The sequence below is a fragment of the Roseovarius sp. MMSF_3298 genome (genome assembly GCF_030733705.1).
Classification (GTDB): domain Bacteria; phylum Pseudomonadota; class Alphaproteobacteria; order Rhodobacterales; family Rhodobacteraceae; genus Roseovarius; species Roseovarius confluentis.
The window spans coordinates 1-113,512 of the sequence record NZ_JASHIN010000008.1 but is presented as its reverse complement, the minus strand read 5'-3'; the positions used below and the strand labels follow the sequence as shown (position 1 = coordinate 113,512).

Genomic DNA, 113,512 nt, shown 5'->3' with positions numbered 1-113,512 from the left:
GGTCAGCACGCCGCGGCGTGGGGCGGCACGCTCGATCCATTCCAGCGACTGCTCCAGATGGGAATGCGTCGGGTGCGGCGTGCGGCGCAGCGCGTCGAGGATCCAGCAATCCAGGTGTTCCAGAACCTTCCAGCTATCCTCGGGAATCTCTGCCACATCCGGCAGATACGCCAGATCGCCCACCCGGAACCCAAGCGCCTCGATCGAGCCATGATTAACCTCGAACGGCCGCAGGGTGATGGCCCCGCCCTGCCCCTCGATCACCACGTCACCCCTGATCGTGTGCATGTCGAGAATCGGCGGATAGGGACTGTCCTCGGGCTGGGTAAAGGCGTAGCCGAACCGCGCATAAAGCGCATTCTGCGTGTCGCCATCGGCCCAGACCGGCAGGCGCTGGCGCATGTTGAAGACGATCATGCGCAGATCGTCGAGCCCGTGCACGTGGTCGGCGTGGCTGTGAGTGTAGACGACCGCATCGAGCGTGCCGACACCTGCGTCCAGAAGCTGCGCGCGCAGGTCGGGCGAAGTGTCGATCAGCACGCGTGTCGTGCCGGCCTCGCCTTGCCGTTCGATCAGCATCGAACAGCGGCGGCGATAATTCCTTGGGTTCTCAGGGTCGCAATCGCCCCAATGACCGCCCAACCGCGGCACGCCGCCCGACGATCCGCAGCCAAGGATGGTGAACCGTGTTTCCCCCATCAGGCAGCGGCTTTCCACTGGGCGGCTTTCCAGAACAGCCGGTCGAAATTGGCCTGCGTCTGCGCCGCAAAGTCTGGCCAGTCCATGCCAAACACCTCCGCCCCCACCTTGGCCGTGTGAACCGTGTAAGCCGGCTCATTGCGCTTGCCCCGATAGGGTGGCGGCGCGAGGTACGGCGCGTCGGTTTCCACCAGGATCCGGTCCACAGGGGCCGTGGCAAAGATGTCCCGCAATTCCTGGCTTTTGGGAAAGGCCGAAATCCCCGACATCGACAGGTAGAACCCCAAATCAAGCGCCGTCTTGCCCAGCGCTGCACCTGACGAAAAGCAATGCATCACGCAGCTGTATCCGCCGGCCTTGTGCTCTTCTGCCAGGATCCGCGCCATGTCCTCGTCGGCATCCCGCGCATGGATGATCAGCGGCAGGCCGGTCTGGCGCGCCGCCTCGATATGCAGGCGCAGGCTTTCCTGTTGCGCATCGGCGCTCTCGGCGGTGTAATGGTAGTCCAACCCGGTCTCGCCAATGCCGACGAACTTGGGATGCTTGGCCAAATTCACCAGTTCGTCCACACCCGCCATAGGCTCGTCCGCCACGCTCATCGGGTGCGTCCCGGCGGCATAGAACACCTCGTCATGCGCCTCGGCAATCGCCCGCACCCGAGGCTCCAGCCTCAACTTGGTGCAGATGCTGACCATCCGCGTCACGCCGGCCTCGACCGCGCGAGCGACCACGTCGCCGCGTTCTTCGTCGAAGGTCTCGAAATCAAGATGGCAATGGCTGTCGGTAATCTGGACTTGGTCGGTCATGGGGCCTTGGAATTGACGGTGTTCAGAGGGATGTAGCGGTCTGCTGCAACTTGAACACCGTATCAAGCACCAGCGCGGCAGGGTCAAGGTTGACCGCCCGCCCGTGACGCGCCCGTGCGCCGACCTCTTGCGCGCAGTCAGCCCAGGCCCGCGCCTGCACCGGACTGCCCGCCAGCTTGCCGATGACCTCTGCCTCGCCCGCGACGGCCTCGGGTGGCAGTATCCCGGTGGCCCCTGCCCGTGCGACGCGGGCCAGGAACATGTCCACCAGCGTCAATAGCAGATCCAGCTTTTGCTCCGCTCCGCGCTGTGCCGCCGCTTCGGCCAGCTTTATCGCACGGGGACGGTCCAGCATCGGCAAGCTGGCGGCAAGTCCGACGATCTCGGCATAGATCTTCAGGCCGTCAAGATTGTAGAGCCGCACCGCCTCTCCCGCTGAACCGCCCGACAATTCCGCCAGCCCCGGCGCCTGGCCACCGGGGTCCACCCCCGCCTGGTCCAGCGCGGCGATCACATTGTCGGGGCTCAGCCGCTCCAGCCGCAATTCGCGGCAACGCGAGCGGATCGTCGGCAATAGCCGCGCGGGCTGATGCGCCACAAGCAGCAATGTGGTGCGCACCGGCGGTTCTTCCAGCATCTTCAAAAGCGCGTTCGCTGCCGAAGTGTTCATCTCATCGGCGGCGTCGATGATCACCACACGGCGCCCGCCATCCACGGCGCTCAGGTTGACGAAGTCCGCCAGCTCGCGCACCTCGTCCACCCGGATCTCGCGCGAGAACTTGCCGTCTTCGAAATTCTTCTGCCGGTCGCTGTCGGTGGTCCCCTGGCCGCCACGCCGCACAAGGTGCAGCCCCGGCTCGGACCCTGCCAGTACACGCCGCGTGACCGGGTGATCCTCGGCAATCTCGAGGCTGTCGGGCGCGGGCAGTGCATCGCCGAACAACCCGCCGCCATCGGCGTCAGGGTCGGGCGTCGCCAGCAGGAACCGCGCGATCCGCCACGCCAGCGTCGCCTTGCCCACGCCGCGGGGGCCGTGAATCAGCCAGCCGTGATGCAGCCGACCCGCGTTGAACGCCTGCAAAAACGCCCCCTGCGCAGCGTCCTGCCCGAAAAGGCGGGCAGTCTCGCGCGGGTGCGGCGCGCCTTCGACGCGGTCGGGAAGCGGAATGTCACGGTCCATCATGTCAGGCGCGGTTCTACCGCAGCCCGCACATCCGCCGCAATCGCTTCGATCCCGCGATTGCCGTCGATCACCACGAACCGGTCAATGAATTCCTCGGCGAGGTCCAGGAATCCCTGCCGCATCTGCGCTTGCAGGCTGGCGCCGAAGCTCTCGAACCGCTCCTCGCTGCCGCCGCGCGACAAGGCACGTTCCAGCCCGGTGCCCGGGTCCATGTCTATCAGGATCGTCAGGTCCGGCTCGCGCCCGATCATCAGGTCGTGCAACGCGTCGACCTTGTGGCGCAAATCCCCGCGGCTCAGCCCTTGGTACATGCGCGTGCTGTCGGCAAAACGGTCGCAGATCACCACGTTCCCGGCCGCCAGCGCAGGCTCGATCAGCCGTTCCAGATGATCCCGCCGAGCGGCGGTGAACAGCAGCAATTCGGTCTCCGCCGACCAGCGGTCGGCATCGCCTTCCAGCACCAGCTTGCGGATTTCCTCGGCGCCTTCGCTGCCGCCCGGCTCGCGTGTCAGAATGACCTCGCGCCCCGTGCCTTGCAAATGCTCGGCCAGCAGACGGGCCTGCGTGGACTTGCCCGACCCGTCGATGCCTTCAAAAGTGACGAAACGGCCCTGACCGCTCAAAGCGCGCCCTCGGGCCCCTGTTGCAGACGTTTCAAAAGCACACCCGCGACCGTCTTCAGCCGGACGGCAAAGCCACCCACGGCAACGCTTTCAGAGGCGACCAGCGGCACGCGCATCTCCGGCAGCCCGTCGGGCGTAAAGACCAACTGGGCCAGTTCGTCACCCTGCGAGATGGGCGCGCTCAGCGGGCCTTCATAGACCACTTCGGCGGTCATGTTGTCCGAACCCAAGACCGGCACCAGTGTCGTAAGGTCCTCTGCGGGCGTAAGTCCTACGGTTGACGCGCTTCCCATCCAGACTTCTGCGCGCGAGACTTCGTTGCCGGCTTTGACGATCTCTTTTTCGGCAAATTGGCGAAAGGACCAGTTCACAAGGGCTTCCGCCTCTTGTGCTCTTTGGGCAGCAGTGTCCAGTCCTGACAGTACGAACACCACCCGGCGCCCACCCTGCTCGGCAGATCCGGTCAGGCCATAGCCCGCCGCCTCGGTATGCCCGGTCTTGAGGCCGTCCGCCCCGATCCCCAGCTTCAGCAAAGGGTTGCGGTTCTGCGTGTTCTGCGGCGCGCGCCCGTCGAACTCGTACTCGGTCTCGGCAAACATCGGATAGAAGTTCGGAAAGTCCTTGATCAGGCGCTCGGCCAGGATCCCAAGGTCGCGCATGCTCATCCGATGGCCCGCGGCTGGCCAGCCGTTAGAATTGGCGAAGGTCGAGTTGGTCATCCCCATGTCCTGCGCCCGCTGGGTCATGAAGCGGGCGAACCCGGCCTCGGTGCCGTCCGGGCTCAACGCCTCGGCAATCACCGCGCAGGCGTCGTTGCCGGACAGAACGATGATCCCGCGCAGCAGGTCCTCGACGCTCACCCGGTCTGTGGTGTCCAGGAACATGGTCGAGCCGCCATAGCTCATGGCGTGCTGCGATACCGGAAGCTTTTCCTGCAGGGAAAGCCGCCCGTCGCGGATCGCCTCGAACGCCACGTAAAGCGTCATCAGCTTCGACATCGACGCCGGCGGCAGCGGCTCGTCGGCATTCCGGCTGAGCAGAACAGTACCGGTGCCCAAGTCCTTGACATACGCGGCCTTGGCGCTTGTGTCGAACGCCTGCGCCGGCAAGGATAGCGCAATCACCGCGACACAGGCGGCCAGGAAACGTGCAAGTAAGGTCATGGGCAGGGTCCGGTTCAGTTGGTTACAGCGTACGCGTCATCAAAACCAACCTCTTTGACCTTTTTCAACAGGACACTTCGCTCGGACTTGGACTGGGCAGGTCCGACGACCACGCGCCAGAAGGTCTTGCCCTGCGAGCTCTGTTTTTTAACGGTCGGAACCATTCCTTCCTGCCGCATGGCGGTGGCGGTATTCCGCGCATTCTGCTCGACCGAGAAGATGCCGATCTGCAAGTACGGCTTCGACAGGGACGAACTCGAGCGCACCGGCGCCGCCGCCGCTTGGGTCGGTTCCGGCGTCGGCTCGGTGGCAACAGCGGCCGTGGCGCCGGCTGTCTGGGTTGCCGGCCTGACGGGCTCGGCGGCCTCGGCGGTCTCAATCGCAGCAGCGGCTCCGGCCAGCGGGTCCAGCGTGGTCTGTTCGACCGCGGCGGGGGCCAGCGCGCCCTCTTCGCCCTCGGTCTCGGCGGCGGCCAGCGCATCGGGGTCCGGCGCGGACTCTCGGCGCAGGGCCGTCACGTTCAACTGCGACGGCGCACCGGCCAGCATGCCCAGAGCGTCGGCGGCATCGGACGAGACCTGAAGGATCGGCCCCGGATTGCTGCGTTCGCGGCGGAACAGCGCGCCAATGACGAACTTGCCGTTCTTGGTGTTGCGGATGATCACGCGCTCGGGCTCCTGCACATCCGGGTGCGCAACCCATACGCCGCCCAGCGACGGGCGCCCATCCCACAGTCCCTTGTCGGTCACCTGGAACACGTCGGGCGCTTCCACGTCCCGCTCGATCAGCTTGACCGAATTGTCCGCAGAGGTCACCTCCTCATTTTCGTTGGCCTGCGATTTGAAAAGGCCGAATTCTCCGCCTTCGGTGCATCCGCTCAGCACCAGCGCAATCACGCTGGAGGCCGTGATCAGGCGCACGCGCGCACCTTTGCCCATCCATTGAAATGTCATGTTTCGTCCCTTGCCTGTCATGCACCATTTTGGGTGCGGGTGCCGGTTATCCGGCGTTTGCTCGAGCACGCAGAAACCTGCGATTGACAACAGAATAACCGCTCGGGACCGTTCTGAAAAGTCTACAAAGCCGATTCGGTGAATTTCCCCTGAACTTCACGGCTTTCAGAATCGCGAAAGCCACAGTAACAACACCGAACGCGGAGGTTTGGCAGAGTGGTCGAATGCACCGGTCTTGAAAACCGGCGGGCGTGAAAGCGTCCCCAGGGTTCGAATCCCTGAGCCTCCGCCACCGAGACACTTTGGCGCCAAGCTTTTAAGAGAAAAAACCTGAAACGCTAAATCGAGATAGAGTGACGGGTGCATTTTGAGCCTGTAATTATTCCAGGCGCCCAATCTCCAACCAAGTCATAAAAGTTTTCTTCGTGGTTTTTCATTGCCGGCGACTACACTTGGTCTGCCCCTTTCGAGGGGTCCGGGTTTATTGTTGTTGATTGGTTCAACAATTTTGGTTTCCAGTAGAGGCAGTTGGTCAAGGCACTACGATAATTAGGAGCCTGCGCCTCTTGGATAGGGAAAACTTTTCTTAACTCGCTTTCCGAGTTTCTCTAGCCGCTGCAGTTGTTTCACCCCCGTCGCAACAATCGTTTTCCGACATGTTTTCGGTACTTGCCGCGTCACGGTCCGTGACCTCAAGCCGTTCGAAATCGACATAAAAAGTAGAGCCGGTACCAAGCGCGCTGACATATCCGATATTCGCGTTGTGGCTTTCGACGATTTGTTTGGAAATGTTAAGTCCCAGGCCGGTGCCCCCGACCCTGCGCACGTCGGATGAATCGAGCTGGCTGAACTTGCCGAAAACGCGTTCCTCCGCGAAGTCGGGAATACCCGTGCCCTTGTCCTCGACCGAGATACGAACGCGGCTTTCAACGTTTTCGACAAACACCTTCACGGCGCCATTGTCCTTGGAGAACTTAACGGCATTCGACAGAAGATTGTTCATCACCTGTATCAGCCGTTTCTGGTCCCCCATGATCCGGCATTCGTCCTTGCAGGCATGTAACTCGAGCTTGATCCCGAGCATACTGGCATAGCCTGACATGGAGTCGACGGCCTCTCTGGCCAGGTCGTTGCCGCAGATCGGCTCCATTTGGAAGTCGATCTCGCCCGCTTCGATCTTCTGCAGGTCGAGCAAATCGTCTATCAGGTTAGCCAACCGGCGGCTGTTCTTGGTGGCAATGTCGAAAACAGGCGCGAAATTCTGAGGCAGCTCTCCGAGCACGCCGTTCTTGACCAACTCGAGCGACCCGATGATCGAGGTGAGCGGCGTGCGTAATTCATGGCTAACAGTGGAAAGAAACTGCGATTTGACCTCCAAGGCCGCCTTGGTCCGCTCGTGGTCTTCCTCGATCATTTGCATTTGCCGCAAACGGTCCTGGTAGCCGCGGTAGAACTTCGCGGAGATGTCCACGATGAAATAAAGCACGAACATGATCGTGAAGAACTGTAGCCAGATCGGCGATGTGAGCGGCGGGGCGTAACGCACGAGGTCCAGGAGCGCGATGAAGAGAAACGTGACGCTGTAGATCGAAAGGCGCAGTATGAGGATGCCGATCATCTGGCTGTTGTACATCGCCGCGAAGAGCGATGCCGAGAACAGGAAAAACAGCGAGGTGAACTGGCCGCCCTCTGTTTGCTGAAAGGCTATGTTGGCGATGAAGACGCTGATCGCCATGGCGCTGATGGCGGTGTTGATGGCGATGCGTCTCAGAAGTTTCCGACCGAACACCGGATCTTCGCCGTCCCACGCCTTGGCGTGCACACCGAGGATCTGGTCTAGCATTTCCGTCAGCACGACGACGCCGTAGCACGCGAAGATCGAGATCGGGTCGAAATACAAGGCCGCCAAAAGCGCTGCCGCGAAGAAGCTCGCCTGCCGTTGCCAGATCAACTGGTTGGACAGGGCCATATAGTCCTTGATCCGTTGTTCGCGGCCTTGCGAAGCGAACCAGTCTCTTGGTGCCGACCAAGTCCTCAGTAGCGTTCTCATGTTTGCCTCTGCTTCTACAGGAGTTGCCAGAACATAATGAACCTATTTGTTTAAATTCTGCCGTTAATTGGGCAGAAAACGGCATTTCGCCGGACAAGCCAAGGCAGAAATGCCCATGCACGAACTCTCGTTAAGCGGTTCCTCGCCAAACGAGCGCACAAACCCGTCCCTGATGCGTCGCTCAGATTGCGGTCCGACACTGCGACCGAAGGTTACGCCGCTTCGGAGTTGCCCGATTTGAAAGAGGCATATACGCCCGAAAGTGAGGGGAACTCGATGCTCGCCTGAGGAATATCCTTCAGCGGACCGAAAACCGGCGTGCGCGCCAGGACCGCTTCGCGCTGTTCCCGGAAATTGGCTGTCAGAAGCTGTATAGGTTTCGCCAGCCCGGGATAACTGCGGGGTTCCAGTACCGGTTTGTATCCGAGGTAGCGACAGTAGAACGCCGTGTGCTCGGCGCGAACCGGGGCCAGGGCCAAGTCGATGTTGTAGAAGATCGACGCGAGGAACGGAATGCGCAACGTCAGGAAGTTCAGCGGAACCCGCTTCTGTCTGGCAGTTGGAGAGATCACGAAACGCGTCGGGTCGAGAATGGTTCGCCTCTTCTTGAGATCATCCAGAAGTTCCGGAAAGACCTCGAGCGTCGGTGATGTCTGGCAAAGTTTCGACACGAGATGCAATCGGACAGCCGACCATATTTTGCCATCCACCCTGACTGCGACATGCACACAATTCTCGGATTCGTCGAACGGGTCGGTCATCCTGTGGTCCGCTCTTGCGGTCACGGCTCCTTCGGCGCGATAGCAAGAGTACCGCAGGCGAAAGACGTCTTCCATGGCGTCGTCGTCGTTCGTCAGAACCTCGTAGCGGGACTGCTCGAGAGCCGCGATGACCTGCTCATTCATGGTTGATCCTTCAAAGCTGCGGTTTCAGGGCGTCGCACGGCACACCAGAAGGTCGCTGTAGCCGCGATAGACAGAGCGCTGGTTGATGATCTCAAAGCCTGCCGCGGTGACGGCCGACGCAATCTCGGCCGCGGTGTGCGTCCAATACGTACCGTCTCGCTGTGCCTTGAAGATGGCCTTGTTCTGCTTGGCGATCTGCCGTCCCTGCCAAAAGATTCTGAGCGCACCGAACAGGCCGTGTTCTTGCCGGATCCTGGAAAACAGAAAATTGCGCCAGTCCCGGACATCCATCGGACGGCCGAGATCGACGAGGTAGAGAATTCCGCCCGGACGCAGCATCCGGCGGATGTCGGCAAGCCGGTGCTCCGGGTCCGGCATAGCGTATAGGGAATGCACACTTATGACGAGATCGGCGCCATCCGGTACTTCGACGCCTTCCAGTCCGACATTCTGGTACGTGACGTTCTTGTGCCCGGACAGTTTCGCCTTTGCGGCCTGCATCATTCCGGGGTCGGGCTCGACGAGGCAGATACTGCTGTCAGCGCACAGGCGCGCCGCGATCTCGGTGTAGTTTCCTGTGCCGCCGCCGACGTCGTAGATGATCTTCGGCGTGTCGGTCCCTGCCAGGAAGTCTTCGAACTCCTGCATTAACGCCTTGTACTCTGGATTGTGCCTCGACAACAGGTCGTAGGCTGTCGCATAGGCGCTCCAATCAGCGTTCGACGCGTGATCAGGACTATTTGTTCCACCAGCACTCAAGACGACCACGTCCTTCCCAAAGCACATGAGACGGCAATTGTGCAGCCTCTAAACTGGGTGCGAAATCAATCGCAGGCCAATATTATCATTAGCAAATTCTTAATATTTCAGATCGACATTGCAACACACCGCGGCGACAAAAGGTTGATTCAACACCTATTGTTTCCACTCGAGGTTAGTTTTGATGCAAATCGGCCACATCACCTGTTCGGTTTAGGGCTCAACTTCGACACACGTGGTGTGCAGGTCGAGGAATACAGGGCGATCAACCCATCAGTGCATTATTGGCCGGCAATCCGTTGGACATCCGCATCTCGGGGCGGTCCCTGAGCCGAACTATGGCCAGGTTAAGGCAAGGGCGTCGAAACGGGAGCAAAAATTTCCCGATTTTGACAAAGAACAACCGAAATCGTCGGCGACAAGCCCCACGAAGCGCTGGAGCGCGATGAACGTGGAGTCTTGATGTTCGTACTGCCCTATACTGACGGCCCGGTCGTTCTGGACCTGGTTGCACATTTCCTTGGTGTCGCGTCACACGACAATGTAAATGCCGCCCCGTCGGGATATACGGCAGGCCGTGGCCTGGTGTCGGACCCGATGGCGGTAAATGCGTGCGGGCCGTTGTTGGTCGAGATACCGCACTTGCGGCCTGCCGCGTGCGCCTCGCAGCGCCCGGCATTTGCGGACGCGTCGCGGGATGCCACGACAATCCCGTGGCCGCTTAAAACTCCTTAAAGTTGTCTTAATTTGGCCGATTTCTCAAGGTCATAACTGTAAGCAGGCGACCAAGGCCGCAACAGTCAGCAACAGGTCCGGGAAATGCGTGACCTGCAAGGAGCAATGGAAATGCATCTACTTGCCGTAGACGATGAACCGACAATCCTCGAGCTGCTTCAGTTGCTCATCCAGACGCTCGGCGACCACACCGTGACCACGGCCACGTCTGTCGCAGAGGCACTGGAACTACTGGACAAGCCAGAGACCCCGGCGATCGATTGTTTCCTCATCGATATCCAGATGCCGGACACCGACGGTATCTCGCTTTGCGGGACGCTCCGCGCGCGCCCCGAGTATCAGCTGACGCCCATCCTGATGCTCACGGCAATGACCGACAAATCCTACATTGACCGGGCCTTCGCGGCGGGGGCCAGCGACTATATCACCAAGCCGTTCGATGTCGACAACCTGCGCGGCCGTATCCAGCTGATCAACGATCTGTCCAAAAGCAGCCGGCAGACCGCCATCAGCGCCAGGTCCAAGGCAGAGCCAGAGCCGCTCGGGGACGGGTCCACGACGCTTGCGCTGCATGAACCGATTTTCGTACAGGACGTGGACGGGTGCATCACGTATCTCGCGCTTGAGAACTACGTGTCGTTGATGTCGAGAAAAAAGCTGTTCGGGTCGTCCATCATCGGGTTCACAATCCGGGACATCGAAGAACTGCACCGGAAATCATCCCGTTACGAATACGAGTGCATCGTGACCGACGTGGCCGAGGCGATATCTGTCGCACTCGAAGAGTTCGGAGCGTTGATTTCCTATGCAGGGAACGGCACCTACCTCTGCGTCCTGGAATACGGATCGCAATTGAGTCCAGATAAGCTGGCGGATCAGGTGAACCTGATCCTGCGCAGCATGGAGCTTTATTCGAACGATGGCACGCCGATCAATGCGTTCGTCTCGGCCGGCGAGCAGGTTCGCCTGGTCTGGAAATCAGGCCAGAGCGCGGTGGACGCGCTGGCCACGGCGCACGAAAGCGCGGAGCGCGAAAGCGGGCGCCACGCTCGCAACCTGGAAGATTTCTGGTACGACAAGGACAGCATGGGGTTCTAGAGACTCCAAGCTATACTGCTCCGAATGTCGCCATGAATCGCTTCGGGTTTTCCTGAAGCTGCCACACGAGCAACCTGTCAGAGCGACGGCAAAAAGCATGCCGAACGGCAAGCGCCCCGAAATCCGTACTGAAAACGCCCTTCTCCGATCAAAACAGACAATCGCTAACGCCGGATCGCGCTATCAGCACCCCTCATCTGCGTCCATTGTGCCATAGGTTCTTTCGGCGATCCCGATGGTTGACAGCTCGCTCTCGATCACTTCCAGGAATTTCGCCTCGGCCTCCGAACGGCGGCGGGCGGGATTGCTCAGCAGGTAGATGCTCACCATCGGCAGATTGTCATAGGGCGGCAACTGCCGGATGTGCCCCGCCGCCACGTCCTGTGCCGCCACGTGCAGCGGCAGCGCACCAATCCCCACATTGGCCATGATCATGCGCCGGATCTCGTTCAGACTCGACGACACGCCGCGCCAGTCGCGCGACAGATTCAGCCGCGCCCGCAGCTTCGAGATCGCCTCCAGAGGGCCACCTTCGGCTTCCGTCTGGAACGCCACGAAAGGCTCCCCCTCCAGATCCTCGGGCCTGATCTCCTCGGCCCCGAACAGCGGATGCCGCGCCCCGCAATACAGCCCGAAATACTCGCGGTAGAGCACCATCGTCATCAGGCTCTTGGGCACGCTCGACAACAGGCATATCCCGAAACTGGCCCGGTTCAGCTTGATCATCGTCTCCACTTCGTCGCTCTCGTAGACGGTGAAGGAATAGGTCACGCTGGGATGCGCCTGGGCAAATCGGTTCAGGATGCTGTCGAAATGCTCCGAGATGACCGAACTGGTGATCGCGATAGAAAGATGCCCGCGCAACTCGGCATTGTCCTCGTCCAGGATCGCGGGGATCTGCGACACCGTACCGAAGATCGTGGCGCATTCGGTATAAAGCACCTGCCCGGCCCGCGTGATGGTGAACTCGTTGGGCTTGCGGATCACCAGCGTCTTGCCGATCGCCTGCTCCAGCCGCTTCAGCGCCGCCGACACCGTGGGCTGTTTCAGGCCCAGATGGGTCGCGGCCTTCGAGATGCCCCGCTGCTCGACCACCACCATGAAGGTGCGCAACAGGTTCCAGTCCAGGTTCCAGGGAAAGCGGGGGCGCTGCGGCAAGCTCATAGATTTCACCTATAATCAGGATGCTTATTATTTATTTGCGCGATAGCCGCCCTCATGCAAGGCTTTTGCAGGAGCGGTGCAATCCGCCGGTGCTGCACGGGCGAAAGACCCGCCACTTAAAACCAACATGGAGAGACATATGACATTCCGCCGAACCGTTCTGAAATCCGCTGTCGTGGCCATGGGCCTTGCCGTGGCCGGCCTCGCGCCCGCTGCCGCGGAAGAACTTGAAACCCTTAAGGAAAAGGGTGTCATCCGCATCGCGATGTCCGGCGCCTACCCGCCGTTCAACTTCGTCAACGACCAGAACGAGGTGGTGGGCTTCGACCCCGCCATCGGCACCGAGATCGCCAAGCGCATGGGACTCGAGGCCGAGATCGTCACCACCGCGTGGGATGGAATCATCGGCGGGCTGCTTTCCAACAAGTACGACGCCATCGTCGGCTCCATGACCATCACCGACGAACGGGACGAGGTCGTGGATTTCGTCGGCCCCTACTATTCCGACAAGCGCGCCATCTTCACCCAGCCCGGCTCGGGCATCTCCAGCCTCGAGGACCTCGAAGGCAAGAAGGTCGGCCTGACCTTGGGTGAAACGCACGAGGACTGGGCGCGCGAGCGCGGCTACAACGTCAGCACCTACAAGGGCCTGCCCGAACTGCTGCTGGAGCTCGAGAATGGCCGCGTCGACGCCATCGTGAACGACTCCATCGCCGCCATCCTCGCCATGGGCGAGAAAGGCCAGGAATACGAGATGTTCGCCGATCCCACGACCGACCCCTTCGGCGCGGGCATCGCCATCCGCGAAGGCAGCCCCGAACTCGCCGCCGCCATGCAGGAGGCGCTCGATTCCATGATGGAAGACGGCACCTATCTCGAACTCGCTGAAAAGTGGGTCGGCGCAGATATCCGCTAAACCTTTTCGCCCCGCCGCCATCGCAGGGTGGCGGGGCCTTCCGGGAACCTGATCCCCGATCGGACCGGCTGACGGCCCGCGCGCACTGCGCCTTGCCGCCGTCCCGTCCAAGCACGTACTCGATCTCGCCGGACAAGAGCCCCGTGCATGCCCCGGCCCCGCGATCTGCCAGAAGGACACGCCATGGACATAGAGTTGATGCAAAGGGTCTACCCGTTCTTCCTGCAAGCCGCGTGGGTGACGATCCAGCTGTCTGTCCTGACGGCCTTGCTCGGCCTCACTTGCGGCGCGCTTGGCGCGGCGATGCGGCTCTCGCGCCTCGCGGTCTTCCGCTTCATCGGCGCGGCGTATGTCAGCGTCTTTCGCGGCACGCCCGCGCTCATCCAGCTTTTCATCCTCTATTTCGGCGGGCCCCAGGTCGGCATCCAGCTCGACGCGTTCGAGGCCGGAGTCATCGGCCTTGGCGTCAATGTCGGCGCCTACATGACCGAAACCATCCGCGGCGCGATCATCTCGATCCCCAAGGGCCAGCGCGAGGCCGCCCGCACCCTCGGCCTCAGCCGGTGGCAGACATTCTACAACGCCATCCTGCCCCAAGCCGCCCGCCTGATGGTCCGCCCGCTGGGCGTGAACCTCAACATGCTGATCAAGTCCACCGCGCTCGTGGCCGCCATCTCGGTGGTCGAACTCACCTACACCGCGCAGCGCTACATCGGCTCCACCTACAAACCGTTCGAGATGTTCCTCCTCGCGGGCATTCTCTACATGATCATCATCTACGCCACCGGCCGGGCCGTCGCCTGGCTGGACCGCCGCGTCCAGATCAACTGATCGGAAAGGAAAACCAGAATGGGCCTCGACTTTACGGTTGTTCCGGAACATCTCGACGTGATCCTGCTGGGGTGTCTGTGGACGATCTTCATCGCCGTCGCCGCCGCGCTCGTCAGCTTCTTCGGCGGGATCATTTTCGCGGTTATCGCGCTATACGCGCCGTGGATCATCCGCCAGCCCTTCCGCCTGATCGAATGGGTCTTCATGGGCACGCCGCTTCTGCTGCAGCTCTTCCTGATCTATTTTGGCCTCGTGCAGATCGGCATTGACCTGCCCGCCTTCGTCGCCGGCATCATCGGGCTTGGCCTGCACTTCGCAGTCTACAATTCCGAACTTATCCAGACCGCCATCCTGTCCGTCGACAAGGGCCAGATGGAGGCCGCCCGCACCGTCGGCCTCAGCCGTGGCCAGGCGCTGCGCAAGGTGGTCATCCCGCAGGCCGTGCGCGACGTGATCCCCCCCATCGGCAACAACATGATCGCGCTTCTGAAGGACAGCGCGCTGGTGTCGGTGATCGGGGTCAGCGAACTGACCCTCTCGGCGCAACGCGTGATCGGTGCCACCTACAGACCGTTCGAGTTCTACCTCGTCGCCGCCGCCTTCTACTACGTCATCAACCTCTGCATGGAATGGGTGCAGCGCCGCATCGAGCGCCGCATCGCAATCTCGCGCTGATCGTCAGGAGACAGACCATGACCGACACCGAACATTTCGTCGAAATCAAGCACGCCCAGAAATCCTTCGGCAAGCTTGAGGTTCTCAAGGACATCAGCCTCAACGTCGCCCGCGGCCAGATCGTGGCGATCATCGGCCCGTCGGGCTCGGGCAAGTCCACGCTGCTGCGAGCCATCAACGACCTCGACGCGCTGACGGGGGGCGAGATATGGCTCGACGGCGTCCAGGTAAACAAGGACCTGCCCTACCGCCAATACGAAAAGCACATCAACCAGATGCGCCAGGACATCGGCATGGTCTTCCAGCACTTCAACCTTTTCCCGCACATGACCGCCCGCGACAACGTCACCATGGCGCCCAAGCTGCTCAAGGGTCTCAGCAAGGCCGACGCCGACAAACTGGCCGAGGAACAGCTCGACAAGGTCGGGATGCTGGAACGGATCGACTATTACCCCTCGCAGCTTTCTGGCGGCCAGAAACAGCGCGTCGCGATCGCCCGTGCCCTCGCCATGAAGCCCAAGCTGATGCTTTTCGACGAGGCCACCTCCGCCCTCGACCCCGAACTGGTGGACGAGGTGAACCAGGTCATGAAAAAGCTGGCCGAGGAACACATGACCATGATCATCGTCACACACGAGATGGATTTCGCCGCCTCCGTCTGTGACCGCGTGCTCTTCATGGACAAGGGCGTGGTGGTCGAGGAAGGCCCGCCCAGCGTCGTCTTCAAGAACCCTACCAAGGAACGCACCCGCGAATTTCTTCGCAAACACCTCGCAGGCGCCAAGTGACCGACAACACGTCCTATCTCTTCTACCAGTCGCGCAACCCGCGACCGTTCCTCGACCACGGCGAGGGCATCTACCTGATCGACGAGGCCGGCAAGCGGTACATCGACGGCTCGTCGGGCGCAATGGTGTCCAATATCGGCCACTCCAACCCGCGCGTGCTGGCCAAAATGAAGGCGCAGATGGACAAGGCCACCTTCGGCTACCGCCTGCATTTCCGCACCCACCCGTCCGAGGATCTGGCCGCGAAAACCTTCGCCATGACGCCCGAGGGGCTGGACCGCGTGTTCTTCGTCTCCGGCGGGTCCGAGGCGGTGGAAAGTGCGCTGAAACTGGCCCGTCAATACGCCCTGACCCAAGGCCATAACGACCGCTACAAGGTCATCTCGCGCTTTCCCTCCTACCATGGCTGCACTTTCGGCGCGCTCGACCTCACCGGCTACGCGCCCCTGCGCGACCCCTTCGCTCCGATGATGAGCGAGATGCCCAAGGTCGCCGCCCCCACCACCTATCTAGACCGCGACAACCTGACGGAAGAGGCGCGCGGCCTGAAATACGCAGACCTCCTGCGCGACAAGATCATCGCCGAGGGTCCCGACACCGTGCTGGCCTTCATCATGGAACCCGTCGGCGGTGCCTCCACTGGCGCGCTCGTCGCGCCCGACAGCTATTATGGCCGCGTCCGCGAGATCTGCGACGAGTTCGGCGTGCTCCTGATCTATGACGAGGTCATGACCGGCGCGGGCCGCACGGGCAAATTCCTCGCTGCCGAACACTGGGGCATCACCCCCGATATCGTCGCCATGTCCAAGGGCTTCGGCGCGGGCTACGCACCCCTCGGCGCGATGGTCGCGGGTCGCCTCCTTGTCGATCCGGTGCTGGATGCGGGCGGCTTCGCCCACGGCTTCACCTATGCCGGCAACCCTTTGGCCTGCGCCGCCGGTCTGGCGGTGCTGGAAGAGATGGAGGAACACGACCTCATCGACAACGCCGCCCGCATGGGCGACGTCCTGATGACCGAATTGCGCGCCCTGATGGACCGCTATCCCTTCATCGGCGACGTGCGTGGCAAGGGGCTGCTCACAGCCTTCGAATTCGTCTCCGACCGCACCACGATGGAACCGCTCGACCCTGCGCTCAACGCCCATGACCGCCTCGTCGAACTGGCCTACGAACGCGGCCTCATTATCTATTCCCGCCGCACCCGCGGCGGCACCAAGGGCGACCATTTCCTCGTCGCCCCGCCCCTCATCATCACCGAGGCGCAAATCGCCGAAATGATGGCAATCCTCCGCGACGCCCTCGACGCCTTCGCGCGTGAGATCGGCCTGCCGGTGGAGAGCGCGGCATGAGGCTCCCCGACAAGCGAACCTCCATCGAGGCCGTCATCGCCCACATCAAGGACGGCGACAGTATAATGGTCGGCGGCTTCGGCGTCCCCGGCACGCCCATGACCCTGATCCGCGCGCTGGTGGCCCACGGCGCGCGCGACCTGACGCTCATCAAGAACGACGCCAACGAGCCCGGCATGGGCATCGATCACCTGCTGCAAAGCGGGCAGGTCAAACGCCTCATCACCACGCATCTGGGTCTCAACAGCCACGCCATCGGCCTGATGAATTCCGGCGCGCTCGAGGTCGAGTTCAACGCGCAAGGCATCCTGGCTGAGCGTATCCGCGCAGGCGGCGCGGGCATCGGTGCGATCCTCAGCGATATCGGAATCGACACCGAACTGGCCCGCGGCAAGCAGGTGGTCGAGATGAACGGCACCCCCTACCTGGTCGAGCCGGCCTTGCGCGCCGACGTGGCCCTGATCCACGCCGACACCGCCGACCCCTTCGGCAACCTCGCCTATGTCGCCACGGCGCAGAATTTCAACCCGCTCATGGCCATGGCCGCGCCACTTGTGATCGCGGAGGCCGAGCGCGTCGTGCCGCTGGGAGAACTTGATCCCAACACCGTCCACACCCCCGGCGTCTTCGTCGATCACGTCACGGAACTGCCCGAGATTACAGAGGATTACGCCGTTGTCCGACGCTAGGGATCGCATGGTCGCCCGCGCCGCGCGCGAGATTGCACCGGGCATGGTCGTCAACCTCGGGATCGGCCTGCCGACGAAGGTCGTGAACCACCTGCCCGCCGATTTCCCAGTCTGCCTGCACACGGAAAACGGCATGACCGGGATCGGGCCGGCGCTCTCGCCCGACCGCGCCGACCGCAACCTGATCGACGCGGGCGGGGCCTACGTCACGCCCGTGCCCGGCTCGGCCTTCTTCGACAGCGCCACCAGCTTTGCCGTGGTCCGCTCGGGTCGGCTCGACCTCACCATGCTGGGCGCCTTCGAGGTCAGCGAGACCGGCGACCTCGCCAACTGGAAAATCCCCGGCAAGTTCAGCCCCGGCGCGGGCGGCGGCATCGAACTCGCGCAGAAAGCCCGCCGCGTCGCCGTCCTGACCACCCACACCGACCGCGCCGGAAACCCCAAGCTAAAGCAGACCTGCGCCCTGCCTCTCTCGGCCAGCGCCTGCGTCACCCGCATCTTCACCGATCTTGCCGTGATCGACGTCACTCCCGACGGGTTCGCCCTGACCGAACTTGCCGAAGGCACCAGCCCCGAGGACGTGCAACGCGCCACCGATGCGCCTCTTTCAATTCCCGACGCCCCCATTCCGACTTTCTGAGCCGCCTTAATGACCGAAGACCTCAAAACCCGCCTCTGTGCCGCCGTCGATGCCGGTTTCGACCGGCAAGTCGCGTTCCTGAGCGAGCTCACGTCCCACCCCTCCACACGCGGCAATGAACAATCCGCGCAAGACTTCATGGCGACCGAACTGACCACGCGCGGGTATCCGGTTGACCGCTGGCAGATCGACATCGCCGACATCCAGAACCTCCCCGGCTTCTCTCCCGTCCTCACCCCCTACGAGAACGCCGTGAACGTCGTCGCCACGCATCGCTCCAAAACCTCCAAGGGCCGCTCCCTCATCCTCAACGGCCATATCGACGTGGTCCCCGCCGGCCCGCTCGACATGTGGGACAGCTCCCCGTTCGAGCCGCATGTGGCTGACGGCTGGCTCTACGGCCGTGGCGGCGGTGACATGAAGGCGGGCCTCGCCTCCAACCTCTTCGCGCTCGATGCGCTCACCGCCTGCGGCCTCGCCCCGGCGGCGGACGTCCACTTCCAATCCGTCGTCGAGGAGGAATGCACCGGCAACGGTGCACTGGCCTGCCTCGCCCGGGGATACACCGCCGACGCCGCCCTCATCCCCGAACCTTTCGCCGAACAACTTGTCAGCGCTCAGCTTGGCGTCCTGTGGCTCCAGGTCCACCTCAAGGGCCTGCCCACCCATGTTGCCTATGCCGGCACCGGCGCCAACGCGATCGAGGCGGCCTTCCCGCTGATCCAGACCCTGCACGACATGGAACACCGCTGGAACGCGGCTGAGAACCGCCCGCCCGAATATGCCCACATGGACCACGCGCTCAACCTCAACATCGGCAAGTTCCAGGGCGGCGACTGGACCAGCTCCGTCCCCGCCTGGGCCGTCTTCGATGTGCGCATGGGGCTTTTCCCCGGTCAATCCCTCGACGCCGCCAAACAGGAGATCGAGCAGGTCATCCGTGACGCCGCGCAGCAAAACGCCTTCCTGCGCAACTCCCTGCCCGAGATCGTCTATCACGGCTTTCACGCCGAAGGTTACGCGCTCTCTCGCGACAGCTCGCAGACCGCCACCAATGCCGTCGCATCACTCGAAACCGCCCACCGAACCGTCACCGGCGAGGCGCTCACCCGCGAGCCGATCACCGCCACCACCGACGCGCGCTTCTTTGGCCTTTATGCCGATACGCCCGCGCTGGTCTACGGCCCCCGGGCCGAGGCGATCCACGGCTTCAATGAACGGGTCGAATTGGACAGCCTCCGCCGCGTCACGAAAGCCACCGCGCTTTTCATCGCCGACTGGTGCGGCACGGAGGAGTCCTGAGCCATGCGCACCGCCGTCATCGTCTCCACCGCCCGCACCCCCATCGGCAAGGCCTATCGCGGCGCCTTCAACAACCTCACGGCCCCCAGCCTCGCCGCGCCCGCCGTCCGCGCCGCACTCGAACGCGCCGGGCTTGAAGGCGACGAGGTCGAGGACGCCATCTTCGGCTCCGCCCTCACTCAGGGCACCTCCGGCGTAAACGTCGCCCGTCACATCGCGCAGGCGGCACATCTGCCCGACAGCGTCGCAGGCGCCACGATCGACCGCCAATGCGCCTCGGGCCTCAACGCGCTGGCCATCGCCACCCACATCGTCCAAGCCGAGGGCGTAGACGTCGCCCTCGCCGGTGGCCTCGACAGCATCTCACTCGTCCAGAACGACCACTGGAACGCCCACCGCTACCGCGACCCCGCCGTGCCCGACAGTTACTACATGGCCATGCTGGATACGGCAGAGGTCGTCGCCGCCCGCTACGGCGTCACCCGCGAGGCGCAGGACGCCTACGCCCTGCAAAGCCAGCAGCGCACCGCGCAGGCACAAGACACCGGCCTTTTCGCAGACGAGATCATCCCCGTCGAGGCGACCAAGCTGGTCACCGACAAGACCACGAAAGAAACACACGAAGAGCCCGTCCGGATCGAGCAAGACGAATGCAACCGCCCCGGCACCACCGCCGAAGGGCTGGCCAACCTTCAGCCCGTGCGCGGCCCGGACAAAATCGTCACCGCCGGCAATGCCAGCCAGCTCTCCGACGGCGCCGCCGCCCTCGTCGTCATGTCCGAAGCCGAAGCGTCGCGCCGCAACCTCAGCCCACTTGGCGCGCTACGCGGCTTCACCGTCGCCGGTGTCGCGCCGCAGGAGATGGGCATCGGCCCCGTCCACGCAATCCCCCGGCTGCTCGACCGCGCGGGCCTCACCCAAAGCGACATCGACCTCTGGGAAATCAACGAGGCCTTCGCCGCCCAGCTTCTATATTGCCGCGACACGCTGGGCATCGCGGACGACAAACTCAACGTCAACGGCGGTGCCATCTCCATCGGCCATCCCTACGGCATGTCCGGCGCCCGCATGGCAGGGCATATCCTGCTCGAAGGCCGCCGCCGCGGCGCCAAGTGGGGCGTTGTCTCGATGTGCGTCGGCGGCGGCCAGGGCGCCGCCGGACTTCTGGAAATCTTCTGAGGCTCCCATGATCACGCTTCCCTCCAACCAGATCGCCTATCTCACGGCCCTGCGCCATGACCTGCACTGCCGCCCCGAAGTGTCGGGCGACGAGGTCGAGACTGCCAGGCGCATCACGCGCGAACTCACCGCCCTCGGGGCCGACCGCATCTGGCAAGGCCTCGGCGGCCACGGCGTCGCCGCCGAATTCACTGGCCGCGCCCCTGGCCCCACCGTCCTTCTGCGCTGCGAACTCGACGGTCTGCCCATCCGAGAAATCAACACCATCGCCCATGCCTCTCAGATCGACGGCAAGGGCCACCTCTGCGGCCATGACGGCCACATGGCCACCCTGCTGGGCGTCGCTATGCGCCTTGCCACCCGGCCTGCCAAGGGCCGCATCGTCCTGCTCTTCCAACCGGCCGAGGAAACCGGCGCGGGCGCTCAAGCTGTGATCGAAGACCCGCAATGGCCCGAGATCCGCCCGGATTATGCCTTCGCCTACCACAATGTCCCCGGCCGCCCGCTGGGAGAGATCGGCCTTCGCTCCGGCCCCGCCAACTGCGCCTCGCGCGGGATGCAGATCCTGCTGACCGGCAAAAGCTCTCACGCCGCGGCCCCCGAGGACGGCCTGTCCCCCGGCCCGGCCATGGCAACCCTTATGACCGCCCTGCCCGCCCTCAGCCGCGGCACGATCGCCGACGCCGATTTCACCCTCGCCACCCTCACCCATGCCAACCTTGGCGAGCCCGCCTTCGGCATCGCCCCCGCCGATGGCGAGCTGCGCGTCACCCTGCGCACCATGACCAACGAGGGGATGGACGCGCTGATAAACACCGCCTTGCACAAGGTTGCCCAGGCGCAGGGCGAGCTTGTCACCGACATCCACTGGCACGACGTCTTTCGCGGGGTGGTCAACGACGCGGACACCACCGACATCGCCCGCCGCGTGGCCCACGACCTCGGGCATGAGGTCGTCGAGATGGCCACGCCCATGCGCTGGTCCGAGGATTTCGGGCGTATCGGCGATGACGGCGCGAAGGCCGCAATGCTCTATGTCGGCGCGGGCACGGACATGCCCCAGCTACACAATCCCGATTATGACTTCCCCGACGCACTCCTGCCCGTCGTGATCGACCAGTTCACCGGCATCGTCGATCACATCCTGGGCTTGCCCGACACATGACCGACCCCGCGATCCCCGACGCCTGGTGCGAGGTGCATCGCGACCGGATCGACGCCAACATCCGCATTGCGCTTGGCCTCGTCCCCAAGAGCCGACGCTTCTGCGCCGTGCTGAAGGCCGACGCCTATGGCCACGGCATCGCCAACGTCGTCCCGCTGGTCCGCGCCCATGGCATCGACTGCATCGCCATCACCTCGAACGCCGAGGCCCGCGCGGTTCGCGACGCAGGCTACACCGGCCAGCTCATCCGCCTACGCGCTGCCACGCCGGTTGAGGCCCGCGCGGCCCTGCCCGACAAGGTCGAGGAACAGGTCGGCACGGTCGAGGCCGCCGAAAACCTGGCTGCACTTAGGAACTCCGGTGCCCCCGTCCGCGCCCACCTGTCTCTCAACGCCTTGGGCATGTCCCGCGACGGTCTGGAAATCGAAACCGAGAACGGCCGCGCTGCCTGCCGCGCCATCCTCGACCACCTGGGCGACAGCGTCACCGCCATAACCAGCCATTTTCCCAGCAACGCGCCGGACGATCTGCGTGCCAGCGCCGCGCTCTTTCAAAAGCACGCCGACTGGGTCCTGCACCAAGGCAGCCTCTCGCGCGACAGCACTCTCATCCATGCCGGCAGCTCGCTCACTCTCGTCTCCGATGAACCCGTCAAGACCGACATGTACCGCTGCGGAGCCGTTCTCTATGGCATCCTAAAGCCCGAATGGGGCTTTCAGACCACGATGGACCTGAAAACCCGCGTCGTCAGCCTTGGCGATTACCCGGCAGGCGCGACCGTGGGCTACGACCGCACCTTCGTTCTGGATACCCCCCGCCGCCTGGCCTGCCTCTCCATCGGCTACGCCAACGGTGTCCGCCGCGCTGGTCAGAACAGCGGCACGGCCCTGATCGGCGGGCACGAGGCGCCGATTCTGGGCCGCATCTCCATGAACACCACCGTGGCCGACGTCACGGGCCTCGGTGACATTTCCATCGGCGAGCCGGCGGTGATCTTCGGCGGATCGCGCGATACGCGCAGCTCGCTGGAAAACGCAGAAGCGCAGTTCGGCACCATCATCGCCGATCTCTACACCGACTGGGGCCTGAGCAATCACCGGATCGTCCGGTAAACGCCGTCAACTGCCCTTGATGTTGATCGAGAAACTGGTCCGTGCGCCTGCAGGCGGCGGCGGGAACGGCGCAGCCCGCTGGATCATCCGCACCGCCGCCTGGTCCAGCGCTGACGAACCGGAACTGCGTGCAATCGAAACCCCCGCCAGACCGCCGTTGCCGCCGATGCGGAACGACACAACCGCCGTCCCTCGACTGCCCACGCGCGGGCGCGGCACACGCGAGATCTTCCGCATGACCTTTCCGGGATAGTTGCTGGCCGCGGCATTGCCGGCGGCCTGCGATTGGCCCGAACCTTGCGCCGCCGATCTGGTCTGCGTCTGGGACCCCGTGGCACTGCCCGCGCGCGCGTTCTGCTGCGCGTTGCCCTTGGGCTGCGGCTTGGGCTTCGACTGGGTCGTGCGCTTGGGTGCGGGTTCTCTCTTCTTCGGCTGCGCCTTGGGCGGTTCGGGTTTGTGCGCTTCCTCGAACTCCGCGCTGCGCGGCTTGGGCCGCAACGAGCGTGTCACCGCCGTCGGCGCCTCGTCCACCGGCTCCAGCATCTCCGCCTGCTGCGGTTCTGTCGGCTGCACGCTTTCCTCCGGCACGGTCTCGGACGGGGTCACCGGGACCAATGGCACGTTCGGCGTGATCTCCGCCTGCTCGACCGGGTCAGGCACACTTTCGGCGGGCGTTTCGGCCGGTACGACAGGCGCAGTCTCGGCCTGTTCCACCGGCTCGGCGGCTTCCTGCGGCTCGACCTCTGGCAAGGTCTCAGGCCGGTCCTGCGCAGTTTCTTCTGGCGTGTCCTGCGCCGTTTCCTGAGATGTCGCGTCTTCCGTCACCTCGTCCGGAAGTTCCTGCGACGTCACCTCCTCCGGTGGCGTCTCCTCGACGGCTTCCTCGGTGGCATCCGGCGTCATCACCCCCGCCGCCATGTCGGCAAAGCTGTTGCCGATGCTGGCCTCCACGCCGCCCGCATCGCCCTCGATCTCGATCGCCTCGCCCTGGAAAACCGCGGCCACGACGGTACCATGCACTACAAGCGCCGCCGTGACGGCAAAGGTTTTCACAAGACGGGATGACGCGATCATTCCAACCCCCTCTGGGTGACGATCAGCACCCGCTCCGCTCCTGCGCCGCGCAGATCCCGCGCCAGGTTTACCAGTGTCTGCGCCGACAGCTCCTGATCGGGGACCACCCGCACCACCTCTCGCTCTTCATCGCTGCGCCGCGCCAGGAAATCCTCGGCCGACGCGATATCCTCGCCACGGAAACTCATCCGCCCATCGGGATGCACGACCAGCGTGTCGGGCGGCGACCGCCCTTCCAGGTCCGCCGTCCGCACAAGACTCAGTTCCTTGTCCAAAGGTTGCGACAGGGTGCCCGCCACCATGAAGAACACCAGCATCAGGAACACGATGTTGATCAATGCAATCGTCGGCTCCCGGCGCGAGGATGTCTTGGCCTTGCGCATCTCAGGACCCCAGCACGCTGATGCTGACGCGATCGATGCCGCGCAGCACGACCAGAAGATCGGTCAGCCGTTGTGCCGTCACGCCGTCACGCAGGCTGACGACCACGGGCCGCGCCTCGTCGCTCGGCGGCATCTCGGCAAAGGCGGCACTCAGCCCTTCGATCTCCATATCCTTTCCATTCAGGCTCAAGCCCTCGTCGCTCAGGCGCAGAAAGCTGATCTTGGCCTCGCTGCTGCCACTGCCGCCCGCCCCGGCGGCGGCCAACTCGACCTCCGCAAAGCGCGAAAAGGTCGATGACAGCATGAAGAACAACAACAGCAGGAAGATCACGTCGATCAGCGACGTCATCGACAAGCGCCTGCGCCGCGAGGTCTTACGCACGGCTCGGCTCCGCCTCGAACTCGGAGGCATGTCCGGCCCGTCCCTGCGGATACAGGACCGTCGAAATCGCCCGCTCTGCCGTGACGCGTTCGCCGTCCATACGGCCCTCGAACCAGCTCAGCACCATCGCGGTCGGCATGGCAACGGCCAGCCCCACGGCGGTGGTCAGCAGCGCCACCCAGATGCCCCCCGCCAGAAGCGACGGATCGACCTGCGACCCGGCCTCCTGCAAGGACTGGAACGCCTCGATCATGCCAAGCACCGTGCCGAACAAACCCAGGAGTGGCGCCAATTGCGCCACGCTATCGAGCAGGCGAAACCCGCCTTCCAGACGGGCGAAGCGCGACTCCGCCTCGGCCTCCAGCCGCTTGGCATCTTCCGGACGGGCCGAGAATGCCATTTCGATCACCGGCGCAAGGTAGCTCTTCGATTGCTTCAGCGCCGCCAGCGCCGCCGCAAGATCGCCCTCGTCCCAAGCCGCGACCGCATCCTTCAGCGCCTTGTGCCGCCCGACACCGGCCGCCGAGAACTGCCACAGCTTGTAAAGGACCGTCGCCAGCGTGATCACCGACACCGCCAGCAGGATAAGAACGACCGGACCGCCCAGATCGGCGACCTGGCGCAGGCTTTCCAACATCCCGTTCATCCCGTCACCTCGATATCGGTCCGCGTGTCCAGTTTAAGGTCGGTCGCACAGGCGCTTTCCGGCAGGTCCGCCGCCTCGCAGGTATGCGCGCCGTTGATCAGCACCTGGCCCAGCCCGTCACAGGCCATGCCCGGCACGGTGAACTGGCGCACCCGCGGGCGCCCTGGCGGCAAGGTTCCGAAATCGAACAGCGTCAGGCGGTCCACCTGCCCCTGGCTATCGAACAGCACGGTTTCATAAACCGCCTTGTCGATCTGGCTCTGATGCCCATTGATCACCAGGAAGGTCAGCGTGCAACTGCCCTCGTTCGCCTTGGTCGCGTTCAGCTCGATCAGCACGGCCTCGCCCAGCTCTTCTTCCTGCGCCAACACGCCTTGTGCCGCCCACAAGCTCGTCACCATCGCAACGACGCCGGTCATGATCCTCTTCATCTCGCGTCTCCTTCTCACGTGATCCACGCCGCGCCCCGCAGGATGCAGGCCGGGCCACGTTTCAAACCAATTCGCGGCGCGGTCAAGCGCCCTCCGACCGTGACTATCGCGGAAAACGAGGGGATTCGGAACGCGGCTTGCCCGCAGATCGCAATTTCGTGCGCATCCCCCGATCTTCTGCCACCGGTGCGTGTGTCGTGCGTCGGCCTGGCAGAAGATGAGACTCGGCTTGGAGACGCGTTGGCGCATATGTGTCACATCCCGATGAGACACTCAATACCTAAACAAATTAATCAGGTATACCCGCCGCGCTCGTCTCCTCGCGCAAGCCAGAACGAAAACGGGGCGCGCCCATCAGACGCGCCCCGCGAAAATCTACTTGTAAGTGCTGTTAGATCTTTGAGGTCGACGCGCTACGCGGACCTGCGATCAGCCAGATGATAAAGCCGATAATCGGCAGGACAATCACCAGCAAACTCCACAGAACCTTCTTGCCGGTCGAGGCGCTCGAGCCGATGATATTCACCAATGCCCAGATATCCAGCACCAGCACGATAAGGCCACCAAGGCCACCAACTTCCAACATTTTTGTCTCCTTTTCTAAGTGTCTAACGCTTCAGTCTCACGTTTGTTTCAGGCTTTGCGCACTTCGCTGGCGCTTTTCAGCACCTCGTCGCCGTCGTCCTGTTCGATCAGGTACGCAGGGCAATCGTCGTCGGCATCCCGCGTAATCTCGGATCCCTTGATCTTGACGGTGGTCTTTTGGGTATAGACCTTCCGGACCTCACCCTGACCGGTGCCGTTGCCCCAGTCCCACTCGACCGTGTCGCCTTGGGAAATTGCCATGTCAGTCGCGCCTCAGCGCATCGATCAATTCTTCTTTCGTCATGTCCGATCGACCTTCGATCCCGACATTCTGCGCCTGGTCGTAAAGCTCGGCTTTCGACCATTGCTCATAGGGCGGGGCTTTGCCGCCTTTCTTCGACGGGGCCATGTTGTCGTTGGCCTGCGCATTGGCGATCCGGGCCGCCTTCGATTTGCTGTAGCCCTTGTCGCGCAACGCCTCGTATGTGTCTTCGTCCTTGATGGACGATCCGTTGGACTCTGCCATGACGGTTTCTCCGAATAATGCTGGGGATAAAACGTCGCGCCGCCCTATTTGTTCCCGCGAACGTGGTGTAACCGCGATATGTGCAGGCAACGTGCCGATGACCGGAGTGGGTAATGTCGAAGACCGATAACGATCTGATCAAGCAGGAAAAAGAAAAGGAAGCCGTCGAAGAGGCAGCGGCGCTGTCACCGCGCCTGATTTTCGAGTCGATCCGCCGCAATGGCGAAGAGGAACTTGAACGCCCGATGACCGCCCTGTGGTTCTCGGGCATCGCCGCCGGTCTGCTGATCTCGTTCTCGGTCCTGAGCGAGGCATTGCTGCGCGCCCATCTGCCCGAGGCCGACTGGGCCTATATCATCGAAAATTTCGGCTATTCGCTTGGGTTCGTGCTTGTGATCATGGCCCGGCTGCAACTTTTCACCGAAAACACCATCACCACCGTTGTCCCCGTGATGATCGACCCGTGCGCCCACACCATAGGCCGCACCGCCAGGTTGTGGAGCGCGGTACTGGTGGCCAATATCATCGGCGCCTTCATCGTCGCCGCCTTCTTCGCCCATGGTGGTGTCCTGACAGAGCCGGTCGCCGCCGCCTTTACCGAACTCAGCGAACACGCCACCAGCTTTCCGCCGTTCGAGGGCTTCATGCGTGGCATCCCCGCCGGTATCCTGATCGCGGCGATCGTCTGGATGCTGCCGTCCTCCAAGCGCAACGAGATCGGGCTGATCGTGCTTTTCACATGGCTGATCGCCTTGGGCGATTTCACCCACGTGATCGCCGGCTCGGTCGAGATGGCCTACCTGATGGTGCAGGGACAGCTCGATGCCACCCCCGCGTTCGTCGGGTTCTTTCTTCCCGTGCTGCTCGGCAACGTGGTGGGCGGCACCCTGATCTTTACCGTCCTGACCTATGCCCAGGTCATGCCCGAGGTCGACGAGCCCCGCTGACCCGCTCGAAAACGAAAATGCGCGTGACCCTGGCAGGGCACGCGCATCCGTGGCCGTTGAAATCTGTGAGTCGACGTTAGTTATACGACGCGAGCCCGATTTGCGCTTCGCCTTCGTCCAGAGCGCCGCCGTGAATGTCCACGTCGCGCAGCGCATTGTTGCGGTCAAGCACCGTATGCACGCTCAGCACCTTGTTCCCGTGGCTTTTGCCTGGGTCTGCAATGATCGTTTGAAGCTCGGCGCGGGCGTCGCTGTCAAGCGCTGCCATGTCAACAGCAGCCACGTAGTTTTTCAATTCGTCAGCCAGCGGCGCGGCTGTTGCGGCCAACGGCATCGTTCCGATCAAAAGTGATAGTACAAAGCGTTTCATCGTTACTCCCCTCTCATAAGGTTCGACAAATAAACGCCTGTAATCTAATAAGGTTCCCGAAAAATTTAAGCACCGCAGCCTGGGACGGGCTGCGGTGCTGGGCGCGTTCTACGCGCCGCACTGACAGGGGACGGGGGGATGCTGTCAGCGCGTCTCGGCGGCGTCCCGCCCGGTCTCCGAACGTTCACGCCTATGTTCTTGCCGCTTCACGAAAATCGCGAAGCAAAGGATCGCCACGTTTGCGATGATGAACAGCCCGGGGACAAGAATGTCTGCCACGGTACCTGTCTGCATCGCCTAGTTGCTGGTGTCGGAACCGGCTGAGGTCTCCGTGCTTGTTGCAGGTGCTTGCACACCATCGCCGGCTTCTTCACCATCGGTGGCCAGAATGTAGAACACGCCGAACAGGATCGCCGCGAAAGCTACAACCAGAAGCATCCCGCCGAGGGGACCGATATGGCGCTTTTTCTGACGTTCCAAATTTGTTTCGGGTGCGGACATGCTGTCTCCTTGTCGTTTGTCTCACTGCATCAACGCCCCGCGTCGGTGCAGGTTCCAAAAAATGTGCCCGCTCACGAAATAAATTTTATCAGCGCCTCTTCACCCCGCCGGAACCCGTCCGCAGGTGTGCCAATCTTCGGAATGCGCGCGCCATGCGTCCCCGTTTTCAGCCGCGCAAGCTCCAGAACGTCCGGATGTACATAGCTCTTTTGCGCGATAGCCGGCGTATTGTGCAGACGTGCTGCCGCGGCCTCGGCCAGCGCCTTGATGCTGATAGCGTCCGAATGTGCCGCGACCGCGAAAGCGGCCAGCGTTCCATGCCAGGTGCGCAGCGTCTTGGCCGTGGCATCGGCCTGGCACAGCTCGTTCAGCTTTGCGTTCAATTGGTCCGACGACACGCCACGCGCATTGCCCGCCTCGTCCAGCCACGACACCAGCGACGGTCCCGGCAGGTCCTGGCAGGCCTCCATCACCTTGGCCAGCTTCCTGCCGCGCAAGGTCTTTTCCACCTGCTTGCCGCCCTTGCCCTTGAAGGCCAGCGCAATCGCGTCGCCGTCGATGCTCAGGTGCCGCCGCTTCAGCGTGGTCGCCCCATAGGTCCGGTTTTCCTCGGCATAGGCCCGTGACCCGGGCCGAAGCGCCGCGCGGTCGACCAGCGCCAGAACCGCTGCCACCGCGGTGTCCTCGCTGCCCACCTCGCCCGAAAGATGATGGTCGATCCAGCGCCGCAGCCGCGGAAGGCTCTGGCCGAACGCGCCAAGCCCCTCGAACTTGGTCTGCGCCCGTTGCGCGGCCCAGTCGGGATGATACCTGTATTGCTTGCGCGTCCGCACGTCGCGGCCGGTGGCCAACAGATGCGCATTGCCCATCGGCGCCATCCACACATCGGTATAGGCCGGCGGCACCGCCAGCGCCTGCAAAGCGCGCCGCTTCTTCGGACAGTCGATCCGCGTGCCGTCGACATTGATGTACGAAAATCCCCGACCGCGCTTTTCGCGGCGAATGCCGGGGTTGCTGTCCGGGTAATAGACCAGCCGCTCTGCCACGGGCGTTATCCTCCATCGTTCAGATTAGAGGACGCGTTGCGAGGGCTCCCGGTTCCACGTTGCCCAGCCGGGCAAGCTCAACTTCTTTGTGAACGACCAGCGCATCGTCCTGCCAGGTGGCCACCCCGGCCTCGCGCAGGCGCGTCAGCGTCTTGTTGGTATGCACCAGCGACAGGCCCACCGCATCTGCCAGGTCCTGCTGGCGATAGGGCAACGGCACACGGCCATTCTCGATCATTTCCAGCGCCCGAAGCCGCTGGAAAAAACGATAAAGCGCCCAGGCCACGCGGGCGACACCGTTCATCTGCCCGACCGTGACCAGCGCTTCGCCCAGCAGCTGCTCTTCTCGCGCGGCCAGGTGTGTCAGGTCAAACGCCCGCTTCGGCTGCGCCTGGAACAGCCGCCAGAAATCCGATCTGTTGAAGACGCACAGTTTCATCGTCGTGGTCGCCTCGACCGAATGCTGCATCTCGCCCATCACGCCGCTTTGCAATCCGACGAAATCGCCCGGCAGCACGAAACCGACCACCTGCCGCCGCCCCTCCGCCATTGTCTTGTATCGGATGCCCATGCCGCTCAACGCGGTGTAAAGCTGGGTCGAAGACGCACCTTCAGCGAGGATCTCGGTCCCCTGTTCGGCGCGCAGTTCCCCGGTCTTGAAGCTCGTCATGAACTCAAGTTCTTCGGCCGTCATCGCGCCGAATAGTTCCAGTTCCCTCAACGGGCAGGTCCCGCAATCGATCGCCATTCTTGGTATATGTCGCAGTTTAATGTGAGCGTCACGATTCTATGCCATGATTGCCTCATACCGAGGGGGTAGTAAATGCAAAAGATTGCGCCGCGCGAAGACCTTGTTCTGGTTTCTTCGCGCAAAATTCTGGAAGCCGCAGACCTTGCGGATTTCGCGAAATCGCGTTCGCTCGGAGAGGTGATCGTCGAAAGCGATACCGAGCGCGCGCATGTCCTTCTGTCGGAAAACCACTTTTCCTTCGCGTTCATCGGCTTGCCCGAGACCGAACGGCGCGACACGCTACTGTCGGCGCTTGCCGCCGGCCATACTCATATCGTGCTGCTCGACGACGACGGATCCGCGCCGGGGTCATCAGGTGGCATGCGCGTGCTCTCCCGCCCCTTCACTGACGCCGACCTCGAAGGTGCGATCCGGCACGAAGTGGCGCCCGTGGAACATATTTGCACCACAGACCAAACGCCGCCTGCCGCCTGAAGAATATCTGGAACCAGCCCGCCGCCTGATCGTTTGTGTCGCGTAACGAGATCAACAAAGGATCAAGCAGATGCTTAATTGGGCCCTTATATTCCTGGGTGTTGCATTGATCGCCGGCATCTTCGGATTTGGCGGCATCGCATCGGCCTCCGCCGGAATTGCGCAAGTGCTGTTTGTCATCTTCCTGGTGCTATTCGTCGTGGCCATGGTGGCCCGTGCGCTCGGCGGCCGCACACCGTGACCCGACGACCACAACCGACTGACAACATCCTTAAGGGGGCTGACCGAAACCGGCAGCCCCCATTTTCATTCGATCGCTTTGCAGTGCCCCGTGCCAAGTCCTCCAAACGCACGAAAAAGCCCCCCGCACAAATGAACGAGGGGCTTGTGAGCTTGGAAAACTGCGCGACGGCTCAGGCCTTCAGTGTCTCCGTCGACGAAAAGAACATCGCCTGGCTCACTGCCGAACGGACCTGGTCGGATTGGTACGGTTTCGGGATCAGGAACGCAGGCTCCGGTCCCTCGCCCGTCAGCAGGCGCTCGGGGAAGGCGGTGATGAAAATCACCGGGATGTCCGGCGCATTTTCCATGATGCGGTTCACGGCATCGATCCCGCTCGATCCGTCGGCCAACTGGATATCCGACAGGATCAGGCTTGGGGTCTCTTCACTGAAAAGCTTCAGCGCATCTGTTTCCGTCCGCGCGATGCCGGTGATACGGTGACCCATGTCGCCCACGATGCCTTCCAGGTCCATCGCGATGATCGCTTCGTCCTCGATGATCATCACCCGGCCCGACAGCACGCTCGACATTTCCTCATAGGCAATTTCGACCAGCGACCGCGCTTCGTCCTCGGACACGTCCATGATGATAGCGACTTCGGAGAAAGTGAATTCCTCGATCGTATGCAGCAACAGCGCCTCGCGCGTGTTCGTGGTCAACTTCGACAAATGCGCCTGCGCCTTGGCCTGCAATCCTGTATCGTCGTCTGAAAACACGGCGCCCGACGTTGCCCAGATCGGCTGAAACACCTTGAACAGCGCCAATTTCGGGGAAATAGACGCGTCGAAAACACCACGGTCGCTCAGCACCGCCTCAAGTGTCGCCATCGCATATTGATCGCCCCGCTCCTGCGACCCTGTTAGCGCGCGCGCATACCGACGAAGGTAAGGCAAATTTGCACCGATCTTCTCGCTGAGATCCTCGGCAGTCTTTTCAGTCATTTGATTGCTTCCAGTTTTTTTCTACTATCTTGGAACCTAACGTGTTTGATGGCGTTAGGTTCCAGACACAGTGCACAGATGTCAAACTTAGAGACAATAATGACCCGAGCAAAACGGACTTCAAGTGTGGATACGACCATTGACGAGAATCTGAAACGTGCGTTCGACGATGTGGCCAGTGAGCCTCTGCCGTCACGTTTTACCGATCTGTTGGAGCAACTCAAGACCGAGGGCGCGCCCAAGGGCTCTGATCAGGAATCGGATAACAATTCATGAGCGACCCCCGTGACGAACTGGTGGAACACCTTGGCCCGATGCGGGCTTTCGCCATGAGTCTTACGCGCAACTCTGCGCTTGCAGACGACATGGTGCAGGATGCGCTCGTCAAGGCGTGGACGAACATCGACAAATTCGAGCCGGGCACCAACATGCGCGCCTGGTTGTTCACCATCCTTCGCAACACCTATTATTCGCACCACCGCAAGGCGCGGCGCGAGGTCTCGGACACGGACGGCGAACTTGCCGCGTCCCTGGCCAAAAAGCCCGATCATGATGGACGCCTGCAAATGCGCGACTTCCATACCGCCTTTGAAAAGCTGCCCGACGAACAGCGCGAGGCACTTGTATTGGTCGGTGCGGGCGGCTTTTCCTACGAGGAAGCGGCCGAAACCTGCGGCGTCGCTGTCGGTACGATCAAAAGCCGCGTCAATCGTGCCCGGGCGCGACTGGTCGAGTTGATGCATCTGGACGAGGATCAGGTCCTGGAAACGACGGACGCGGTCACCGCAGGTATCGTATCGGCGAACAAAAGCGTTGCCTAAGAAGTCCAAAGCCCTGCTCGACGCATACGGAACGATGGTCAACAGGCTGTCGTTCCGTCTTTTTGCGTTGTTGGCGCTTGCGCTTTTCCCCTTGGGAATCATAGCGGTCTACCAAACCGACCAGGTGCTGGACGAAACCGAGAACCTGCGCCGGAACGCGCTCTTCTTCGAGACAACCTCCGCCGCTCGGGACGAACGCGAGCTGATCCAGCAGACGCTGGGTTCCGCCGAAGGGCTTGCCGCACTGTCCATTCTCGACGACGCCCCCGCCTGCCGCGAGGTCATGCGCGAATTCGCGGAAAGCAACACGCACATCGCCTTTGCCGGGTACACCAAGATGTCGGGCATCATGGAGTGCAGTTCCGAGGGCGACGAGGTGCGGGATTTCCGCACGCTCGAGCGCCTTCAGCGCGCGCTCAACGCGGACGGCCCCAGCGTCTATGTCGCGGCCACCGGCTCGGTCACGCAGCAACCCGCGCTGGTCGTCAATCACCCGGTCTATATCGACCGCAGCCTTGCCGGCATCGTCTCGCTCTCGGTGCCGCTGCGCCTGACCTACCAGCCGCTCTCCTCCCGCCGCTTCGATCACGAACTGCGCTTTGTCACCTTCACCAGCGACGGCCAGGTGGTATCGGCCAGCGGTGGACGCGAAAACGCCGAGGATATCCTGCCACGGCTGATCGAACCCAAAGATCTCAACCGTCAGGTCGGCACCACGTTCAACGGCGTCAGCGGCGCGGGCGAAGAACGCATCTATGCCGTGGCCAGCATCTTTCAGGATCAGGTCAGCGTCATCGCAAGCTGGCCAGCCCGCGCCTCTGCGTGGGGCGGCGGGGCCTTGTCCTACTACGTGCTCAACCTGCTCTTTCCCTTCGCGATCTGGGCCGCCGGCCTTGCCTTCGCCTGGTACGAACTGCGCCGCGTCGTGATCCGCCATGTCCGCGACCTGCGCTCGGCCATGCGCCGCTTCGCTCTCGGTCAGCGCGATGGCTTCCCCCTGCGCCTGAAAAACCCGCCAGAGGAATTTGCCGAGGCCGAACGCGCCTTCAACCGCATGGCCATCATCATCGCCGAATCCGAGGCGCGCCAGGACAAGGATCTCAAGGACAAGGAGGTGTTGCTGAAAGAGGTGCACCACCGCGTGAAGAACAACCTGCAAATGATCGCCTCGATCATGAACATGCAGCTGCGCAGCGCCAAGACACCCGAGGCCAAGTTCATGCTCGCCAGCCTGCAACGGCGCGTGAACGGCCTCGCGATGCTGCACCGCACCCTCTACACCACCCCCGACCTTCTGACGATCGAGGCCAACGAACTGCTCGAGGCGGTGGTCACCGACATCTCCACCATGATGACCGTCCCCGGCATCACGATCGAGCGCGACATCGATACCCTGCCGCTTTACCCCGACCAGGCCGTGCCGCTGTCGATGCTTCTGGCCGAGGCACTGACAAACGCACTGAAATACGCCGGTGCGGAAAAGGATGAAACCCCGTCGGTCATGGTGACGTTGAAGGAGCAGGACGACGGCCGTTACAGGCTTGGCGTCACCAACACCAAAGGCCCTCTCAGGCCACAACCGATCCCCGATGTCGAAACCGTCAGCGGTCTGGGCACCAAGCTCATGCAGGCCTTCGTCAGCCAGCTCGAAGGCGAGCAGGAGGTGACCGAGGACGACACGCATTACGGTCTGTACGTTGTGTTCGAAAGAAAGGATTTCGAGGCCCCATAGTGACACATGCTCAGGACGATCCAGACTTCCAGGTGATGATAACCGCGCAGGAAGCATGGCCGGTATTCGAACGGGCCGTGCTTGCCGCCAAGTCTCACGTCGTGGCCTCGTTCCGCATTTTCGACCTGTCGACCCAGTTGCGCAGCGAAGAGGCGCGCAAGATCGGAGAAACGTGGTTCGACCTTCTGGAACACCTTTTGTGCCGCGGCGTACGCATCGACCTCACGGTCAGTGATTTCGACCCGGTCTTCGCCACCGAACTGCACCGCCTGACATGGCGCACGGTGCGGCAGGCGGCGGCGTTGGCGGAAATCTCCGACTGCCCCATTCACAACCTGCGCATCCGCGCCGATCTGCACCCGGCCAAGGCCGGCCGTCTGCCCTGGCTGGCCTTCCTGCCCGCCGTGCTTCAGCGTCGCTCCAAGCGGCTGATGGCGCTCAACGACGACCAGAAACTGCGCGAGGCCGTGCGCCTCGACGACGGCTCTCTGCCAGAGCTGCACACCACCTCGCACCACCAGAAGATCGCGGTGATCGACGACGAGGTGCTTTATGTGGGAGGGCTCGACCTCAACGAGCGGCGCTATGATACGCCCCAGCATGACCGCATCGCCGCGCATACCTGGTCCGACGTGCAGCTTCTCATTCGCGGCGGCCCCGAGCCGAAGGAGGCGGCGCATCACGTCAAGACCTTCCTCACCAGCATCGAGGCCTGCCGCAAGCCCGCGCCGATGAAATACATCCGCCGCACGCTCTCTGCTCAGCGCCCGACCCAGTTGCCCTATGTCTCGCCCAAGACGCTCCTGCACGAGATCGAAGAGGATCACATCCGCGCCTTCAAGCGGGCCAAGGACATGGTCTATATCGAGACGCAATATTTCCGTGCCCGCGGTCTCGCCAAGCGTCTGGCCAAGGAAGGCCGCCGGCGGCCCGACCTGCACGCAATTCTCATCCTGCCCGGCCTGCCCGACGAGGTCGCCTATTCCAGCGAAATCGGCATCGACGCCCGCTATGGCATGTCGCTCCAGCACAACGCGATCGAGATGGTGCGCGACAGCTTCGGCGACCGCATCATCGTCGCCACACCGGTCCAGCCCCGCTTTGCAGCCCGCGACACGATCCAGACCCTGTCGGGCTCACCGCTGATTCACGTCCACAACAAGATCCTCGTGCAGGACGACAGTTTCGCCATGGTCGGATCTGCCAACCTCAACGGCCGGTCGCTCTACTGGGATACCGAGGCCGCCGTGCGCATCACCGACCCGGGCCGCATCCAGACCCTGCGCGACCGGCTGATGTCGCACTGGTGGTTCGAGGACTTGCCCGCAGAGGCGCGCGCGCATGACACCATGTTCCCCTGGTGGTCCAGGAAGATCGCCGAGAACAGCGTCATGAACCCCGAGAATCGCCACGGCTTTCTCGTTCAGCATGACAGCGCCCAGTTGCGCGATACTTGGCTCAACCTGCCCGGCGTGACGGAAAACATCGTCTGATCCGCCACGCGCGCCGGAACTCCCGGCGGTCCGTCCGCGTTTATCCAGTAGAGATGAAACGACCGGTCGCCCCACTATCGGGACGTCCTAAACTACTGATATGATAGGAGAAAGAGAGATGGACCAAGATCGCATCGAAGGCAACTGGACCCAGATCAAAGGCAAGCTGCGCGAGATCTATGGCGACCTCAGCGACGACGAGATCGAGGAAACGCGCGGCGAGCGCGAACAGATGATCGGCAAGCTGCAAGCCAAGGTCGGCAAGGACAAGGACGAAGTCCGCCGCGACGTCGACAATATTCTCGCCGGCTTTTGATCCGGTCTGATCCGACGCGAAAGGGCGCCCCAGAGGCGCCCTTTTTCATGCGTTCTCCAGCACCGCCTCCACTTGAGCCCGCGCGTCGCGATAGGCCCCCGCCGCCGCGACCAGCGCCCTGAACAAAAGCCGCTGGCGCCGCACATAGAACAGGTGCTCGGGATGCCACTGCACCCCGACGGCAAACGGATCGGCTTGACGCTCGATGGCTTGGATCATCCCGTGCGTGTCCCGCGCCGCCACCCGAAGCCCGGCGCCCACCGCCCTCACCGCCTGAGTGTGTAGCGCGTTCACCCGCATCAGCTCGGGTCCGCAGATCCGCGCAAGATGTGTTTTCGGCAATACCTCCACGTCGCGCTTGGGCAGGATGGTCTTGATCTTCTCGGCCTTGCCGAACGTCTGCCACGCGTTCTGATCCAGCGTCCCGCCAAAGGCCACGTTCATCATCTGCGCCCCCCGGCAGATCCCCAGAACCGGCACGCCCAGCTCCAGCGCCTCGGTGGCCAATGCCCGTTCCAGGTCGTCCCGTGCGCGATCCAGCGTGGCCGACACGCCCAGCACGCCACCATACAGTTCCGGCCCCACGTCATCGCCGCCCCCGATGATCAGCCCGTCCACCGCGCCCAGGTCAGCGGGTCGTCCAACGCCCCAGCGCACGGCACGCGCGCCGGCCAGCCACAGGTTGAACCACACCAGGGGAAAAATCCGCCACCCCGACCGCTGCGAGGTGGTCACGGCGATCAGCGGCCGGCTCATTTCGTGTCACGACCCAGGATATCGCTTGCGATCCGCACCCACGCGCTTTCCCGGCGCAGCACACCGCCCGAGTGCGCATGGTCCTGCCACGCGTCTTCCAGCGCCTCCAGCTGCTCGGTCGCGGCCACCTCTTCGACCAGCCGCCACATCTCCCACGGTTCCTGCAACGACCAGCCCTCCTCGTTGATCCGGCTGTCGGGCAGGCGAAAGTGAAACGCGGGCCGCGCCTTGGTGGAGTGTTCGTCGGGATAGCTGGCCTCGAACAGCCGCGGCAACGCGTGCTTCATCAGCGGCAGAAGGTCCAGCGCATGATTACGCGTCCGCACGTGCGGGTCCATCAGGTCAAGCAGCAACTCCAGGCTATCCGGCTTTTCCTCGGCCAGTTCGTCGACCAGCGCCCGCGGCCAGGCATTGACGAAAGGCAGCACGCGGCGCGTCACGTCGATGCCGTTCTCGGCGCGCAGGACCGGGTCCAGCAGGCCAAAGGCCCGCACCGTGCGCAACGTATGCGGATCGGCGGGCGCGACCACCTCGACATTCAGATGCACGCCGAACCCCAGGAACACCCCGTTGCGCGACCCGCTCGCCCCGGCCTCGCGCAGAACCGGGATCATCGCATCGAATCGCGCGATCTCGTCTGGCGTCAGCGGTGGCGTCACGATCTCGACCGGCACCAGCCCGCGCAGCAGGTCCTTGACCTGCGACCCGGCCAGCCCGTCGCTCTTTTTCTTGCCAAGGGCCGTGTCCAGTTCGATCTCCAGATCGCCAAGCGCACTGCCCCGCACGAACAAAAGGTGAGGGTCGGCGTCGTCCATCTCGCCGCCCAGGTTCTCCTGCAAGATCGACGCCACCCTGCGCTCGCACAAGCCCGAGAATTCCACCTCGATGCCAATGCGGCGTTTGTCGCCTCTCGCATTGGTCTCTATCGGTAAAGGCGCAAAATGATATGCGTCAGCACCCTGCCATGTCATGCAACCTGTTCCATCTAGTGTTCGGACGCCGTCCCGCGCTTCGATTGAGCCGAGACAAGGGCATAGACCCACACGACCACCGGCAGGGCGACGATACCCCCAAGTGGTCCCCAAAGCCACAGCCCGAATACGATGGAGAGAAAAACGACCAACGGATTGACCTTCAGCTGTTTGCCGACCAGCGCGGGCGTCACGAACTGCGCCTCGAGCGCGTTCAGCATCAGGAAGGATGCCGGCGCGACCAGCGCATAGGCCGAGTTGAACGTCAAAAGCCCTGCCAGCAACAACGAGAACACGATCGCCAGCGGGCCGAGGTAGAGAACGAAGTTGGCCAGAAATGCCGCCGCGCCCCACAGCATCGGGTTCGGCAGGCCGATGAGGATCAGCACACCGAAAAGCGACGCGCCAAGACCGAGGTTGATCAGCGTGATGGTCACAAAATAATGCGACACCGCGCGATCGGCCTGTTTAAGCGCCACGCGGTACTGTGGGATTGCGCTGTAGATGTCGTCGCGGGTCATAAGGAAAAAGAACAATGTCCCCGCGAAAATCAGCAATTGCCCGAACAGGTTTGGCGCCAGCCACAGCGCTTCCGCGACGGACGGAATCGCCTCTTCGACCGCATTCTCGCCACCCTCTGAAATGGTGCGCTCAACGTCGAAATTGATGCCGCCGATACTGCGCAACATGAATGTCAGTTCGTTCATCCAGCCGCGAAACTGCTGCTGGATGCGCGGCACCTGATCGATCAGCGCCGACAGCAACGGTCCCAGCGCAACAATCAGCAGAAAGATGACGACAGCACCGACTATCAGCGCGGAAGCCGCGCTGACGGTTCGCGGCACACCGAGGCTTTCCAACCGGCTTGCGACGGGCGACATCACCACGCCCAGAACAAGCGCGAACGTCGCCGGGGCAAAGAGGTTTTGCGCCTCTTTTGCCGCGGCCACGACTGCGATGAATGTGAGGGTGATAAGGCAGGCCCTTACCAGCTTCGACGGGGCGTGATCCGATACCACCTTGCGTATTTACCTTCAGCCAGCTTTGGAATTGAACTGTTCGGTGCCGGCGCGGACCGCTTCGTTGACCGCGGACTTGCCCTTGGTTTCCAGTTCCGAGATTTCCGCCGAAAGGCGCTCTTCGGCTGCACGTAGAAAGGCATCCCGGCGGGCCCCCATCAACTCGGCTTCGCGGCGCGTGCTGGGCAGCAATGCGCCCAGCAATCCGCCGATTCCTGCCGCGACCAGCCCGGTCACCAGGGGTTGCGAGTTGTGCGTATCAACGGCCGACTTTGCCGCGCCGCGGGCATACCGCTCCGCAGCTTCCTGAGCATCGACGGCCTTCAACCGCAGCGAGATCACGCGATCCCGCGCTTCCGGCCCAAGCCGCTCCAGGCCGCTATGGAGCTTCCTGCGCATCCGAGACGCCGAGGCGGACACGCGGCCAGCGGCGATCTGCGTGCGCTTGGCGTTGCGTTCGGCTGCACGGGCAATACGCTCGTCTTGGCTCAACCCGTTCGAGCTCCGCCCGACGTTGGAAAACGCACCCTTCTGATGCGCAGTACCACCGGCCACGAGCATTGCCACGCCGATCCCCACAAGCGCCAGGCCAACGGGATGGTCCTTGGCCGATTGCGTGATGCTGTGGGTGGCGGTCCGGCCAAATTCGGCGGCATCGTCGATGGCCTGCCGTCCAAGGCGTCCGGGGTTCACGCTCTCGGCAAAATCCCCGATCGCATCGGCCAGTCCGGCACGATGCTGTTCTGCGTCTTTCTCAAGCTTTTCCATAGACTTCGCGGTCATCATGACTCTCCTCGAATAGTGCAATATCTGATTTCAGGCTTTCGATCGTGCGTCGGGGCATCATTGCCCGCGCCGACAGGCACCGCATTCCGATCACGCCCAGTATGACCGTCAGCGTGACGAACACCCCGAACACGATCGCCGCAGACGTGCCAAATCCAAGCCCCATATCCGCCAGTGCCAGCACGGCCACCACCGCAAGGGCGTGAACGCTGACCAGCGCAAAAAGTAAAGCGGCGGCAATCAGGATCAGTCCGGCCTTGGCCGACCTCAGGTTCTGGCTCAGCTCCCGCCGCGCCAGGTCGGCATGGGCGGCCAGCAGTCCCCGCGCTTCGCGCAGGATGCGGGCCACGACCACGCCGAATGGTGGTTTGGGCGCGTCCTTCATCAGTCGTGTGTCCCCGTGTGCGGGCTTTCGGGCAGATAACCCGACCAGACGTCATCGTCCGCCGTGATCAACTCGGGACCGTCATCCGCATCCGAGGGCGCGCTGGCGCTCAGGAAACGCGCCGCGGCAAACCCGGCCAGCGCCGCGCCGCCCAAAAACAACAGAGGGTTGCGCCGTGCAAACGCCGACACATCCTCGACCATGTCCGGCAACGACCGCTCGCGCAGGCGGTTGGTCGCGTCCTCGACGGCCTCACCCGCCTGGGTCAGGAACGAGTTCACGGCATCATAATCCTCGAACTCACCAGCAGCTTTCTTGGTCGCGCTTGAAATCGTATCGCCGTGATCGGCCACGTCGTCGCGCATCTCTGCCGCGCGGGCCTCGGCCTCTTTCGTGACGGCTTCCTTACCGTCTTCGACCATTTCCTTGGCTTTCGTCTTGGCGTTCATTTTCGGTCTCCTCACGCATTTGTGACGTGTTGCGATCTGTATCGCTCTGTCAACGTCTGCGGGCTTCGGAGGTTCCGCTGCGTCTGCAATATCTTTGACGCCCCGGTGCCCGCGTCCAAGCCGCCGCCGAACAACTCCGTGGACACGAAAAACCGGGGCGCCGAAACACCCCGGTTCATACTCGTCACTTTACAACTGGCGTTAGCCGCGGTTGATCGCGTCGGCGATGCGGTCACGCAGATAGTCGACCGAGAACGCATACTCGAGCGCCTTGCCTTCGTTGGTCGTCTGCAGCGACTTCACCTGAATGCCAACAGTCGGCACTTGGTAGCCACCTTCGGCGTCAAGGTCGACGAAGACCAGGCCACCCATTTCGCCGCGGTCCTCGGTGTAGGACACGGTCCCGACAGGCTCGCCCGTCACGGTGTAGATCATCGTGCCCGGCTCCGCGATCAGCAGGATGTTCTCGCCCTCGGTATTCTCCGAACCGGTTTCGTCCTGTGCGACTTCGTCGTCCACGCCTTCATCTGCAGAACCCGAGGTCTGCGTACCGATCACGACAATGTCGTCGCCATCTTCGGAATAGGTCTTCGCTTCAACTTCGGTGTTGCCATCTTCAACTTCAGCGGCGTTTTCCAGGACCTGACCCTTGTTCGTCACGTCTTCGCCGACGGTGGATTCAGCGTAGGCGGCAAGGGCGCCTGCGGTCGAGAATGCGGCTGCGAGTGCAATCGTACGGTTAAACATTGTAATCTCCTTCGCTTGTGCAGCACCGTGCTGCGATCTGGGATAAGAACTGCTTGCCCCCTTCCGGGTTCCGAAAAAATTCTTGCATCGGTTTTTTTTACCGCGCGGCCCATGGCGGAGACGTCGCGGGGACTTGACACAAATTCACCGTAAAAACTTGATATAAATCATAATTTCATGCGCAGTGATCCAGAGATCCAAGCGCCGTTCACACAGTCGAAAACAATATCGTGAACCTCTTCGCTCTTTGCGCAGCCGCCCGCACGACGCGCAACTGTGCATTTTTTTGCCCAGCCTTCCGGTGTCATTCCCCGACGCTCCGCGCTACCGTGCATCGCGTACAACAGCTAAAGCGGCCCCGATCATGCACGCCTTTCTCGCCCCGGCCCAGTCCGCCCACGCCCCCCAGACCTTCTTGCATCAGGGCGTCCTGAAACCTTCGCCGGAAGCACCGGAACGCATCGCCATTCTCAAGGACGCCGCCCAGGCCGCGGGCTGCACCTTCGCCGCCCCACCCGATGCAGGGCTCGCCCCCATCGCCGCGGCGCACAGTTCCGAGTACATCGGCTTTCTCCGCACCATCCACGCCCGCTGGTCCGCCCTCGACGGCGCCGCGCCCGAGGTCATTCCGAATATCCACCCCCGCACGCGCGCCGACAGCTACCCCACCTCCCCTGTCGGTCAGGCGGGCTATCACCAGGCCGACACCGCCTGCCCCATCGGCCCGCGCACCTGGGAGGCGGCCTATGCCTCGGCCCAATCCGCCATCGCCGCCGCTGACGCGGTGGCTTCCGGCGCACCCCACGCCTACGCGCTCTGCCGCCCGCCCGGGCACCACGCCTATGCCGATCAGGCCGGCGGCTTCTGTTTCCTCAACAACTCCGCCGTTGCCGCCCAGCGCCTGTTGGCTGCGGGCCACCGCCCCGCCATCCTCGACATCGACGTGCATCACGGCAACGGCACCCAGGGCATCTTCTACGACCGCGCCGACGTGCTCACCGTCTCGATCCACGCCGACCCGTCCGATTTCTACCCGTTCTTCTGGGGCCACGCGCAGGAACGCGGCGCCGGCCCCGGCCTCGGCGCCAACCTCAACCTCCCCCTGCCCCGCCTGACCGACGACGACGGCTATGCCCCAGTGCTCGACACCGCCCTCGCGCGCATCACGGATTTCGGCACAACCGCGCTGGTCGTGGCCCTCGGCCTCGACGCGCACCAAGCCGACCCCTTCAAGGGCCTCGCCCTCACCACCCCCGGCTTCACCCGCATCGCCCGCACGCTTGCCGCCACCGGCCTGCCGCTCGTTCTGGTGCAGGAGGGCGGCTATGTCTCCGACCATCTGGGCACGGCCCTCTCGGCCTTCCTCTCGGGGCTCTGAGATCTGTCACAAAACCATCAAGCTCTACCGCTAGACACGGCTGAACCACCAGCAGGAAAGACCCCAATGACCCGCTTCACCGCCGCCGTGTTCGACTGGGCCGGCACCACCGTCGATTTCGGTTCCTTCGCCCCCATGGGCGTCTTCGTCGAGGCCTTCGCCCAATTCGGCATCACCGCCACGATCGCACAGGCCCGCGGCCCGATGGGCGCGCCCAAGTGGGACCACATCCGCACCATGCTCGACATGCCCGACCTCGCCCGGCAATGGCAGGACAGGTATGGCCGGGCGCCAAGCGACGCGGATGTCGATGAGGTCTACAAGGTTTTCGTTCCCATGAACGAGAAAGTGGCCGCCGATCACGCCACCCTCGTCCCCGGCTGCGCCGAAGCCATCGCCCAGCTGCGCGAAATGGGCCTCAAGATCGGCTCCACCACCGGCTACACCCGCTCGATCATGAACCACGTCCTGCCCGTCGCGGCGGCGCAGGGCTACACCCCCGACACCCTGGTATGCTCGGACGACCTGCCCGAAGGCCGCCCCGGCCCGCTTGGCATGTATCAATGCATGATCGACCTCGTCGCCTACCCGCCCGAAACGATCCTCAAGGTCGACGACACCGCCCCCGGCATCAAGGAGGGCGTCGCGGCGGGCTGCGTGACCGTGGGCGTCGCGCTTTCCGGCAACGCAGTCGGCAAGACGCCCGAGGAACTGGCCGCCCTCACCGAGGCGCAGATCGAGCCGCTCCGCGCCCACGCCACTGCGATCCTGAAAGACGCCGGCGCCGATCATGTCATCGACACCGTCGCCGACCTACCCGCCCTCGTCCGCCGCCTGGGCCACGTCTAGCCACCCGTGATAGCGCAGCACCGGCGCGCTCCCCCAGGGCAGCCCGATGGAAATCTCGAACCGGTAGCGCCCCGCGTCGGGCCGCTCCGAGGCGCTGACCTTCGGCGCCGCCCATCCCGGCACCGGCAGGCCGAGGCACCGGAACCGCCAGTCCACCAGGTGCAGGCCGCCTTGCGCCGGCACCAGCCGGCACATCGCCACCATCGCGCCCATCCGCTCGGCCAGCTTGCCATCGGGCGTGGCCCACTGCGCCGTCTGCATGACCTGCCCGGCCATGCTGCGCGTCCAGACATCCCGAGCACCGCGCCCGCGTTTCTCGAACCTCAATTCGGCGTCCTCCACCGCCGGCGGAAACCCCGCCCACCGTAGCGCCGCCCGCAGCACCGGATTGCGCGTCACCTCCACCGTGATCCGCCCGTGAAACACCCCGTCGCCTGCATGTAGCGCCCGGCACTCCGGCGCCAGCGCCGCCATCCCGGCCTCGCCCAGCAGCCGCGCATAGACCGTCACCGCAAAAGCCGCCGTTGCACCTGCGGGTCCGGCAAGGCACACAAGTCCCCACGCCCGAAAACCGCATACCTGTTCTGCGCGATCCGCGCATAGATCCAATCGCGCAGCCCGACCGGCAAGACCCACACCAGCCGCGCGGGCGCATAGACCCAATGCAGGCGCGGGAACAGCATCGCCATCCCCTCCAACGATCCCCAGGCCCGCCCATCCTCGATCATCAGCCAGGACGCCGGATCATCCGCATCAAGCCCGTAATGCTCGAGCAGCGCCCGCCCCAACGCGCCCTGCATCGGCGCGATCCGTACCCGGTCGTGCTTGTCCAGCTTTGCGATCCGCCGCGCCGCGCGGGAACACAACGCGCATTCGGCATCCATCACCACGACGATCCGCCCGTCATCGAACGCCGGCACCGCCGGATCATCCCGAAACGAATACGGCCGCCGCGCGTCGGGCTGCATCACCGCACCCCGGGCTTTTTCTTGCCAGAAATACTCAACTCCAAACCGCCCACGTCCCGCATCGCCGCCGGATCATGGCACCGGCAGGTTTTCACTGTTCCAAAAATACTCAAAGACGCCCTCAGTCCACGCCCAGCGTATCCAGCAGCGCCTTCAGTGCCGCGTGATCGTCCGGGTCATGCGCCACCCGGCGCGACCGGAACAGTGTCGCCTGGCTGCGCAGGATCATCCCGTCCTCCAGCGTCTTCAGGTGGTTGGCCCGCAGCGTGTCCCCGGACGAGGTGATATCGGCAATCGCCTCCGCCGTCTCGTTCTTCACCGTGCCCTCGGTCGCGCCCTGGCTGTCGACCAGCTGGTAGTCCGCCACGCCATTGTCGCGCAGGAACTCGCGCACCAGCCGGTGATACTTCGTGGCGATCCGCAACCGGAACCCATGCCGCTCCCGAAACGCCGCCGCCGCCGCATCCAGATCATCCAGCGTGCCCACGTCCACCCAGACCTGTGGCACCGCCAGCACCAGGTCCGCGGCCCCAAAGCCCAGCACCTCGACCTCTTCGACCACCTGCTCCCAGCCGCCAAGCTTCTCGCGTATCAGGTCCTGTCCTGTCACTCCGAGGTGGATCCGCCCGGCAGCCAGCTCGCGCGGGATCTCTCCCGCCGACAGCAACACCAGCTCGGCATTCTCGACGCCGCGCACGAAGCCCGCGTATTCGCGTTCCGCGCCGCTCCGGCCCAGCTCCACGCCCCGGTCCGCGAACCAGCCGAACGTCTTGTCCATCAACCGGCCCTTCGAGGGCACACCGATCTTCACGCTCATGCCCCGCCCTCCAGCGCCAGCACCTGGTCGGGCCGGATCACGCCGCCCACTGCCGGGATCTCGTGGCCGCCGCCCAGCCGCCGGGTCAGCGCGTCATAGCGCCCGCCCGTGGCAACAGGGGGCAGGTCCGGGCGCTTCGGCACCGAAAAGCCGAACACGAATCCATCGTAATATTCCATCTGCGTCCGGCCATAGCTGGCCTCGAACTCAAGCGTCTGGGGCGCCACGCCCGCGCGCTCCAGCGCCTCCAGCCGGCGGGCCAGTAACTCCACCGCGCCCGAGATCGCCGGCATGTCCACCGCGATGTCGCGCAGATGCTCCAGCGCGTTGTCGGCGGTCTCGCGCACCGCCAGCACCGCATCCAGCAATTCCACGTCCCGCGCCGTAAGCGGCGGAGAGTCCGCATCCTCGCGCAGCGCCCTGATCCGCGCCGCAATCTCGTCCGGCCCGCGCAGCCCGATCATCGGCGCGTCACAGGCCATAGGGTCCGTCGCCGCCAACAGCGCCGCCCGGCTCTCCGGCACCGGCGCCCGGCCCGAGAACCGCTCGATCAACGCGCGAAACCGCCGCGGCCGCCAGATATGCCGGCGCAGCGCCACCTTGCGCCGTTCGGTCGTGTCCAGCCCTTCGACGGCAGCCATCAGGATGCCGATATCGCCGATGATGGCCTGCAACGGCAGGTGCTTCACCGCCTCGTGGATCACCGCGAAGACCCGCGCATCCGCTTCCGCGGGCGCGCGCCGGTCGAACATCTCGAACCCCACTTGCAGGTATTCATTGGGCCGACCCGAGTCGTCTTCCTGCCGCCTGAAGACCTCACCCGCATAGGTGTAACAGGCCGGCTCCGCCCCGTGCGCCATGTGCATCTGCACCACTGGCACGGTAAAGTCGGGCCGCAGCATCTGCTCTCCCCGCAAGGCGTCCGAGGTCACGTAGGCCCGCGCCCGGATATCCTCGCCATACAAATCCAGCAACGTGTCCGCCGGTTGCAGCACCGAGGTTTCCACCGGCACCGCGCCCGCCGCCTCGAACATGTCGCGCAGCCGGGCGGCCTCGGCCTTGACCGCCGCGCGGTTGTCCGGGGTCGGTCCCATCAGCCCTGTCCGCTTTCCTGGCCGTCCAGCATCTCGCGCACCTTCGCCACCAGCTGGTCGCGCGGCACCTCGAACTGGCTCGGGCGTTCCTTCCATTCCTCCAGCGTGGCGTTCTCGGCAATCTGCGCGCCAAGAACCAGGTCCTTGATCTGCACCTTGCCCGCGTCGAACTCGTCGCTGCCCGCAATGACCGCGACGGGACTGCCCCGCCGGTCCGCGTATTTCATCTGGTTGCCAAAGTTCTTGGGATTCCCGAGGTACACCTCGGCACGGATGCCCGCGCTCCGCAGTTCCGACACCATCGCCTGGTACTCCGCCATCCGGTCCCGGTCCATGACGGTCACGACCACCGGCCCCTCGACCGCACCCCCGATCCGCCCCTTCTCACGCAACGCCGCCAGCAGGCGATCGACCCCGATGGAGACCCCCGTCGCCGGCACCGCCTGCCCGGTGAACCGCTTCACGAGGTCGTCATACCGCCCCCCGCCCGCAACCGAGCCGAACTGCCGCTTGCGGCCCTTGTCGTCAAAGATCTCGAAGGTCAGTTCCGCCTCGTAGACGGGGCCGGTATAATACCCCAGACCCCGCACCACGCTCGGGTCGATCACGATCCGGTCCGGGCCATAGCCCTGCGCCGCCAGTAGATTGGCAATCGCCTCAAGTTCCTGCACGCCCTCCGCGCCCATCGCGCTTTCGCCCACCGCATCACGCAGGTTTGCCAGCGTCTCAGCCGCGTCCTCGGCTTTCGAGGTCAGGAAGGCCAGCACCGGCTTGGCCTGCGCATGGGTCAGCCCCACACCGTCGATATAAGCGCCCGACGCATCCAGCCGCCCTTCGGTCAGCAGTGCGCGCACGCCTTCCTCGCCCACCTTGTCGAACTTGTCGATGGTGCGCAGAACCGCATCACGCTGCTCGCCTTCGTCAAGGCCCATGACCTCCAGCACACCGTTCAGAACCTTCCGGTTGTTCACCCGGATCAGGTAGTCGCCGCGCGGAATCCCCACCTCTTCCAGCGTGTCTGCCAGCATCGCGCAGATCTCGGCATCGGCGGCCATGCTGGCCGTGCCCACCGTATCCGCGTCGCACTGATAGAACTGCCGGTAGCGCCCCGGCCCCGGCTTTTCGTTCCGCCACACCGGCCCCATCGCATAGCGCCGATAGGGCGTCGGCAGATCGTTGCGATACTGCGCATAGACCCGCGCCAGCGGCGCTGTCAGGTCATAGCGCAGCGCCATCCAGTCGCCCTTGTCGTCCTCGTCGAACTCCTGCCAGGCAAAGACGCCCTCGTTGGGCCGGTCGACGTCGGGCAGGAACTTGCCCAGCGCCTCGACTGTCTCCACCGCGCTCGTCTCCAGCGCGTCGAACCCATAGCGATGATAGACCCCTGCAATCTTGCGCAACATGTCGGCGCGCTCGGTGACTTCCACACCGAAATAATCGCGGAACCCCTTGGGCGTTTCCGCCTTGGGGCGCGGGGCCTTCTTGGTCTTCGCCATGTCCCTAATTCCTTGGCTAAGGGCTTTGCGGCGCGGTCTAGCCGAAGGCGGGGTGCGGGGCAAGCACGGCAAGGCGCAGGCTGAGGTGCCATCACGTGTTTTCCCCTTGAACGGGGCGGGATTAGGTTCAATCCTGTATCGGAACGCAGTCGATAGGCCAGAAATGCAAGAGCTTGAAGAAAAAATCGCCCACCTGACCCGTGCCGTGGACGACCTGTCCGACACCGTCGCCCGGCAGGAGACGGTGATCGCCCTCCTCAATCGCCGCGTTCAACTACTGTTGGAGCGCGAGGCAGAGCGCGAGACGGCGCAGGGCGGCCAGGAGGTCGTCGGCGACAGCCGCCCGCCTCACTGGTAGGAACCACGGAAACTCAGCCGCCCTTGCGGTCCTGCGCCAGCACGTCGCCGCCATGCACCAACAGCGTGTGCCACTGCGCGTTGCTGCCGAACCGCTCGTAGATGCTGACGAACACCGTGTCACGGTCCAGCCGGTTGATCCGGTTGCCGCAGGGCTTGCCGCGACCCACTTTGCAGACCCGCGATTTGAGCTGCTCATACGCCTTGTCGGTCGTGCTGTAAGGATGCACCTCTGCAGGCAGGCCGTACCGCAATTGCTCGTGCGATTCCGCCCCCGCCAGAACCGCCACCGCCGCCGAGAACTGCCGCGCGCAGCCGTCGTCGAATCCGGTAAGGTAGAATGTCCGCAGGCCGGTGCTTTGCGGGGCACTGTCATAAAGCGCGTAGGCCCCGCGCCGCTCAGGGTATACCTCAACCCGGCTCCCCATCTGCCGGTTGCTCAGCCCGCAGATCCGGGCGACCTTGCCATAGGGCAGCACCGTACCCGGCGCGACTTCACTCGTGGCGCCATCGGCGGGCGCGTTCCCGCCGCCACCGAACAGGCCGAACAGCCCCCGCTTTTGCGGCTTGGGCTCCACTTCGCGCGACGCCCCAAAGGTTTCGGGCGGTGTCTGGCGCGCCGTCTCCTCGGTGGCACTGGGCTCCGCGCTTTGTTCTGGCTCGGACGTGTCTCCCTTCGGCTTGCCCCCGCCCAGCAGCCGCGCCAGGAATCCGCCGCTCTCGGCCTCGTCCCGCGCCTCTGGCCCGGGCATCGCGCCCATGGTTTCGGCCCCCTCCGACAGATCCTGCTCGGACAACCGGCCGATCTCGGCCTCCGGCGCGCCACAGCCCGCCAGGGCCAGCGCGCAAATCAATACAATTTTCCGCATGGTCCTCCCAGGGTCCCATCGCTTCCGGTCAACGACTTAGCCCAGAACCGCGATACGGTCCACTGGCCCGACGCCGCACCGGTGGAGTGTTGCCGATCCGAATCACTCGCGAGGTTTCAAAGGTCCTCGACCATGACCACGCCCTCAAGACTCTTGATCGCGCCCTTGATCTGGGGCGTCACCGGAAACTCGCGGCCCGCGTCGATCTCCACCTCGCCGGGCAATGCCTCGTTCATCAGGCAGAACCGGATCGGGCCGCGCCCGCCCCGTGCCGCGGTCGTCGGCGCATTGGTCAACACCTGCGCCACCGACCCGATGGCGGTTTCACTGTCGACGAAGATTTTCAGCCCGCTGGCGCCCGCATCCGCGACCACCGCATCGGCGGGCTGCACCGACCGCGCCAGCAGCTTCAGCTGATCGCTCTCCATCGTCGCCTCGACCACGATCACCACCTGGTTGCCGGTTTCCAGATGCTCGCGCGCCACCTCCAGCGTGTCCGAGAACATCGTCACCTCGTAGCCGCCCGTGACATCGCTCAACTGCACGAAGGCAAAGCGGTTGCCGCGCGCCGATTTCCGCTCCTGCCGTCCGGCGACGACGCCGGCCATCTTCGCCACCACGGCGCCCGACCGTGCCGCCAGCTCGTTGACCTCGTCCAGCGTCTTGACGTCCTTGCGCTTCAGCGCGGCCATGTAGTCGTCCAGCGGATGCCCCGACAGGTAGAAGCCCACCGCGGCATATTCCTCGGTCAGCCGCTCCGCAGGCAGCCAGTCCTCGACCGGGCTCAGCCGCGGCTCCGGCAGGTCCTCGCCCGCCTCGCCAAACAGAGACACCTGGGCCGAGCCCTTCTGTTCATGGATCGCCGCCGAATAGCGCATCAGCGACTCCAGGCTGTCGAACACGCGCCGCCGGTTGCGGTCCAACGCGTCGAACGCCCCCGACCGCGCCAGCATCTCCAAGGGCCGTTTGCCCACCGCCTTCAGGTCCACCCGCCGCGCGAAATCATAGAGCGTCACGAACGGCTTTTCGCCGCCCCCGCCCCGGACCTGATCCGGGGCCTCCTCGCCCCCCTCGTGCCGCGCCGCCACGATCAGCCGCATCGCCTCGACGCCCACGTTCTTCAACGCGCCCAAGCCATAATGCAGCACGCCGTCCTTCACCTGGAAGGTCGCGTCCGAGCGGTTCACGCAAGGCGGCGCCCAGGGCAATTCCAGCCCCTTCTTCACTTCCTCGAAATAGATCGCCAGCTTGTCCGTCAGGTGGATATCGCAGTTCATGACGCCGGCCATGAACTCCACCGGGTGATTGGTCTTCAGCCATGCGGTCTGGTAACTGACCACCGCATAGGCCGCCGCGTGCGACTTGTTGAAGCCATAGTTGGCGAACTTGTCCAGAAGGTTCCACACCTCCAGCGCCTTGGCATCATCGACGCCGTTATCCTTGGCGCCCGCGATGAACTTGGGCCGCTCGGCATCCATCGCCTCCTGGATCTTCTTGCCCATGGCCCGGCGCAACAGGTCCGCACCGCCAAGCGAATACCCGGCCATCTCCTGCGCGATCTGCATCACCTGTTCCTGGTAAACAATAATGCCCTGCGTCTCGTCCAGGATATGATCCACTGACTTGTGCAGGTAATCCCGCTCGCTCAGCCCGTTCTTCACCTCGCAATATTTCGGGATGTTCTCCATCGGCCCGGGCCGATAGAGCGCCACAAGCGCCACGATATCCTCGATGCAGGTGGGCTTCATCCGCTTCAGCGCATCCATCATGCCCGAGCTTTCCACCTGGAACACCGCAACCGTCTTCGCCTTGGCATAAAGCGCATAGGTCTTCTCGTCATCGAGCGGGATCTGCCCGATATCGTTCTCGGCCCCTTCGTTCGGCTCGTAGATACGGCTGCCATCCGCCGCCGTATGCAAATCCCGCCCCCCGGCATGGATCTGCTCGATCGCGTTCTGAATGACGGTCAGAGTCTTCAGCCCCAGAAAGTCGAACTTCACCAGCCCCGCCTGCTCGACCCATTTCATGTTGAACTGCGTCGCCGGCATGTCCGACCGCGGGTCTTGGTAAAGCGGCACCAGCTCATCCAAGGAGCGATCCCCGATCACCACGCCCGCCGCGTGGGTCGAGGCGTTACGCAACAGTCCCTCCACCTGCATCCCGTATTTCAGCAGGCGGTCCACGACCTCCTCGTTGCGGGCCTCCTCGCGCAGGCGATCCTCCTGCGCCAATGCCTTTTCGATGGAAACGGGCTTTACCCCCTCCACCGGGATCATCTTCGACAGGCGGTCCACCTGCCCATAGGGCATCTGCAACACCCGCCCGATATCGCGCACCGCGGCCTTGGATAAAAGCGCACCGAAGGTGATGATCTGCCCCACCTTGTCGCGCCCATACTTGCCCTGCACGTACTGGATCACCTCTTCCCGGCGATCCATGCAAAAGTCGATGTCGAAGTCGGGCATCGACACACGTTCCGGGTTCAAAAACCGCTCGAACAGCAGGCTGTACCGCAGCGGATCAAGGTCCGTGATCGTCAGCGCATAAGCTACCAGGCTGCCCGCGCCCGACCCGCGCCCCGGCCCCACCGGGATGTCATGGTCCTTGGCCCACTTGATGAAGTCGGCCACGATCAGGAAGTAACCCGGGAAGCCCATTCCCTCGATGATCCCCAGCTCGAACTCCAGCCGCTTTTCGTACTCCTCGACCGACGCCGCGTGGGGAATGACCGCCAATCGCTCATTAAGGCCTTCCTTGGCCTGCCGCCGCAACTCGTCCACCTCGTCATCGGCAAAGCGCGGCAGGATCGGGTCGCGCCGATACGCACCAAAGGCACAGCGCTGCGCGATCTCCACCGTGTTCTCCAGCGCCTCGGGCAGGTCTGCGAACAGCGTCGCCATCTCCGCCGGCGACTTGAAATAATGCTCTGCCGTCAGCCGCCGCCGCGGCTCGGACTGGTCCACATAGGCGCCTTCCGCGACGCAGATCATCGCGTCATGCGCCTCGTACATCTTGGCCTCGGGAAAATAGACGTCATTCGTCGCCACCAGCGGCAGATCCATGGCATAGGCCATCTCGACAAAGCCGCGCTCGGTCTTGGCCTCGGCCTCCGGCACGCCCGCCTCGCCGCGATGCCGCTGCAACTCGACATACAGGCGGTCGCCGAAGATCCCCGCCAGCTTCTGCATCAACGCCTCCGCCGCCGGGCGCTGTCCCAGCTGCAAGAGTTTGCCCACGGCCCCCTCCGGCCCCCCGGTAAGGCAGATCACCGACGCGCCATGCGCCTCGAGGTCCTCGACCGTCAGATGCGCCAGCTGCCCGTCCCCGCGCAGGTACAGCGCGGAATTGAGCTTCATCAGGTTCTCGTAGCCTTCCTCGTTCTGCGCCAGCAGAACCACCGGCGCGGGCGGCACGGGCCGCTTCCCCGGCTCGGGCGTCATGTATTGCAGGTCCATCTGGCAGCCCATGATCGGCTGCACCCCCGCCCCCTGCGCCGTGACGGAAAATTCCAGCGCGGCGAACATGTTGTTGGTGTCGGTCACGGCCACCGCCGGCATCTGGTGCCTGGTGCAAAGGTCGGCCAGCTTTTTCAGCCGCACGGCCCCTTCCAGCAGGGAATACTCGGTATGGACGCGAAGATGGATGAATCGGGGGGAACTGCTCATGCCACCACACTATCCAGCACCGCTCCCTTCGCCAAGCCCGACATCTGCCCAAATCCGCATCACCCGGACCGGCCCGACGCCGCGTATCCCACGCCCCCCATTGCCGTTCCCGCCCGCCTTGCGCTAACAGGGACGGGGACCGCGAAACCGGGGGGACAACGGCGCGTGACGGAACCGCTGCTCAGCATCGACGGGCTGACCAAGGCCTATCCCGGCGTGGTCGCCAACGAGGATGTCAGCTTTGACATCCACGCCGGCGAGGTGCACGCCCTCCTGGGTGAAAACGGCGCGGGCAAGTCGACGCTGGTCAAGATGATCTACGGGCTGGTCAAGCCCGACAGCGGCACTATGCACCTGCATGGATCGCCCTTCGCTCCGTCCGAACCCAGCGACGCACGCCGCCACGGCGTTGCGATGGTGTTCCAGCACTTCTCGCTTTTTGACGCGCTCACCGTGGCCGAAAACGTGGCCCTCGGCATGGAAACCCCGCCCCCCATGCGCACCCTCGCCGCCCGTATCCGGGAGGTCTCGGAAACCTACGGCCTGCCGCTCGACCCCGGGCGCACCGTGGGGGACCTCTCGGCAGGCGAACGCCAGCGGGTCGAGATCATCCGCTGCCTGCTGCAGGACCCGCGCCTGCTGATCATGGACGAACCCACCTCGGTGCTGACCCCGCAAGAGGTCGCGATCCTCTTCAAGACCTTGCAGAAGCTCACCTCCGAGGGTGTGGCGATCCTCTACATCTCCCACAAGCTGGAAGAAATCCGCACGCTCTGCAACCGCGCCACGGTCCTGCGCCGGGGGCGCAACGTCGGCACCTGCGACCCGGCGCAGACCACGGCGCACGCCATGGCCGAGATGATGGTCGGCAGCGCCTTCGAGACGCCCGCCCGGCGCGACACCAAAACCGGCGCCCCGCGCCTCACGCTCGACGCGCTGTCGGTTCGCGCGCCCTCGGCCTTCGGCACCGCGCTTCGGGACGTGTCGCTCACCCTGCACGCGGGTGAAATCCTCGGCATCGGCGGCGTCGCGGGCAACGGGCAGGACGAACTTCTCGCCGCGCTTTCGGGCGAGTTGCCTGTGCCGCCCAGCGCCCTGCGTCTCGACGACAAACCCATCGGCCGCCTGCCCCCGCAGGCCCGGCGCGACCTCGGTCTTTTCGCGGCCCCCGAGGAACGGCTGGGCCACGCTGCCGCCCCCGAGATGAGCCTGACAGAAAACAGCCTGCTCACCGGCGCCACCAAGCAGAATCTCTCCAACCGCGGCTTCCTGAACTGGCCCCGCGCACAGAGCTTCGCCGAGAAGGTGATCGCTGCGTTCGACGTTCGCACCCCCGGGCCCAACACCGCCGCGCGCGCCCTGTCCGGTGGCAACCTGCAGAAATTCGTCATCGGCCGCGAAATGGCGCACGACCCCGAGGTTCTGATCGTCAACCAGCCCACCTGGGGCGTCGACGCCGCTGCCGCCGCCTTCATCCGGCAGGCGCTAATGGACCTCGCCGCCAAGGGGGCCGCCATCCTTGTCATAAGCCAGGACCTCGACGAGCTGATGCAGATCTCCGACCGCTTCGCCGCGCTCAACGCGGGCCGGCTTTCGGACATCCACCCCACCGCCGACCTGACGACCGAGCAGGTGGGCCTGATGATGGGCGGCGCGCACGACATGGAGGTGGCGCATGTCTGAGCCCGCGCACCAAGAGTATCTTGCCTCCTGCGGGGATATTTTCGGCCAGAGGAAGAAACGGCATTCCGCCCCCGGCACGGAACGCACCCCGTGCTGAAACTCGAGCGCCGCCCTCAGCCCTCCCGCACCTGGTCGGCGCTGGCCCCGGTGCTGGCGGTGCTGATCACCATGTTCGCCGGTGGCGCGATGTTCGCCGCGCTCGGGCAAGATCCGGTCGAGGCGATCCGCACGATTTTCTGGGAGCCGCTTTTCGGCGAATTTGCCCGCTTCGACCGCCCGCAACTTCTGGTAAAGGCCGCGCCCCTGACCCTCATCGCCATCGGCCTCGCGCTTGGCTTCCGGGCGAACATCTGGAACATCGGCGCCGAGGGGCAATACATCATCGGCGCACTCACCGGCGCGGGCGTGGGGCTGGCTTTCTATCCCACCGAGTCCGCGCTGATCTTCCCACTGATGGTCGTCGCGGGCGCTGTTGGCGGCTGGGCCTGGGCCATGATCCCCGGCCTTCTGAAGGTCCGCTTCGGCACCAACGAGATCCTCGTGTCGCTGATGCTGGTCTACGTGGCCGAACAGCTTCTGGCCAAGATGGCGCTGGGCCTGCTGCGCAATCCCGAAGGCCGCGGCTTTCCCGGCTCGCGCAGCCTGCGCGACTATCCGTCGGCCCATAACGCCGAGCTCTTCGCGGGGACCGGCATCCACTGGGGCGTCGTCGCCGCCCTGATCGCCGTGATCTTCGCCTACATCCTGCTCGCGCGGCACATGCTGGGCTTTCATATCAAGCTGTCGGGCCAAGCGCCCCGCGCCGCGCGGTTCGCGGGCGTGAACCCGGCGCGCCTGACGCTGATCTGCCTCGGAATTTCCGGCGCGCTGGCGGGGCTTGCCGGAATGTTCGAGGTCGCGGGCCCGGCAGGCCAGATCAATATCGACTTCAACGTGGGCTACGGCTTCACCGCCATCATCGTCGCATTCCTTGGCCGTCTGCACCCTGTCGGAATCCTGCTGGCAGCACTGCTGATGGCACTCACCTACATCGGCGGCGAGCTTGCCGAAACCAATCTCGGCCTGCCTGCCGCCGCGATCCAGATGTTCCAGGGCATGCTGCTCTTCTTCCTTCTGGCCGTGGACCTTCTGACCCATTTCCGCCTGCGCTGGCGCAGGGCCGAGGTCGCGTGATGGACCTTTCCGCGATCGACCCGACGCTGCTCCTGGCCTCGCTCATCGTGGCCTCCACGCCCATCCTGCTGGCCGCCCTCGGCGAACTTGTCGTGGAACGCGCAGGCGTGCTGAACCTCGGGGTCGAGGGAATGATGATCACCGGCGCGATCTGCGGCTTCGCCATCGCGGTCAACACCGGCTCGCCCGTCATCGGCTTCGTGGCCGCGGCCTTCGGCGGCGCCATCCTGTCGTTGCTCTTCGCGCTGCTGACGCAATTCGCGCTGGCCAACCAGGTTGCCTCCGGCCTTGCGCTCACGCTCTTCGGGCTGGGACTAAGCGCCCTTCTGGGCCAGGGCTACCAGGGCATCAAGCCCCCGCCGACGCGCAGTCTCGACATTCCCGTATTGTCGGACATCCCAGTCCTGGGCCCCATCCTCTTTTCCCATGACCTGATGGTCTATCTCGCGCTCGCGCTCGTCGCCGCCGTCTGGGCCATGCTGAAATATACCCGCGCCGGCCTGATCCTGCGCGCGGTGGGCGAAAACCACGATGCCGCGCACGCCCTGGGCTACAAGGTCGTGCGCGTGCGCCTCCTGGCGATCCTTTTCGGCGGCGCCTGCGCGGGGTTGGGCGGCGCCTACCTTTCCCTCGTGCGCGTTCCGCAATGGACCGAAGGCATGACCGCCGGCTCCGGCTGGATCGCGCTGGCGCTCGTGGTCTTCGCCAGTTGGAAAGCCGGCCGCGTTCTTCTGGGCGCCTGGCTTTTCGGCGGCATCTCGGTGCTGCAACTGAACCTCCAGCCCACCGGCATCCCGATCCCGGTCGAATACCTTTCCATGTCGCCCTACTTGATCACCATCCTCGTGCTGGTCATCATGTCCGGCGACAAATCCCGCGCACCCGGATCCCTGGGCCGCACGTTCCATGCCTCGCAATGAGGCCAACCACACCAACAGGGAGTTCTTCATGACCCTCACCCGCATCCTGAGCGCCGCCGCCCTGACGCTCGGCCTCGCCCTGCCCGCGCTGGCGCAAGACAAGACCAAGGTCGGCTTCATCTACGTCGGCCCCATCGGCGATGGCGGCTGGACCTATGAACACGACCAGGGCCGCCTCGCCGTCGAGGAACATTTCGGCGACCAGGTCGAAACCGTCTTCCAGGAAAGCGTGCCCGAGGGCAACGATGCCGAACGCGCGATCATGCAGATGGCGCGGCGCGGCGCGGACCTGATCTTCACCACGTCCTTCGGCTACATGGACAGCACGATCAACGTCGCCAGGGAATTTCCGGACGTGAAGTTCGAACATGCAACCGGCTACAAGACGGCCGAGAACGTCTCGGTCTACTCCGCCCGCTTCTACGAGGGCCGCGCGATCCAGGGCCATATCGCCGGCAAGATGACGGAATCGAACATCATCGGCTACATCGCCTCCTACCCCATCCCCGAGGTGATCCGCGGCATCAACGCCGCCTATATCCACGCCAAGAAGGTCAATCCTGATGTCGAGTTCAAGGTGATCTGGGCCTACACGTGGTTCGATCCCCCGAAAGAGGCCGACGCCGCCACCGCCCTCATCGACCAGGGCGCCGACGTGATCCTGCAACACACCGACAGCACCGCGCCCCAGGCCGCGGCGGAAAAGGCCGGGGGCGTCATCACCTTCGGCCAGGCCTCGGACATGGCCGAGTACAAGCCCACCCCGCGTGTGAGTTCCATCATCGACAACTGGGCGCCCTACTACATTGCCCGCACCCAGGCGGTGATCGACGGCACGTGGGAAAGCACCGAGACATGGGACGGCATCGCCCCCGGCATGGTCGAGATCGGCGAGATCACCGATGCCGTGCCCGCCGACGTCAAGGAAGAGGCTCTCGCGATGAAAGAGGCCATCGCGTCGGGCGACTACCACCCCTTCACCGGACCGCTGAACCGCCAGGACGGATCGGCCTGGCTGGCCGAAGGCGAAGTGGCCGATGACGGCACGCTTCTCGGGATGGACTTCTTCGTCGAAGGCCTCACCGCCGAAATCCCTCAGTAAGTCGTGAGGGGCCGCCACTCCTGCCCATGCAGTGCAGAACACAGAGCTGTTCAGGGCGGCCCGATGACAAGCACCCCACGTCCGGGGCAAAGTTGGGGCGTGGGGTGCGATCGATAACGGCTTTACAGACAAGGCTTTTTTTCGTGTCGCAAGCCGCGCGATTGCCAGACCACGGGCTGGCGACCGACAAATCTTCGGTGCACTTTATCCCCGCAAACTCCGAGAAACTTCAGTGCGACACACCATCGGCACCCAATCGCCAGCCCGGGGGGCGGTCTGGCGATCGCGCGGCGGCCTGCGGCCTTGATTCCGCGCGGCACAAAACCAGCGAGAGCAAAAGGAGCTCCAAGCGGTCATTGCTCTCCGCGCCCACTGCGAACTCTCGCTTTCATCATCCATTGCGAAGCCCCGCCAACCCGGCGGGGCTTTCTTCTGTGGGGCGTCGGTATGATGCCCCTTGGAACCACCGTCGCTTCAGGCGACCCGGGACATGTACGCACTGGCCTTCGCCACCGGATGCGGCAGGCCGGGATAGGCACAGCGCCGGCGGTTCAGTTCCGGAAACAGGTCCTTCAGACGCTGCTGCGCGCCGATATCCAGAAGGTTCAGCGCCTTGGGCGACGGACGGAATGTCTCGATCGGCAGGCCTTCGGCGGTGATGACCTCGTGGCGATCAAAGACCAGGTTGTAATAGGTCACTTCCTCCGACGACCAGTCGGAATAGGCCGCGTCGCTGGCGGACGCGACACCATCGACCCGCATCAGGCAGCCGGGCTGGTCCTCCGCGCCCGCAATACGGTAGCCGGGGATCAGGACGCGGTGACCGCTCGCGATCCGCAAATCGCGGTTCGGCATCATCGGTCCGACCGCCCGCGGCTTCAGCCGGATCGGCGCCAGTTCGGGATGCTTGCGCATCTCCGCCGCCGTCACCGTCCAGGTCCAGATCATCCGCACCGGCTGCATTCCGTTATGCCGCACCAGCACCATGTCCCCGGGCTTCAGCATCTCCACACGCCGCCCGCCCAAAGGCGTGCGCACGTTCGCCTCACCGCAAATACCGGTCATGTATCGCCGGTCGGTTCTGTCATTCACCGTGATCGAATCCACGTAGCCCATTTCGCACTCCAGTGAGTTTCCCATACGGAAACAAGGTCCGGGCGTAATGCGCCGCATTTGGGATCGAATTGAGGTAATATCGTGCCGGATACTTAATTTTCTTGGTGTTGCCTGGGGCCGGCGGCGCCACGGCCCAGATGACGCGCAGACACCGCCCCTTGATTCCGATACCGATCCCGTCCCAACTGTCGCCATGACAGACACGCCCCCCCGCATCTCCGTCGCCCACCAGGGGACAGGCGCCCGCCTGCACGCCCCTGCCGCCGAGCGCAACGCCGACGCCATCCTCGACCTGCTCAGGACCCACGCGCCAACCTCCGGCACGGCGCTCGAAATCGCCAGCGGCACGGGCCAGCACGTCACCCATTTCGCGACCCACCTTCCGGGCCTCACCTGGCAGCCCACGGATGTCACCCAGGACCGCCTCGCCTCCATCGCCGCGTGGTCCGCCGACGCGCCCGACGGGGCCATACGGCCACCGCTGCGCCTCGACGCCACCCAACCCGGCTGGTCTGCCACCCACAACGGGTTCGCCCTCATACTGCTGGTCAACCTACTGCACCTGATCTCGACCGAGGCCGCCCGCACCCTCATCGCCGAGGCCGCCCGCGCCCTCGCCCCGGAGGGCCGCTTCATCGTCTACGGCCCCTTCCTGCGCGACGGCCGGGCCACCTCGGACGGCGATGCGCGATTCGACGCCGCCATTCGCGCCGATCATCCGGACGCGGGCTACAAGAACGACGCCGACATGCTACGCTGGACGGGCGAGTCAGGCTTGGATCTCATCGCCCGCACCGAGATGCCCGCCAACAACCTCGCCCTTGTATTGGTACGATCAAAGGACTGTTCATGATCCGGTTTCTCGTCGCCGCGCTGGCCCTCGTCACCCTTACCCTGACTTCCGCCTGCGCCGGGCCGCGCTATGGCGACAACGACCCCGTCGACTGGGACGGCCCGCCGCCCTGGAACTACGACATCCACGGCATCGACGTCGCCCGCTTCCAGAACGATATCGACTGGGCCCGCGTCGCGCAGTCCGGCATCGAATTCGCCTTCATCAAGGCAACCGAGGGCGGCGACCGCGTCGACCCCAAGTTCGCCCGCAACTGGGCCGGCGCGGGACAGGCCGGCATCCCGCGCGGGGCCTACCACTTCTACTATTTCTGTACCCCGCCCGAGGTACAGGCCCGCTGGTTCATCCGCAACGTGCCCCGCGAAGGCGGCGCCCTGCCCCCGGTGATCGACCTGGAATGGAACCCATATTCACCGACCTGCACCACCCGCCCGCCGGGGGCCGAGGTCCGCCGCCAGGCGCGCGTCTTCATGGACATACTCGAGCGCCACTACGGCCAGCGCCCGATCATCTACACCACGCTGGAATTCTACCGCCAGACCGGCATCGGCCAGTTGAACGAGGAATTCTGGCTGCGCTCTACCGCGCGGACGCTCGCCACCACTTATCCCGGCCAAAGCTGGAGCTTCTGGCAATACACCGGCACCGGCGTCGTGCCGGGCGTGGCGGGCGGCGTCGACATCAACGTCTTTGCGGGAAACAGCAGCACCTGGCGCCGCTGGCTTCAGGCGCGCACCCGCTGATGCGGCGCGCCCCGAAGACTTCCCCTTAAGTCACACGGCTGCTTTGCCAACCTTGCTGACAGAACAAGGATCCGTTCGACGAGGGGCAGGACATAGGCGACCATGCAACTCCTGCAAAAGGCTTAGGGCAGCCAGGGCATCAGCAAAGTCACCTGATGCGTAGACGATCGTCACCGAACGAGGGATGCGATCATCCGCTAGGTGTTCGTCCACGTCGAGCCATTTTGGAACGCTGCTCGCGACGGTTCTCACCTTTAATTGCCAGAGCGCGCATAGCCATTCCTGGCGCGGCGCATGGAATAACTTTTGCAACCATTGGCAAGCCGCGCTAGCGTTAAATTTTTAGTAAGGATTTATTAATGTCTGAGCCAGAAATGCCGCGCCAACTGCGGGTTCGTTATGTCGGTCAGTCATGGTGAGCAGTGACCTAAACCCAAAGCGCGACAGCCACCTTTACGGTCTCGATATCCTGAGGTTTATCGCGGCCCTTCTCGTGGTCTATTTCCATTTTGGATTGTTCAGTGATGCCGAACCAGCTTTTCCTGCGGCACAACAAGACCGAGCCTGGCCATGGATGGAGCAATTCACCAGCCACGGGTGGGTCGGCGTTCAAGTATTCTTTGTCATCTCCGGATTTGTCATCGTCGCCAGTGCCGACCGGTCCGCACCAATCGAATTCCTCAAACACAGGGCGATCCGAATTCTTCCAGCGCTCTGGGTCTACACGTTCATTGCCTTCACGGTTAGGTATGTGGCAGGCGAACCCCTATCGCTCCTGCTCGACTCTTTTTTTAGGTCGATCATTCTTTTTCCAGTCGGTCCCTATATTGACGGTGTTATCTGGACTCTTGTCGTCGAAGCCATTTTCTATTCACTGATTGCCTTGCTTCTTGCTGTCCGGTTGCGAATGCCCAACTTCGACATTTTCCAAGCTTGCGCGATTACCCTTGGCCTTGCCAGCACCTGCTATTTGGCTATCTTGGGCATTCTTTCTCTGACGGAGCCCATCGGCAATGCAGGAAGGCTCCAGAGCCTTCTGGATCGGTACTTTTTCAGTGTTCTCCTGCTTCGCCATGGCGTCTTCTTCGCAATTGGTATGCTTGTGTGGAGAAGCGAAAAGGACGGGTACAACGCCCTGCGAAGTTCCCTGCTGTTGTTGTACGTTGGCGCAGCAATACTCCAAATCGTGCTTCAGGCGAACGGTCACAATCCGGTCGCGCCGGTGATTATCTGGGGCGGAATGCTCGTTTTCTTCGTCATTAGCCTGCGGCACAATTCCACTGTGAAAAGAGTCGGATCTTCATCACTTCTCCGGAACCTCGGCAACTTGTCCTACCCGATCTATCTCGGTCACTTCGTGATCGGGATGCACCTGATTCCGGCCATAGGGGAGTACGTTCGTCAGGACCTTTTGCTCCTGTTGATCGCATCCGCCATCGTGTTCGGGTTGGCTTGGGCAGTCATGGTCGGGCCGGAGCGCCTTTTGCAAACCTCGGCCAAGGCTCGCCTGCTTGGCGTCCCCGCCGCACGTTAGGAGTTCATCCGCACCGTTTGCAGCCGCTCCACGAACCCATTCTTATCCCGACGCTTGAGCTGCAACTTACCTCGTCATGCACAAAGCAAGCTGAAAAGGATCACACCTTAACTTGAGATCACCAAGTGGACGCCCGTTTCATCCCGCACCGCCGACATCCGGATTTCCGACGCCCCTACCCCATCTGCGCCGACGGCGTGGAGCGTGAAATCTCGGCCTCTTCCTCGGTCATCTCCTCCGGCACGCCCTCGAACAGCGGGGTCGACAGGTAACGCTCTCCGGTATCGGGCAGCATCACCAGGATCACCGCCCCCTCCGGCGCGGTCTCGGCCACCTGCATCCCCACGGCGAAACTCGCGCCGCCGGAAATGCCGGTAAAGATGCCTTCCTCCGCCGCCAGCCGACGCGCCCATTTCACGCCATCGGCCCCGGCAACCGGGATCAACTCGTCATAATAGTTGTTGTCGATCGCCTCCTGGATCACGTAGGGAATGAAATCCGGCGTCCAGCCCTGGATCGGATGCGGCTCGAAATTCGGGTGACTTTCCGTGGGCTGATGCTGGTCGTTGCGGGTGTTCACATAACCCGAACTGATGATCGCCGCATTGGCCGGCTCGCTGAGGATGATCTTCGTATCGGGCCGCTCTTTGCGCAGCACCCGCGCCACGCCCGTCACCGTGCCGCCGGTACCATAGCCCGTCACCCAGTAATCCAGCCGTTCCCCCTCGAAATCCCCCATGATCTCGCGCGCCGTGGTGGCCTCGTGGATATCGGCGTTGGCCGCCGTCTCGAACTGGCTCGCCAGGAACCAGCCGTTTTCCTCGGCCAGTTCCTTGGCCTTGGTGTACATGCCGAACCCCTTCAGCGCCTTCGGCGTCAGCACCACCTTCGCCCCCAGCATCCGCATCAGCTTGCGCCGCTCGACCGAGAAACTCTCGGCCATCGTGACCACCAGCGGATAGCCCTTGGCCGCGCAGACCATCGCCAGCCCGATTCCAGTGTTGCCCGACGTCGCCTCGACCACCGTCTGTCCGGGCGCCAGGCTCCCATCCGCCTCGGCGGCCTCGATGATGTTCAGCGCCAGCCGGTCCTTGACCGACGCCGCCGGGTTGAACGCCTCGGCCTTGACGTAGACGGTCACGCCCTTGGGCGCGATGCGGTTCACACGGATAACCGGCGTGTCGCCCACCGTGTCCAGAACGCTGTCATAGCGGCACCCGCGCCCGCTGGTTTTTCGGCTTGTCATGGTATCCTCCCGAGATCTGGTTTTCCCCAGAGTCGTAACACATTTTAACCGCGTTTGGGACGCTCCATTAAGAAACGCGCCGGTGCGCAAGCCACCGACGCGTTACCACTGAAATACCGACGTGATACCGACCCGGGTTTCAGCCGTTAACACCCCGAGTCGCGCATCCCTCACCCATCCTTGCGGATGGTCTCGTTCTTGGGATCATACGGGCTGTCACAGGTCACGGTCGCGTCCCACAGCTTGTCGAACATCTTGACCTTCAGTTTCGTACCCTCGACCGCCAGGTCAGGGGTCACGTAGCCCATACCGATCGACTTGCCGAAATGCACTGAATACCCACCCGAGGTCAGCCGCCCGACCCGCGTGCCATCCTCGGTGTAAAGCACCTCGCGGCCCCACGGATCGGCATCTTCCGGCCCGTCGATCAGCAGCGTGCAGCACTTCGAGCGAACACCGGTTTCCTGCAATTTATCCTTGCCGTGAAAGTCTTTATCCAGATCGACAAAGCGCGGCAGATCGGCCTCCAGCGGGGTCGCGTCGCGGCCCAGCTCGTTGCCGAAGGCGCGATAGGATTTCTCCTGCCGCAGCCAGTTCTGCGCCCTGGCGCCGACCAGCTTCATGCCGTGCTTTTCGCCTGCTTTCTCCAGCAGATCGAACAGGTAGTTCTGCATCTCCATCGGGTGATGCAACTCCCAGCCCAGCTCGCCGGTATAGGCCACGCGGATCGCCTTTACCGGGCACATGCCCAGCTCGATCTCGCGGCAAGACAGCCACGGAAAACGCTTGTTGCTCAGTGCAGTAGCCGGATCGGCATCCTTGATCACCTCGTTCAGAACGTCGCGCGACTTCGGCCCCGCGATGGCGAACACACCCCATTGCGTGGTCACGTCCTGGATCTCGATATACCCGAACTCCTCGGCCTTCTCCTCGGCCGCCTTGCGCAGGTAATCGGCGTCGTATTCCGTCCAGGCCCCTGCCGAGACACAATAATACGCGTTCTCACCGGTCCGGACGATCGTGTATTCCGTGCGCGTCGTGCCATGATCCGTCAGCGCGTAGGTCAGGTTGATGCGACCCACCTTGGGCAGCTTGTTGCAGGTGAACCAGTCCAGGAACGCCGTCGCCCCGGGACCCTTCACCACGTGCTTGGTGAATGCGGTCGCATCAATCAGGCCCACGCCGTTGCGCACCGCTTCCGCCTCGGCCTTGGTATACTCCCACCAGCCGCCACGGCGGAAGGACCGCGCGTCGTGGTCGAAATTGTCATCGGCGTCCAAGGGCCCGAAATAGTTGGGTCTTTCCCAGCCGTTGACGAACCCGAACTGCGCGCCGCGCGCCTTCTGCCTATCATAGGCGGGCGCCGTGCGCAGCGGGCGGCAAGCGGGCCGTTCCTCGTCGGGATGGTGCAGGATATAGACGTGCTCGTAGGCTTCCTCGTTCTTGCGCGCGGCGAACTCTGTCGTCATCCAATTGCTGGAATACCGCTTGGGATCCAGGCTCGCCATGTCGATCTCGGCTTCGCCCTCGACCATCAGCTGCGCAAGGTAATAGCCCGTGCCGCCAGCCGCCGTGATGCCAAAGCTGAAACCCTCGGCCAGCCACATGTTGCGCAGCCCCGGCGCGGGGCCAACCAGCGGGTTGCCATCCGGCGTATAGCAGATCGGACCGTTGTAATCGTCTTTCAAACCAACGGTTTCCGTCGACGGGATCCGGTGGATCATCGACATGTATTCTTCCTCGATCCGCTCCAGGTCGAGCGGGAAGAGGTCGGCGCGGAACGTGTCCGGCACCGAGTATTCGAACCGTGCGGGCGCGTTCAGCTCGTAGGGGCCAAGGATCCAGCCGCCACGCTCTTCGCGGACATACCACTTGGCGTCGGCGTCGCGCAGAACCGGGTGCTCTTCGCCGCCGTCCTGGCGGTACTTGACCAGCTCGGCATCGGGCTCGGTCACGATGAACTGGTGCTCCACCGGGATCGCCGGCATCTTGATGCCCAGCATCCGCGCGGTGCGCTGCGCGTGGTTGCCGCTGGCGGTCACAACGTGTTCTGCAGACACGACAATCTGCTCTTCCGAAGGCACCAGGTTGCCACCCTTCTCGACCATCTTGGTCAGCGTCACGTCCCAGTGATCGCCCTTCCACTCAAAGCCGTCGGCCTGCCATTTCCGCTCGATCGTAACGCCGCGCTGACGGGCGCCCTTGGCCATCGCCATGGTGACATCGGCGGGGTTGATGTAGCCATCGGTCGGGTGATAGATCGCGCCTTCCAGATCGTCGGTATTGACCAGCGGCCACCGCTCCTTGATCTGCGCGGGCGTCATCCACTCATAGGGCACGCCACAGGTCTCGGCGGTCGAGGCGTAAAGCATATATTCATCCATACGCGCTTTGCTCTGGGCCATGCGCAGGTTGCCCACGACCGAGAAGCCGGCGTTCAGGCCGGTCTCTTCTTCGAGGGTCTTGTAGAACTTGATCGAGTAGTCATGAATATGCGTCGTCGCATAGGACATGTTGAAATAGGGCAGCAGGCCCGCGGCGTGCCAGGTCGAGCCGGAGGTCAGCTCGTCACGCTCGATCAGCATCACGTCTTCCCAGCCTGCGCGGGCCAGATGATAGGCGATCGAGGTCCCGACGGCACCGCCGCCCACGATCAAGGCTTTGACTTGTGTTTTCATGACATCCGACTCCCTTGGCAGGCATGCTGGCGAGCGTTGTATCACGCCTGTAAACATGCGGCGGGTCCATCCGACATGTCACAGAACAAAAACGACGCACCGCACCCATACTGGGACACGGTGCGTTCAGGTTTCGTTAAAACAGGTCTGGTTTAGTCGCAGAAGCTTCCGACGCAGCGTTGACCCGAGCCGGAGCTGCCGTTGGAAAGTTCAAGCCGCTTGGGCTTGGCCGCCGGTTCTGTTCGTTGAGGTGTCAGCGTTGTCAATTCCTCTCCGCCGGTGACCTGGTTGATCAGCTTGGACAGAAGACCGTTGGGTTGCACACCCTTGGATGTGTCGCATTCCAACCGCAGCGCGCCCATGTCGAAGCTGCAACTGCCCTGCGGCAGGTCGTGCTTGCGCTCAAAGCCCGAGGCGGCGATGGCCATGCCCATCTCCATTTCCTCATCCGTCGCATTGCGGGCCGCGCGGAAGGACTCGAACTCGACAAGGTCGATGGCCTTGGAATAGATCATGCCGGCGTCGCGGTCGCTTTTGCCTTCGTCGACCTGCATCAGGATCTTGCCGCTGGCCGAGTCGTCCATGTCCCGCGCCCGGTTGGCGGCGGCAATCGCCGCTGTGTCACGCGCATTCGACGTTTGCCCGGTCGAGACCGGCATGTTCGTGTCTCCGCTCAGCGCGGCAAGCTCGGCCTGCAACTCGGGCGACGTTTCCGGCTCGGGCGCATTGGCGGCGCGGGCGGCGGCGGCGGCGGTCTCGGCATCGGCCACCATCATCACCGTGTCGACCATCTGCTTGACCTCTGCCTGCACCACCTCGGCGGACTTGCCCGCCATCACGGCCTCGCGTCCGCGGTAATACCCCAGTTCTATAAGCCCGCTCAGGTCGGTGACCTTGCCGCCGGTAATGTCCACGTCACCGCCCTGCCCGCCAAGGCGCATCGAGTAGGCGCTCAGAACCATGGCCCCGGTATCGATGTTCTCGATCTTGTACTGGGCTTCCAGAGCTCGCAGGCTCAGGAACTCCGATTTCAGACGGCGCAATTCCATGCTCAGCGCGGCCGGGTCGATGCCGTCGGGCAAGATGACATCATTGCCGACACTGGGCACCGGACGCGGCAGCAGGTCGTTCAGGCCGTCATAGTCGATCCGGCTCAGGATTTCTTGCGTGGCTTCGCGCGATGCGTTGGCGTGGACCCGCAGGTGCACCTCGTTGCCAAAACCGATCGACCCTTCAAGATAGCGGAAATGATAGGGGCGATCCCCATCATGCCCCAGCTTCTCGGTCAGGCCGAAACCGCCGGTCACGCCGTATCCCACATTGCGTTCGAATGCGTCCATCATGGTACCATCCATGGCGCTGGCCACGATACCGAACAGCGAGTTCGAACTGGGCCGTTCGACCAGCCGAACCTCGACAAATACTGTTTCCGTGCCGCGTTGATAGATCCACGACCGCGTCGCGCGTTCCTTCAGCTGCTTGACGTGGTCGCGCGCCTCCATCTGTTGCATCAAGCCCTTGCCGGCGGAGTTGCTCATGGAGCCGTCCAGCCCAGCCTCGGGTGGCAGAATCGCACTGTCGTCGCCTTCCAGTAGGGCACGCCGCTCCCATCCTTCGGGCGCCTCGGGCAGGAAAACTAGGCCACCTTGGCGCCACCGGCTCTTGCGCTCGCGTTCGGCGTGTTCGGCCAGTTTCTCTTCCTTGGCGGAACTGAACCGGTTCGGAATGGTCTCGATATACGCGCCGGGCGTCATCTCGCCCAACGAAAAGCCGGCCCTGTTCGACTGATCGTAGTAATCGACCCCGGCCAGGATGGTCCCGGCGGTCAGAACGAACCCGATGGAATAAGCGTTGATCATGCACTGCTCCACAAAATGCTTGCGGAAGGTGATGCCAGCCAATTCGGGCAGGAATTGGATGGCTGCGGGGCGATTTCCCGGCGCAGACCCTACTCGCCCAGAGCGATCCCCTCGCGTCGCGGGTCGGCGCCACCCTGCAACGTCTCACCGATGGAAATCGCGTGCAGGCCCGAAACAAGGACCTGCGGCGCCACATCGAACCCCAGCGCCGTCAGGCCCGGCAGCAGGTCCAGCGCCTCGGTCCCGGCCTCCACATCGTAGGTGCCGAACCTGTTGACCAGGTGCGGCAGCGCAACCGCGCTCTGCACATCCATGCCCCAGTCCAGGTAAGCGACGATCGTCTTGGCGACATACCCGATGATACGACTGCCCCCAGGGCTTCCGACGGCCAGTACAGGCGCTCCGTCCTGCATTACGATCGTCGGCGCCATCGACGACCGGGGCCGCTTGCCCGGCGCCACGCCGTTTGCCACGGGCCGCCCGTTCTCATGGCTGACGAACGAGAAATCGGTCAGTTCGTTGTTCAGCATGAACCCCCGCACCATCAGCCGGGACCCGAAAGCGTTCTCGATCGTCGTGGTCATCGAAGCGACATTCCCGAAGCGGTCCACAATCGAGATATGCGACGTCGAGGGAAGCTCGATCGACACATCGTCCGCAAGATCGAGCGCATGGTCGAATTCAGGTTCTCCGGCGGCAACTTCCTGCAACGCCGCGTCTCCTTCCAAAAGCCGGGAACGTTTGTGCAGATAGTCTTGATCCAGCAGCCCCTTGACGGGCACCGGCACATAATCGCTGTCCGCCATGTATCGGCCCCGGTCCGCAAAGGCCAACCGGCTTGCATCTCCGATCAACCGCCACGCCTCTATGCTATCGGGTCGCATTGCGCCCATGTCGAACGGCGCGAGCAGTCCAAGGATCTGCCCCACGGTCAGGCCGCCGGAAGAAGGCGGGCCCATCCCGCAGACATCAACCCCCCTGTAGGGCGCGCAGACCGCCTCGCGCTGCTCCACACTGTAGATCGCAAGGTCGACCTCATCCATCACCCCCGGATTGCCATCAGCCCCCTTGACCGCCGCGACGATGTCGGCCGCGATGTCGCCCGTATAAAAGGGCGTGGGACCTTCTGCGGAAAAAAGGCGCAGCGTCTCGGCATAGTCCGGGTTCTTCAGGATCGCACCGGCCAGCAAACGCTCGCCGCCAGGGAAGAAGTAGTCTCTCGTGGCCCGGGTGCCGAAAAGCCGGATCGCGTCCTGTGCCACCATCGCGGCCAGGCGCGGCGACACCTCGAAGCCATCCTCCGCCAACGCGATGGCCTCTGCAAACAGGCTGCCCCACGCGGCGCGTCCCCACTTGGCATGCGCCTCCGCCAACAGCGCGGGCGTGCCGGGCACACCCACCGACCGGCCCCCCACGACCGCGTCGTAAAACGCCAAGGGCTGGCCCGCTGCGTCCTGGAACAGGGTGGGGGTGGCGGCCATAGGCGCGGTCTCTCGCCCATCCAATGTTGTCAATTCCCCGCTTTGCGCATCATACCATACGAGGAACGCCCCACCGCCCAGGCCCGAGCTTTGCGGCTCCACCAGCCCCAGCACCAGTTGGACCGCCACCAGCGCATCCGCCGCCGTGCCGCCCTCGCGCAGGACTCGCGCGCCGGCTTCGACCGCCAGCGGATTGGCCGCCGCCACCATCCAATCCCGCGCCTCGACCGGACGCCCCGCAGCTTTCGCCTCCAGCGCCGCAGCCACCGCCTCGGATGTGTTAACCGCGCCGGCGCCCGCGCCTTCGGGCTGGACCGCGTCGGCGGCCTGCTGGGCCTCCGCCATCCCGGCCAGGAACGGGACAAGGCACAAAGCCAAGCTGGCAAGTAAGAGACGCATTCCAATTCTCCGGCGTTTTCCGCCCAAGCTGGCGGTTACAGCATCGAGGGCACGACCTGGTCCGGCGGACGGTGTCCATCATCGAAGGTCTTGATATTCAGGAGCACCTTTTCGCCCATTTCAAGCCGCCCTTCGACCGTGGCGGATCCCATATGAGGCAGCAGAACAACATTCTTGAGATCGCGCAGACGCGGGTTAATAGCGCTCGCATTCTCGTACACGTCCAAACCGGCACCGGCGATTTCTCCGGCTCGCAGCATCCGCGTCAAGGCGTTCTCGTCCACGACTTCGCCCCGACTGGTGTTCACCAGCACAGCGTCGGGTTTCATCAATTTCAGCCGCCGCGCGTTCATAAGGTGAAAGGTCGACGGCGTGTGCGGGCAGTTGACGCTCAGCACGTCCATCCGCGCCACCATCTGATCAAGGCTTTCCCAATAGGTCGCGCCAAGCTCGTCCTCGATCTCGGCTCGCAACCTGTGCCGGTTGTGATAATGCACCTGCATTCCAAACGCTGCGGCCCGTCGCGCCACCGCCTGCCCGATACGGCCCATACCCAGGATACCTAGGCGCCGCCCGGCGATGCGTCCGCCCAGCATCGCCGTGGGCGACCAGCCGGGCCAGTCCTCTCTCTGCATCATCGAGAGCCCCTCGGGGATTCGCCGGGTCACGCTCAGGATCAGCGCCATGGTCATATCGGCCGTGTCGTCGGTCAGCACACCGGGCGTGTTCGACACCAGAATGCCGCGCTGGCGGGCAGTATGCACGTCGATATGGTCGACACCGGCACCGTAGTTCGCGATCAGTTTCAGCCGTTCACCCGCCTGCCCGATCAGGCCGCCATCAATATGGTCGCTCAGCGTCGGCACCAGGACATCGGCGGTCTTGAGCGCTTCGACCAAGGCCTCGCGGCTCATCGGCGTGTCGTCCTCGCGCAACGTGACGTCGAACAATTCCTGCATGCGTCGTTCGACGATCTCCGGCAGGCGTCGCGTTACGACAACACTCAGTCGTCCAGATGCCATGAAGCGTCTCCCCCGTCTTCCATACTGCGCTTTCTTCTGTACAGTGACGCAGGACGCCTCGGGGCACAAGAACCCCGGGTCAGATGAGTGAGCAGTAAATACAATGAAACGGATTTCCGCCTGCATAGGCGCCGCCTTGATCGCGGCGCTCGGCCTGCCCGCCCTTGCCCAGGAAGAGGAACGCGGGCCTGTCACAAACCTGCCCCTTCCGCGTTTTGTCTCGATGAAGGCCGCCGAAGGCAACGTGCGCCGTGGTCCCAGCCTGACGCACCGTATCGACTGGGTTTTCAAGCGCCGCGACCTACCGCTGGAAATTACCGCAGAGCATGGCCACTGGCGCCGGGTGCGCGACCGCGACGGCCAAGGCGGCTGGGTGCACTACTCGCTTCTGTCGGGGACCCGCACCGTGATCGTCGAGGACGATATGGTGAACCTCTTTTCCAAGCCCTATCCGAATTCCATGGTCGTGGCGCAACTTGAGATGGGCGTCGTCGCACGGATCGACGAATGCGCGCTCGAGTGGTGCCGGCTTATGGCAGGAGGCTATCGTGGCTGGGCGCAGAAGTCGGCATTGTGGGGCGTGGAACCAGACGAGATTCTCGAATGATTCCGCGCCGTCGGGCATTCACAGCCGATCGGTCAAATAATTTCATCTCGGGCCTTGAACCGCGTCAAAGAGCAGAGTAATTAGCGCGGCACTGTTGGGGTGTAGCCAAGCGGTAAGGCATCGGTTTTTGGTACCGTGTATCGTAGGTTCGAATCCTACCACCCCAGCCATGAACCAGAAAAAACCCAACGAAATCAACGCTCCTTGCACGCCCTGTCCGTGCACTCTCGCTCCCCCGCCCGAGCCATCGATTTTTCGCATCTCGAAGAATCCGCCGAGGTCCGCAGCATGCGTGAACCCGGCCCTGCATTCCGTAGCGTCACCGACCATCGAAACGGACAACCGTAGCACCGAATTTTTTTCAGTTTTTCTTTCTTCGGTTTTTCCGTCCCGGAATGTGCATAGCCATGTCCTGCCCGATCCGGCGTCGGAGCCCCTGCCCGCCGCCGCCACGGACCGGGAGACAGGCATGAAGAACATCATCGACGCAACGCAGTTGAGCGACCGCGAACAGGCGCAAGTCCTACGCGAGATCGTGCGCCTCGATATCTCGCGCATGGTTCGGGATACGGCTGATCCCGACATCGACATCGAAGCCCGCATTGATGCGCTTGAGGCCGGATGCGCGAGCCTGCGCCAGGCCATGCGGACCCATGATTTTTCGGAAGCACGTTGCGCCGTCAAAGACGCTGCCAATCAGCTGAACCTGATCCTTCGCTTTCCCCTGGCACCCGCCTTCGCCCGAACCGTCTGCGCGACACGACGCAGCCTTATGAAGCTCGAGATCGAGGTCTTCGAGGATGGCAAGGATCCCCTCGAAGGCGCCGCTGACCTGCTCAGCCGCCACGACATCACGGTCAAAAACGGAAAGATCCCCAGCGCGGTGCGGATATCCGATGCACTGGCCGGCGCGCTCAGGTCGCGGCCGGAGGAAATGGGTCGTAAGCTCACAGTTACGGCCGAGTTGCTGATCGCTTACGCTGGCGATATCCGGCTCGAACGGCTGCCAGCACTCATCGACTCATTTCTGGTGTGGCTCAGCCGCCTGCCGGCGATGCACGGTCGGGCGCACGGCAAGAACCGCTATACGAAAAGCACTTCCGAAAAAACCCTTCTGTCGAAACAGGAGGAGATCGACGCGGCCGACCAGGCCGATGCCCGCCTCTACGAGTCCTACGCGGCACGCGACGATATCTCGCCGGCACAGAAACGCGCCGAGTTGAGCGACCAGCTGGAGCCGCGCGTGACGCACACCAATCTCGAGCGCCACCTCGACCGTATCCACCAGCTTCTCGACAGCGCGCGCGAGCAGTGTGGCTACGTGGGCGAAGTTCGTGTCACCACGTACCCAAAACTTACCAAGCTCATGAAAAAGGACAGCGAAAGACGCAAGGACCTGAACCCGCTCTACATTCGCAAAACGCGTCCGAAGATTCGGCTCCGCTGGTCCGGGCAGCGGATCAAGACATTGCTGACATCGCCACTCTATCGGGGATGCATGAGCCGGACGTCACGTAGTCGGTCTGGCCGCTACATCTATCGCGACGGGCTCTACTGGATCCCGCTCATCTTGTTGACCATGGGCACACGCCCCTCGGAAGTCCTGCAGCTCAAGAAGTGCGACCTGGTCCAGCGCGAGGTCTGGTGCCTCCGGCTGTGCTGGTCCGACGAACAGTACGGGAAGACCGTCGAAAGCCAGCGCATCGTGCCGGTGCCACAGGTCCTCATCGACCTCGGGTTCATCGACTGGATCGTGGCTCTTGAAAAACCAACGGACCTGCTTTTCCCGGAAATGTGCGAGAGCAAGACGAAACCGCAGGAGATCCTGTCAAAGCGCATGTTGACGATCCGCAAACGTCTTGGGATCGCGAGTTACAACGAAGATCTCTACGCACTTCGCAAAACCCTTTCCTCGGCGCTCTGGGCTGGCGGTGTTCCCCTCGCCGATCGACAGATGATCATCGGTCACGTCTCATCGACGATGATCGGGAAGCACTACACTGAAGCCAACATGTCGGAACTCAAGGAACTCCTTGATCGGGCGGATCACAAGATCGTTGTCGGTTACTCCGCCCCTCACCGTCACCCGGTGATCGAGGACTGCCAGCTCGTTGCCGGTCAGCTCGCCAGAACCGAGGTCGTATTCGATGACGTTGGTGTGCTGGGCGCCCTACGGATCCTGCGCGACAGCGATGGGGCGCAGATCGAGGCAATCGCGATCGCGGGCGCAGAAATGCCTGCGCGACCGAACTGGCGGAATCTGAAGACGCTTGATTGGGCAAACGCGCCCAATGCCGTTGCGGACGTGCTTTCGGAGTACAACATCATCCCGAACGAGAACGAAGAGGCGCGTTTGGCGTTCGAGCACGTCCTGGCGTTGTCCACGGCGACGAGCGAGTCGAAGCTTTCCGATCAGCCAGGCAAGGCGAAGAAACGACCAAGCCGGAAGTCGATCGACAAATCTGAACCATCCTCTCGCATCGAAAACCTCAAACAGGCAAGGACGGTGGAACACGCGATCGCGTGATCAACAACTGGCCCACAAGCCGAAGCCGGAGCGTTGCGGCAAGCCGTATCAGTCCAGTTACTGCTCATCTGCACCGACGAAATACCCTGCCGCACGACAGCCTCTTGAAAATTGTTTCGTCAGCAGCGGACCGGACCAATGTCCTTCGCATCGAAACAGAACCAGGCGGTAGCGGAAGTAATACCGCTACCAAATCTTACCAGGAGAACCAGGAACATGCCGAAGAAAACAGACGAGCGCCAAATCACCGAGGCGTATCTCAAGTCCGTTGATCAAACCGTTAGTATCATTGAAAAGGACGGTCGCAATCCGACTGTAGAGGCTGTGCGCGGCGAGATCGGCGGTTCCTATTCGAAGGTCTGCCCGGCTCTGCGCATCGTGCGAGAGCGCCGCGAAGAAAAGCGGCGCCTGGCCGAGACCGCACCGGACGTTCCGGACACGGTGCGTGACCTGTTCGAGGCGGTTTGGTCGCAGGTCTATCGGGTCGCGGACGAAGCGGCGGCCGCCGCGCGCAAAAGCTACTCCGACGAACTCAAACGCAAGGATGCTGAAATCGAGGAACGTGAAACTGCCCTCGTGAAAGTGGACACCGAAAAGGATGAAACTATCCAGCGTCTCGAACAGGCGAAGCAAGTAGCGCATGATGCGAAACTCCGCACGACCGAACTCGAGGGGATCATCGGCGCGCAAGAACGCGAGCTTGCGGTGTTGAAAGGTAAGCTCGACGAGCGAGACCTAATCTTGAAAGGTTTGTTCCACGGGAATGTTTCGGGGGATCGGCAATGACCTGTACTGGGGGATAGGCCAGCCTTTGCCCTGTAGCCTCTGCATGACCCGACGTTGGACTCTCCTGCTGTAGTACATTTTGCGAACGGCCCAAATTGGACATTCAAGATGAGTTCAGTCGCTGCAATGCGGCTTCTTTGAAGCGGACATCCGCATGCAATGCCAAATCAAACCCAGCCTGTGATTGATGACAACAACAGCCAATTACTTTTTTTAACCATCGCTCGTGAAGGCCAGCGGCCTCGTTGCGATAGTAGTCAAGGACATGCTGCATGTTCTTTTGTTCTTTCTCGCTTGTGTGCGCAACCTGACGGGCATAGTGACGACGGCCGTCTTCCAGCCTTTTCATTATATATCTGGGTACATCTTCTTTCGTGGACCGTAGTTTTTGTATGTATACACCCGTCATAACATAAGGTCTGCGCGGATCTAACTTTCCATAGGTCTCAACCTGAGAAAGCCACAGAGCCTCTGGCAAGGGCTTGCCCCAATGCTTGTCCAAAATGAGGTTTGCAACGTTTTCCGCCTCAAAGGGTAAGACTGGGAAGAGAGTTCCTATGTACGCGCGTGCATTAGCGAATGTGAAGCGCGCCGCAAGCTCATGCCAAGAGACACATGCATTATTTATGATGATCGGGGTACTGCTACCAGCTATCGCAACGGGCATCGGAATGAAGTTATTGTCAAACATTGCCATGGCCGCCGATGACCGTACCCGGTCAAGCGTCTCTTTATGAATTGGCTCAAAGTCTTCTCTGCCCGACCATTCCGAATAGTCCTTGATTGCACTGCCGACGTAGAGATCGGCCTTTGCTACCGGATCGCTCCAATCGACCCCATCAAGGGAATGGAAGTAAGAAAATTGCACTACTTTGAGTAGATTGTCATCATCGGTACGACCGATACCGATGGCTATATCGACTTTCAACTGACGTTCGATCCCCTCGCTGTCCGTGAACTCGTAAGTCCATCGCCAGCCATCAGCATCGCCGCAATGCGTTGCGAATACGAGCAGATCATAGGGATAATGATCGACCATGTCTGTGATTCTTGTGACCTCTGCCGCTTTCCCACGATACGCCCGCACAAAAACGCGCTTTTTGGGCAAAGCCTTGGTGGCCGCATCGATCTCGGGAGCTGGTGTCTTCTCAGGGTCCACCAAGACTGCCACGTTCACCCCCCTACTGCGGGCCTGTTCAGCCGCAAAACCATTCACCAAGGACACACCACAATCCGGATATGTGAAGATATGCGTTGAAGGATGCGCCGGAAAACCTACCCCGAAAGGAAGCTGCTTAGTGAAAAATGAGAGCGAGGCACCCGACCCCAATTCAATATCGCCACATAGGTCGCGCAATTCACGCTGCAATTCGAGACGTTGCTGCCCATTTTCAGACGCATAAAACTGTTCAAGGATTTGCTCACTGACTTTAGGGTCGACCTTGGGGATAATTGTGAGCGAGGCACCAAGAGCATAAGCATAGTTGGCCGCATTCACTTCCGCAAGATCGTTTCCCGCTTCGCACACGACATGATGTCTGCTCTTTCCAACGACAGAGGCTGTCGTTGGCCCACCATTTTCAAACTCAATGAGACGCCCTTCATGGAGGGCTTGGAGAAGGCCAACACCAATATTCTCAAGCCCCCAGATAAGCCGTTTGTTGCCAACCATTGATTTCAAAGCGAAGCTTTCGACGTCTGAAGCGCCGCAAAGTCGAACAACTTTACTTGGGAGCAGATCGGTCATGGCCGTTAATTGAGCGTCCGACAGGCCAGTCAGAACAACACGATCTGCTTCTATCCGAGCTAGCGCATTGTTTCGCCGCAGGGCCTCTGCATTTGCGTCTGGCCGAGCCATTCTTGGCCCATCCATTACAGTCAGATAGTAAAACTTTCGAGCCATGGCGGAGCTAAAACGGGCGGCCAGATGAGGATCGTCTGAAATAACAGCGGTCTTCAGAAGCTTTGGCACGCGTAGCGTCACGGACAGGATACTCCCCCGTACTTCATTAAAAATTTTGGTTCTGCAAAAGGAAAAAACCCTTAAACACAACAACACACACTGTCTTCACGCAGCAAGACTGATGCACATTTTGTGTCGTTCCATTAGACAATTCAACTGAAAGTCCGCTTCTTGAATGCGGACGGGCTGCAGTCGCACCCGCAGAGAATGTCCGCTCCCCGCCCTTCCTGCTGGTGACCATCGCAGGTGCGACAAGAATTGAGCAAGCCGGCGAAGGTCCGAGAGGTCCCACGAGGCTGTCGCCCTCAAGCTTGGCCCGCCTCCTGTTTTCTTCGTGGATATCAGAGAAATCCTTTCGGACACCTGCTCCAACGGCGAAGATCGGCAGTCGGCATCATGGGGCCGATTGACGACCCTGGAAGCGAGATTTCCGGCAGCGCCGAAAAAACTGAAGTTTTTGCTTCGTGCCGCCGGCGAATGGCCAATCTCCATATCAAGACACCGAAACAACGACCATTCAGCCGAGGCAGCAAAAAGGAGGATCATCTCGGAGAAACAACATGCGGACAGGCTTGATGCTGCCACGAACGGCAGACGCGCAACCAAAGAGGACCACGATGCTGCGTAACTTACCCACGAATACCCTGTCCGCAGACCTGCAACTTGCTGCCGCACGGGCGCATTTCGACAAGCACGGATCGGCTCTGTGCAACGCCGCGGGGCTGATCGACGGCGAGGCCGGAATGGCCCGCGTCCAGCGTCTGATGACCGGCTTGCGCGAAGCGTCGCGACTTGACCGGGGGGCGCGGCGCAGGCTCGTCGATCTACACCGGCTCCTGTCCCTCGACCCCGTCATCGACGAGCTCGAACCGGACCTGTCACATTGGAGCCTCCTCGATCCCGCGAGCATCGAGGTGGAAGAGCTCTGCCTGCTCACCGACCGGCTCTATGACCTCCTCGTCGAGATCGGAGAACTGGACGAAGAGCGCGATGCGCTGGCGCTTGCCCTCCCGGCGCGGGACGCCGCTTGACCTTCGGCGCCGGCCATGCGGGGTTTGCACGGTCGGCGTCATGCCCTCGGACGAATGCAAGGTCCGATAACCCAGCCTTCTACCGTCGCGGAACGTCTTCGCCGATGCGGCGCGACAGCAAAAGATCAGCGCCCGGCAGATTTCTTCTTCGTAATCCGGATGATCGACTAATGTTCTCATCACCAGCACCGAAGACCAGCCATTGAGAACAAACGAAAGGAACCTGCCAACGCCCACCTTCTCCCTGCGACGGAACATGACGCCGATGAACCAGGCACACCTCCGTTTCCGACACTGCATGAAGGGAGAACATCATGCTCAATTCCACCACCCTCAACACCACCACCATCGACACCGCCGAGGCCCGTCTCGGCGCGGCTTACACTGTGGAGCAGCACCTTCGCCGTGAAGGCGCGAGTCTCTGCGACCTGCTGGATGCGCTCGATGATCCGAGCGGGTTCGCGGCGCTCTGTGATCTGCACGGCGCCTTCGGGCAGCCGATCCCGGATACAAATGCCGTCGAGGCCGCGCTGCGCGACATCCACCGCGTCCTGGCTGACCAGTCACCCTCATCGCTCGACCGGATCGGTCATGAGCGAGGCCTGCCAGCCTCCGACATAACACGGTGGCACGGAGCGCGGGTCAGCGAGCTTCTCGCGCAGTTCCGTCATGCCGACTGAGGCCAGGGCACGCTGTTCCCTTCAGGTGGCGCGCCAGCGCCGCCTGAGCGTCCTATCCTAATGAGTTCGGGGGAGCAGGATATCTGCGACGTGACCCCGTGGCTCACCGACCCGCTCTCCAAAGCCATTCGTACTTTCGAATTCGCTCTGAACGAATGAATGAGGTCTTTCCCGGTCTCGTCAGTTGCCACTGGAAAATTTTTTGACCATCGCAAACAGTCCCATCTTTCTCGTATGACACATTCAGACACTTCCCTAAGCCTTGCAAATCTGCGAATGCGGATCGAAAGCGGCACGCTGCCTTCTCCCGGCACCGCGTCAATATTGGCGTCGCTCGATCTCGCTCAGACGGCTATCGGGTCGGAAGCGTTTCAGGACCCCGACCTACTTAAAACCGAGCGATCTTTCTCGACCGTGCTGCCCCACGAGCCGGACGACGAACTTGTCGAGGCATTCGGGGACGCGGCGCTTTACCGTCGATGCCGGGACAGCATCTTGCGTCACGTAAAACTCGCCGGGGCTTTGCATGATGGGGACCCGTACACACTGCTGAATCAGCTTGCCCGGGAAAACCGCATCGCCGGCGTGAACAGGAGATTGATGGAAGCGATGTTCCCCGGAGTGGCCTTGCGGGATATTACGCGACAGATGGCGTTGACGGCTGACCGGGACTTGCGTCGCACGGAGCGAAATTCTTTCCGAAATTCATTATCGACAATCGACAAACTCAGAGACGATCCGCGCGTCGTGACGGCGGGCATACTTGGTCCGAACAAGTTTGGCTCCATGCCGACATATCGTGACGGAGACAGGCAACCTCTTGGCCTCCCTCCGGAGTTTAATGGGGTGCTGGACGAGATGCCAGTCAGTCAAGCCCGCCGCGCCCGTCGTGCCTTCGAACTTGCCGTGGATTTTGGAGTGTTCGGTGTCGATGGCCCCCGACCCGGATGGTCAATGTCTTTGGAGTGCGCGACTCGATACCGTGCCGCAGTGAAGCAGAAGGTTTCTGAGTATTCCGCCGATAACTATCTCCTGGCGCTACTTTCGTTGCTTCGAAAAACCATCCCCGGCGCAGTGCCCGATAACGTAACCGCGGACCGAGTCCGCCGTCCCGAACGCCAGGAGGCGCCCGCCAAGCCTCGGAAAAGAAGGACAGAAAGACGCCCGGTTGTCTTACCAGGAGCAATAGAGGCAGAAGTGTCTGCATTTGCCAATGAACGCTCGACTGACCGCCGTCGCGTGCGGAACTTGCGCCGCTTTTTGCGAGACGTTCTGGAAGCCGGCTTCGACATCGAGTCCCCGACCTTTCTCGCCGACGCCGTAGCGTTCCTCGAAACCGCATCCCAGAAACGCACGCCTCTCACTCTGCTCGGCTACCGGACGGTTCTCCGCGCGTTCCTCGCTCACACGGACCGGTTGTCTCTCTGGGACGGCTTGATCTCTCGCGCCAACGGAACCATTGCGAGCGGCAACAACATGCAGGGCCTGCTGCTGATAAGGAAATTCGCAGAACGCGCCAAGCCGCCAATACCTCCGGCGAAAATCGACGTGAATGTCGCGCGTGAATTTCTCAAGATAGCCGCAGGGACCCGGGATCTCCCGAAATGCCTCGCCGGTCTCGCGGCTCTTGATGTCTTGCGCACGGAGTTTCCCGAGCGACTGCCGAGCACAATTATCGGAGACCAGAGGGCTTGGCTCAGGGCTCAAAGTGGCGCCCCCCCAACAGCCCTGGAAAATGCGCTGCAATCTGTCGCCGTAGCGGCGGGTTACGGCGATTTCGGGGTGAAAGAATTGATCGTTGCGGCGCGGCGATTGTATGAGTTGACACCCGACAAGACGGTGTTCGACGCTCCGGTCGACATCATAAGATGGCATGACCTGATCGCGGCTGCTCACGCGAGCCATCCGCGAGAAATGTTACATTACCGCCTGGCATTGCTGCGCCTGGCCGATCATGTTGGACGCAATTGGACACCCGGCTGGCAAGAGCTCCAGAGACATATCGTCGACGCCGGTATCCCGCGCGCAGATAACCCAGTCGATGCGCTGATGGGTGTGGCGGTCGTCGCCGGGCTCGAGCCCTGGCAGCTCGACAAAGAATGGGCATGGATGCATGAGAGATCGTTGCGCCCGGATCTGCGAATAACATGGTCGCGGAACATCGACCGGCTCGACGCCTTGCACGCCGTACCGGAGGTCGCCGCAACCGGCCTTTTGCCGACGGACCGCCTCGGACCGATGCCGGCGAGGGGGAGCCGGCTGAAGCAGGCGGTCTATCCGCTTCCAGCCAGGTTTCAGGCGGTGCTCGAGGGTGAAACGAAACAGGTGCTGGAAGCCGCGCATTTTCTGTGGCGCTGCCTGCGGGCGTTCGGTGTCTATGCGCGCGGCGACGACCCCGCGCCATTCGCCATAGTGACTGACGAGCATCTTGAGCGGATCATGAGCGAACAGCCGTTCATGACGCCCGCCTCGGCCCGCTTCCACGTCGCGCGGATCCGCGATTGGCGCGAAAGCCGCCCAGGTCTGGTTTAGATCAGCGTCAACCGCGTCGACTCAGAAATTCTTTCCGTCTCGCTGTGACGGGAACCATCTCCTGCAAAACAGGAGATGCCCATGCTTCCCTTCACAAGATTTCACGCCGCAACGCTCCTCGACCTGCACACTTGGTCGACGCTGTCGCGCAACGAAGTGCGCCCTTTCCTCGCCCGGTTCGGGATTCACCCGCTTGGTCGTAAATTCCCGATGGTGAGAGTCTACGAGCACCTGCTCGGCCTATCGCCATCGGACACCTTCGAAGACGATATGCTTGGCGGAGGCTTGGTGCGCGCCACGAACGTCGCCGAGTGGTTCGGTGTTTCCGGAGACGTTCTCCTGGACCAGCTGCGCGCGTCCAACAATGGTTACCCGCCGCTCTACGCGTTCGGACCGAAGCGAAACCTCATGCTGAGGGCGCAAGTCGAGCAGCTGCTGTCGAGCCCGCGGAACGAGTGGAAAACCCTCGCACCGATCCATGAACATGCCCTGCCCGCCTCGTGCCTGGCGCGGCATCTCAAAGTCCCGCAGTTCCGGATCGACGCGATGCTCGCGGACAAGGACGCTCTCCCGGCCCGAATCATCAGCCAGGGACGCGTTCGCTTCATCGTCTCGGACGTGGCACACAGGCTCACAAACTCGGGCTCGGTTGAGACCTCCTCCGCGTCAGAAGAAGCGCGAGCCGACACCCGGGACGGCGACGCGCCCGACGCTGCGACGACCTCCACCGACGGCACCCCCCGCGGCTTGTTCGCGGATACCACGGCACGCGCGGCCACCCAGACCGAAACACAGCGCTCCTGCACAGGATCCGGCGCAAATGCACGCCGAGGCGAGTGCCTGCACGGGGTGTGGGCCGAGGCGAAACTGTCGGGAACATAAGGAACGGCTTAGTTCCCGGATATTTCGACTCGAACGCACATTTTCGCTTCGTCTGCACGCCAGGCGACCAATCTCCTCCACGAACCCGATGAAAGGAAATCCCATGGTTCTCAGAACGACAAATCTCAACCGCATCGTCGCAAGCCCGGCCGTTCGGGCACCGGCCACGCTACGGGAGGTGCACGATCATGACCCCGACCCAGGCCTCCGGTCCGCCCTGCGCCGGCTCCAGCGACTTCTCGGCATGCCGCTCGAGAGCATGCCCGCAGACGTCGACTGGTTTGATGCGCGCTTTCCGAAGCACCACTGCGATGATGCTGAAGTCCCCTGGACCACTGCCCGCGCTTACAATCGGTGGCGCAGCACGATACGCCGCGCGATCCGCCGGGATCTTTTCGCCCTCGGCATCTCGAACTTCAAGCACAGACCGCTTCAAGTGCGCCACCTGTCCGTCACCAATCCACATGACCACGTCCCCGACCTCGGCCAGCCAGGTTCTTGCGCATGCCGGCAGCGAGCTCGCCAGGGCTCGCTACGGGAATTTCGGCAAGGCCGTACTCGGTCCCAAGTCCGACTGACACCCGATATCGCTCGGCCGTCCGGAAAAGCGGCCGCGGTCCCTCCAACCCAAAAAGGAGCACAGAATGGGTTTTTTCTCCAGTGCCTCGCAAACGGCGATGACCGCAAACCTGCCAGCCTCAAAAACGATGCAGACGGTGTTCGACGAGACTGTCGACGAAACCGAACGCAACCGCATCGCGCGGGTCGGCGAGTTCTTCAACGCACCGCTTTCGACCTGCGATGGCGGCGGCGCGGACCTGCTCGCCTGGTTCGACGCGAATTTTCCACCTCTCAAGCAGATCGGTTCGGGACCGTTGCCGGGTGCAGGCAGGCATTTCTGGCAGTCGAAGAGCAGTTACGCGAAGTGGCGCGAAGTCGTCCGTCGCCGGATCAGGACCACCCTTGGCCTCGTCGCGGCGCAGAAAGCCTTGCGGGAGCGCATCGACGGCTGGACCCCGTTCCTGGCGATCCTGAAAGATCTCTCAAAAGATCACGGTCCGGTGCATCCCGGAACCTTCGGCTCGATCCGCACCTTCTCCGATCGCGCACGAGAGGCTGGCCTCGACCCTATGGACCTGACCCCTGACACCGTTCCATCCTTCCTTGAGGGAATGCCGGCCCATGAGAGTTCGGCCTCCGCGACAGCCCTCAGGGCGCTCGCGCGGCACCGCATCTTCCCGCAGATCGCAGCACACCTGCCACCGGACTTCGACACGGCGTACCTCATTCCGGCGGTTCGCACGCCTGTGCCGGAGTCAGTGCGCATGATGATCGCAGAGATGGTCGAGGCGGCGCGATATGACCATAGCACATATGATGATGTCTCGGAGAGCTGCACCGAAAACTTCAACGCGACGACGGCCGAGACCTACCGTGCTGCGCTGGTGGCACTCGCCCGGGCCGCGCAGGAAACGGGCCTGGCGGACCTGGCGTCACTAAACTGTCTCGACGCATTGTTCAAAACACGCGTTCGGGTCGCCGTCATCCGTCACTGGATCGACGAGTCGGAAACGGAGACCGGGTTCAGCCTTCGGACCGCCGCGGATTACGTTCGCATTGTCGCCCAAATTGGCAAGGCGAATGGCCTCAAGACAAAGAAGTGGTTGAAGAACCTGACGACAAACCCGCACCTCCAGGAAGGTCACGCGGCGGGCGAAAAGATGTCACCCAAAAACCGGTCCTTCTACGAGAATCTCATTCACAACCCCAAAGATGTCCGAACCTTCCTGAGACAGCATGTGCTCTATCAGAACCGGGCGGAGGACATTCTCGCAACAGACAAACCCCTTACGGGAACCCAACTGCGCACTGTACGGCGTCTTTCGACCTGCGCGGCCTTCTCGGCGCTGGAAATCAGAGGCGCCGGCCTGCGGAAAGGTAGCGCGCTGGCTGCAGAGTGTAGTGGCACCGGGCAGAATTTTTTCCACAAGACGACAGGCGAAAAGAAGTTCTTCGAGTTGCGGGTCGCCCAGAAGGATATGAAAGGCGAGTATGTCGAACTACCCCCCATCCACATACGGGACGACAAGTATTGTGGCTACGAGGTGATTGACTGGTATCTGAAGACGGCGCGACCGCTCTTCGACTTCGCCAACTCAGAATTCTGCGAAAAAAATAAATGCGCCAGGGCAACGCACCTCTTCGTCTCAGAGCGATCGGCGAACCCGCTTGCAGGGCAAATGCTCTACAAGTGGCTGACCCGCAGCAGCGCGGAGATCGGCCTTCCCATGTACCCGCACAATTTCCGGCATGGCTTTGCCACGCTCCTGCTCGCGCGGTCCTGGAGCAACCGCGGCCGCGCCTCCGCGTATCTCGGATGTTCGATCGGCGTGCTCGACACATACTACGGATGGATCGACAAGCGGCAGAAACTCGAGGAAGTGCAGGATTTGTTGGCGGAGGCTTTGGTGGGACAATGACTCGCCACGTGATACTCGCAAAACCGCACTGGCAGCCGAACGCGGCCTCTCCCGTTCTGCTCAAGATGCCGCTCGGTGAGTTGCAGGCGCTCGACAGCCTGGTCGAATTCATGTCCGAACATGGCTGCACCGAACTCACGCCATCCGACTGCCGCGTGTGGGCTCGTCTGAATGACGGCGCCGCCGCGATTGACGATGTGATCGCGGCCATGATCAAGACCGACGGGCCAGAGGCCCCGCCGCTTGCACCGCTTCGAGCAGCGGAACAGAGCCTGACCGCCTGCAGGGGATTTGCCGGCATTTCCCGCGAGAAGCGTCGCAACTACGACCGCAAGATCTCGCTTTATCCCGGTGACCTTCCGATGGACTGGCAACACCATCTCGCCCGCATCCGGGACCGGAGGGACGATGGCGAGATCAAGCTGGCCCCGGATATTTACGACCGCATGACCCGCAAGATCTGCCAATACGGCTGGTACCTTCGGGAGAGCGGTCTGGATCTGGACTTCGACATCCCGTCGTTTCGGGCATACTACGCTTACGAGACAACCCGGATTTCCGTGCGTGGGGCTCCTTTGAGCACTTCCACCATCGTCGCGACATTCACAGACCTTAGGGATTTCCTTCGGTTCTCGAAAGCCTATCCGAAGCCCTTGGTCAAGGAGCTCGACAAGCTCCTTCAGAAATTGCGTGACCGAGCCAACATGGAGACGGCGCAAAAATTTGCCGCCCTGGCCGCGATCGACATCACGACCATCCACCCTCGCGCGGAGGAGGTTCTTGCGGAAGTGCCGCGGCAAACAAACCCGGCAAGGCGCATGATCAAACGCAACCGGGCCCTGGCGATCGCGGTGCCCCCGCTGACTCCTCTTCGACGGGAGTGGCATGATCTCAAGTTCGGCCGCGACCTGGTCTGGACCGAGGACCGTTATCGCCTCCGGGACTACAAGCTTCGCAAGACCCGGCATCGTCCCGGTCGAGAGGAATACCCCGGTTCCGTTCACCCGAGCGTGCAGCACTTTGTCGATGCGCGCTTGCTTCAGGATGATGACCCAAAATATCTCGAAACCCTGCGCCAGATCGCCGAGCAGCAGGAATGGCCGCTGTTTGTACATCCTGACGGCACACCGGTTGCCGCGAATTACGTGTCGCAGGTCTGGTCCTCGGAGTTCGGTACCGGCGCTCATATCTGCCGATCCATCGTCTACGACGTGGTGTTTGCAATCAGCGAGGATGCAACGCTCGCAGGCATGCTGATGAACGATCACACATCACGGCAAGCCCGGAAGAAATACACCGGAGATCGGGCGAAGCAAGCTGCGCTCGCGGCGGCCGGACGGGAAATCGACAAGATATTCAACTCATTCGACGTCTGAAGAGCAAAGCCGGCTTTCAGGTTGAAATTGTCATTTGATCAATAAAAGAGGAAGGACGGCGCTGGTCCGGCCCCAAGAATACGCGCAGCCAACTGGAGACACTTCGAACACTCTATTCGGGACTCCGCACGAGCCTTGATCAGGATCGCCGGCAAGCATCTGTCGACGCCACCGCGCCGAACCCTCTGCGTTCGCGTTCGCAGCTAAGCCCCTCATACCTATTGGTCTTGCATTGCGATTGCATCCACACCCCACCGGGCTCGCAGATAGCCACTCAGGTCTTCCAATTCCGCCTCCGCCAAGGTGGCGTCAAACGCGGGCATTTCCTGCATTCTGAGATGACCGCTCAGCTGCCGGGCCGGAATCCCTTCCAGGATCACGCGCTGCAGGTTCAACGGGTTGTCCAGCATCAATGTGGTATTGCCCACCATCGGGACAGAGCCGGAGGGCTGGCCGCTCCCGTTGGTGCCGTGGCAGCCGGCGCAAAGCCCGACATAAAGCCGGTGCCCCTCGGGGTGTGCGTCGATGGCGTCGGGATCGGAGGGCGGTTCGGACGGTTCCGGCATGTCTTGCGCCAGATAGGCCGAGACCGCCTCGATATCGCGCTCGGGCAGATACTTGGTCGAATGGCTGAGCACCGGAAACATGCGAAACGTCATCACGCCCTGCGGCGACAGACCGGTCGAGAGGAACTGCGACAGGTCCGTCTCGGTCCAGCCCCGGCCGGCCAGCCCCTGCGGTGTGATATCGGGGGCAACGGCGCCTTCGATCACCGTGCCACCCAGATGCTCGCCCGTCTTGGCAAAGGCAAGGTTGCGGGGCGTGTGGCATTCCCCGCAATGGCCCAGCACGTCGACCAGGTAAGCCCCGCGACCGGTGTCGGCCAACTTCTCCCCAGCCGACAATCCGGGGCCCGGACCCTCTGGCGGGTCAGGCCGATAGATCAGGTTCCAGAAGGCGATCAGGGGCCGAATGTTGAACGGAAAGGCCATGTCGGCATCGCGGTTCGGTTTTTCCACCGGTTCCTGCGCCATGAGATAGACGTAGAGGGCGTCGATATCCTCGCGAGAGACCGCATGGTAGGAGGTGTAGGGCATGGCCGGATAGAGCCGCCGCCCGCCGGGCGCGATACCGTAGACCATGGCGCGATAGAGATCGTCGGGTGAATAGTCGCCAATACCGTGGGCCTCTGACGGGGTGATGTTGGTGCCATAGACGGTGCCCATGAGCGTTTCCATCGGCGTGCCTCCGGCAAGCGCCAGCCCATCCTCACTCTCGTGGCAGGCGGCGCAATCGCCGGCCTTGGCAACATATTCACCCAGCGAAACCATCTCGGCCCTTGTCTCTTCATCCAGCGCCTCGAGATCGCGGCTGGCCGGGGGCACGGGCCCGGCCCCGGTGAAGCCGAAAAAGATGACCACGGCAACGATGACGCCAAGAAGAACGAGCCCGGCCAGGACGCGAAGCACGGTGCGCATCAGCTTCCCTCCGCCCGGCCGTCGCCGATCGTCAGGCCGGGTGTCGCCAGGATCACGTCCCGTGTCGCCTCGAGGTAGCGGACATAGCCGGTGCAGCGGCAGATGTTTTCGTTCAGCGCCTCCAGCACGACATTTTCGACGTCTTCCGCGGGCACCGGATCGACTTCCAGCCGCTCAACCAACGCCTGCGCCGCGGCGACGAAGCCGGGCGTGCAATAGGAGCACTGGAAGGAGAAGTGATCGAGAAACGCCTGCTGAACCGGCGTGACCGCGGTGACGTTACCCTCCTCGTCGCGATCGGCATGCCCCTCGACGGTCCGGAAGGCGCGTCCGTGGGCCCATGCCACACCGGTGACACAGGCCGGCACCACCCGCGCACCCTTCGGGCCGTCATGAATGACGGCGCAGGCGCGGCAGACCCCCTGCCCGCAGCCATAGCGCGTGCCGGTCAGGTTGAGGTATTCGTGCAGGAACTCCAGCAGCATCAGGTCTTCGGGCACCTCCAACGGCTCGGTCTCGGTGCCGTTGATCGTCATGAAAACGGTCATCATGGCGGTCATCCTGTGACCTCCTTAATCCTTTCGGGCGTGATCGGCGTGCGGTCGAACCTGTGGCCGATGGCGTGATGCACGGCGTTGCCGATCGCCGCCACCACGGGGATCATCACCACCTCCGCAATCCCTTTCGGCGGGTCCGTGGGCGACAGGGGCTCGAGCACCGTGGCGCTTTGCGCCCAAACCGCGACATCCTCGGCGCGGGGTAGACGATAGCGGCTGAAGTTCCAGGTGCCGTTTCCGGGCCCGTCTTCATAAGGCGGCATCTCTTCGTAGAGCGCGTGGCCGATGCCCATGGCGATACCGCCCTGTATCTGCCCCGAGACCAGCTCGGGCACGATCTGCCGGCCGCATTCCAGCCAGGACCGGTGGTTGAGCACTTTGACCTCTCCCGAACCGGGATTGACCGAAAGCTCCACCAGCGTCGCGCAGGGGGCATAATAGGTGACGGCGGCATTGTTGCGCTGCGTGGGCGGGTATTCGACACGCTGGCGCGGTTGGAAGGCATAGCCCCCATCGGTCATGGCCGCCCGCTTCCCGGAATCGGCCCCTTCGCCCCAGCGGACGGAAAGCGCGTCAATCGGAGCCTCGAACCGCTCGCCCTCGACCTCGAATTCCGCCCGGGCCCAGGCCCAGCGATTGAACGTGTGCACCGTGACGCCGGTGATGTAACCCCGCTCGTGGGCGCGGCGCGCCAGGTCTTCCAGCGGAAGCGGGTTCAGCCCGCCTGCCACCAAGTGCCCGTCGCGCCACTCCGCCTCTTCCCGGCGCACGTACAGCGGGCCCGCCTGCCCGCCCCCGATGCCTTCGCGCCAGAAGCTGAGCGCGGCTTTCCAGAGGCCGAGTTCGAACAGCAGCCGCGCCGCTTCCGTGGTGGCGTGGGTGAAGTAATAGGCAGAGTTCGAGGCGCTGCGGGGCGACGTGATGCGCGGCACCCAGCGGGGGTTTTCCGCCAGGCTGTCCTGCGTGTCCTGGCTCATCGTGTAAGGTTCGTTGTTGGCCTCAAGCGACAGGCTGGGCCAATCCGTCACGGCAAAATCGACGCTGTCGGCCGGCTTGCCGAGATGCGCTTCGGTCACCAGCATCTGCGACGTGGTCGCACCGCAGCCGATTTCCGAGGCCACGTGCCGCATGTGCAGGTGGCCGTCTGGCGAGAGCTCAAGCTGCACGAGAGCGGCCTCTGCCCCGGTGCCGTAGTCCTTCTGCACGCAGGAGAAGCCGACACCGTAATGATAGCCCGGGTTCTCGGCCTCGAACGCCTTCTTTCTCTCGGCGCGTTCGGTCCAGATCGGGTCGGCCGCGGCGGCTTCGAGCATTTCGACGGCCCGCAGGTGCCCACCCGGAATTGCGCCCTGGGTGTTCTTGTTGCCGCTGCGGAAGGCGTTGATCCGGCGCAGCTCGATCGGGTCGCGCCCCAGATCCTCGGCCACCTCGTCGACCATCAGCTCCATCGCGACCATGCTTTGCAGCGTGCCGTAGCCGCGCATCGAGCCCGCGGTCGGCGCCCGCGAGGCGTCGACCTGCACGGCGAGATCGCTTTTCGGAAGATAGTAGATGGATTGCAGCGCCGTCGCGGACACCTGGCCCACCGAAGGGCTGAAATTCATCACCCCACCGCCATCGGCCCGCTGGTCGGCGGCCAAGCTGCGAAACTCGCCCGTCTCGCGGTCGACGGCGAGCGTGATATCGGTATCGAACGGATGGCGCTTCAGCGCGCTTTGGAACTGCTCCCACCGGTCGAGCGCCAACCGCACCGGGCGGCCGTCACCGTAGAGGGCCGCCATGGCGACGTAATAGGGGTGCACATGGTGCTCTTTCTGGCCATAGCCCACGGTATAGCCGGGACTAAAACGCAGCTCTGTCAGATCGAAACGGCTGGCGCTGACCATCCTTTCGATATGGTCGGCATTGGTCCAGGGCGACTGAGTGCCCGTCACCACGTGAAGGCGGCCCGTGGCCGTATCGTACCACGCGTTGCCGTTATCGGGCTCGAGCGCCGCGGGATCGACATATTGCGAGCGATACTTGCGGCGATAGACATTCCAGCCTTCGGGTGGATTTTCCAGCTCAGACCGCAACTCACCGGCCAGGGCCATGGCCTTGCCGCCGACATCGCCTTCGCTGTCTGCGTCCGGCCAATCCGCCTCGCCGTTTTCGAACCCTGCGAATATCGTGCCGTTCCTGAGGGGCGAGAAACGATCCTCGGCCTCCCGCGTCTCCCCGCCGATCCGGACGTAACGGGTGGCGCCATAGGGCGTGCGCGCCGGCGGTTCGGCCGCATCGCCCCAGATCAGCGCATCCTCGTTGAACTTGAACCTTGTCCGCGCCGCGCGGAACCGCGCGTAGTCGTGGTAAACCAAAAGCGCCACAGGCTGCCCCAGGTAGGCCGGCACGTTTCCCTCTTCGAGAAAGAACGCCCCGTAGAAGTCCGGCTCGACCATCTCGACGCCATCGTTGCGCAGTGTCTCTGCCGTCACGACGGTGTCAGGGCGCATCTCTTCGCCAAGCGGGTCGAGCGTCACGCCCTCGAAGATCCGATCCGCCCGAGGCACCCGAATGAGAAAGGCGTGAGCCTGTCCGTCCGGCCAGTCGGGCATGTCTTTGGCCCGAATATCGACCGCAAAGACCTTGTCCCCGGTCACCTTGGGAATGCCATCCTGGCGAAAGCGGACATTGCCGTTTTCACGCCATCCGGGCGGCTGTGTCTGTCGCTCGGTCTGAAGCCTGGCCAAAGCTTGGTGAAGCGGGGTCACGCTCACTACCACGGCAGTCGCGCCCCCTTTCAGGAATCCCCGTCGCGACAAATGGTTCATGAGTGCCTCCAGTATTTCAACGCACAGGCTTTCGATCACGTTCCATGTTGATTGAAGGACTGGCCATGGAAGCCGTTCAAGAAGATCAGAAGGTCATTCGGCTCAGGAACCGGCGGGAGACGACCTGCCCGGACTGGCGATCCACGCCCAAACCACCTTGGCCACGTTTTCTCTGTCGCCCGAGGCCTCTACCCTCTGCCAGTCAATCGGGCCCGTATCCTTTTCCACCTGCTTACGCACCACGGAAGCGTCGGCGTCAGAGGCGTCGCCTTCCCTTGCATCAACCCTCCGCGTCAATGCCTCGACCGGCGCGTCGAGCCAGATGCCCGTGAACGGCACCCCTGCCTGCGCGGCCAGGTCTCGTGCGCGTGTCCTCTCGACCGGGGTCAGGAAGGTGGCATCGAGGATGACGCTCTGCCCGGTTGCCAGAACGGCCGCCGCACGCGCCGCGAGACGATCGTACACCGCATCGGATGCCGCCGCCGTATAGGCGTTCTCCGGCAAGCGGTCTTCCGGGGCTACGCCGGCAAGCGACTTGCGCTCCAGGTCGCTCCGCAGATGCACGGCCCCCGGCAACCGGCCGATCTGCGGCGCCAGGCGCCTGCCGATCGTCGACTTGCCGGATCCGGACATCCCGCCAATCGCTACGAGCCGTGCCTCGCAGTGCTCCAGCGCGGCCAGGCCCGTCTCGAGAAACCCCCGGGCCTGCGCCCGAATCTCCTCTCGGTCACCGGCGCCGGTTTGCACCGCCACCATCGCCCGAATGCCAGCGCGCAACGCCACAAAGAGAGGAAGCCCGGCGAGCCCCTCATCCTGCTGCCCCTCATTTGCATGCAGCCACGCGTTCAGAACGATGTTCGCCTGCCGGCCGAGGCCACGGTTCAGCAGGTCCATGACCAGAAAGGCCAGGTCATAGAGCACGTCGCAAGTCCCCAGCTCCTCGTCGAACTCGAGCGCATCGAAGAGAACCGGCCCGCCGTCGATCAGCACGAGATTGTGCAGATGCAAATCGCCGTGGCAGCGCCGAAGATGCCCCCCGGCGGCCCGCTCCCGCAAAAGCGCCGCGACCCGGCCGAACTCCGCTTTTGTCATCGCGATGAATGCATCCGCCTCGCCGCCGCCAAGGTCATCGCGCATGGCCCCGAAGGCGGTCTCCAGCTCCTCGATGATCGCCCGTATACGGTCGGCGCCGTCGCCCTCTCGCAAAGGCGCATCGGCGTGGTAATCCGCGATGGCTCGGCCGAGGTCATCCGCCAGGGCATCGCTCAACTCGCCGCGGGCGGCGACAGCCGAAAGCTCATTCTCCTTCGGAAAACGCCACATCCGCAGCACCCATTCCACCGGTGCCCCCTGCCCGTCCAGTTCCAGACGGTCGCCGTCGCACGTCACCGCCACAACATCGCGATAGATCTGCGGCGCGCCCGGCCGGTTCAGTTCCAGTTCGCGGCGCAGCATCCTTTCGCGCGTCTCGAGCGCAGTGAAATCGAGGTAATCGTAGTGGACGGCCTTCTTGATTTTCAGGGCCGTATCGCCATGCAGGAATACATGCGCGCTATGCGTTTCGACGTGATTGCTCCGACTTCCGCCGTCACCTTCGTGACGGCCGAGAAAGGCGATCACCTTGTCCTGTGTGTCCTCTGCCATGCCAATGCTCCGCGACAATCAGAATGGGGCCTCAATACGCCTCCGCAAGGTCGTTCGACGCCTCCCTGCGATTTTTCCGCAGTCAGCATATCGAACGCGCTGAGAAAGCAAGTTTCGCTGAAAGGTTTCTCGATATGATGACAAGCCCCGTGCATCCCGGAAAGATGCTCCGGCAACGCCATGTCATCTGCAATAAGCAGAACCGGACAGGCATTGCCGGCAAGCCGCGTGGCGATAGCCAGGCAAGCATCCCGCTCTGCCAGTTCGATGTCGAGAACTCCGGCATCAGGAACGGCGATGTCGATGCTCCGGTCGGCCAGTTCTGCCGTCTCGCAGACGATCACGGGATCGCATCCACGCGCTTCCAGGATCGATGCGAGGTCAAGCGCGACGACGCTTTCATTTTCGAGGATCAGGACTCTGAGCGAGGACATGGAATTTCCTTTCTCCCGGTTCTCGTCCAAAAAAGGTAATCAGTGTTCCCGGCTGCACCTAACGAAACGACCTTCGACTGCGCTGTTTTCCGCTCGGCCGCATTCCGCGGGCCTCGCCCCTTTGATGGAACCTCGCCGTGCCAGAGAAGGTTGGGGGAGAAAGGAAAGGCCCATGTCAGATACCCCCGACATCACGAGACTGAAGGCAAGCCACGGCGACTGGATCGGCCCGGAGGAACTTCACGACATCCTCGCTGAAGAGGGATACTCCGCCGGCACGCGCGAGCAGTATCTCAAGTCGATCCTGACCGAGCTGAGCAAGATTGAATCCGATCCCGCGGATAACAGGGAAAAGCGTGAAGCCCTGATGCGGGAGGTGCGGAACATCCTGTCACAAGAACAGGGCAAGCAGGGTCAGACCCCGATGTCGGACGACGTCTGAGGCGCCTCGGGCCAAGCCAGCAGGTCAATCAACGGCAGAGCCCATCCATTCGGAATTCGTAAAAAACCCGGCCGGGCCGCATATCGCGACCCGGCCGGAAAGCAACCATCAATCGATGACCGCACAGGCGATCCGTTCACCGGCGTCGCCGGACGGTTGGCTTTCGTAGTCATCCGCCCCGCCATGGATGACGATGGCGCGGCCCGAAACATCGGCCTCGCCGCCAATCGACACGGCGGTATTCAGAACCTGCGCGATCAGCTTGCCGTCTGCCGAAACATACTGGTTCGGCATATCGCCGCTATGCGCCCCGCCTTCGACCATCAGGCCGTGCTCGGTGTCACCGGCATTGAAATGCCCGCCTGCGGATTTGAAGCCGCTCTCGACGTCGCACACCCCTTTCTCGTGGATGTGAAACCCGTGCCAGCTATCGGCCGGCAGGTTCTGCAAGTCGACCTCGATCAGCACGCCGGCGGGGGTGCCGGTCAGCGTACCGGTGCCGATCTCCTCGCCCTCGGCAGAGGTAAAGGTGATATCCTTCTCAGGCATCTGCGCCCCGCTGCTCTGCGCAACGGCCATGGGCGCCGCCACGCCCAGGCACAGGGCGCCGGCGGCGGCCGCCGTCCAGAGGCGGCGGGTCGATGTGGCATGGGTTGAGGGATGATGAGTCATGATCATGTCCTTTCTCGGGCTTGGCCCGCCCCACCGGTCTTTCGTCGGCGGCACGGTGTCTACTCAGAGAAAAACCGACAGCCACCGACACATGTTCCAGACCGAAACAGGCGTGGCCCATGCGGGCGACTACTCGGCATGATTTGGCTGAGAGGGATATGCGGCGGAGCGCCCGTCAGGCGCCCCGGCCGCGAGAATGAACCGGCGGGCGCGATGGGCGCCCCCCGAAACGGTCAGGCCGCGGCTGGGTCTACGCGGAGGTTGTTCTGAACGTGGACCACGCCCGACACGCTGTCGGCACAGTCCTCGGCCGCGCGTTTGGCCCAGCGCTTGTCCACCGTGCCGTCAAGCGTGACCTCGCGGTCTTTCACGCCCACGCTGACCTCGGTGGCATCGACATCCCGGTCGTCGGTCAGCCAGTCGTTAACATCCTCCTCGATGCGGATATCGGAACGAACGTAGCTTTTTGGCCCGCGACCACGATGGTCGACCTCGCGACGTTGCTGGGCCGCATCATCGCCGAACCATGACGTCACCTCATCTTCCGCGCGCGCAAGGAAGCCACGTTCCTCATAACCGCGCGGTGCCTGGCGATACCCGTAATCCGACCCCCTGGGAGGATACCCCGGATACGCGGCCGGCAGGCCGGGCTCGGGCGCCGGATAGACCGGTACAGTCCAAGGGTAGCCCGCGACCGGGTGTCGTCCGGCGACGTAGGCTGCGGAATCCCATGGCCTGTCCATCTGTTCGTCATAGCCGTAGGGGCCCCGACGGCTATGACGGTGGTGGCGGGCCAACTCGTCGCGGGCTTCCTGCTCGGTCAGGTCGTTCAATCTTCTGGACATGGTGTTCTCCTCTCGCGGCGCGCCAGCAGTCTGGCGGCTTGAATTCGGGTTCCTGCCAGAAAACGAAAACGGCCGCGCAGATGTTCCTGATCGACGGCGCGTGGAAAGGCACGGACCCGGGCCACACCGGCGTCAGTCGGCGGTGGCCTCGCCACCGTCGGGGTGCAGCACGTGACCGGTCATGAAGGAACTGTCCCGACAACTCAGGAACAGGATCGCGGGGGCCACCTCGTTGGGCTGCCCCGGGCGGCCAAGCGTGCTGGATTTGCCGAAGTGCTTCACCTTTTCCGGCGGGAAGGACGCAGGGATCAATGGTGTCCAGATCGGACCTGGCGCCACGCCGTTGACCCGGATCCCGCGCGGCGCCAGCTTGTGCGCCATCGCGCGGATGAACGACAGGATCGCCCCCTTCGTGGCGGAATAGTCGATCAGCAGATCTTCCCCCCGATAGGCCGTCACCGATGTGGTGGCCACGATTGCCGCGCCTTCCCCCATATGCGGAAGCGCGGCCTGCACCATGAACATCTGTCCAAAGATATTGGTGCGGAACGTGGCCGCTATCTGCTCTTCCGACACGTCCTCGAACGCATCCTGCCCATGCTGCTCGGCGGCGTTGTTCACAAGCACATCGAGCCGACCCCATTCTCCGACGACCCTGCCGACGGCGTCGAAACAGGACGGCTTGTCGCCGACATCGCCCCGGATAGCGATACAGTCGGCCCCTTCGGCGCGTACGGCCTCGTGGGTCTCCCGGGCATCTTCGTTTTCATCGAGATAGAGAAAGGCGACCCTGGCGCCCTCTCTCGCGAAGAGCACGGCCGCCGCGCGGCCGATCCCGGAATCGCCACCGGTGATCAAGGCGACCCGGCCCTCGAGACGCCCGGATCCCGGGTATCGGGGCATGTATTCCGGGGGTGGCGACATCTCGTGTTCGAGCCCCGGCTGCTGATCCTGCACCCGGTCATCGGAATACTGCGTCATGAAAGACCTCCGTAAATGAGAAGTACCGCAAGGATGATGCTCACCACGAGAACCATCACCGTCATCACCCCCGGTCGCCGACGAGCGCCCTGTCGGTCTCCCGGACCGGGCTTGTGGTCGGCGGGCGCGGCGCGATGGCGTTCCGCGTCCTCGGCGACGGCCACTTCCTCCCGTGTGGGCGGCGCTCCGGCGGCTTCGTCATCGGTGCCCAGGGGCGCGACAGCTGGATCCCAGGCCGCGGCCTTGTCGGCCGCCCCGCCCCGGTCGATATGGTCGCGCAAACGCGCCACTCCGGCAGCGGCGCTATCTTTCCGTGCGCTGTTGGCTTCTCCATCAGTGTCTTGTCGGGTGTCGTCCGTCATTGGGAACCAACAGAACAGAGCCACGGATGTTCCTCACTCCCGTTCCAACCGCTGAAACATGCCGAGACGCGCCTGCCTGCCCAAGCTCCATATCGCATCACGTGTACTCAAGCAGGGATTCCCCCATCACTGCCGCCATCACCACGTATATCGGTGTGCTGGTTTCGTCCCGCACGGTCACCACGTAGTTTGCTCGTTCTCCATCCGGCAAGTCATCACGGATGATCAGTGAAAGCTCTCGCATGGCGGCTTGCTTTGCTTCGTCCTTGGTGTTGTAAGTGACACCATAATCGTCGACAGAGCGCTTTCGTCCGTCATTCACATCAAAATAGAAGTGGGCCACTTGGCCTCCTTTTCTCCGGGTCACTCATTCCTCTGGCGCCGCCCCGGCCCGGCATCTTCAGATCGGCCTCCAAGGTGGAGATAGGTCGCGTCGAAATCGCTGTATTCCGCTACTGCGTTAAAGTCATGCAAGCCGATCTCGCGGTCCTGCTGGGTGATCAGTCCCTTGTCACGCAGCTGGGTCATCGTGCGTTGAACATGGACCTGCGTAACCCCCACCAGATCGCCCAGCGTGGTTTGCGTGAATGGCATTCGAAACCGGCCATTCTCGGCCAGTCCAACGGCTTCCAGCCGCGTGTAGAGTTCGCAGAATAAGTGGGCGAGTTGCTGGTCCGTCCGGCGCCGACCAACGTTAACCAACCACTCGCGCAGCACCGCCTCGTCGACAAGCGTCGCCCACCAGCAGGCCCGGCTGATCGCCGGGGAGGCCGACAGCATTTGCAAGACGTCGTCCCGCGACACGCGCGATACCCGGCTTTCTTGCAATGTGCCGATGGAATGATCCATGTGGTCGAGGATCGCGACATGCAAGTCACAGAAGTCGCCCGGCAACAGAAGCGCCAAAATAGCCCGACGGCCGTCTGGCGTGATCTTGTAGCGGCAGGCAACACCTGACTCGATCACGTGTACGTATTCGGTGGTCTCATGTTCCTTGATCAAGTCGGTGTTGGCCGGGACGCAGCGCGAGGTCAGGGCGATCCGCTCGAGGCGCTCCACGTCCTCGCCGGAGAGCGCCGCACCGTTGCGCAGCTTGCGCGTCAGAGCGCTCACATCTTGCATTCGATGGTCCTTACAGCGGCCAGCAGACAGTGACCGGGTAGCCGCCATTCGTATGACTTTGACCACGCTGCAGACCACCCCCCAGGAATAGGGAGAGATCCCGGGTCAGCGATCGTCCATGTACAGTGGAGTCGGTGCCTCGCTTGCACTGGTTCGACCTGCCAGCCCTCGGGCCGACCCCGTCATCTTCCACCTCGAGAGTAGCATTTCCGTCCCCACAAGCATAGAGCCGGACATGAACCGTGCCGTGGCGCTGTTCCGGGAAGGCGTGCTTGATCGCGTTGAGCACCAGTTCCTGCGCGATCAGGGTGACGATCGTATGCTGGTTTTGTGCCATCTTCAGCCCAGGCTCGGCATCGACCACGATACGAATATGGCCGTTGCAGATGCGCTGCCACTGTCGTGCCATGCTGCCAAGCAGGTCGGCCGTATCGCCCTGCGCGCCTTCGCGCGTCAGGCCCTGCAGCCGGCCGAGCGTTTCGACCAACTCGCTGACCCAGCTCAGCGCCTCGCGCGCCTCGGCTGTCTTGGCGTCCTGCAGGCTGCGCCTGACAAGGCTCGACAGGATCTGAAGCGTGTTGCCATGCCTGTGCTCCGCTTCGTTGAGCAGCAGCAACTCCTGCTCGTTTTCCCGGTCACCCGTGCCGATAGAGGTATTGGACTCCAAGTCGATTTCTCCAAGATGTTGACTGTCGTACGCGATTACGCCCGCTCCGAAACGGCAAAGCGGCGGACTGGGAAACAGGAGATGACGAGGCACCGCGTCCGCTCATCCTATCCGGGTATGTCCTGAGACCGCGACAACATAGGTTTGCTGGCGCGGCGGAAATTCCGGTCCGGCAGATCTCCGCGACATCTGGCACCGTCTGCCCGCGTGCCGGAACATCGCCGCGTCCGTTTCGTTGACTTATCAAGGTCTCCGAACCACCGCGACCCGCAGGAGGACATCCGGCTTGAGCTCCGAAACATCCCCCCAACAGTCGTCATCACCGGAGCCATTGGCCGGATCGGTCAGCAACTTCGCAAGGGCCTATCGCGTCGCTCGAAAGCCTAAGCGAGGATGCTCGGCGTCGCTGAACTATACAGACTCGGAAATTGCATATTCAAAAGGCTCACTGGAAAGTCGATCGTTCGGCGCGCGGCCTTCAAGGTCGGCGACAACCATTGCCCTTGCGCGGTTGGTGCGGCTTTTGACCGTGCCAATCCGGACACCGAAGAGCTCGGCTGCCTTAAGATATCTGTCGTCAGGCGTCACCACGACGACCAGCATCTCGCGGAAATGGCGTGTCAAGCGTCTGACGGCCTGCATGAGTTCGCCGCCCCTGACCACCACTCCTGGTTTGCGAGGGTCGACAGCGTCGACGATATACAAGCCGTGTTTTCTTTTCGGCTCGGAATTCGCTGCGACATCCTAACGAATATCTGCCTACGTTCAGCAGCACCAGAAGCCGCCATACGACACGGTCGGCCCCTCGGTCATCGAGAAAATCAGCCGCGTATCGAAGCGAGGTGCATCCACCGGGTCGACGGTGACGTCGAGACCCTCGGTCGTGAAGACCGTACCGTCCTCGCGGCCCTTCAGCGAAAGGATTACACCGTTCAAATTGACGGTCGCTGTATTTCCGTCGGCCGTGGCGAGCATAATGGGATCTTCAGTGCGGGTGCGACGGAAACGACAGGTCTCACTCACAGGGCCGGCAACTGCCGGCAATGGGGCGAGATCGAGTTCCGACATCAGCGTGTTGTTCAGGGCGTCGTTCAGCGTGCCGTTTCGGGGGGCCGGATCTTCAAAGACCGCCTGCACAACCTCGTCCGCATCCAGATCGGCGACAAGAGCCCGCATCTCGGATATCTCCTTCTTCTGGGCCTCGGCGATGCTCGCTGCCAGCTTTTCCACGCGGGCATCTTCGAGCCCGGCCCGTTCCGATGTCATGATGGCGATGGAATGGTGCGGTATCATCGCCCGCATGTAGCTTTCTCCGTCAACCGTGGCCTGGCTGCGCACCAGCCAGAGCGACAGGCCGAAGAAGACAACGCTGCCTGCAAAGATGCTGATGTTGATGGTTCGGCTGGGATACATGGAAGCCATGAAAGACAGCATGACGAACGCCATGGTCGCCCCCATCAAGATGGCCATATAGAGCCGGGTTTCGCTGAAGAAAACATGCTCGAATGCGTAGGTGTTCAGATACATGAGCACGAACATGATGACTGTGGAGGTCAGGATCATCAGGGCGAAGCGGATGTAGGTCATGCGGCTCTCCTTTCTTGGCATACCGGGCTCAAAGCAGGCCCGGGGGTGTCAGCGCGGGCACCGAACGGTCGACAAGTGACCGCTCGCACTTTGATCGGGGCAGGCATCAGCGCAGGGCATGCACTACGCAGCGCCTCGAAGCGGTCGTTGCGTCGAGCCGCGCCAGCATTGCACGGCCCCGCATGTGCCGCCCGAGGGCTTTCAGTCGCGAGACCAGTCTTCCAGAGCTTCCACGACCTCGGTTCCGATTCCGCGCGCCTTGGCCGACCGCAACGGACACGGGCGTTTCAGACGTGCCGCCATATCGCCCACATGAAAGCCGTCGGGACGGCTCAGGTCCTGCAACTCGGCCCAGGTCACCGGCACCGCGACCGCGGCGCCGGCGCGCGCGCGGAGGGAATAAGGAGCGATGGCGGTGGCGCCGCGCTCGTTGCGCAACCAGTCGATGAACACGCGCCCCTTGCGTTTGGTCTTGGACATGGTGGCGGTGTATCGCTTCGGGTGGCGCTCCGCGAGGACTGTGGCAAAGGTCTTGGCGAAGGTTTTCACCGTCTCCCACTCGGCAATGCGGCGCAGCGGCACGATCACGTGCACCCCCTTGCCGCCCGTGACCATGGGCGCGCTGTCCAGCCCGCAGGCGCTCAGGCCCTCGCGAACCTCTTCCGCCGCCGCCTTCACCTTGGCGAAGCCGAGACCCTCGTCGGGATCGAGATCGAACACCATCCGGTCGGGCAGTTCGATCCGGTCGCGGCGCGCGCCCCAGATGTGGAATTCCAGCGTGCCCATCTGCGCCGCGCCAACGAGGCCTTCGGGGCCGTCGACATACATGTAATCGGCTGTATCGCCGTCCTTTTCCTCGATGGGAATGGATTTGACGCCCTCGGGAAAGCCCTTGCCCGCGTGTTTCTGGAAGAAGCAATCGCCCGCGATCCCGTCGGGGCAGCGCAACAGCGCCAGGGGGCGGTCGGCCACATCATCGAGCATCCGCTCGGCGACCTGAGCGTAATGTTCCGCAACCTCGCCCTTGGTCAGCCCCGCATCGGGATAGACCCTGCGCGAGGTGCTGGAAATGCGGACGCCGGCGATGGTTTTCTCGTCGTCGCCGCTGTCGTTCTTCGCTTCGGCTCTGGCACTCACGTCCCGGGCCTCCTTGTCTTCGCGCAGGCTCTTGTAGACGCCGTGGCGTATCCGGCCTTCGCTGGTGAACTCGGCATAGTCCGCTTCGATCACCAGCCTTGGCGTGACCCAGCGGGCGCCAGCTGCCTCGTCGGGCAGCTTTTCGTCAAACGGGGGTGTCTTGCGGGCAAGAGGCTTCAAGGCGGCCATCAGTTCCGCCATGTCGTCGCCGTCGAACCCCGTGCCGACGCGGCCCCGGTATATCAGCGTGCCCTTTTCGTAACTCCCCAGGATCAGCGAGGAAAACGGCCTGCCCTTCTTGTCCGAGGGCGACCATCCGGCGACCACGAATTCGGCCCGGCGGATGCACTTGGCCTTGATCCAGCTTTTGCTGCGGCCGGCGCGATAGAGGGCGTCGATGCGCTTGGAGATGAGGCCCTCGCCCCCGGCCTCGCAGATTACGGCAAGGGCAGCCGCACCATCGCCCTCGATCACCGGGCTGAGGCGGAGCGGCCCGCGGGGCGGCTGCCCGTCCATGAGCCCTTCCAGCGCCTCGCGCCGTTCCGAGAGCGGCTTGCCGGTCAGATCCTCGCCATCGAGGACAAGGATGTCGAAGAGGTAGCAGGTGAGCGGGTCGCCGGCCTTCAGTGCTTTCTGGAGCGTCGAGAAGTCCCCTCCCCCGGCCCCGGCGATCACTTCCCCGTCGATCAGGGCCGAGCCACACGCCAACGCCGCCGCCGGTTCACAGAGCGCCCCGAACCGGTCCGACCAGTCCTTGCCGTTGCGCGAGTAGAGCCGCACCCCGCCCTTGCCCACGGCGATCACGCAGCGATAGCCATCGAACTTGGCCTCGTGCTGCCAGCCCTCGCCGTCGGGCGGGGCGTCGCGCAGGGTGGCAAGCTGGACTTTGCGGAAGCGGGGCAGCGGCTTGGTGTGTTTCGCGGGGGTGGCGGCGTGTTTGCCCCCGGCAATGGCGCGCATCGCCCGACCCGTGGTGACCGAGGTGCGGTGCTTGTTGGTCAGCGCATCGGCGGTGCGCCCGGCAAAATCGTCGCGTTCCTTGATCAGCAGCCAGTTCTCGCGTTTCTCGCCCTTTTTTCCGCGCATCCGCACCAGCGCCCAGCCGCCTTTCATCCGCGCGCCATGAAGCCTGAAATGCAGCTTGCCTTCCTCCAAACCCTCTTCGGGATCGTGCAGGGGTTCCCACCAGCCGTTGTCCCACAGCATGACGGTGCCGCCGCCGTATTCGTCCTTCGGGATGGTGCCCTCGAAACCGCCATAGGACACCGGGTGATCCTCGGTGCGCACCGCGAGGCGCTTTTGCGACGGCTCGGTCGAGGGGCCCTTGGTGACGGCCCAGGACAGCAGCACACCGCCCAGTTCCAGGCGAAAGTCGTAGTGTAGGCGGCTCGCGTCGTGTTTCTGGACAACGAAGGACAGGCGCTCGCCGCCGGCCTCGACAAGCTCGGCGCGGGGCTCCGGCGTGACGTCGAAATCCCGCTTCTCGCGATATGCGTCCAGGGATCTCACGATGCCTTCTTGCGGCGGGTGGACTTGCCGCCCTTGCTCTGCTTCAGGCTTTTCTTCAGCGCATCCATCAGATCGACCACGTTCTCCGCCTCGGCGTCGCCGCCGTCATCCGCGGCCTTGGCGCGGGGTGTCTTCTTCGATTTCATCTTGGCCGAGATCAGGTCCTTGAGAGCCGCCGCGTAGTGATCCTCGAAGGCCGAAGCGTCGAAAGGCGCGGTCTTCTTGTCGATCAGCTGCGTGGCGACCTCCAGCAGTTCCTCGTCCGAGGCGTCGTCCTCGATCCCTGAGAACAAAGGATCGGCGTCGCGAATATCATCCTCGTAGTGCAGCGTCTCCATCAGCAGTCCGTCGCCGCAGGGGCGAATGGCGCATAGGTATTCCTTGCCGCGCATGGTCAGCTGACCGAGACCCGCCTTCTTCGTTTGCCGCAGGGCATCGCGAACCACGCGATAGGCATCTTCCGCAAGCTCGTCGGAGGGCACGACATAATAGGGCCGGTCGAACCAGATGGGCGCGATTTCCGAGGTCTCGACGAACTGGACGAGTTCCAGCGTCTTTTTCGTCTCCAGCTTGATCGCGTCGATCTCGTCCTTGTCGAGCAGGATATAGTCCCCGTCCTCGGTCTCGTAGCCCTTCATGATGTCATCGTTCTCGACGGGGCCGACCCCCTGAACCGCCTTCTGGTAGCGGACGGGCTTGCCCGAGGGCTTGTGGATCTGGCGGAACGACACGCGCGAAGAGGAATCGCGGGCGGAATGGATTTCCACCGGAATGGACACCAGCGACAGGCGAAGCTGTCCTATCCAGAGAGCGCGTGATGCCATGATCCTTGCCTTTCCTGCCGCGCGGGGTGCAACGTCGGGGAGTCAACGTCCGAACCGGCGCAGGAGTTCAACGCGGGCCTTTCCGGGGCGCGGCGCGGTCAGCGGCCGCGGAAACATTCGGTGGGATTGCGGGTTTGGGTTTGATAGGAAGAAAGTCGTGCGGCAGGCCCACCTTGCCGCCACGCGCAACGAAGCGACGGATAGGCCCGGGGAGTTTCTGATCATGGACGGGATCTACTGCGGACAACCGCCGCCGCCCGCGGAGCTTTGGACAAGCTGGAACCTCGATCCGGCGGTTCTCGCGGCGCTTTTGGGGCTGACGGCGCTGCTGCGGCGCGAGCCTGCCGGGCTGGCGGCTGTCGCGGTGATGTTCGTCGCGTTCGTTTCGCCCTTGTGTGCGCTTTCCTCTGCCCTGTTTTCGGCACGGGTGCTGCATCACGTTCTTCTGGTGGCGGTGGCGGCGCCGCTTCTGGCGGTGGTCTGGCGCGGGCGCGGCAGGCCCGGCCCGGCCCTGCCCTTTTCGGTTTCGACGGCGGTGCTGTGGATATGGCACGTCCCGGCAAGCTATGACTTGGCGTTGTCCAACGTGGCGGTCTACTGGCTGATGCAACTGACGTTGCTTGGCAGCGCCGTCTGGTTCTGGCGGGGCATCTTCGCCATCGAGGATGCACCCATCGACCGGCTGGTCTTCGTGGTGGCTGGGTTTGCGCAGATGGGCATGCTTGGCGCGATCCTGACATTCGCCCCCGCGCCGCTATACGCGGCGCATGCCGTGGCACCGTTTCTCTGGGGCCTCACGCCGCTTCAGGACCAGCAGCTGGGCGGGCTGATCATGTGGGTGCCGACCGGTGTTCCCTACGCGGCGGCCGCCATCGTCGTGGCCCGGCGCTCCTGGTCACACCTGTCCTCGGGTCCGGCATGACAATCGACTGGATCCTCTCGACCGTGCCGCTGCTCAAGCTGCTGCATGTCGCCGGGCTGACGCTGTGGTGCGGCGGACTGCTGGTTCTGCCCCTCATGCTGGCCCGCCATGACCCTGCCGTCGTCGCCGACGATTATCGCATCATCCGGCACGCCACCCATATGACCTACACAATGATCGTCACCCCCGCCGCTGTGCTGACCGTCATCGCGGGAACCTGGCTGATCTTCCTGCGCGAGGTTTTCGTGCCGTGGCTTTATGCCAAGCTCGCTTTCGTTGCGCTCCTTGTCGCCGTCCACGCCTGGATCGGCCACGTTCTGGTGAAGGTCGCCGAGAAGCCGGGCCGACATCGGCCGCCGCACCCCCTGCTGCCCGTCGCGGCCGCACTGGTGCCCTGCCTGTTCATACTCACCCTTGTGCTGGCGAAACCGACGCTGGACTGGATCAGCTTTCCCGAATGGATGACCGAACCCCGTGGCGGTCAGTTGCCCTTGGACGTCCCCAGCCGGTAATCGAAGACGAGCTTGCCCCCATGCCACCCCGTGAAGCCCACCACGCAGACGCAAAGTGCCGACATCAGGATGCCGTAGGGCAGCACCGCCTCCTGATATCCGTAGAGCCGCTGACCCCAGTTGGCCCCCAGAAGGGCCAGCAATGTGACAGCGATGATGAAATGCGTCCAGGCCGGGGCCCGCGCGCGGATACCCGGCACGAACAGCAATTCGGCCGTGCCGGAAAGTCCCGCAAACATCCCGAACAGGAAGCCGGTGCCCGCGGCCCACAAGGCCGCGCGTGCCCAGAACGCGTCGCCCGTCCACCAAAACAGCGCATCCGCCCCCAGGGTGCAGACGGTCAGAGCGACTGGGAACGCCACGCTCATCGCATGGATCGGATGGCCCAGGATCGCGATCTGCGATTCCGTTTCGCCAAAGCCGGGACGTTCGCTGACCGGATCGATCAGTTCCTCGTCTTCCTCGTTCACCATCGGTTCCGTCACCATGTCGCCCCACTGTGTCGCACTGTCGTTGCGACCACAACGCTTGTGACGCTTGCAGGTTGCGACGGGGCGCTATCCGTCGTCGATCCGGCCGGACCGGCCGCGCGCGAGATCGCTACCCTGTGGTGGGTGCTGCTGGCGGGGGCGACGCTGATCTTCGCCTTGGTGATGGTGCTGACGGCCCTGCCCTTTCTCCGCCGTGATGGACCGGGCAGCGAAAGGCACGGCATTCGCACCTGGGTGATCGGCCTTGGCCTGGCCTTTCCGATGGCCGTGCTTGCCGCGCTGCTGGCCTACGGCCTGGTGATCGGTGAACGCTTGCTGCCACGCGCCGGCGACGAGGTCGTCGAGGTCGCCGCGACCGGCAGCCGCGACGGCTGGTTGTTCACCTATCCCGACGCAGCCGACCGGACGACCAGCGCGGTACTGCACATTCCCGCCGGGCGGCCGGTCGATGTGGTGATCACGACCGAAGACGTGATCCACGCGTTCTGGGTACCCCGACTTGCCGGCAAGCTCGATGCGATCCCCGGCCATGTGAACATCCTGCGGATCGAGGCCGACGCGCCGGGCACCTACCGGGGACTCAGCGCAGAGTTCAGCGGCGCCGGCTACGGCGACCTGACCTTCACCGTCACCGCGCATGACGCGGCCGGCTGGACGGCCTTCCTTGCAGGTGAACCCGAATGAACGCACTCCGACGCCATCGCGCCCTCTCTCGCATCTGGGCGTCCGAGCCGGGCTTCCGCGGCTGGTTCTCGACCGTGAACCATACCGACCTGGGGCGGATGTTCCTTGTCACCGCCTTCTTCTTCTTCGTCGTCGGCGGGCTTCTGGCGATGCTGATCCGCGCCCAGCTTGCCACGCCGCATTCGGCCTTCGCGGGGCCCGAGATCTACAACCAGATCTTCACCATGCACGGGACCATCATGATGTTCCTCTTCGCCATCCCCACCTTCGAGGGGCTGGCGGTCTATCTGCTGCCCAAGATGCTGGGCACCCGCGACCTGGCCTTCCCGCGGCTTACGGCCTATGGCTACTGGTGTTACGCCTTCGGCGGAACGATGCTTCTCGTGTCGATGCTGCTGGGAATCGCCCCCGATAGCGGCTGGTTCATGTACCCGCCGCTCAGCGGCGCGATCCATTCGCCGGGAATCAACACCGATTTCTGGCTGATCGGCATCACCTTCGTCGAGATTTCGGCCATCGCGGCAGCGGTCGAGATCACCGTCTCGATCCTGAAATTCCGTGCGCCGGGCATGTCTCTGGACAGGATGCCGATCTTCGCCTGGTATGCGCTTGTTACCGCGCTGATGATCCTGACGGGGTTTCCGCCGCTGATCCTCGGCTCCGTGCTGCTGGAAGTCGAGCGCGCCTTCGGCCTGCCGTTCTTCCAGGCCGAGCTGGGGGGCGACAGCCTGCTCTGGCAGCACCTGTTCTGGCTGTTCGGCCACCCCGAGGTCTACATCATCTTCCTGCCTGCCGCGGGCGTGATCTCGACCGTGCTGCCGGTGATGTGCCGCACCGCCCTGCTGGGCTACGGCTGGATCGTCGCGGCGGCGGTGGCGCTGGCCTTCCTGTCCTTCGGCTTGTGGGTCCACCACATGTTCACCACCGGCATCCCGCACATGGGACTGGCCTTCTTCTCGGCCGCCTCGACGCTGGTGGCGGTGCCAACGTCGGTGCAGATCTTCGCGTGGATCGGCACGATGTGGCGGGGCCGGCCCGAACTGCACATGCCGATGCTGCACATCCTCGGCTTCTTCGTGACCTTCGTGATCGGCGGGCTGACCGGCGTGATGGTCGCCGTGGTGCCCTTCGACTGGCAGGTGCATGACACCGCCTTCGTCACCGCGCATCTGCACTATGTCCTGTTCGGCGGCTTCGTCTTTCCGGTGCTGGCCGGGATCTACTACTGGCTGCCGCATGTCACCGGGCGAAAGCGGTTCTTCCGGTTGGGGGAATTCGCCTTCGCACTGGTTTTCACCGGATTCCACGTGACCTTCCTGGCCATGCACTGGGTCGGCCTCCTGGGCCAGCGCCGACGCATCCCGACCTATGCGCCCGAAGATGGCTGGACCGCGATCAACCTGGTGTCCTCCGTCGGCAGTTTCGTGCTGGCGATCGGTCTGGCGATGGTCCTGTTGGATATCATCCTCAATTCCGTCACGGCTGTGCGGGGCCGGCGCGATCCCTGGAAGGCGGGCACGCTGGAATGGGCGATGATCCAGCCGCCACCGGCCTACAACTTCGCCAGCCTTCCGCAGGTCACCGACCGCGAGCCGCTGGCCCGGAACCCGGACCTCGCTCTGCGGCTGGCCCGCGGCGAAGGCTACCTGGAAAGCCCCCGGCAGGGCTGCCGCGAGACGCTGACCGTCGACGTCGCCTCCGGCCGACCGGATTTCCACGTGACCTACCCGTCGAACACCCGACTGCCGATCGTGATGTCGGCGGTCACGGGCCTGTTCTTTCTGTCGCTCCTGCTCAAGCTCTACTGGCTGACCCCCCTGGCCCTCGCCGGCGTGGCAGCGCTGGCCTGTCGCTGGGTCTGGGCGCTGGGCCGTCGTGACGATCTGCCCGCGCAGGACGTCGGCCACGGGCTGGAATTGCCCCCCGCCGCCGCGACCGACCGCGGGCCGGGCTGGTGGGGGTCGGTGTTCCTGCTGACGGCGAACGCCACCTTCTTCGGGTCGCTCCTGTTCGGGTTCGCCTTTCTCTGGACCGTCGCCCCGGGCTGGCCGCCGCCTGCGTGGTTTACCCCCTCGGGCCTGGAGGTAGGCATCGGCCTGGCGGGCGCGGCCACCGGACCCTTGGCCATGCGGGTGGCGATCCGGGCGGTGCGCCGCGACGCCAACGTGCTGGCCGCGCTTGGCCTGTCCTTCGCCGCCGCCTGCGCCATCGGGATCGCCTGCGCGGCGATGATGCTGCGCGCGCCGGACCCGGACGGGCACGCCTATGGCGCAACGCTGACGGTGCTGGGCGCCTACGGTCTGGTCCACGCGGGACTGGCCGCGCTGATGATTGCCGTCCTGACCGCCAAGGTCCGGGGCGGGCTGACCTCGGCCCGGCGCCGGGCGGATTTTCCGGTGGCTGGCCTTTGGATCGACTACTTGGCCGCTACCGCAACACTGATCCTTTTGGCCGCGCACCTGCCCGGGTTTCTGCCATGACGGATGTGCTGCGTATTCTGGTGTCGCCCCTGCTGTGGCTGGCCGCGTTTAGCGCGGTCTACGGGCTGCACGGATCGATCTGCGGCCACGGCCTGACGGGGACGGTGTCCGGCGTGGCGCTGCCCGGTCTGCTGCTGGGCGCAGGCTATGCCCTAACGATCCTGGCGCAACTGGCGCTTCTGGCGGCGCACTACTTCTGGCCGCACCCGTCATCCGACCTTGTCCGCTTCGTCAGCCGCGCCGGGGGGTGGGTGGGTCTGGTCGCCACGATCTGGACGCTTCTGCCGGTTGTGTCCATTACGACATGCAATTGAGGTGCAACTTTGAGTTTGTAGGTTCCCGTCACACCCTCACGAGGCGCGCCATAGTCGGGTGGAGCCGGAAGGACCTGCTCGCCATCTTCTCGACCGGGCGCAACGCCCATGCGGCAGTCAACGGCGAGATGCAGTTGGTCATCCGGAATTCCACCCAGTTCATGAGCGCAGAGGACCTCGCCGCCATGTCGGCCTTCCTCTTGGGGCTGAACGGCGGCGGCGCGGCGCCGGAACGCTCCGGCGACAGGACCGGGACCGAGGCCCTGATCGCCTCGGCCGACCCGGACATGCCCCTGGGGCACGGCTCTACATCGACAACTGCAACGCCTGCCATTTCGCCGACGGGCACGGCGCCGACGAGGTCTTTCCCGAACTCGATGGCAATGCGCTGGTCACGGCGGAAAGCTCGACGGGGCTGATCTCGATGATCCTGAACGGGTCGGAACTGCCCTCGACACCCAAGCGTCCCTACACGCTGCGGATGCCCGGATTTGCAGACAGGTTAACGATCGCACGCTTGAGCTGGCCGTTATCGTCACCTGACGTTTGCGCGGCGCCATTTTCCGGGTCATCGGTCACGGCAAATCCTCCGCGATTGGGCGCCGCCCATACTTGCCCTGCTCCTCTTCCAGAATGCGCCGAACCTCTGCGAGCAATGCCGCAGCCTTGCCGTCGGGTGCGCCATGCTCGGCGCTCTCTGCCGCCAGGTCGGTCAAGACCGAGTTCAGGAAGTTCATTCTTTCGCTCCAGGAATATCCCTCTTCGGCGAGAACCTCTTGCAACTCTTGCGGGGAAATCCAATCTCCATTCCGCGTTCGCAATTGACGGCTGTTTTCCTGCGTCATAACCCGGATCCTCCTACAGGGGAAACCGCCTGTGAACGCGGCAGTTCCCAGCAGCGCGCGCCCTGCCTCGATGCGGCGTCTGTCCGCTGAATCCATCCAGTCTCCGGCAAGGGCGAAGCCGCGGTCGGGGCCAATATGGATACTGTCATTCAAGGTGAGGTCATCACCGGGTTTCGTCTCCAACATTTGTTGGGCGCGACTCCTTGTGAGCAAAGAAACGCTCCCCCACAGCGAGCACCCCTCGAAACATTATCCGCGCGCATCTGTTAGTCGAATTCATCACCAGTGTGCTCGTAAGAGGTTCAAATGAAATCCGAAACCGACCTCACGGATCGAAAGCACGGCGACATTTCCATGTCCAAGGAGCGCTCTGACGCAGCCGGAGCGGCACGCCTGCGCGATCGGATTTAACGTGGCGCAGAGGGCGACAAGGTTGCATTCCAAGGCCCCGTCGCTGCGCCGCTGGGCACGGACGACGAAGCGGCGGGAACTCCGCCGAGCGCGGCACAGGTGTCAACGGCAATGCAACGAGAGGCGAACCGATACGCGAGCGCCGACCGTAAGCCGGGCTCAGAGGACATCCAGGGCGACGGATCCCGGCAACCCGCCCGGTGGGTCGTCGCGGGCTTCTGGCACTGGCGGCCGTGGCAATCGCTTTCATCGTTGCGTGATTGGAACGCGGCGGATCGGCCTGTGTTGAATCAAGAGACTTGGTCATCGTGCGACTGACTGTCCGGCTTTCACATCCGGCGCGGTGGACAATTTTGGCCCACGGAACACCGGGAGGACTGCATGACCGAAAACACGGAGAATGATCGGCGGAAACCCCTGGTTTTGATCACCGGGGCAGCCGGAAATCTCGGTGGCGCCCTGACGCGGCGGCTGGCTGATGACTACCGGGTGGTCGGCCTCGACCTGCAGGAAGCTGAGGACATCTTCGCTTTCGATATCACCGATGCGGCGTCGGTCGGCAGCGCAATGGAACAGGTGCGATCACAGCATGGCGATCACATAGCCGCCGTCATCCACCTTGCCGCCTATTTCGACTTCTCGGGCGAGGAAAGCCTGCTCTACGAGAAGGTCAACGAGGAGGGCACCCGCAACCTGCTGCGCGGGCTGCGGCAATTCCGCGTCGACCGTTTCATCTATTCCGGCACCATGCTGGTGCACCGCCCCTCGGCCCCCGGGATCCCGGTCACCGAAGACACTCCGGTGGAGCCGGGCTGGGCCTATCCCGCCTCGAAGGCGCGCACCGAGGAGGTGATCCGGGCCGAACATGGCGGCATCCCCTATGCCCTGCTGCATCTTGCCGGCCTTTATGACGAACGAACAGCCGTGCCCACGCTGGCCGAGCAGATCCGCCGCATCTACGAACGCGACCCGAAATCGCACGCCTATTCCGGCGACCTGTCCACTGGCCAATCCTTCCTGCACAAGGACGACATGCTCGAGGCCTTCGCCCGCACGGTCGACCGCCGGGACAATCTGTCCGAGGACGTGACGATCCTGATCGGCGAGCGCGAGGCCATGGGCTATGATGCGCTGCAACGGCGCATCGCGCAGCTGATCCACGGCACCGAAGACTGGCAGACGCTCTCGGTCCCCAAGCCGATCGCCGCCGCCGGGGCCTGGGCGCAGGTTAAGGCCGAGCCGGTCGTGCCGGATGATTTCTACCATGGCGAGGAGCCTTTCATAAAGCCGTTTATGGTCAGAATGGCGGATGACCATTACGAGCTCGACATCTCCCGCGCCGAAGAATTGCTGGGGTGGACGCCGAAGCATTCGATCCGCGAGGAATTGCCGGCGATGATCGCCAGGCTGAAGAACGACCCGGAGGGCTGGTATGAGGCCAATGGTCTAACTAAGCCGCACTGGCTTCAGGCCGCGAAGGATCGTAACGACCCCGAAGCATTGCGCAGACGTCACGAAGACCAGTTCCGCACCACTCATGCCCGAAACGTCTGGGCGCAGTTCCTCAACATCGGGCTGGGGGCCTGGATGATCACCGCTCCGGTGATCCTGGGCTACACCGACCTGACCGGCTTACTGGTCAGCGACATTGCTGCGGGGGTCCTGGTGGTGATCGGAAGTTTCCTGGCGCTCTCCTGGCGCGCCGCACTGGTCCGCTGGGGGGTCGCCGCGGTCGCCGCCTGGATCATGACCGCGCCGCTGGTATTCTGGACCGAAAGTGCCGCGGCCTACCTCAACGGCACGCTGGCGGGGGCGGCGATCTTCGGCCTCGCGGTCTGCACCCGCCCCGCGCCGGGGATCGGCACCATGTCGGCCACAACCGGGCCGACGATCCCGCCCGGCTGGGATTACTCTCCGTCCGACTGGACCCAGCGGATGCCGGTGATCGGGCTGGCCTTCATCGGGCTCTTTGTGTCGCGCTACCTCGCCGCCTACCAGATGGGCCACGTGGACGGGGTATGGGAGCCGTTTTTCCCAGGCGCGCCCGACAATCCGCAGAACGGCACCGAAGAAATAATCACCTCGGACATCTCCGAGGCCTGGCCGGTGCCGGACGCGGGCCTTGGCGCGCTGACCTACCTGCTGGAAATTCTCATCGGCTTCATCGGCTCGGCCCGCCGCTGGCGCACGATGCCCTGGCTGGTGCTCATCTTCGGCATCATGATCGTTCCCCTGGGCGTGATCTCCATCACCTTCATCATCATCCAGCCGATCTTGCTAGGCACGTGGTGCACGCTCTGCCTGATCACCGCCGCCGCCATGCTGGTCCAGATCCCCTATGCGGTGGACGAGCTGATCGCGACCTGCCAGTTCCTGCGCCGCCGTCACCGGGCGGGCGCACCGATCCTGCGGGTCTTCCTGACCGGCGACACCGATGACGGGCCGGACGACCGCCGCGACGAAAGCTTCGAGCGGCCCGCCGGCGCCGTGGCGCGCGAGATGCTGGGCGGCGGCGTGAGCGTGACCTGGGGCCTGGTAGCCAGCGTGGCGATCGGCACCTGGCTGATGTTCACCCGGCTGACCTTGGGCACCGAAGGCACCTTGGCCAACACCGACCACCTGATCGGCGCGCTGGCAGTCACCATCGGGGTCAGCGCCATGGCCGAGAGCATTCGCGCCGCGCGGTTCCTCAACGTCTGCCTCGGCGCGGCGCTGGTCATCTGCGCGCTGGTGATGGAGGCGACCTGGGTCCAGAGCGGCGCTGACATCGCCGCCGGGCTGGCATTGATGGCCGTCAGCCTGGCGCGCGGACCAGTCCGCCACAGCTACGGCGGCTGGTCGCGCGTGGTGGTATGAGCAGGGTTCGCAAGCCTCCCGCTCGCAGCCGGTGCGGCGCTCTTCCCGGGGCCAACGGTGGTCGTCTGGCTCTCGGGCACGCGAATGTCCCGGCTGATCGATGACGTGCGGGCGCCGGGTGGCATCACTTCGCTCGCCTGGACCGCGGCTGCACTGTCTGCCACGGTGGCACCGTCCTGTCGGTCACACTCGGATGACGGAGAAACCGGCATGCACCACCCCGCGACCCATGCACTGAGCGATGTTCTCGACGAACTCGAGCGCTCCGTTTCGGGTGAGGAGATTTCGGTCGAGGATGTGGTCGATACGCTTGGTCACTCTTCCTTCGCCGCGCTGATGCTGGCCTTCTCGCTGGTTTCCACCTCGCCGGCCAGCGCCATCCCCGGGATCACCGCCGTGGTGGCGGCGCTGGTCTTCATCCTCGTGGCGCAGATGATGGTGGGGCGAAAGAGCGTCTGGCTTCCGGGTTTCGTCACCCGTCGGAGGTTGTCGACCGGTAAGCTCTGCAAGGGCATCCGCTGGCTGCGGCGGCCCGTCCGCCTTGTCGAGCGCTTCCTGAAACCGCGACTGACCTGGCTGTTTCACCGTCCTTGGACGTGGCTGCCACTGACCCTCGTGATGGCGCTCGCGTTGTTCATGCCGTTCATGGAGATCGTGCCAACGTCCGTCTCCATAGCTTCGGCCGTGATCGCACTCTTCGCCGCCAGCCTGTTGACCCGCGACGGCGTGCTGGCGCTTGTTTCGCTCGGCCTGCTGTCGATATTGCCTGTAGCGATCTATTATTGGGTCTGACACCAGAGCGGGCAATTCGGCTATTGCCACCATGAGGGCGGTCCGGATTTCTGAGGGTTTCTTGACGAATGTGAAACGACCGTCTTTGCAGCCATGTGCACCTCAGGTGCTACGACAGCCTATAAACTCGCCATCATGGATGCGGGACGCGAATGGTCTGACCTGAGTCTACGAGAAGAACAGCCCCAACGGCTACCGCTCGGTACAGCATGTCTCCCCAATCCATCACTGGATCGACCTGTCGGAAACGAAGACCGGGTTCAGTCTGCAAATCGCCGCGGATTACATCCTCATCGCCCCGCATCCCGGCAAGCACGATGCGGATCTTCTCCTCCGCCGAGTAAAGCTTGCGGGTCTTACGCTTGATACC

General features: G+C 63.3%; 112 protein-coding genes, 2 tRNA genes and 1 pseudogene (1 of these 115 cut by a window edge). 51 read left to right on the top strand and 64 right to left on the bottom strand.

Going from position 1 to position 113,512, the window contains the following annotated elements; translation table 11 throughout:
* The 6 genes in view from RBB18_RS09520 to RBB18_RS09495 are tightly spaced (at most 22 nt apart) and all read right to left on the bottom strand, a layout consistent with a single transcriptional unit that may run on beyond the window.
* A protein-coding gene (locus RBB18_RS09520; RefSeq protein ID WP_306110976.1) for an MBL fold metallo-hydrolase crosses the window boundary here: on the bottom strand, positions 1-699 show its 5' portion. Its footprint begins 99 nt before the window's first position; 699 of the gene's 798 nt are visible here — the first part of the coding sequence; the start codon lies at positions 697-699; its stop codon lies off the left edge, out of view.
* Positions 699-1,505, bottom strand: a complete 807-nt coding sequence (locus tag RBB18_RS09515) for a TatD family hydrolase (RefSeq protein WP_306110975.1) — start codon at positions 1,503-1,505, stop codon at positions 699-701. The genes RBB18_RS09520 and RBB18_RS09515 overlap by 1 nt, the downstream gene beginning before the upstream one ends.
* A 22-nt stretch (positions 1,506-1,527) precedes the next feature.
* Positions 1,528-2,685, bottom strand: coding sequence for a DNA polymerase III subunit delta' (locus tag RBB18_RS09510; protein ID WP_103761726.1), 1,158 nt, complete (start codon positions 2,683-2,685; stop codon positions 1,528-1,530).
* A complete protein-coding gene (gene tmk / locus RBB18_RS09505) occupies positions 2,685-3,311 on the bottom strand; it encodes a dTMP kinase (protein ID WP_103761727.1) in 627 nt (208 codons plus the stop codon). Before tmk ends, RBB18_RS09510 begins: the two co-directional genes overlap by 1 nt.
* On the bottom strand, positions 3,308-4,474 hold the full coding sequence (locus RBB18_RS09500) for a D-alanyl-D-alanine carboxypeptidase family protein (protein ID WP_103761728.1): 1,167 nt from the start codon (positions 4,472-4,474) through the stop codon (positions 3,308-3,310). Before RBB18_RS09500 ends, tmk begins: the two co-directional genes overlap by 4 nt.
* A 14-nt stretch (positions 4,475-4,488) precedes the next feature.
* Complete coding sequence (locus tag RBB18_RS09495) at positions 4,489-5,427, bottom strand: SPOR domain-containing protein (RefSeq protein WP_103761729.1); 939 nt, start codon at positions 5,425-5,427, stop codon at positions 4,489-4,491.
* A gap of 202 nt (positions 5,428-5,629) precedes the next feature.
* On the opposite strand from RBB18_RS09495, the gene RBB18_RS09490 reads away from it, so the two are divergent.
* Positions 5,630-5,719 (top strand) — tRNA-Ser (locus RBB18_RS09490).
* A gap of 294 nt (positions 5,720-6,013) precedes the next feature.
* Here RBB18_RS09490 and RBB18_RS09485 read toward each other — a convergent pair.
* The 3 genes from RBB18_RS09485 to RBB18_RS09475 form a co-directional block, all read right to left on the bottom strand.
* Positions 6,014-7,477 carry a cell wall metabolism sensor histidine kinase WalK gene (locus RBB18_RS09485; RefSeq protein WP_306110974.1) on the bottom strand — a complete coding sequence of 488 codons (1,464 nt, stop codon included), beginning with the start codon at positions 7,475-7,477 and terminating at the stop codon, positions 6,014-6,016.
* Positions 7,478-7,689: 212 nt separating this feature from the next.
* On the bottom strand, positions 7,690-8,382 hold the full coding sequence (locus RBB18_RS09480; RefSeq protein WP_103761731.1) for a GNAT family N-acyltransferase: 693 nt from the start codon (positions 8,380-8,382) through the stop codon (positions 7,690-7,692).
* Positions 8,383-8,406: 24 nt separating this feature from the next.
* On the bottom strand, positions 8,407-9,030 hold the full coding sequence (locus RBB18_RS09475) for a class I SAM-dependent methyltransferase (RefSeq protein ID WP_245890385.1): 624 nt from the start codon (positions 9,028-9,030) through the stop codon (positions 8,407-8,409).
* 957 nt (positions 9,031-9,987) lie between these two features.
* Between RBB18_RS09475 and RBB18_RS09470 the strand changes: the two genes are divergently transcribed.
* Entirely contained in the window at positions 9,988-10,974 is a 987-nt protein-coding gene (locus RBB18_RS09470; RefSeq protein WP_170067108.1) for a response regulator, read from the top strand.
* A 183-nt stretch (positions 10,975-11,157) separates the two neighbouring features.
* Here RBB18_RS09470 and RBB18_RS09465 read toward each other — a convergent pair whose 3' ends face one another.
* Positions 11,158-12,138 (bottom strand): LysR family transcriptional regulator, encoded by a 981-nt coding sequence (locus RBB18_RS09465; protein ID WP_306110972.1) that lies wholly within the window; start codon positions 12,136-12,138, stop codon positions 11,158-11,160.
* 139 nt (positions 12,139-12,277) lie between these two features.
* On the opposite strand from RBB18_RS09465, the gene RBB18_RS09460 reads away from it, so the two are divergent.
* The 11 genes from RBB18_RS09460 (at position 12,278) to RBB18_RS09410 (ending at position 22,784) form a co-directional block, all read left to right on the top strand.
* Positions 12,278-13,054, top strand: a complete 777-nt coding sequence (locus RBB18_RS09460; protein WP_103761736.1) for a transporter substrate-binding domain-containing protein — start codon at positions 12,278-12,280, stop codon at positions 13,052-13,054.
* 183 nt (positions 13,055-13,237) lie between these two features.
* On the top strand, positions 13,238-13,885 hold the full coding sequence (locus tag RBB18_RS09455; RefSeq protein ID WP_103761737.1) for an amino acid ABC transporter permease: 648 nt from the start codon (positions 13,238-13,240) through the stop codon (positions 13,883-13,885).
* Positions 13,886-13,903: 18 nt separating this feature from the next.
* The gene (locus tag RBB18_RS09450) at positions 13,904-14,560 is read left to right on the top strand and encodes an amino acid ABC transporter permease (protein WP_057792607.1); all 657 of its coding nucleotides are present in this window, start codon (positions 13,904-13,906) and stop codon (positions 14,558-14,560) included.
* Between the two features lie 17 nt (positions 14,561-14,577).
* Positions 14,578-15,348, top strand: coding sequence for an amino acid ABC transporter ATP-binding protein (locus RBB18_RS09445; RefSeq protein ID WP_103761738.1), 771 nt, complete (start codon positions 14,578-14,580; stop codon positions 15,346-15,348).
* Positions 15,345-16,697, top strand: coding sequence for an aspartate aminotransferase family protein (locus RBB18_RS09440; RefSeq protein ID WP_306110971.1), 1,353 nt, complete (start codon positions 15,345-15,347; stop codon positions 16,695-16,697). Before RBB18_RS09445 ends, RBB18_RS09440 begins: the two co-directional genes overlap by 4 nt.
* Entirely contained in the window at positions 16,694-17,386 is a 693-nt protein-coding gene (locus RBB18_RS09435) for a CoA transferase subunit A (protein ID WP_103761740.1), read from the top strand. The genes RBB18_RS09440 and RBB18_RS09435 overlap by 4 nt, the downstream gene beginning before the upstream one ends.
* Positions 17,373-18,026: a 3-oxoacid CoA-transferase subunit B gene (locus tag RBB18_RS09430; protein ID WP_245890386.1), complete on the top strand. Its 654-nt coding sequence runs from the start codon at positions 17,373-17,375 to the stop codon at positions 18,024-18,026. Before RBB18_RS09435 ends, RBB18_RS09430 begins: the two co-directional genes overlap by 14 nt.
* Before the next feature lie 9 nt (positions 18,027-18,035).
* Positions 18,036-19,328, top strand: a complete 1,293-nt coding sequence (locus RBB18_RS09425; protein WP_306110970.1) for an ArgE/DapE family deacylase — start codon at positions 18,036-18,038, stop codon at positions 19,326-19,328.
* A gap of 3 nt (positions 19,329-19,331) precedes the next feature.
* Positions 19,332-20,507, top strand: coding sequence for a thiolase family protein (locus tag RBB18_RS09420; RefSeq protein ID WP_306110969.1), 1,176 nt, complete (start codon positions 19,332-19,334; stop codon positions 20,505-20,507).
* Positions 20,508-20,514: 7 nt separating this feature from the next.
* Positions 20,515-21,672, top strand: a complete 1,158-nt coding sequence (locus RBB18_RS09415; RefSeq protein ID WP_103761744.1) for an amidohydrolase — start codon at positions 20,515-20,517, stop codon at positions 21,670-21,672.
* Positions 21,669-22,784 (top strand): alanine racemase, encoded by a 1,116-nt coding sequence (locus RBB18_RS09410; RefSeq protein ID WP_103761745.1) that lies wholly within the window; start codon positions 21,669-21,671, stop codon positions 22,782-22,784. The genes RBB18_RS09415 and RBB18_RS09410 overlap by 4 nt, the downstream gene beginning before the upstream one ends.
* 6 nt (positions 22,785-22,790) lie before the next feature.
* Here RBB18_RS09410 and RBB18_RS09405 read toward each other — a convergent pair whose 3' ends face one another.
* The 8 genes from RBB18_RS09405 to RBB18_RS09370 form a co-directional block, all read right to left on the bottom strand.
* The gene (locus RBB18_RS09405) at positions 22,791-23,858 is read right to left on the bottom strand and encodes an energy transducer TonB (protein ID WP_306110968.1); all 1,068 of its coding nucleotides are present in this window, start codon (positions 23,856-23,858) and stop codon (positions 22,791-22,793) included.
* Complete coding sequence (locus tag RBB18_RS09400; protein ID WP_103761747.1) at positions 23,855-24,241, bottom strand: biopolymer transporter ExbD; 387 nt, start codon at positions 24,239-24,241, stop codon at positions 23,855-23,857. The genes RBB18_RS09405 and RBB18_RS09400 overlap by 4 nt, the downstream gene beginning before the upstream one ends.
* Position 24,242: 1 nt before the next feature.
* Entirely contained in the window at positions 24,243-24,623 is a 381-nt protein-coding gene (locus RBB18_RS09395) for a biopolymer transporter ExbD (RefSeq protein WP_306110967.1), read from the bottom strand.
* Positions 24,616-25,260 (bottom strand): MotA/TolQ/ExbB proton channel family protein, encoded by a 645-nt coding sequence (locus RBB18_RS09390; RefSeq protein ID WP_103761917.1) that lies wholly within the window; start codon positions 25,258-25,260, stop codon positions 24,616-24,618. Before RBB18_RS09390 ends, RBB18_RS09395 begins: the two co-directional genes overlap by 8 nt.
* A gap of 5 nt (positions 25,261-25,265) precedes the next feature.
* A complete protein-coding gene (locus tag RBB18_RS09385) occupies positions 25,266-25,700 on the bottom strand; it encodes a hypothetical protein (protein WP_245890387.1) in 435 nt (144 codons plus the stop codon).
* Positions 25,701-26,091: 391 nt separating this feature from the next.
* Complete coding sequence (locus RBB18_RS09380; protein WP_103761750.1) at positions 26,092-26,286, bottom strand: PLD nuclease N-terminal domain-containing protein; 195 nt, start codon at positions 26,284-26,286, stop codon at positions 26,092-26,094.
* A 47-nt stretch (positions 26,287-26,333) separates the two neighbouring features.
* Positions 26,334-26,546, bottom strand: a complete 213-nt coding sequence (locus RBB18_RS09375; RefSeq protein WP_103761751.1) for a DUF2945 domain-containing protein — start codon at positions 26,544-26,546, stop codon at positions 26,334-26,336.
* A gap of 1 nt (position 26,547) precedes the next feature.
* Positions 26,548-26,811, bottom strand: coding sequence for a Rho termination factor N-terminal domain-containing protein (locus RBB18_RS09370; RefSeq protein WP_274592221.1), 264 nt, complete (start codon positions 26,809-26,811; stop codon positions 26,548-26,550).
* A gap of 113 nt (positions 26,812-26,924) precedes the next feature.
* Here RBB18_RS09370 and RBB18_RS09365 point away from each other — a divergent pair, with 113 nt between their 5' ends.
* Positions 26,925-27,758, top strand: a complete 834-nt coding sequence (locus RBB18_RS09365) for a formate/nitrite transporter family protein (RefSeq protein ID WP_103761753.1) — start codon at positions 26,925-26,927, stop codon at positions 27,756-27,758.
* Positions 27,759-27,834: 76 nt separating this feature from the next.
* Here the strand turns inward: RBB18_RS09365 and RBB18_RS09360 are convergent, their stop codons facing one another.
* From RBB18_RS09360 to RBB18_RS09345, 4 genes are all read right to left on the bottom strand, one after another.
* Positions 27,835-28,128: a hypothetical protein gene (locus tag RBB18_RS09360; protein ID WP_146049958.1), complete on the bottom strand. Its 294-nt coding sequence runs from the start codon at positions 28,126-28,128 to the stop codon at positions 27,835-27,837.
* A gap of 297 nt (positions 28,129-28,425) precedes the next feature.
* Positions 28,426-28,629: a hypothetical protein gene (locus tag RBB18_RS09355; RefSeq protein ID WP_306110966.1), complete on the bottom strand. Its 204-nt coding sequence runs from the start codon at positions 28,627-28,629 to the stop codon at positions 28,426-28,428.
* Positions 28,630-28,700: 71 nt separating this feature from the next.
* The gene (locus RBB18_RS09350) at positions 28,701-29,675 is read right to left on the bottom strand and encodes a DNA topoisomerase IB (RefSeq protein WP_306110965.1); all 975 of its coding nucleotides are present in this window, start codon (positions 29,673-29,675) and stop codon (positions 28,701-28,703) included.
* Between the two features lie 19 nt (positions 29,676-29,694).
* Positions 29,695-30,423 carry a Crp/Fnr family transcriptional regulator gene (locus tag RBB18_RS09345; RefSeq protein WP_274592224.1) on the bottom strand — a complete coding sequence of 243 codons (729 nt, stop codon included), beginning with the start codon at positions 30,421-30,423 and terminating at the stop codon, positions 29,695-29,697.
* 75 nt (positions 30,424-30,498) lie between these two features.
* On the opposite strand from RBB18_RS09345, the gene RBB18_RS09340 reads away from it, so the two are divergent.
* Both RBB18_RS09340 and RBB18_RS09335 read left to right on the top strand, forming a co-directional pair.
* Positions 30,499-30,900 (top strand): hypothetical protein, encoded by a 402-nt coding sequence (locus RBB18_RS09340; protein ID WP_103761758.1) that lies wholly within the window; start codon positions 30,499-30,501, stop codon positions 30,898-30,900.
* A gap of 70 nt (positions 30,901-30,970) precedes the next feature.
* On the top strand, positions 30,971-31,141 hold the full coding sequence (locus RBB18_RS09335; RefSeq protein ID WP_306110964.1) for a DUF1328 domain-containing protein: 171 nt from the start codon (positions 30,971-30,973) through the stop codon (positions 31,139-31,141).
* A 172-nt stretch (positions 31,142-31,313) separates the two neighbouring features.
* On the opposite strand, the gene RBB18_RS09330 is transcribed toward RBB18_RS09335, so the two are convergent.
* Complete coding sequence (locus RBB18_RS09330) at positions 31,314-32,123, bottom strand: response regulator (RefSeq protein WP_306110963.1); 810 nt, start codon at positions 32,121-32,123, stop codon at positions 31,314-31,316.
* Positions 32,124-32,249: 126 nt separating this feature from the next.
* Between RBB18_RS09330 and RBB18_RS09325 the strand changes: the two genes are divergently transcribed.
* The 5 genes from RBB18_RS09325 to RBB18_RS09305 all read left to right on the top strand — a co-directional run bounded on the left by RBB18_RS09325 (position 32,250) and on the right by RBB18_RS09305 (position 36,485).
* Entirely contained in the window at positions 32,250-32,399 is a 150-nt protein-coding gene (locus RBB18_RS09325; RefSeq protein ID WP_245890388.1) for a NepR family anti-sigma factor, read from the top strand.
* Positions 32,396-32,944, top strand: a complete 549-nt coding sequence (locus tag RBB18_RS09320) for an RNA polymerase sigma factor (RefSeq protein WP_103761762.1) — start codon at positions 32,396-32,398, stop codon at positions 32,942-32,944. The genes RBB18_RS09325 and RBB18_RS09320 overlap by 4 nt, the downstream gene beginning before the upstream one ends.
* The gene (locus RBB18_RS09315; protein ID WP_146049959.1) at positions 32,937-34,676 is read left to right on the top strand and encodes a sensor histidine kinase; all 1,740 of its coding nucleotides are present in this window, start codon (positions 32,937-32,939) and stop codon (positions 34,674-34,676) included. Before RBB18_RS09320 ends, RBB18_RS09315 begins: the two co-directional genes overlap by 8 nt.
* The gene (locus RBB18_RS09310) at positions 34,676-36,169 is read left to right on the top strand and encodes a phospholipase D family protein (RefSeq protein WP_371931618.1); all 1,494 of its coding nucleotides are present in this window, start codon (positions 34,676-34,678) and stop codon (positions 36,167-36,169) included. Before RBB18_RS09315 ends, RBB18_RS09310 begins: the two co-directional genes overlap by 1 nt.
* A 118-nt stretch (positions 36,170-36,287) precedes the next feature.
* Positions 36,288-36,485, top strand: coding sequence for a CsbD family protein (locus tag RBB18_RS09305; RefSeq protein WP_103761764.1), 198 nt, complete (start codon positions 36,288-36,290; stop codon positions 36,483-36,485).
* Between the two features lie 45 nt (positions 36,486-36,530).
* Here the strand turns inward: RBB18_RS09305 and RBB18_RS09300 are convergent, their stop codons facing one another.
* From RBB18_RS09300 to RBB18_RS09270, 7 genes are all read right to left on the bottom strand, one after another.
* Positions 36,531-37,241 (bottom strand): gamma-glutamyl-gamma-aminobutyrate hydrolase family protein, encoded by a 711-nt coding sequence (locus tag RBB18_RS09300; RefSeq protein ID WP_274592225.1) that lies wholly within the window; start codon positions 37,239-37,241, stop codon positions 36,531-36,533.
* Positions 37,238-38,212: an amidoligase family protein gene (locus RBB18_RS09295; RefSeq protein WP_306110962.1), complete on the bottom strand. Its 975-nt coding sequence runs from the start codon at positions 38,210-38,212 to the stop codon at positions 37,238-37,240. Before RBB18_RS09295 ends, RBB18_RS09300 begins: the two co-directional genes overlap by 4 nt.
* Before the next feature lie 14 nt (positions 38,213-38,226).
* The gene (locus tag RBB18_RS09290; protein WP_103761767.1) at positions 38,227-39,231 is read right to left on the bottom strand and encodes an AI-2E family transporter; all 1,005 of its coding nucleotides are present in this window, start codon (positions 39,229-39,231) and stop codon (positions 38,227-38,229) included.
* A 15-nt stretch (positions 39,232-39,246) separates the two neighbouring features.
* Positions 39,247-40,014 (bottom strand): hypothetical protein, encoded by a 768-nt coding sequence (locus RBB18_RS09285; RefSeq protein ID WP_274592227.1) that lies wholly within the window; start codon positions 40,012-40,014, stop codon positions 39,247-39,249.
* A complete protein-coding gene (locus tag RBB18_RS09280; RefSeq protein WP_103761769.1) occupies positions 39,986-40,402 on the bottom strand; it encodes a phage holin family protein in 417 nt (138 codons plus the stop codon). Before RBB18_RS09280 ends, RBB18_RS09285 begins: the two co-directional genes overlap by 29 nt.
* Positions 40,402-40,851 (bottom strand): hypothetical protein, encoded by a 450-nt coding sequence (locus RBB18_RS09275; protein ID WP_103761770.1) that lies wholly within the window; start codon positions 40,849-40,851, stop codon positions 40,402-40,404. Before RBB18_RS09275 ends, RBB18_RS09280 begins: the two co-directional genes overlap by 1 nt.
* 201 nt (positions 40,852-41,052) lie before the next feature.
* On the bottom strand, positions 41,053-41,598 hold the full coding sequence (locus RBB18_RS09270) for a hypothetical protein (protein WP_103761771.1): 546 nt from the start codon (positions 41,596-41,598) through the stop codon (positions 41,053-41,055).
* A 364-nt stretch (positions 41,599-41,962) separates the two neighbouring features.
* On the opposite strand from RBB18_RS09270, the gene RBB18_RS09265 reads away from it, so the two are divergent.
* Positions 41,963-42,976 (top strand): histone deacetylase family protein, encoded by a 1,014-nt coding sequence (locus RBB18_RS09265; RefSeq protein ID WP_306110961.1) that lies wholly within the window; start codon positions 41,963-41,965, stop codon positions 42,974-42,976.
* A 66-nt stretch (positions 42,977-43,042) separates the two neighbouring features.
* Positions 43,043-43,825 (top strand): phosphonoacetaldehyde hydrolase, encoded by a 783-nt coding sequence (phnX, locus tag RBB18_RS09260; protein ID WP_274592229.1) that lies wholly within the window; start codon positions 43,043-43,045, stop codon positions 43,823-43,825.
* Here the strand turns inward: phnX and RBB18_RS09255 are convergent.
* From RBB18_RS09255 to hisS, 5 genes are all read right to left on the bottom strand, one after another.
* On the bottom strand, positions 43,790-44,335 hold the full coding sequence (locus RBB18_RS09255) for a DUF4166 domain-containing protein (protein WP_274592230.1): 546 nt from the start codon (positions 44,333-44,335) through the stop codon (positions 43,790-43,792). The two genes, phnX and RBB18_RS09255, sit on opposite strands and share 36 nt — an antisense overlap.
* Positions 44,332-44,793, bottom strand: a complete 462-nt coding sequence (locus tag RBB18_RS09250) for a thiol-disulfide oxidoreductase DCC family protein (protein WP_306110960.1) — start codon at positions 44,791-44,793, stop codon at positions 44,332-44,334. Before RBB18_RS09250 ends, RBB18_RS09255 begins: the two co-directional genes overlap by 4 nt.
* A 121-nt stretch (positions 44,794-44,914) precedes the next feature.
* Positions 44,915-45,610 (bottom strand): ATP phosphoribosyltransferase, encoded by a 696-nt coding sequence (gene hisG / locus RBB18_RS09245; RefSeq protein ID WP_103761776.1) that lies wholly within the window; start codon positions 45,608-45,610, stop codon positions 44,915-44,917.
* Positions 45,607-46,704 (bottom strand): ATP phosphoribosyltransferase regulatory subunit, encoded by a 1,098-nt coding sequence (locus RBB18_RS09240; RefSeq protein WP_103761777.1) that lies wholly within the window; start codon positions 46,702-46,704, stop codon positions 45,607-45,609. The genes hisG and RBB18_RS09240 overlap by 4 nt, the downstream gene beginning before the upstream one ends.
* Positions 46,704-48,200: a histidine--tRNA ligase gene (gene hisS / locus RBB18_RS09235; protein ID WP_306110959.1), complete on the bottom strand. Its 1,497-nt coding sequence runs from the start codon at positions 48,198-48,200 to the stop codon at positions 46,704-46,706. The genes RBB18_RS09240 and hisS overlap by 1 nt, the downstream gene beginning before the upstream one ends.
* Before the next feature lie 163 nt (positions 48,201-48,363).
* On the opposite strand from hisS, the gene RBB18_RS09230 reads away from it, so the two are divergent.
* Complete coding sequence (locus tag RBB18_RS09230) at positions 48,364-48,558, top strand: SlyX family protein (RefSeq protein ID WP_274592234.1); 195 nt, start codon at positions 48,364-48,366, stop codon at positions 48,556-48,558.
* A gap of 13 nt (positions 48,559-48,571) precedes the next feature.
* Here the strand turns inward: RBB18_RS09230 and RBB18_RS09225 are convergent, their stop codons facing one another.
* Both RBB18_RS09225 and dnaE read right to left on the bottom strand, forming a co-directional pair.
* A complete protein-coding gene (locus RBB18_RS09225) occupies positions 48,572-49,426 on the bottom strand; it encodes a hypothetical protein (protein ID WP_306110958.1) in 855 nt (284 codons plus the stop codon).
* Positions 49,427-49,542: 116 nt separating this feature from the next.
* On the bottom strand, positions 49,543-53,091 hold the full coding sequence (dnaE, locus tag RBB18_RS09220) for a DNA polymerase III subunit alpha (protein ID WP_306110957.1): 3,549 nt from the start codon (positions 53,089-53,091) through the stop codon (positions 49,543-49,545).
* A 165-nt stretch (positions 53,092-53,256) separates the two neighbouring features.
* On the opposite strand from dnaE, the gene RBB18_RS09215 reads away from it, so the two are divergent.
* From RBB18_RS09215 to RBB18_RS09200, 4 genes are all read left to right on the top strand, one after another.
* On the top strand, positions 53,257-54,774 hold the full coding sequence (locus tag RBB18_RS09215) for an ABC transporter ATP-binding protein (protein ID WP_306110956.1): 1,518 nt from the start codon (positions 53,257-53,259) through the stop codon (positions 54,772-54,774).
* A gap of 90 nt (positions 54,775-54,864) precedes the next feature.
* Complete coding sequence (locus RBB18_RS09210) at positions 54,865-55,947, top strand: ABC transporter permease (RefSeq protein WP_306110955.1); 1,083 nt, start codon at positions 54,865-54,867, stop codon at positions 55,945-55,947.
* Positions 55,947-56,867 carry an ABC transporter permease gene (locus RBB18_RS09205; RefSeq protein ID WP_103761783.1) on the top strand — a complete coding sequence of 307 codons (921 nt, stop codon included), beginning with the start codon at positions 55,947-55,949 and terminating at the stop codon, positions 56,865-56,867. The genes RBB18_RS09210 and RBB18_RS09205 overlap by 1 nt, the downstream gene beginning before the upstream one ends.
* A 28-nt stretch (positions 56,868-56,895) precedes the next feature.
* A complete protein-coding gene (locus RBB18_RS09200) occupies positions 56,896-57,969 on the top strand; it encodes a BMP family ABC transporter substrate-binding protein (protein ID WP_306110954.1) in 1,074 nt (357 codons plus the stop codon).
* A 474-nt stretch (positions 57,970-58,443) separates the two neighbouring features.
* Here RBB18_RS09200 and RBB18_RS09195 read toward each other — a convergent pair whose 3' ends face one another.
* Positions 58,444-59,085: a Hint domain-containing protein gene (locus tag RBB18_RS09195; protein ID WP_170067111.1), complete on the bottom strand. Its 642-nt coding sequence runs from the start codon at positions 59,083-59,085 to the stop codon at positions 58,444-58,446.
* 193 nt (positions 59,086-59,278) lie between these two features.
* Here RBB18_RS09195 and RBB18_RS09190 point away from each other — a divergent pair, with 193 nt between their 5' ends.
* The 3 genes from RBB18_RS09190 to RBB18_RS09180 all read left to right on the top strand — a co-directional run bounded on the left by RBB18_RS09190 (position 59,279) and on the right by RBB18_RS09180 (position 62,215).
* Positions 59,279-59,938: a DUF938 domain-containing protein gene (locus RBB18_RS09190; RefSeq protein WP_103761784.1), complete on the top strand. Its 660-nt coding sequence runs from the start codon at positions 59,279-59,281 to the stop codon at positions 59,936-59,938.
* Positions 59,935-60,681 (top strand): GH25 family lysozyme, encoded by a 747-nt coding sequence (locus RBB18_RS09185; RefSeq protein WP_306110953.1) that lies wholly within the window; start codon positions 59,935-59,937, stop codon positions 60,679-60,681. The genes RBB18_RS09190 and RBB18_RS09185 overlap by 4 nt, the downstream gene beginning before the upstream one ends.
* A 412-nt stretch (positions 60,682-61,093) precedes the next feature.
* Positions 61,094-62,215, top strand: coding sequence for an acyltransferase (locus RBB18_RS09180; protein WP_306110952.1), 1,122 nt, complete (start codon positions 61,094-61,096; stop codon positions 62,213-62,215).
* A 175-nt stretch (positions 62,216-62,390) separates the two neighbouring features.
* Here the strand turns inward: RBB18_RS09180 and cysK are convergent, their stop codons facing one another.
* The 5 genes from cysK to RBB18_RS09155 form a co-directional block, all read right to left on the bottom strand.
* A complete protein-coding gene (cysK, locus tag RBB18_RS09175) occupies positions 62,391-63,461 on the bottom strand; it encodes a cysteine synthase A (protein WP_103761787.1) in 1,071 nt (356 codons plus the stop codon).
* Positions 63,462-63,631: 170 nt separating this feature from the next.
* Positions 63,632-66,139 (bottom strand): FAD-dependent oxidoreductase, encoded by a 2,508-nt coding sequence (locus tag RBB18_RS09170; RefSeq protein ID WP_306110951.1) that lies wholly within the window; start codon positions 66,137-66,139, stop codon positions 63,632-63,634.
* A 152-nt stretch (positions 66,140-66,291) separates the two neighbouring features.
* A complete protein-coding gene (locus RBB18_RS09165; RefSeq protein WP_306110950.1) occupies positions 66,292-67,998 on the bottom strand; it encodes a hypothetical protein in 1,707 nt (568 codons plus the stop codon).
* Between the two features lie 89 nt (positions 67,999-68,087).
* Complete coding sequence (gene ggt / locus RBB18_RS09160; protein WP_306110949.1) at positions 68,088-69,878, bottom strand: gamma-glutamyltransferase; 1,791 nt, start codon at positions 69,876-69,878, stop codon at positions 68,088-68,090.
* 35 nt (positions 69,879-69,913) lie between these two features.
* Positions 69,914-70,900 carry a D-glycerate dehydrogenase gene (locus RBB18_RS09155; protein WP_103761791.1) on the bottom strand — a complete coding sequence of 329 codons (987 nt, stop codon included), beginning with the start codon at positions 70,898-70,900 and terminating at the stop codon, positions 69,914-69,916.
* A 103-nt stretch (positions 70,901-71,003) separates the two neighbouring features.
* Here RBB18_RS09155 and RBB18_RS09150 point away from each other — a divergent pair, with 103 nt between their 5' ends.
* The 4 genes from RBB18_RS09150 to RBB18_RS09135 all read left to right on the top strand — a co-directional run bounded on the left by RBB18_RS09150 (position 71,004) and on the right by RBB18_RS09135 (position 74,820).
* On the top strand, positions 71,004-71,507 hold the full coding sequence (locus tag RBB18_RS09150) for an SH3 domain-containing protein (protein ID WP_103761792.1): 504 nt from the start codon (positions 71,004-71,006) through the stop codon (positions 71,505-71,507).
* A gap of 95 nt (positions 71,508-71,602) precedes the next feature.
* Positions 71,603-71,677 (top strand) — tRNA-Gln (locus tag RBB18_RS09145).
* Between the two features lie 299 nt (positions 71,678-71,976).
* Positions 71,977-74,034, top strand: coding sequence for a tyrosine-type recombinase/integrase (locus tag RBB18_RS09140; protein ID WP_170067112.1), 2,058 nt, complete (start codon positions 71,977-71,979; stop codon positions 74,032-74,034).
* Positions 74,035-74,250: 216 nt separating this feature from the next.
* Entirely contained in the window at positions 74,251-74,820 is a 570-nt protein-coding gene (locus RBB18_RS09135; RefSeq protein WP_170067113.1) for a DNA-binding protein, read from the top strand.
* Positions 74,821-74,923: 103 nt separating this feature from the next.
* Here the strand turns inward: RBB18_RS09135 and RBB18_RS09130 are convergent, their stop codons facing one another.
* On the bottom strand, positions 74,924-76,804 hold the full coding sequence (locus tag RBB18_RS09130) for a hypothetical protein (RefSeq protein WP_306110948.1): 1,881 nt from the start codon (positions 76,802-76,804) through the stop codon (positions 74,924-74,926).
* Between the two features lie 596 nt (positions 76,805-77,400).
* Between RBB18_RS09130 and RBB18_RS09125 the strand changes: the two genes are divergently transcribed.
* From RBB18_RS09125 to RBB18_RS09110, 4 genes are all read left to right on the top strand, one after another.
* The gene (locus RBB18_RS09125) at positions 77,401-77,814 is read left to right on the top strand and encodes a hypothetical protein (RefSeq protein ID WP_306110947.1); all 414 of its coding nucleotides are present in this window, start codon (positions 77,401-77,403) and stop codon (positions 77,812-77,814) included.
* 314 nt (positions 77,815-78,128) lie between these two features.
* Positions 78,129-78,494 carry a hypothetical protein gene (locus tag RBB18_RS09120; RefSeq protein WP_103761798.1) on the top strand — a complete coding sequence of 122 codons (366 nt, stop codon included), beginning with the start codon at positions 78,129-78,131 and terminating at the stop codon, positions 78,492-78,494.
* A 276-nt stretch (positions 78,495-78,770) separates the two neighbouring features.
* Positions 78,771-81,026, top strand: coding sequence for a hypothetical protein (locus RBB18_RS09115; protein WP_306110946.1), 2,256 nt, complete (start codon positions 78,771-78,773; stop codon positions 81,024-81,026).
* Between the two features lie 81 nt (positions 81,027-81,107).
* On the top strand, positions 81,108-81,908 hold the full coding sequence (locus tag RBB18_RS09110; RefSeq protein WP_306110945.1) for a hypothetical protein: 801 nt from the start codon (positions 81,108-81,110) through the stop codon (positions 81,906-81,908).
* A 169-nt stretch (positions 81,909-82,077) separates the two neighbouring features.
* On the opposite strand, the gene RBB18_RS09105 is transcribed toward RBB18_RS09110, so the two are convergent.
* Positions 82,078-82,374, bottom strand: a complete 297-nt coding sequence (locus RBB18_RS09105) for a hypothetical protein (protein ID WP_306110944.1) — start codon at positions 82,372-82,374, stop codon at positions 82,078-82,080.
* Between the two features lie 178 nt (positions 82,375-82,552).
* On the opposite strand from RBB18_RS09105, the gene RBB18_RS09100 reads away from it, so the two are divergent.
* Both RBB18_RS09100 and RBB18_RS09095 read left to right on the top strand, forming a co-directional pair.
* Entirely contained in the window at positions 82,553-84,388 is a 1,836-nt protein-coding gene (locus RBB18_RS09100; RefSeq protein ID WP_306110943.1) for a hypothetical protein, read from the top strand.
* 8 nt (positions 84,389-84,396) lie between these two features.
* A complete protein-coding gene (locus RBB18_RS09095) occupies positions 84,397-85,764 on the top strand; it encodes a hypothetical protein (RefSeq protein ID WP_146049964.1) in 1,368 nt (455 codons plus the stop codon).
* Between the two features lie 218 nt (positions 85,765-85,982).
* On the opposite strand, the gene RBB18_RS09090 is transcribed toward RBB18_RS09095, so the two are convergent.
* From RBB18_RS09090 to RBB18_RS09070, 5 genes are all read right to left on the bottom strand, one after another.
* Entirely contained in the window at positions 85,983-87,242 is a 1,260-nt protein-coding gene (locus RBB18_RS09090; RefSeq protein WP_103761804.1) for a cytochrome c, read from the bottom strand.
* Positions 87,242-87,802, bottom strand: coding sequence for a (2Fe-2S)-binding protein (locus tag RBB18_RS09085; protein ID WP_306110942.1), 561 nt, complete (start codon positions 87,800-87,802; stop codon positions 87,242-87,244). The genes RBB18_RS09090 and RBB18_RS09085 overlap by 1 nt, the downstream gene beginning before the upstream one ends.
* Positions 87,799-90,609: a xanthine dehydrogenase family protein molybdopterin-binding subunit gene (locus RBB18_RS09080; RefSeq protein ID WP_306110941.1), complete on the bottom strand. Its 2,811-nt coding sequence runs from the start codon at positions 90,607-90,609 to the stop codon at positions 87,799-87,801. The genes RBB18_RS09085 and RBB18_RS09080 overlap by 4 nt, the downstream gene beginning before the upstream one ends.
* A 102-nt stretch (positions 90,610-90,711) precedes the next feature.
* Positions 90,712-92,229, bottom strand: coding sequence for a bifunctional aminoglycoside phosphotransferase/ATP-binding protein (locus tag RBB18_RS09075; protein WP_306121246.1), 1,518 nt, complete (start codon positions 92,227-92,229; stop codon positions 90,712-90,714).
* Positions 92,226-92,687: a response regulator gene (locus tag RBB18_RS09070; RefSeq protein ID WP_146049965.1), complete on the bottom strand. Its 462-nt coding sequence runs from the start codon at positions 92,685-92,687 to the stop codon at positions 92,226-92,228. Before RBB18_RS09070 ends, RBB18_RS09075 begins: the two co-directional genes overlap by 4 nt.
* A 172-nt stretch (positions 92,688-92,859) precedes the next feature.
* On the opposite strand from RBB18_RS09070, the gene RBB18_RS09065 reads away from it, so the two are divergent.
* On the top strand, positions 92,860-93,129 hold the full coding sequence (locus RBB18_RS09065; protein ID WP_103761808.1) for a hypothetical protein: 270 nt from the start codon (positions 92,860-92,862) through the stop codon (positions 93,127-93,129).
* A 108-nt stretch (positions 93,130-93,237) separates the two neighbouring features.
* Here RBB18_RS09065 and RBB18_RS09060 read toward each other — a convergent pair whose 3' ends face one another.
* Positions 93,238-93,801: a superoxide dismutase family protein gene (locus RBB18_RS09060; RefSeq protein WP_103761809.1), complete on the bottom strand. Its 564-nt coding sequence runs from the start codon at positions 93,799-93,801 to the stop codon at positions 93,238-93,240.
* On the opposite strand from RBB18_RS09060, the gene RBB18_RS09055 reads away from it, so the two are divergent.
* On the top strand, positions 93,800-93,943 hold the full coding sequence (locus tag RBB18_RS09055; RefSeq protein ID WP_170067115.1) for a hypothetical protein: 144 nt from the start codon (positions 93,800-93,802) through the stop codon (positions 93,941-93,943). The two genes, RBB18_RS09060 and RBB18_RS09055, sit on opposite strands and share 2 nt — an antisense overlap.
* Positions 93,944-94,034: 91 nt before the next feature.
* Here RBB18_RS09055 and RBB18_RS09050 read toward each other — a convergent pair whose 3' ends face one another.
* The 10 genes from RBB18_RS09050 to RBB18_RS09005 form a co-directional block, all read right to left on the bottom strand.
* Positions 94,035-94,646 carry a BON domain-containing protein gene (locus RBB18_RS09050; protein WP_306110939.1) on the bottom strand — a complete coding sequence of 204 codons (612 nt, stop codon included), beginning with the start codon at positions 94,644-94,646 and terminating at the stop codon, positions 94,035-94,037.
* Between the two features lie 132 nt (positions 94,647-94,778).
* Complete coding sequence (locus RBB18_RS09045) at positions 94,779-95,627, bottom strand: SDR family oxidoreductase (protein ID WP_103761811.1); 849 nt, start codon at positions 95,625-95,627, stop codon at positions 94,779-94,781.
* On the bottom strand, positions 95,624-95,989 hold the full coding sequence (locus tag RBB18_RS09040) for a hypothetical protein (RefSeq protein ID WP_245890390.1): 366 nt from the start codon (positions 95,987-95,989) through the stop codon (positions 95,624-95,626). The genes RBB18_RS09045 and RBB18_RS09040 overlap by 4 nt, the downstream gene beginning before the upstream one ends.
* Before the next feature lie 97 nt (positions 95,990-96,086).
* Positions 96,087-96,332 (bottom strand): hypothetical protein, encoded by a 246-nt coding sequence (locus RBB18_RS09035; protein WP_103761812.1) that lies wholly within the window; start codon positions 96,330-96,332, stop codon positions 96,087-96,089.
* 20 nt (positions 96,333-96,352) lie between these two features.
* On the bottom strand, positions 96,353-97,111 hold the full coding sequence (locus RBB18_RS09030; RefSeq protein ID WP_306110938.1) for a Crp/Fnr family transcriptional regulator: 759 nt from the start codon (positions 97,109-97,111) through the stop codon (positions 96,353-96,355).
* Positions 97,112-97,121: 10 nt separating this feature from the next.
* Complete coding sequence (locus RBB18_RS09025) at positions 97,122-97,778, bottom strand: ATP-binding protein (protein WP_306110937.1); 657 nt, start codon at positions 97,776-97,778, stop codon at positions 97,122-97,124.
* A gap of 411 nt (positions 97,779-98,189) precedes the next feature.
* On the bottom strand, positions 98,190-98,483 hold the full coding sequence (locus RBB18_RS09020; RefSeq protein ID WP_103761815.1) for a hypothetical protein: 294 nt from the start codon (positions 98,481-98,483) through the stop codon (positions 98,190-98,192).
* A gap of 60 nt (positions 98,484-98,543) precedes the next feature.
* Positions 98,544-99,365 carry a DUF305 domain-containing protein gene (locus tag RBB18_RS09015; RefSeq protein WP_103761816.1) on the bottom strand — a complete coding sequence of 274 codons (822 nt, stop codon included), beginning with the start codon at positions 99,363-99,365 and terminating at the stop codon, positions 98,544-98,546.
* Positions 99,366-99,566: 201 nt separating this feature from the next.
* Positions 99,567-102,011: a DNA ligase D gene (gene ligD, locus RBB18_RS09010; RefSeq protein WP_306110936.1), complete on the bottom strand. Its 2,445-nt coding sequence runs from the start codon at positions 102,009-102,011 to the stop codon at positions 99,567-99,569.
* Positions 102,008-102,835 (bottom strand): Ku protein, encoded by an 828-nt coding sequence (locus RBB18_RS09005; RefSeq protein ID WP_103761818.1) that lies wholly within the window; start codon positions 102,833-102,835, stop codon positions 102,008-102,010. The genes ligD and RBB18_RS09005 overlap by 4 nt, the downstream gene beginning before the upstream one ends.
* Positions 102,836-102,992: 157 nt before the next feature.
* On the opposite strand from RBB18_RS09005, the gene RBB18_RS09000 reads away from it, so the two are divergent.
* Entirely contained in the window at positions 102,993-103,757 is a 765-nt protein-coding gene (locus RBB18_RS09000) for a cytochrome c oxidase assembly protein (protein WP_245890391.1), read from the top strand.
* The gene (locus RBB18_RS08995; protein WP_103761819.1) at positions 103,754-104,269 is read left to right on the top strand and encodes a CopD family protein; all 516 of its coding nucleotides are present in this window, start codon (positions 103,754-103,756) and stop codon (positions 104,267-104,269) included. Before RBB18_RS09000 ends, RBB18_RS08995 begins: the two co-directional genes overlap by 4 nt.
* Here RBB18_RS08995 and RBB18_RS08990 read toward each other — a convergent pair.
* Complete coding sequence (locus RBB18_RS08990; RefSeq protein WP_371931616.1) at positions 104,239-104,757, bottom strand: DUF2231 domain-containing protein; 519 nt, start codon at positions 104,755-104,757, stop codon at positions 104,239-104,241. The two genes, RBB18_RS08995 and RBB18_RS08990, sit on opposite strands and share 31 nt — an antisense overlap.
* A 42-nt stretch (positions 104,758-104,799) precedes the next feature.
* Here RBB18_RS08990 and RBB18_RS08985 point away from each other — a divergent pair, with 42 nt between their 5' ends.
* The 4 genes and pseudogenes from RBB18_RS08985 to RBB18_RS08970 all read left to right on the top strand — a co-directional run.
* Positions 104,800-105,444, top strand: coding sequence for a cytochrome c oxidase subunit II (locus RBB18_RS08985; protein WP_306110935.1), 645 nt, complete (start codon positions 104,800-104,802; stop codon positions 105,442-105,444).
* Positions 105,441-107,924, top strand: coding sequence for a cytochrome c oxidase subunit I (gene ctaD / locus RBB18_RS08980; RefSeq protein WP_306110934.1), 2,484 nt, complete (start codon positions 105,441-105,443; stop codon positions 107,922-107,924). The genes RBB18_RS08985 and ctaD overlap by 4 nt, the downstream gene beginning before the upstream one ends.
* The gene (locus tag RBB18_RS08975; protein WP_306110933.1) at positions 107,921-108,238 is read left to right on the top strand and encodes a hypothetical protein; all 318 of its coding nucleotides are present in this window, start codon (positions 107,921-107,923) and stop codon (positions 108,236-108,238) included. Before ctaD ends, RBB18_RS08975 begins: the two co-directional genes overlap by 4 nt.
* Before the next feature lie 58 nt (positions 108,239-108,296).
* A pseudogene (locus RBB18_RS08970) lies at positions 108,297-108,683 on the top strand (cytochrome c); the annotation flags it as partial.
* Positions 108,684-108,813: 130 nt separating this feature from the next.
* Here RBB18_RS08970 and RBB18_RS08965 read toward each other — a convergent pair.
* On the bottom strand, positions 108,814-109,269 hold the full coding sequence (locus tag RBB18_RS08965) for a hypothetical protein (protein ID WP_306110931.1): 456 nt from the start codon (positions 109,267-109,269) through the stop codon (positions 108,814-108,816).
* Between the two features lie 606 nt (positions 109,270-109,875).
* Between RBB18_RS08965 and RBB18_RS08960 the strand changes: the two genes are divergently transcribed.
* Positions 109,876-112,350 (top strand): vitamin K epoxide reductase family protein, encoded by a 2,475-nt coding sequence (locus RBB18_RS08960; RefSeq protein WP_306110930.1) that lies wholly within the window; start codon positions 109,876-109,878, stop codon positions 112,348-112,350.
* Between the two features lie 84 nt (positions 112,351-112,434).
* The gene (locus tag RBB18_RS08955) at positions 112,435-113,142 is read left to right on the top strand and encodes an exopolysaccharide biosynthesis protein (RefSeq protein ID WP_306110929.1); all 708 of its coding nucleotides are present in this window, start codon (positions 112,435-112,437) and stop codon (positions 113,140-113,142) included.
* A 133-nt stretch (positions 113,143-113,275) separates the two neighbouring features.
* Here the strand turns inward: RBB18_RS08955 and RBB18_RS08950 are convergent.
* The coding region (locus tag RBB18_RS08950) for a hypothetical protein (protein WP_306110928.1) at positions 113,276-113,512 on the bottom strand (237 nt) is incomplete at its 5' end.

Coding starts and splice junctions, on each gene's coding strand:
- RBB18_RS09515 (WP_306110975.1), bottom strand. CDS start 1,505: ATGACCGACCAAGTCCAGATTACCGACAGCCATTGCCATCTTGATTTC.
- RBB18_RS09510 (WP_103761726.1), bottom strand. CDS start 2,685: ATGGACCGTGACATTCCGCTTCCCGACCGCGTCGAAGGCGCGCCGCAC.
- RBB18_RS09500 (WP_103761728.1), bottom strand. CDS start 4,474: ATGACCTTACTTGCACGTTTCCTGGCCGCCTGTGTCGCGGTGATTGCG.
- RBB18_RS09495 (WP_103761729.1), bottom strand. CDS start 5,427: ATGACATTTCAATGGATGGGCAAAGGTGCGCGCGTGCGCCTGATCACG.
- RBB18_RS09485 (WP_306110974.1), bottom strand. CDS start 7,477: ATGAGAACGCTACTGAGGACTTGGTCGGCACCAAGAGACTGGTTCGCT.
- RBB18_RS09480 (WP_103761731.1), bottom strand. CDS start 8,382: ATGAATGAGCAGGTCATCGCGGCTCTCGAGCAGTCCCGCTACGAGGTT.
- RBB18_RS09475 (WP_245890385.1), bottom strand. CDS start 9,030: ATGCAGGAGTTCGAAGACTTCCTGGCAGGGACCGACACGCCGAAGATC.
- RBB18_RS09470 (WP_170067108.1), top strand. CDS start 9,988: ATGCATCTACTTGCCGTAGACGATGAACCGACAATCCTCGAGCTGCTT.
- RBB18_RS09465 (WP_306110972.1), bottom strand. CDS start 12,138: ATGAGCTTGCCGCAGCGCCCCCGCTTTCCCTGGAACCTGGACTGGAAC.
- RBB18_RS09460 (WP_103761736.1), top strand. CDS start 12,278: ATGACATTCCGCCGAACCGTTCTGAAATCCGCTGTCGTGGCCATGGGC.
- RBB18_RS09455 (WP_103761737.1), top strand. CDS start 13,238: ATGGACATAGAGTTGATGCAAAGGGTCTACCCGTTCTTCCTGCAAGCC.
- RBB18_RS09450 (WP_057792607.1), top strand. CDS start 13,904: ATGGGCCTCGACTTTACGGTTGTTCCGGAACATCTCGACGTGATCCTG.
- RBB18_RS09445 (WP_103761738.1), top strand. CDS start 14,578: ATGACCGACACCGAACATTTCGTCGAAATCAAGCACGCCCAGAAATCC.
- RBB18_RS09435 (WP_103761740.1), top strand. CDS start 16,694: ATGAGGCTCCCCGACAAGCGAACCTCCATCGAGGCCGTCATCGCCCAC.
- RBB18_RS09425 (WP_306110970.1), top strand. CDS start 18,036: ATGACCGAAGACCTCAAAACCCGCCTCTGTGCCGCCGTCGATGCCGGT.
- RBB18_RS09420 (WP_306110969.1), top strand. CDS start 19,332: ATGCGCACCGCCGTCATCGTCTCCACCGCCCGCACCCCCATCGGCAAG.
- RBB18_RS09415 (WP_103761744.1), top strand. CDS start 20,515: ATGATCACGCTTCCCTCCAACCAGATCGCCTATCTCACGGCCCTGCGC.
- RBB18_RS09410 (WP_103761745.1), top strand. CDS start 21,669: ATGACCGACCCCGCGATCCCCGACGCCTGGTGCGAGGTGCATCGCGAC.
- RBB18_RS09405 (WP_306110968.1), bottom strand. CDS start 23,858: ATGATCGCGTCATCCCGTCTTGTGAAAACCTTTGCCGTCACGGCGGCG.
- RBB18_RS09400 (WP_103761747.1), bottom strand. CDS start 24,241: ATGCGCAAGGCCAAGACATCCTCGCGCCGGGAGCCGACGATTGCATTG.
- RBB18_RS09390 (WP_103761917.1), bottom strand. CDS start 25,260: ATGTTGGAAAGCCTGCGCCAGGTCGCCGATCTGGGCGGTCCGGTCGTT.
- RBB18_RS09385 (WP_245890387.1), bottom strand. CDS start 25,700: ATGAAGAGGATCATGACCGGCGTCGTTGCGATGGTGACGAGCTTGTGG.
- RBB18_RS09380 (WP_103761750.1), bottom strand. CDS start 26,286: ATGTTGGAAGTTGGTGGCCTTGGTGGCCTTATCGTGCTGGTGCTGGAT.
- RBB18_RS09375 (WP_103761751.1), bottom strand. CDS start 26,546: ATGGCAATTTCCCAAGGCGACACGGTCGAGTGGGACTGGGGCAACGGC.
- RBB18_RS09370 (WP_274592221.1), bottom strand. CDS start 26,811: ATGGCAGAGTCCAACGGATCGTCCATCAAGGACGAAGACACATACGAG.
- RBB18_RS09365 (WP_103761753.1), top strand. CDS start 26,925: ATGTCGAAGACCGATAACGATCTGATCAAGCAGGAAAAAGAAAAGGAA.
- RBB18_RS09360 (WP_146049958.1), bottom strand. CDS start 28,128: ATGAAACGCTTTGTACTATCACTTTTGATCGGAACGATGCCGTTGGCC.
- RBB18_RS09355 (WP_306110966.1), bottom strand. CDS start 28,629: ATGTCCGCACCCGAAACAAATTTGGAACGTCAGAAAAAGCGCCATATC.
- RBB18_RS09345 (WP_274592224.1), bottom strand. CDS start 30,423: ATGGCGATCGATTGCGGGACCTGCCCGTTGAGGGAACTGGAACTATTC.
- RBB18_RS09340 (WP_103761758.1), top strand. CDS start 30,499: ATGCAAAAGATTGCGCCGCGCGAAGACCTTGTTCTGGTTTCTTCGCGC.
- RBB18_RS09335 (WP_306110964.1), top strand. CDS start 30,971: ATGCTTAATTGGGCCCTTATATTCCTGGGTGTTGCATTGATCGCCGGC.
- RBB18_RS09330 (WP_306110963.1), bottom strand. CDS start 32,123: ATGACTGAAAAGACTGCCGAGGATCTCAGCGAGAAGATCGGTGCAAAT.
- RBB18_RS09320 (WP_103761762.1), top strand. CDS start 32,396: ATGAGCGACCCCCGTGACGAACTGGTGGAACACCTTGGCCCGATGCGG.
- RBB18_RS09305 (WP_103761764.1), top strand. CDS start 36,288: ATGGACCAAGATCGCATCGAAGGCAACTGGACCCAGATCAAAGGCAAG.
- RBB18_RS09300 (WP_274592225.1), bottom strand. CDS start 37,241: ATGAGCCGGCCGCTGATCGCCGTGACCACCTCGCAGCGGTCGGGGTGG.
- RBB18_RS09295 (WP_306110962.1), bottom strand. CDS start 38,212: ATGACATGGCAGGGTGCTGACGCATATCATTTTGCGCCTTTACCGATA.
- RBB18_RS09285 (WP_274592227.1), bottom strand. CDS start 40,014: ATGACCGCGAAGTCTATGGAAAAGCTTGAGAAAGACGCAGAACAGCAT.
- RBB18_RS09280 (WP_103761769.1), bottom strand. CDS start 40,402: ATGAAGGACGCGCCCAAACCACCATTCGGCGTGGTCGTGGCCCGCATC.
- RBB18_RS09275 (WP_103761770.1), bottom strand. CDS start 40,851: ATGAACGCCAAGACGAAAGCCAAGGAAATGGTCGAAGACGGTAAGGAA.
- RBB18_RS09270 (WP_103761771.1), bottom strand. CDS start 41,598: ATGTTTAACCGTACGATTGCACTCGCAGCCGCATTCTCGACCGCAGGC.
- RBB18_RS09265 (WP_306110961.1), top strand. CDS start 41,963: ATGCACGCCTTTCTCGCCCCGGCCCAGTCCGCCCACGCCCCCCAGACC.
- phnX (WP_274592229.1), top strand. CDS start 43,043: ATGACCCGCTTCACCGCCGCCGTGTTCGACTGGGCCGGCACCACCGTC.
- RBB18_RS09250 (WP_306110960.1), bottom strand. CDS start 44,793: ATGCAGCCCGACGCGCGGCGGCCGTATTCGTTTCGGGATGATCCGGCG.
- hisG (WP_103761776.1), bottom strand. CDS start 45,610: ATGAGCGTGAAGATCGGTGTGCCCTCGAAGGGCCGGTTGATGGACAAG.
- RBB18_RS09240 (WP_103761777.1), bottom strand. CDS start 46,704: ATGGGACCGACCCCGGACAACCGCGCGGCGGTCAAGGCCGAGGCCGCC.
- hisS (WP_306110959.1), bottom strand. CDS start 48,200: ATGGCGAAGACCAAGAAGGCCCCGCGCCCCAAGGCGGAAACGCCCAAG.
- RBB18_RS09230 (WP_274592234.1), top strand. CDS start 48,364: ATGCAAGAGCTTGAAGAAAAAATCGCCCACCTGACCCGTGCCGTGGAC.
- RBB18_RS09225 (WP_306110958.1), bottom strand. CDS start 49,426: ATGCGGAAAATTGTATTGATTTGCGCGCTGGCCCTGGCGGGCTGTGGC.
- dnaE (WP_306110957.1), bottom strand. CDS start 53,091: ATGAGCAGTTCCCCCCGATTCATCCATCTTCGCGTCCATACCGAGTAT.
- RBB18_RS09205 (WP_103761783.1), top strand. CDS start 55,947: ATGGACCTTTCCGCGATCGACCCGACGCTGCTCCTGGCCTCGCTCATC.
- RBB18_RS09200 (WP_306110954.1), top strand. CDS start 56,896: ATGACCCTCACCCGCATCCTGAGCGCCGCCGCCCTGACGCTCGGCCTC.
- RBB18_RS09195 (WP_170067111.1), bottom strand. CDS start 59,085: ATGGGCTACGTGGATTCGATCACGGTGAATGACAGAACCGACCGGCGA.
- RBB18_RS09190 (WP_103761784.1), top strand. CDS start 59,279: ATGACAGACACGCCCCCCCGCATCTCCGTCGCCCACCAGGGGACAGGC.
- RBB18_RS09185 (WP_306110953.1), top strand. CDS start 59,935: ATGATCCGGTTTCTCGTCGCCGCGCTGGCCCTCGTCACCCTTACCCTG.
- RBB18_RS09180 (WP_306110952.1), top strand. CDS start 61,094: ATGGTGAGCAGTGACCTAAACCCAAAGCGCGACAGCCACCTTTACGGT.
- cysK (WP_103761787.1), bottom strand. CDS start 63,461: ATGACAAGCCGAAAAACCAGCGGGCGCGGGTGCCGCTATGACAGCGTT.
- RBB18_RS09170 (WP_306110951.1), bottom strand. CDS start 66,139: ATGAAAACACAAGTCAAAGCCTTGATCGTGGGCGGCGGTGCCGTCGGG.
- RBB18_RS09165 (WP_306110950.1), bottom strand. CDS start 67,998: ATGATCAACGCTTATTCCATCGGGTTCGTTCTGACCGCCGGGACCATC.
- ggt (WP_306110949.1), bottom strand. CDS start 69,878: ATGCGTCTCTTACTTGCCAGCTTGGCTTTGTGCCTTGTCCCGTTCCTG.
- RBB18_RS09155 (WP_103761791.1), bottom strand. CDS start 70,900: ATGGCATCTGGACGACTGAGTGTTGTCGTAACGCGACGCCTGCCGGAG.
- RBB18_RS09150 (WP_103761792.1), top strand. CDS start 71,004: ATGAAACGGATTTCCGCCTGCATAGGCGCCGCCTTGATCGCGGCGCTC.
- RBB18_RS09140 (WP_170067112.1), top strand. CDS start 71,977: ATGAAGAACATCATCGACGCAACGCAGTTGAGCGACCGCGAACAGGCG.
- RBB18_RS09135 (WP_170067113.1), top strand. CDS start 74,251: ATGCCGAAGAAAACAGACGAGCGCCAAATCACCGAGGCGTATCTCAAG.
- RBB18_RS09125 (WP_306110947.1), top strand. CDS start 77,401: ATGCTGCGTAACTTACCCACGAATACCCTGTCCGCAGACCTGCAACTT.
- RBB18_RS09120 (WP_103761798.1), top strand. CDS start 78,129: ATGCTCAATTCCACCACCCTCAACACCACCACCATCGACACCGCCGAG.
- RBB18_RS09115 (WP_306110946.1), top strand. CDS start 78,771: ATGCGGATCGAAAGCGGCACGCTGCCTTCTCCCGGCACCGCGTCAATA.
- RBB18_RS09110 (WP_306110945.1), top strand. CDS start 81,108: ATGCTTCCCTTCACAAGATTTCACGCCGCAACGCTCCTCGACCTGCAC.
- RBB18_RS09105 (WP_306110944.1), bottom strand. CDS start 82,374: ATGTGGATTGGTGACGGACAGGTGGCGCACTTGAAGCGGTCTGTGCTT.
- RBB18_RS09100 (WP_306110943.1), top strand. CDS start 82,553: ATGGGTTTTTTCTCCAGTGCCTCGCAAACGGCGATGACCGCAAACCTG.
- RBB18_RS09090 (WP_103761804.1), bottom strand. CDS start 87,242: ATGCGCACCGTGCTTCGCGTCCTGGCCGGGCTCGTTCTTCTTGGCGTC.
- RBB18_RS09085 (WP_306110942.1), bottom strand. CDS start 87,802: ATGACCGCCATGATGACCGTTTTCATGACGATCAACGGCACCGAGACC.
- RBB18_RS09080 (WP_306110941.1), bottom strand. CDS start 90,609: ATGAACCATTTGTCGCGACGGGGATTCCTGAAAGGGGGCGCGACTGCC.
- RBB18_RS09070 (WP_146049965.1), bottom strand. CDS start 92,687: ATGTCCTCGCTCAGAGTCCTGATCCTCGAAAATGAAAGCGTCGTCGCG.
- RBB18_RS09065 (WP_103761808.1), top strand. CDS start 92,860: ATGTCAGATACCCCCGACATCACGAGACTGAAGGCAAGCCACGGCGAC.
- RBB18_RS09055 (WP_170067115.1), top strand. CDS start 93,800: ATGATCATGTCCTTTCTCGGGCTTGGCCCGCCCCACCGGTCTTTCGTC.
- RBB18_RS09060 (WP_103761809.1), bottom strand. CDS start 93,801: ATGACTCATCATCCCTCAACCCATGCCACATCGACCCGCCGCCTCTGG.
- RBB18_RS09050 (WP_306110939.1), bottom strand. CDS start 94,646: ATGTCCAGAAGATTGAACGACCTGACCGAGCAGGAAGCCCGCGACGAG.
- RBB18_RS09045 (WP_103761811.1), bottom strand. CDS start 95,627: ATGACGCAGTATTCCGATGACCGGGTGCAGGATCAGCAGCCGGGGCTC.
- RBB18_RS09040 (WP_245890390.1), bottom strand. CDS start 95,989: ATGACGGACGACACCCGACAAGACACTGATGGAGAAGCCAACAGCGCA.
- RBB18_RS09030 (WP_306110938.1), bottom strand. CDS start 97,111: ATGCAAGATGTGAGCGCTCTGACGCGCAAGCTGCGCAACGGTGCGGCG.
- RBB18_RS09015 (WP_103761816.1), bottom strand. CDS start 99,365: ATGACCTACATCCGCTTCGCCCTGATGATCCTGACCTCCACAGTCATC.
- RBB18_RS09005 (WP_103761818.1), bottom strand. CDS start 102,835: ATGGCATCACGCGCTCTCTGGATAGGACAGCTTCGCCTGTCGCTGGTG.
- RBB18_RS08995 (WP_103761819.1), top strand. CDS start 103,754: ATGACAATCGACTGGATCCTCTCGACCGTGCCGCTGCTCAAGCTGCTG.
- RBB18_RS08990 (WP_371931616.1), bottom strand. CDS start 104,757: ATGGTGACGGAACCGATGGTGAACGAGGAAGACGAGGAACTGATCGAT.
- ctaD (WP_306110934.1), top strand. CDS start 105,441: ATGAACGCACTCCGACGCCATCGCGCCCTCTCTCGCATCTGGGCGTCC.
- RBB18_RS08975 (WP_306110933.1), top strand. CDS start 107,921: ATGACGGATGTGCTGCGTATTCTGGTGTCGCCCCTGCTGTGGCTGGCC.
- RBB18_RS08965 (WP_306110931.1), bottom strand. CDS start 109,269: ATGTTGGAGACGAAACCCGGTGATGACCTCACCTTGAATGACAGTATC.
- RBB18_RS08960 (WP_306110930.1), top strand. CDS start 109,876: ATGACCGAAAACACGGAGAATGATCGGCGGAAACCCCTGGTTTTGATC.
- RBB18_RS08955 (WP_306110929.1), top strand. CDS start 112,435: ATGTCCCGGCTGATCGATGACGTGCGGGCGCCGGGTGGCATCACTTCG.